Source organism: Sphingomonas sp. GW821-FHT09E03, assembly GCF_059416225.1.
In genome coordinates this window covers 1-114,831 of the sequence record NZ_JBWKOS010000010.1, presented here as the reverse complement: position 1 = coordinate 114,831, position 114,831 = coordinate 1, and the positions used below count along the sequence as shown (strand labels likewise).

The 114,831-nt window shown below is 63.5% G+C and carries 104 protein-coding genes and 1 pseudogene (1 of these 105 only partly in view); 49 read left to right on the top strand and 56 right to left on the bottom strand.

The features are described 5' to 3' along the window. Nucleotides 1-760: the 3' portion of a LysR substrate-binding domain-containing protein gene (locus tag AC07M8_RS16790; protein ID WP_435368477.1), read on the top strand. It extends 224 nt beyond the left edge of the window; 760 of the gene's 984 nt are visible here — the last part of the coding sequence; its start codon lies off the left edge, out of view; its stop codon occupies nt 758-760. Nucleotides 761-1,192: 432 nt separating this feature from the next. On the opposite strand, the gene AC07M8_RS16785 is transcribed toward AC07M8_RS16790, so the two are convergent. From AC07M8_RS16785 to AC07M8_RS16775, 3 genes are read right to left on the bottom strand one after another with little or no spacing between them, the layout of a single operon-like run. After that, nucleotides 1,193-2,071 (bottom strand): hypothetical protein, encoded by an 879-nt coding sequence (locus AC07M8_RS16785; protein ID WP_121905590.1) that lies wholly within the window; start codon nt 2,069-2,071, stop codon nt 1,193-1,195. After that, nucleotides 2,068-3,501: a relaxase/mobilization nuclease domain-containing protein gene (locus AC07M8_RS16780; protein ID WP_259466936.1), complete on the bottom strand. Its 1,434-nt coding sequence runs from the start codon at nt 3,499-3,501 to the stop codon at nt 2,068-2,070. Before AC07M8_RS16780 ends, AC07M8_RS16785 begins: the two co-directional genes overlap by 4 nt. Further along, nucleotides 3,498-4,061, bottom strand: a complete 564-nt coding sequence (locus AC07M8_RS16775; protein ID WP_346731971.1) for a hypothetical protein — start codon at nt 4,059-4,061, stop codon at nt 3,498-3,500. Before AC07M8_RS16775 ends, AC07M8_RS16780 begins: the two co-directional genes overlap by 4 nt. A gap of 308 nt (nt 4,062-4,369) precedes the next feature. Here AC07M8_RS16775 and AC07M8_RS16770 point away from each other — a divergent pair, with 308 nt between their 5' ends. Together AC07M8_RS16770 and AC07M8_RS16765 are read left to right on the top strand one after the other, a co-directional pair. Continuing rightward, nucleotides 4,370-4,630, top strand: coding sequence for a hypothetical protein (locus AC07M8_RS16770; RefSeq protein WP_121905588.1), 261 nt, complete (start codon nt 4,370-4,372; stop codon nt 4,628-4,630). A gap of 171 nt (nt 4,631-4,801) precedes the next feature. After that, on the top strand, nt 4,802-5,098 hold the full coding sequence (locus AC07M8_RS16765; RefSeq protein WP_242152862.1) for a VOC family protein: 297 nt from the start codon (nt 4,802-4,804) through the stop codon (nt 5,096-5,098). 424 nt (nt 5,099-5,522) lie between these two features. Here AC07M8_RS16765 and AC07M8_RS16760 read toward each other — a convergent pair whose 3' ends face one another. The 3 genes from AC07M8_RS16760 to AC07M8_RS16750 form a co-directional block, all read right to left on the bottom strand. Beyond that, nucleotides 5,523-5,888, bottom strand: coding sequence for a hypothetical protein (locus AC07M8_RS16760; protein WP_147453227.1), 366 nt, complete (start codon nt 5,886-5,888; stop codon nt 5,523-5,525). Continuing rightward, on the bottom strand, nt 5,885-6,571 hold the full coding sequence (locus tag AC07M8_RS16755; RefSeq protein WP_121905587.1) for a nucleotide-binding protein: 687 nt from the start codon (nt 6,569-6,571) through the stop codon (nt 5,885-5,887). Before AC07M8_RS16755 ends, AC07M8_RS16760 begins: the two co-directional genes overlap by 4 nt. Before the next feature lie 1,409 nt (nt 6,572-7,980). Beyond that, on the bottom strand, nt 7,981-8,373 hold the full coding sequence (locus AC07M8_RS16750) for a DUF3768 domain-containing protein (protein WP_183128844.1): 393 nt from the start codon (nt 8,371-8,373) through the stop codon (nt 7,981-7,983). A 248-nt stretch (nt 8,374-8,621) separates the two neighbouring features. Between AC07M8_RS16750 and AC07M8_RS16745 the strand changes: the two genes are divergently transcribed. Then, nucleotides 8,622-8,948 carry a hypothetical protein gene (locus AC07M8_RS16745; protein ID WP_121905586.1) on the top strand — a complete coding sequence of 109 codons (327 nt, stop codon included), beginning with the start codon at nt 8,622-8,624 and terminating at the stop codon, nt 8,946-8,948. Nucleotides 8,949-9,138: 190 nt separating this feature from the next. Here the strand turns inward: AC07M8_RS16745 and AC07M8_RS16740 are convergent, their stop codons facing one another. Further along, on the bottom strand, nt 9,139-9,303 hold the full coding sequence (locus tag AC07M8_RS16740; RefSeq protein ID WP_242152865.1) for a hypothetical protein: 165 nt from the start codon (nt 9,301-9,303) through the stop codon (nt 9,139-9,141). Between the two features lie 704 nt (nt 9,304-10,007). Between AC07M8_RS16740 and AC07M8_RS16735 the strand changes: the two genes are divergently transcribed. Next, nucleotides 10,008-10,280, top strand: coding sequence for a response regulator (locus tag AC07M8_RS16735; protein ID WP_242152868.1), 273 nt, complete (start codon nt 10,008-10,010; stop codon nt 10,278-10,280). Between the two features lie 72 nt (nt 10,281-10,352). Here the strand turns inward: AC07M8_RS16735 and AC07M8_RS16730 are convergent, their stop codons facing one another. The 30 genes from AC07M8_RS16730 to AC07M8_RS16585 form a co-directional block, all read right to left on the bottom strand. Next, on the bottom strand, nt 10,353-10,763 hold the full coding sequence (locus tag AC07M8_RS16730; protein ID WP_037527256.1) for a single-stranded DNA-binding protein: 411 nt from the start codon (nt 10,761-10,763) through the stop codon (nt 10,353-10,355). 1,145 nt (nt 10,764-11,908) lie between these two features. Then, on the bottom strand, nt 11,909-12,868 hold the full coding sequence (locus AC07M8_RS16725) for a DUF2493 domain-containing protein (RefSeq protein WP_121905584.1): 960 nt from the start codon (nt 12,866-12,868) through the stop codon (nt 11,909-11,911). Between the two features lie 766 nt (nt 12,869-13,634). After that, a complete protein-coding gene (locus tag AC07M8_RS16720) occupies nt 13,635-13,793 on the bottom strand; it encodes a hypothetical protein (protein WP_183128842.1) in 159 nt (52 codons plus the stop codon). A 50-nt stretch (nt 13,794-13,843) separates the two neighbouring features. After that, nucleotides 13,844-14,824, bottom strand: a complete 981-nt coding sequence (locus AC07M8_RS16715) for a hypothetical protein (protein WP_121905583.1) — start codon at nt 14,822-14,824, stop codon at nt 13,844-13,846. Next, the gene (locus tag AC07M8_RS16710; protein ID WP_121905582.1) at nt 14,817-15,428 is read right to left on the bottom strand and encodes a DUF6927 domain-containing protein; all 612 of its coding nucleotides are present in this window, start codon (nt 15,426-15,428) and stop codon (nt 14,817-14,819) included. The genes AC07M8_RS16715 and AC07M8_RS16710 overlap by 8 nt, the downstream gene beginning before the upstream one ends. Nucleotides 15,429-15,452: 24 nt before the next feature. Next, entirely contained in the window at nt 15,453-16,088 is a 636-nt protein-coding gene (locus AC07M8_RS16705; protein ID WP_121905581.1) for a hypothetical protein, read from the bottom strand. A 73-nt stretch (nt 16,089-16,161) separates the two neighbouring features. Further along, nucleotides 16,162-16,371, bottom strand: coding sequence for a hypothetical protein (locus AC07M8_RS16700; RefSeq protein WP_121905580.1), 210 nt, complete (start codon nt 16,369-16,371; stop codon nt 16,162-16,164). Next, the gene (locus AC07M8_RS16695) at nt 16,368-17,339 is read right to left on the bottom strand and encodes a phosphoadenosine phosphosulfate reductase domain-containing protein (RefSeq protein ID WP_121905579.1); all 972 of its coding nucleotides are present in this window, start codon (nt 17,337-17,339) and stop codon (nt 16,368-16,370) included. Before AC07M8_RS16695 ends, AC07M8_RS16700 begins: the two co-directional genes overlap by 4 nt. Next, nucleotides 17,336-18,259 (bottom strand): ArdC family protein, encoded by a 924-nt coding sequence (locus AC07M8_RS16690; RefSeq protein ID WP_121905578.1) that lies wholly within the window; start codon nt 18,257-18,259, stop codon nt 17,336-17,338. The genes AC07M8_RS16695 and AC07M8_RS16690 overlap by 4 nt, the downstream gene beginning before the upstream one ends. A gap of 140 nt (nt 18,260-18,399) precedes the next feature. Further along, entirely contained in the window at nt 18,400-20,463 is a 2,064-nt protein-coding gene (locus AC07M8_RS16685; protein WP_121905577.1) for a ParB/RepB/Spo0J family partition protein, read from the bottom strand. Nucleotides 20,464-20,588: 125 nt separating this feature from the next. Beyond that, nucleotides 20,589-24,806: a strawberry notch-like NTP hydrolase domain-containing protein gene (locus AC07M8_RS16680; protein ID WP_242152871.1), complete on the bottom strand. Its 4,218-nt coding sequence runs from the start codon at nt 24,804-24,806 to the stop codon at nt 20,589-20,591. Between the two features lie 177 nt (nt 24,807-24,983). Next, the gene (locus AC07M8_RS16675) at nt 24,984-25,910 is read right to left on the bottom strand and encodes a replication initiator protein A (protein ID WP_259466935.1); all 927 of its coding nucleotides are present in this window, start codon (nt 25,908-25,910) and stop codon (nt 24,984-24,986) included. 241 nt (nt 25,911-26,151) lie between these two features. After that, a complete protein-coding gene (gene repC / locus AC07M8_RS16670; RefSeq protein WP_495175391.1) occupies nt 26,152-27,486 on the bottom strand; it encodes a plasmid replication protein RepC in 1,335 nt (444 codons plus the stop codon). A gap of 680 nt (nt 27,487-28,166) precedes the next feature. After that, nucleotides 28,167-28,637 carry a MarR family transcriptional regulator gene (locus tag AC07M8_RS16665; protein ID WP_242152879.1) on the bottom strand — a complete coding sequence of 157 codons (471 nt, stop codon included), beginning with the start codon at nt 28,635-28,637 and terminating at the stop codon, nt 28,167-28,169. After that, entirely contained in the window at nt 28,607-29,005 is a 399-nt protein-coding gene (locus AC07M8_RS16660; RefSeq protein ID WP_242152882.1) for a hypothetical protein, read from the bottom strand. Before AC07M8_RS16660 ends, AC07M8_RS16665 begins: the two co-directional genes overlap by 31 nt. A 101-nt stretch (nt 29,006-29,106) precedes the next feature. Then, nucleotides 29,107-29,448, bottom strand: coding sequence for a hypothetical protein (locus tag AC07M8_RS16655; RefSeq protein ID WP_242152884.1), 342 nt, complete (start codon nt 29,446-29,448; stop codon nt 29,107-29,109). A gap of 27 nt (nt 29,449-29,475) precedes the next feature. After that, entirely contained in the window at nt 29,476-29,985 is a 510-nt protein-coding gene (locus tag AC07M8_RS16650) for an RNA polymerase subunit sigma-70 (RefSeq protein WP_495175390.1), read from the bottom strand. A 215-nt stretch (nt 29,986-30,200) separates the two neighbouring features. Further along, on the bottom strand, nt 30,201-30,512 hold the full coding sequence (locus AC07M8_RS16645; RefSeq protein WP_242152889.1) for a hypothetical protein: 312 nt from the start codon (nt 30,510-30,512) through the stop codon (nt 30,201-30,203). 671 nt (nt 30,513-31,183) lie between these two features. Continuing rightward, nucleotides 31,184-31,516 (bottom strand): copper-binding protein, encoded by a 333-nt coding sequence (locus AC07M8_RS16640; RefSeq protein WP_242152893.1) that lies wholly within the window; start codon nt 31,514-31,516, stop codon nt 31,184-31,186. Further along, nucleotides 31,513-34,674, bottom strand: a complete 3,162-nt coding sequence (locus AC07M8_RS16635; protein WP_495175389.1) for an efflux RND transporter permease subunit — start codon at nt 34,672-34,674, stop codon at nt 31,513-31,515. Before AC07M8_RS16635 ends, AC07M8_RS16640 begins: the two co-directional genes overlap by 4 nt. Next, nucleotides 34,671-35,918, bottom strand: coding sequence for an efflux RND transporter periplasmic adaptor subunit (locus AC07M8_RS16630; RefSeq protein WP_242152899.1), 1,248 nt, complete (start codon nt 35,916-35,918; stop codon nt 34,671-34,673). The genes AC07M8_RS16635 and AC07M8_RS16630 overlap by 4 nt, the downstream gene beginning before the upstream one ends. Then, complete coding sequence (locus AC07M8_RS16625; protein WP_242152902.1) at nt 35,915-37,153, bottom strand: TolC family protein; 1,239 nt, start codon at nt 37,151-37,153, stop codon at nt 35,915-35,917. The genes AC07M8_RS16630 and AC07M8_RS16625 overlap by 4 nt, the downstream gene beginning before the upstream one ends. Before the next feature lie 419 nt (nt 37,154-37,572). Further along, nucleotides 37,573-37,932 carry a hypothetical protein gene (locus AC07M8_RS16620; RefSeq protein WP_242152905.1) on the bottom strand — a complete coding sequence of 120 codons (360 nt, stop codon included), beginning with the start codon at nt 37,930-37,932 and terminating at the stop codon, nt 37,573-37,575. A gap of 256 nt (nt 37,933-38,188) precedes the next feature. Continuing rightward, complete coding sequence (locus AC07M8_RS16615) at nt 38,189-38,875, bottom strand: ZIP family metal transporter (RefSeq protein WP_242152908.1); 687 nt, start codon at nt 38,873-38,875, stop codon at nt 38,189-38,191. A 10-nt stretch (nt 38,876-38,885) separates the two neighbouring features. Then, entirely contained in the window at nt 38,886-39,854 is a 969-nt protein-coding gene (locus AC07M8_RS16610) for a cation diffusion facilitator family transporter (RefSeq protein ID WP_242152911.1), read from the bottom strand. 10 nt (nt 39,855-39,864) lie between these two features. Then, nucleotides 39,865-43,092: an efflux RND transporter permease subunit gene (locus AC07M8_RS16605; RefSeq protein WP_242152914.1), complete on the bottom strand. Its 3,228-nt coding sequence runs from the start codon at nt 43,090-43,092 to the stop codon at nt 39,865-39,867. A gap of 3 nt (nt 43,093-43,095) precedes the next feature. Next, on the bottom strand, nt 43,096-44,268 hold the full coding sequence (locus AC07M8_RS16600) for an efflux RND transporter periplasmic adaptor subunit (RefSeq protein ID WP_242152919.1): 1,173 nt from the start codon (nt 44,266-44,268) through the stop codon (nt 43,096-43,098). After that, nucleotides 44,265-45,530 (bottom strand): TolC family protein, encoded by a 1,266-nt coding sequence (locus AC07M8_RS16595; RefSeq protein ID WP_242152922.1) that lies wholly within the window; start codon nt 45,528-45,530, stop codon nt 44,265-44,267. The genes AC07M8_RS16600 and AC07M8_RS16595 overlap by 4 nt, the downstream gene beginning before the upstream one ends. A 65-nt stretch (nt 45,531-45,595) precedes the next feature. After that, complete coding sequence (locus AC07M8_RS16590; RefSeq protein ID WP_242152923.1) at nt 45,596-45,961, bottom strand: hypothetical protein; 366 nt, start codon at nt 45,959-45,961, stop codon at nt 45,596-45,598. Next, complete coding sequence (locus tag AC07M8_RS16585; RefSeq protein WP_242152926.1) at nt 45,948-46,610, bottom strand: cation efflux transmembrane domain-containing protein; 663 nt, start codon at nt 46,608-46,610, stop codon at nt 45,948-45,950. Before AC07M8_RS16585 ends, AC07M8_RS16590 begins: the two co-directional genes overlap by 14 nt. Nucleotides 46,611-46,679: 69 nt before the next feature. Here AC07M8_RS16585 and AC07M8_RS16580 point away from each other — a divergent pair, with 69 nt between their 5' ends. Beyond that, nucleotides 46,680-47,084, top strand: coding sequence for a MerR family transcriptional regulator (locus tag AC07M8_RS16580; RefSeq protein ID WP_242152928.1), 405 nt, complete (start codon nt 46,680-46,682; stop codon nt 47,082-47,084). Nucleotides 47,085-47,267: 183 nt separating this feature from the next. Here AC07M8_RS16580 and AC07M8_RS16575 read toward each other — a convergent pair whose 3' ends face one another. Further along, nucleotides 47,268-48,290 (bottom strand): Abi family protein, encoded by a 1,023-nt coding sequence (locus tag AC07M8_RS16575; RefSeq protein WP_242152931.1) that lies wholly within the window; start codon nt 48,288-48,290, stop codon nt 47,268-47,270. A 1,013-nt stretch (nt 48,291-49,303) separates the two neighbouring features. Further along, nucleotides 49,304-49,552, bottom strand: a complete 249-nt coding sequence (locus AC07M8_RS16570; protein ID WP_495175388.1) for a hypothetical protein — start codon at nt 49,550-49,552, stop codon at nt 49,304-49,306. 283 nt (nt 49,553-49,835) lie between these two features. Between AC07M8_RS16570 and AC07M8_RS16565 the strand changes: the two genes are divergently transcribed. Then, nucleotides 49,836-50,957: a site-specific integrase gene (locus tag AC07M8_RS16565; protein ID WP_495175387.1), complete on the top strand. Its 1,122-nt coding sequence runs from the start codon at nt 49,836-49,838 to the stop codon at nt 50,955-50,957. A gap of 51 nt (nt 50,958-51,008) precedes the next feature. On the opposite strand, the gene AC07M8_RS16560 is transcribed toward AC07M8_RS16565, so the two are convergent. Then, a complete protein-coding gene (locus AC07M8_RS16560; protein WP_495175386.1) occupies nt 51,009-52,697 on the bottom strand; it encodes a DUF262 domain-containing protein in 1,689 nt (562 codons plus the stop codon). Between the two features lie 186 nt (nt 52,698-52,883). Between AC07M8_RS16560 and AC07M8_RS16555 the strand changes: the two genes are divergently transcribed. Both AC07M8_RS16555 and AC07M8_RS16550 read left to right on the top strand, forming a co-directional pair. Continuing rightward, nucleotides 52,884-54,683 carry a site-specific DNA-methyltransferase gene (locus tag AC07M8_RS16555; RefSeq protein WP_495175385.1) on the top strand — a complete coding sequence of 600 codons (1,800 nt, stop codon included), beginning with the start codon at nt 52,884-52,886 and terminating at the stop codon, nt 54,681-54,683. 3 nt (nt 54,684-54,686) lie between these two features. Next, nucleotides 54,687-57,278, top strand: a complete 2,592-nt coding sequence (locus tag AC07M8_RS16550) for a DEAD/DEAH box helicase (RefSeq protein WP_495175384.1) — start codon at nt 54,687-54,689, stop codon at nt 57,276-57,278. A gap of 139 nt (nt 57,279-57,417) precedes the next feature. Here the strand turns inward: AC07M8_RS16550 and AC07M8_RS16545 are convergent, their stop codons facing one another. Both AC07M8_RS16545 and AC07M8_RS16540 read right to left on the bottom strand, forming a co-directional pair. Further along, nucleotides 57,418-59,256, bottom strand: a complete 1,839-nt coding sequence (locus AC07M8_RS16545) for a UvrD-helicase domain-containing protein (protein ID WP_495175383.1) — start codon at nt 59,254-59,256, stop codon at nt 57,418-57,420. A 1-nt stretch (nt 59,257) separates the two neighbouring features. Then, a complete protein-coding gene (locus AC07M8_RS16540) occupies nt 59,258-61,366 on the bottom strand; it encodes an ATP-dependent nuclease (protein ID WP_495175382.1) in 2,109 nt (702 codons plus the stop codon). A 238-nt stretch (nt 61,367-61,604) separates the two neighbouring features. Here AC07M8_RS16540 and AC07M8_RS16535 point away from each other — a divergent pair, with 238 nt between their 5' ends. From AC07M8_RS16535 to AC07M8_RS16515, 5 genes are all read left to right on the top strand, one after another. Then, nucleotides 61,605-62,858: a metallophosphoesterase family protein gene (locus AC07M8_RS16535; protein ID WP_495175381.1), complete on the top strand. Its 1,254-nt coding sequence runs from the start codon at nt 61,605-61,607 to the stop codon at nt 62,856-62,858. A 1-nt stretch (nt 62,859) separates the two neighbouring features. After that, the gene (locus tag AC07M8_RS16530; RefSeq protein WP_495175380.1) at nt 62,860-66,306 is read left to right on the top strand and encodes an ATP-binding protein; all 3,447 of its coding nucleotides are present in this window, start codon (nt 62,860-62,862) and stop codon (nt 66,304-66,306) included. A 59-nt stretch (nt 66,307-66,365) separates the two neighbouring features. After that, nucleotides 66,366-67,160, top strand: coding sequence for a hypothetical protein (locus AC07M8_RS16525; RefSeq protein ID WP_495175379.1), 795 nt, complete (start codon nt 66,366-66,368; stop codon nt 67,158-67,160). Nucleotides 67,161-67,320: 160 nt separating this feature from the next. After that, nucleotides 67,321-68,112, top strand: coding sequence for a hypothetical protein (locus AC07M8_RS16520; protein WP_495175378.1), 792 nt, complete (start codon nt 67,321-67,323; stop codon nt 68,110-68,112). Beyond that, nucleotides 68,112-69,098: a hypothetical protein gene (locus tag AC07M8_RS16515; protein ID WP_495175377.1), complete on the top strand. Its 987-nt coding sequence runs from the start codon at nt 68,112-68,114 to the stop codon at nt 69,096-69,098. Before AC07M8_RS16520 ends, AC07M8_RS16515 begins: the two co-directional genes overlap by 1 nt. Before the next feature lie 388 nt (nt 69,099-69,486). On the opposite strand, the gene AC07M8_RS16510 is transcribed toward AC07M8_RS16515, so the two are convergent. Beyond that, nucleotides 69,487-69,771: a helix-turn-helix domain-containing protein gene (locus AC07M8_RS16510; protein ID WP_495175376.1), complete on the bottom strand. Its 285-nt coding sequence runs from the start codon at nt 69,769-69,771 to the stop codon at nt 69,487-69,489. A 637-nt stretch (nt 69,772-70,408) separates the two neighbouring features. Between AC07M8_RS16510 and AC07M8_RS16505 the strand changes: the two genes are divergently transcribed. Both AC07M8_RS16505 and AC07M8_RS16500 read left to right on the top strand, forming a co-directional pair. Further along, nucleotides 70,409-70,696, top strand: coding sequence for a hypothetical protein (locus tag AC07M8_RS16505; protein WP_495175375.1), 288 nt, complete (start codon nt 70,409-70,411; stop codon nt 70,694-70,696). A gap of 6 nt (nt 70,697-70,702) precedes the next feature. After that, on the top strand, nt 70,703-70,993 hold the full coding sequence (locus tag AC07M8_RS16500) for a DUF1488 family protein (protein ID WP_242153008.1): 291 nt from the start codon (nt 70,703-70,705) through the stop codon (nt 70,991-70,993). Nucleotides 70,994-71,091: 98 nt separating this feature from the next. Here the strand turns inward: AC07M8_RS16500 and AC07M8_RS16495 are convergent, their stop codons facing one another. The 4 genes from AC07M8_RS16495 to AC07M8_RS16480 are packed head-to-tail and all read right to left on the bottom strand — an operon-like array spanning nt 71,092 to nt 77,049. Further along, entirely contained in the window at nt 71,092-71,379 is a 288-nt protein-coding gene (locus AC07M8_RS16495) for a hypothetical protein (protein ID WP_037533385.1), read from the bottom strand. A 3-nt stretch (nt 71,380-71,382) separates the two neighbouring features. Then, a complete protein-coding gene (locus AC07M8_RS16490) occupies nt 71,383-74,649 on the bottom strand; it encodes an error-prone DNA polymerase (RefSeq protein WP_495175374.1) in 3,267 nt (1,088 codons plus the stop codon). Then, nucleotides 74,646-76,430 carry a Y-family DNA polymerase gene (locus tag AC07M8_RS16485; RefSeq protein ID WP_259466942.1) on the bottom strand — a complete coding sequence of 595 codons (1,785 nt, stop codon included), beginning with the start codon at nt 76,428-76,430 and terminating at the stop codon, nt 74,646-74,648. The genes AC07M8_RS16490 and AC07M8_RS16485 overlap by 4 nt, the downstream gene beginning before the upstream one ends. Next, the gene (locus tag AC07M8_RS16480) at nt 76,345-77,049 is read right to left on the bottom strand and encodes a protein ImuA (RefSeq protein ID WP_121905612.1); all 705 of its coding nucleotides are present in this window, start codon (nt 77,047-77,049) and stop codon (nt 76,345-76,347) included. Before AC07M8_RS16480 ends, AC07M8_RS16485 begins: the two co-directional genes overlap by 86 nt. 361 nt (nt 77,050-77,410) lie before the next feature. On the opposite strand from AC07M8_RS16480, the gene AC07M8_RS16475 reads away from it, so the two are divergent. The 3 genes from AC07M8_RS16475 (at nt 77,411) to AC07M8_RS16465 (ending at nt 79,012) form a co-directional block, all read left to right on the top strand. Continuing rightward, complete coding sequence (locus tag AC07M8_RS16475; protein ID WP_037533379.1) at nt 77,411-77,854, top strand: hypothetical protein; 444 nt, start codon at nt 77,411-77,413, stop codon at nt 77,852-77,854. A 213-nt stretch (nt 77,855-78,067) separates the two neighbouring features. Beyond that, nucleotides 78,068-78,337, top strand: coding sequence for an HU family DNA-binding protein (locus AC07M8_RS16470; RefSeq protein WP_121905611.1), 270 nt, complete (start codon nt 78,068-78,070; stop codon nt 78,335-78,337). A gap of 51 nt (nt 78,338-78,388) precedes the next feature. Then, nucleotides 78,389-79,012, top strand: coding sequence for an SOS response-associated peptidase (locus AC07M8_RS16465; protein WP_121905610.1), 624 nt, complete (start codon nt 78,389-78,391; stop codon nt 79,010-79,012). 42 nt (nt 79,013-79,054) lie between these two features. Here the strand turns inward: AC07M8_RS16465 and AC07M8_RS16460 are convergent, their stop codons facing one another. The 3 genes from AC07M8_RS16460 to AC07M8_RS16450 form a co-directional block, all read right to left on the bottom strand. Continuing rightward, on the bottom strand, nt 79,055-79,924 hold the full coding sequence (locus AC07M8_RS16460) for a DUF7146 domain-containing protein (protein WP_121905654.1): 870 nt from the start codon (nt 79,922-79,924) through the stop codon (nt 79,055-79,057). 251 nt (nt 79,925-80,175) lie between these two features. After that, nucleotides 80,176-80,499, bottom strand: coding sequence for a single-stranded DNA-binding protein (locus AC07M8_RS16455; RefSeq protein WP_121905609.1), 324 nt, complete (start codon nt 80,497-80,499; stop codon nt 80,176-80,178). Between the two features lie 63 nt (nt 80,500-80,562). Then, entirely contained in the window at nt 80,563-81,327 is a 765-nt protein-coding gene (locus AC07M8_RS16450; RefSeq protein WP_495175373.1) for a hypothetical protein, read from the bottom strand. A 330-nt stretch (nt 81,328-81,657) separates the two neighbouring features. Here AC07M8_RS16450 and AC07M8_RS16445 point away from each other — a divergent pair, with 330 nt between their 5' ends. From AC07M8_RS16445 to AC07M8_RS16355, 19 genes are all read left to right on the top strand, one after another. Then, entirely contained in the window at nt 81,658-82,314 is a 657-nt protein-coding gene (locus tag AC07M8_RS16445; RefSeq protein ID WP_259466939.1) for a muramidase, read from the top strand. After that, complete coding sequence (locus tag AC07M8_RS16440) at nt 82,311-82,664, top strand: hypothetical protein (protein WP_121905607.1); 354 nt, start codon at nt 82,311-82,313, stop codon at nt 82,662-82,664. Before AC07M8_RS16445 ends, AC07M8_RS16440 begins: the two co-directional genes overlap by 4 nt. Then, nucleotides 82,661-83,260: a lytic transglycosylase domain-containing protein gene (locus AC07M8_RS16435; RefSeq protein ID WP_495175372.1), complete on the top strand. Its 600-nt coding sequence runs from the start codon at nt 82,661-82,663 to the stop codon at nt 83,258-83,260. The genes AC07M8_RS16440 and AC07M8_RS16435 overlap by 4 nt, the downstream gene beginning before the upstream one ends. After that, complete coding sequence (locus tag AC07M8_RS16430) at nt 83,257-84,585, top strand: LPD7 domain-containing protein (RefSeq protein ID WP_495175371.1); 1,329 nt, start codon at nt 83,257-83,259, stop codon at nt 84,583-84,585. The genes AC07M8_RS16435 and AC07M8_RS16430 overlap by 4 nt, the downstream gene beginning before the upstream one ends. A 10-nt stretch (nt 84,586-84,595) precedes the next feature. Next, nucleotides 84,596-84,931 (top strand): TrbC/VirB2 family protein, encoded by a 336-nt coding sequence (locus AC07M8_RS16425; RefSeq protein WP_495175370.1) that lies wholly within the window; start codon nt 84,596-84,598, stop codon nt 84,929-84,931. Beyond that, nucleotides 84,924-85,265 (top strand): VirB3 family type IV secretion system protein, encoded by a 342-nt coding sequence (locus AC07M8_RS16420; protein ID WP_495175369.1) that lies wholly within the window; start codon nt 84,924-84,926, stop codon nt 85,263-85,265. Before AC07M8_RS16425 ends, AC07M8_RS16420 begins: the two co-directional genes overlap by 8 nt. Then, nucleotides 85,258-87,624 (top strand): VirB4 family type IV secretion/conjugal transfer ATPase, encoded by a 2,367-nt coding sequence (locus AC07M8_RS16415; protein ID WP_495175368.1) that lies wholly within the window; start codon nt 85,258-85,260, stop codon nt 87,622-87,624. The genes AC07M8_RS16420 and AC07M8_RS16415 overlap by 8 nt, the downstream gene beginning before the upstream one ends. A gap of 1 nt (nt 87,625) precedes the next feature. Further along, on the top strand, nt 87,626-88,351 hold the full coding sequence (locus AC07M8_RS16410) for a TrbJ/VirB5 family protein (RefSeq protein WP_267389314.1): 726 nt from the start codon (nt 87,626-87,628) through the stop codon (nt 88,349-88,351). Between the two features lie 2 nt (nt 88,352-88,353). Continuing rightward, entirely contained in the window at nt 88,354-88,626 is a 273-nt protein-coding gene (locus tag AC07M8_RS16405) for a hypothetical protein (protein WP_267389315.1), read from the top strand. A 67-nt stretch (nt 88,627-88,693) separates the two neighbouring features. Beyond that, nucleotides 88,694-89,734 carry a TrbL/VirB6 family protein gene (locus AC07M8_RS16400; protein ID WP_267389316.1) on the top strand — a complete coding sequence of 347 codons (1,041 nt, stop codon included), beginning with the start codon at nt 88,694-88,696 and terminating at the stop codon, nt 89,732-89,734. 418 nt (nt 89,735-90,152) lie between these two features. Then, nucleotides 90,153-90,830: a VirB8 family type IV secretion system protein gene (locus AC07M8_RS16395; protein ID WP_121905599.1), complete on the top strand. Its 678-nt coding sequence runs from the start codon at nt 90,153-90,155 to the stop codon at nt 90,828-90,830. Between the two features lies 1 nt (nt 90,831). Further along, the gene (locus tag AC07M8_RS16390) at nt 90,832-91,839 is read left to right on the top strand and encodes a TrbG/VirB9 family P-type conjugative transfer protein (RefSeq protein ID WP_267382570.1); all 1,008 of its coding nucleotides are present in this window, start codon (nt 90,832-90,834) and stop codon (nt 91,837-91,839) included. Nucleotide 91,840: 1 nt separating this feature from the next. Continuing rightward, nucleotides 91,841-93,151, top strand: coding sequence for a type IV secretion system protein VirB10 (gene virB10 / locus AC07M8_RS16385; RefSeq protein WP_242153053.1), 1,311 nt, complete (start codon nt 91,841-91,843; stop codon nt 93,149-93,151). A 4-nt stretch (nt 93,152-93,155) separates the two neighbouring features. Beyond that, nucleotides 93,156-94,178 carry a P-type DNA transfer ATPase VirB11 gene (gene virB11 / locus AC07M8_RS16380; protein WP_121905596.1) on the top strand — a complete coding sequence of 341 codons (1,023 nt, stop codon included), beginning with the start codon at nt 93,156-93,158 and terminating at the stop codon, nt 94,176-94,178. Nucleotides 94,179-94,191: 13 nt separating this feature from the next. Then, nucleotides 94,192-96,108 (top strand): type IV secretory system conjugative DNA transfer family protein, encoded by a 1,917-nt coding sequence (locus AC07M8_RS16375; RefSeq protein ID WP_267389319.1) that lies wholly within the window; start codon nt 94,192-94,194, stop codon nt 96,106-96,108. Between the two features lie 1,400 nt (nt 96,109-97,508). Further along, complete coding sequence (locus AC07M8_RS16370) at nt 97,509-97,946, top strand: DUF202 domain-containing protein (protein WP_495175367.1); 438 nt, start codon at nt 97,509-97,511, stop codon at nt 97,944-97,946. Nucleotides 97,947-97,983: 37 nt separating this feature from the next. Further along, entirely contained in the window at nt 97,984-99,759 is a 1,776-nt protein-coding gene (locus tag AC07M8_RS16365; RefSeq protein ID WP_056019265.1) for an SLC13 family permease, read from the top strand. 25 nt (nt 99,760-99,784) lie between these two features. Continuing rightward, nucleotides 99,785-100,066: a hypothetical protein gene (locus tag AC07M8_RS16360; protein ID WP_132833781.1), complete on the top strand. Its 282-nt coding sequence runs from the start codon at nt 99,785-99,787 to the stop codon at nt 100,064-100,066. A gap of 1 nt (nt 100,067) precedes the next feature. Next, on the top strand, nt 100,068-101,846 hold the full coding sequence (locus AC07M8_RS16355) for a chloride channel protein (protein ID WP_082445489.1): 1,779 nt from the start codon (nt 100,068-100,070) through the stop codon (nt 101,844-101,846). Nucleotides 101,847-101,874: 28 nt separating this feature from the next. Here AC07M8_RS16355 and AC07M8_RS16350 read toward each other — a convergent pair whose 3' ends face one another. From AC07M8_RS16350 to copM, 3 genes are all read right to left on the bottom strand, one after another. Further along, the gene (locus AC07M8_RS16350) at nt 101,875-102,096 is read right to left on the bottom strand and encodes a hypothetical protein (protein ID WP_056019259.1); all 222 of its coding nucleotides are present in this window, start codon (nt 102,094-102,096) and stop codon (nt 101,875-101,877) included. A 299-nt stretch (nt 102,097-102,395) separates the two neighbouring features. After that, entirely contained in the window at nt 102,396-103,814 is a 1,419-nt protein-coding gene (locus tag AC07M8_RS16345) for a YncE family protein (protein ID WP_056056390.1), read from the bottom strand. Further along, a complete protein-coding gene (copM, locus tag AC07M8_RS16340) occupies nt 103,811-104,314 on the bottom strand; it encodes a CopM family metallochaperone (protein WP_259467272.1) in 504 nt (167 codons plus the stop codon). Before copM ends, AC07M8_RS16345 begins: the two co-directional genes overlap by 4 nt. A 137-nt stretch (nt 104,315-104,451) precedes the next feature. Between copM and AC07M8_RS16335 the strand changes: the two genes are divergently transcribed. The 11 genes from AC07M8_RS16335 to arsH all read left to right on the top strand — a co-directional run bounded on the left by AC07M8_RS16335 (nt 104,452) and on the right by arsH (nt 114,065). Then, nucleotides 104,452-105,621, top strand: a complete 1,170-nt coding sequence (locus AC07M8_RS16335; protein WP_056056388.1) for a YncE family protein — start codon at nt 104,452-104,454, stop codon at nt 105,619-105,621. Nucleotides 105,622-105,667: 46 nt separating this feature from the next. Next, the gene (locus AC07M8_RS16330) at nt 105,668-106,651 is read left to right on the top strand and encodes a malate dehydrogenase (RefSeq protein WP_056056386.1); all 984 of its coding nucleotides are present in this window, start codon (nt 105,668-105,670) and stop codon (nt 106,649-106,651) included. Nucleotides 106,652-106,739: 88 nt separating this feature from the next. Next, complete coding sequence (locus tag AC07M8_RS16325) at nt 106,740-107,612, top strand: LysR family transcriptional regulator (RefSeq protein WP_056056384.1); 873 nt, start codon at nt 106,740-106,742, stop codon at nt 107,610-107,612. Then, nucleotides 107,609-108,760, top strand: coding sequence for a TDT family transporter (locus tag AC07M8_RS16320; protein WP_056056383.1), 1,152 nt, complete (start codon nt 107,609-107,611; stop codon nt 108,758-108,760). The genes AC07M8_RS16325 and AC07M8_RS16320 overlap by 4 nt, the downstream gene beginning before the upstream one ends. A 106-nt stretch (nt 108,761-108,866) precedes the next feature. Continuing rightward, on the top strand, nt 108,867-110,111 hold the full coding sequence (locus AC07M8_RS16315; protein ID WP_197983136.1) for a molybdopterin-dependent oxidoreductase: 1,245 nt from the start codon (nt 108,867-108,869) through the stop codon (nt 110,109-110,111). 13 nt (nt 110,112-110,124) lie between these two features. Beyond that, a complete protein-coding gene (locus AC07M8_RS16310) occupies nt 110,125-110,601 on the top strand; it encodes a hypothetical protein (RefSeq protein WP_031439129.1) in 477 nt (158 codons plus the stop codon). Between the two features lie 331 nt (nt 110,602-110,932). Next, a complete protein-coding gene (locus AC07M8_RS16305) occupies nt 110,933-111,265 on the top strand; it encodes an ArsR/SmtB family transcription factor (RefSeq protein WP_056056382.1) in 333 nt (110 codons plus the stop codon). 10 nt (nt 111,266-111,275) lie between these two features. Further along, nucleotides 111,276-111,704, top strand: coding sequence for an arsenate reductase (glutaredoxin) (gene arsC / locus AC07M8_RS16300; RefSeq protein ID WP_056056381.1), 429 nt, complete (start codon nt 111,276-111,278; stop codon nt 111,702-111,704). Continuing rightward, entirely contained in the window at nt 111,704-112,990 is a 1,287-nt protein-coding gene (locus AC07M8_RS16295; protein WP_056056380.1) for an arsenic transporter, read from the top strand. Before arsC ends, AC07M8_RS16295 begins: the two co-directional genes overlap by 1 nt. Further along, entirely contained in the window at nt 112,987-113,310 is a 324-nt protein-coding gene (locus AC07M8_RS16290; protein ID WP_056056378.1) for a YnfA family protein, read from the top strand. Before AC07M8_RS16295 ends, AC07M8_RS16290 begins: the two co-directional genes overlap by 4 nt. Next, on the top strand, nt 113,310-114,065 hold the full coding sequence (arsH, locus tag AC07M8_RS16285; protein WP_056056376.1) for an arsenical resistance protein ArsH: 756 nt from the start codon (nt 113,310-113,312) through the stop codon (nt 114,063-114,065). The genes AC07M8_RS16290 and arsH overlap by 1 nt, the downstream gene beginning before the upstream one ends. 100 nt (nt 114,066-114,165) lie before the next feature. On the opposite strand, the gene AC07M8_RS16280 is transcribed toward arsH, so the two are convergent. The 3 genes and pseudogenes from AC07M8_RS16280 to AC07M8_RS16270 form a co-directional block, all read right to left on the bottom strand. Beyond that, nucleotides 114,166-114,318, bottom strand: coding sequence for a hypothetical protein (locus AC07M8_RS16280; protein ID WP_156364448.1), 153 nt, complete (start codon nt 114,316-114,318; stop codon nt 114,166-114,168). A 69-nt stretch (nt 114,319-114,387) separates the two neighbouring features. Further along, entirely contained in the window at nt 114,388-114,654 is a 267-nt protein-coding gene (locus AC07M8_RS16275) for a PepSY domain-containing protein (RefSeq protein ID WP_056056375.1), read from the bottom strand. Next, a pseudogene (locus tag AC07M8_RS16270) lies at nt 114,579-114,831 on the bottom strand (hypothetical protein); the annotation flags it as partial. The pseudogene AC07M8_RS16270 and the gene AC07M8_RS16275, both read right to left, overlap by 76 nt.

Sequence of the window (114,831 nt, the reverse complement as noted above, 5' to 3'; positions counted from 1 at the left end):
GGAGCGACACGCAACCAAGCTCTTCCACCGCGTCGGGCGCGGCATCGCTCTGACAGAGGCCGGACGGCTGTTCCTGACCGAGGCTCGCGGAGTTCTTGCGCGGGCCGACGCGGCCGAGACGGTGCTGGAGGAGCTTGGCGGACTGAAGCGGGGCACGCTGCGCCTCGTCGCCAGCCAGACCATCGCCGTCTGCTGGTTGCCGCCCATCCTTTCAACTTTCCATGAGCGCTATCCGGCGATCAGTATCGAACTGTCGATCGGCAACACCGGGCAGGCCGCGGTACACGTCAATGACGGCAAGGCCGATCTAGGTATTGTCGAGGGCGAGATCGAAGATCCAGCGTTGGCGCATTGGCCGATCGGCGAAGACCAGCTGTTGCTCGTCGGAGCACAACCTTTCGCCGACATCGACATCGACGCGACATGGCTGCGACGAGCGCGCTGGGTGCAACGGGAGCCTGGATCAGGCACGCGATCGACGTTGAATAGCGAGTTGCGCGGCTTGGGGGTCGATCCGGCTGCCCTCGACGTGGCGCTGACGATGCCGTCTAATGAAAGCGTCCGAACGGCCGTGGAGGCTGGGGTGGACGTTGCTGTCCTGTCGGCGCTGGTGGTCGACCCGGCCATCAAGGCAGGTCTGTTGCACGTCGCACCGATCACATTCGCTCCTCGCCCCTTCTTCGGGCTGCGGCATAAGGAACGCTATCGCACGAAAGCCGCGGATGCGCTGTTGGACGTGATCGGGTTGCAGCGGCGGTAGGTACGCATCGGCATTCTCAAAACGCCATCCTTTGTGGGACCGCCCGCGATCGCCATCTCCTTGCTGAAACCTGTCTGACCGCACTCCACCAGATTTGCGCCATAGTAGGACGGGACATCGCCCACGAGCGGCCGGATCTGGCAGTAGCTGTTGTTCAGCAGACCGTGCCGGGACGACGCCTTTGTCCCTGAAGGCATCGATTACGGCGGAAAACCCTGTCGCCATCCTGGATGCACGACAAACGGGTGTTTTCCGACATGGCAGGTCAATCGCCTCTCACTCAACAGGGGGATGGCTGGGAGGGGTCGCGAAGCCGAACATCGTGTTCGCGTAGGGTGAGTGGCAGGTTTTGAGAGAAGCCGCCATTTACCCCTTTGCTGAGGAACGGCGTGAGTTGGTCGGAACCCGCCGATCCGCTTTAACGTACTTCGTCTAACGATCCTTGGTGAGCTCGACCGCAGTCGCACGGTCGTTGCTGGAAGCCCTGCGACTGTCACCGATGTCCGGTCGATCGCCTGCCTCGATGCGGCTGGCTAGATCGCTGTGAAGCGAGACCAGCTCGGGTAGAGAATGCTCCCCAGCCGCAGGCCCCAGCCTGCGCTCTGCATCGTCGAAGATATCTATGGCGCCCGCCAGTTCGGGTTCGCCGTAAAGCGCTGCGCTTTCCCCTGCACGCCATAGCTCGGCGAGTTCGTGGGACCTTATCAGGCAAGCCGAGGCTGTACGATCGACCGCCACGGTGGTGCCCGGTGGTGCCGGCGGCGCAGCCCCCCTCCCCTTGATCTCGGCTCGCGTTAGTGCCGCCAGGCGGTAGCGCAGGACCCGGGTCTCCGGGGTATCCGTTGGTGAGGGCTGATACTGCCGGTTCAGGAGAACAATAAGCTCGGCTGTGCTGGCGGCCGACGCGGCGTTGCGCCAGTCCGTCAAGGACCGCTCGTCCGATAACAGATCCGCGGGTTGAGTCAGGATAAAGCGCTCGAGGAGCGGATCGCTGGCTACTGCGACAGGCAGGGGTGCTCGGTTACCGTTAGCGGCGGCATGGGCGAAGCCGATCGCCGCCGCAATCGTACCGAGTTGCGTCTTCATGATTTCACGATCGCCGATCGATCGCCCTAGGATCATCTCGAGGATCGGCGTTAGATCCGTCACGGCGGCCTGGCCCGCATCGATCGTGTCGAGCCTATGGACGATCTCTTTGTGTGTCGCCTCGATGCGCTGGGTGCTCGCGGTCAGCGCATCGAGCTGCTCCTGCACGAACGTCAACGCATCCAGAACGCCTGCAAGAGCAACGCTTACCTTGTCCGTGCTCATCGTTCTGGCCCACCCTTATCCGGCGAACGCACTCGGTCCCGAGTGGCGCGGTCGCGATCCAATATCTCGCGAAGGACCTCCTCCGGCTTGCTTGGCGTCGGTGCCGTGGCCTGCCGTTCGGCCTCGTCCATAAGCGAGCGAAGGCGCTCGGATACCCCCGAAGGTCGGCGTTCATGCGGCGTGTCTTCGGTCCGCTCGGGTCTCTCCCGAAGTGCTTGCTTGGCCTCCAGCTTTCCACGCAAGACGCGAGAACGTTCCAGTGCTGCGGCGATCGGATCGGGCCCGGGATCCGCAACAGCGGGGCGCGTCCGAGCATCGACAATCGCGCCGCGCGTGCGGGACGGTGAACCGGCACGCATCGCCCGAGCGGAGTTGGGCTCGGGCGGCGGCAATGCCGCGACGAACCGCCCGAGGCTCTGTGCCACCACCTGATCGGCGAGGGAGGGCGAAGCCGACAGCTCCGCGACGGATCGCATATAGGTCGCGCGAACGATGGCCTGCCGACTTGCAATAATGGCCTCGACCGGGTCGGATATACCCTGGTCGCGGAGGCGCATGGCGCGCTCCGCCCGGCTCCTATCGAGCCGCGGAACCTGCCCCTTGTCGCGCATCTTTTGTACCGCAATGTGCTCATGCGCGGGGTCAATACCGCGCGCCCTGGTCGGCGTGGCGTTGGCCTCGATGCCGCGTTCGCGGAGCTTCTCGGCGAAGCGTTGCCGCCATCGAAACAGATCATCCCGGTCCGGATGAAAGCGGCGCCCGTCAAAATCGCGACGCGCGATCGTGATGTGAACGTGCGGATGGTCGCGATCGACGTGAAGGCCGGCAACCCACGACCGGTTCGCAAACTCCTCGCGTGCGAAGTCCAGGGCCGCCGCTTTCAAACGCTCCGGATCGGTCCCCGTCGGCATCGAGAGGATCATCGAAATGGACGTCGCACCCTTGCGTCTGGCGTCCCCGTCCATCTCGAAGCTATGCCAATCCGTCGCGAGAATCTGCATGTCCCGTCCGTCACGCAGCATGACGCCCTCGCTCGTTTCAAGACCGAGTTCCTCGTCGGAACCGTGACCCAGCCGGCTGATGTAGGCGAAGTTGGCCATGACGTGTCCGCCGCCATGCTGTCGCCCCGTGATCCGCACCATGACCTCGGGGACGCGACGCGATGTGCGATCCGCAGCCATGGTCGCCTGGCCGCTCATTCGGGCCTGCGTTCCGCCCCCGAAAGCGTGCTTAGCCTGCGCACTGGCACGCGACGTCCCCGACGAGGATGCGGCTTTCGGGAACATCGACGCAACGGCAAGACCGAGCATCGTGCCCCCCGTTCTCGGGCCCTTTGCGTTGCCGCCTCCAGTCCCGAGGCGGTACTTCTTCGGCGGCGCGAAGACGCCCGCCATGGAGTCCATCGTTCCAGAAGAGAAGCGGAAGCTCACGCTCCTGACGCTCGGTAGGTTTCGGTCCAGTACCCGACCTCTGCCCCGATCGAAGCAGATAGGCCCAGCCGGGTCGTAAACAGCAGCGTCTTCAGTTCCTCACATTTCTCGATGAGGGGACCGGCGACGCGGGCGATGTCGAGCGAGCTTTCGGGCTGGTTGGCGGCGTTCATCGCATGGACCGCCTGGTTGATGTTCCGGCCGATCAGAAGCACCTGCTTGCGCAACGCGACGATCTCAGCCTGGGTGGCTGGCGCCAGCCTCAGCACGCCCGCCTTGTCCCAAAGCTGCCAGCGAAGCGTGCGTTTGATCCATTCGTTTCGCGTCATCTTCATCGGCGCCGCTACGGTGTCGATGCCTTCGACCTCGCTCCGGTCGAGGCGGACGGTGACGCGAATGAGATCGTCGGGATCCCCCCTACCCTGAATCGGCATCACCGGAATGTCATCGTTCTCCGGAGCCAGCACTGCGTTGGCCAATACGTTTGCCATCCAGCGACTTCGGGTCTGCCCATTCGCCGCGGCAACGCGGTCGATCTCGGCGACCAAATCGTCCTTCAACCGCAGGCCTACATTCATCTCAAAAGCCCCGTGCAGCGGCGCCCCACAAACCAATGTTAAACATTGGTGCCGTGAGGCATATCCTGCCATCCCTAGTAATTGCCTGTTCTCATGAAACAACGACCTTTTTGGAGCTAAATCACTCCAAACGCGGAGGTGAAAAGTGATTGACTGTATGCTTGCTACAAGTAACTTTCGTTCTTGTGGCGCCGGCGCAAGGCGTTTGTACGATTAGGTACGCCTACCTGCTATCTCCCGGATTGCCCGCAACATGGTAAGTTGTTCTCTATTGGAACCGGATTCAAAGAATGGCTCGATCAAGAAACGCCGTCGATCTCGCAACAATCGAGGCTCGGCGGGAAGCTCTAAAAGCGGAACTTGCTCATCTGGACGAACAGGCAAAGGCGGCGGAGCAGACGGCTCGAGACGCTGGTCGTCCGGTTCTAACCGCAGCGCTCGAGCGGGTTAAAATTGCAGCGATCGACAAAGCGGATGCCCGGGCAATCGCGACGGCTATTTCGAAACACGGCGGCAAAGCGGTGGCAAGCCAGCTTGCGTCGCTAGGCTAGGCTTCCAGGTCCACCATCCAGACGAGAAGCCGGCGTTGGCCTAGTATCCAGATTAGGGCAGCCTCATCGGATGCCTCAACGCTTGAACCTGACCGCTCTCCTTGTCGACGAATATGACACCGCGCTCTCTTCTTCGTCGAGAAGCTTGGCTTCGAACTGCGTGAAGATACCGTGCTGACCGATGACAAGCGGTGGGTGGTGGTCGCGCCGCATGGTGCGGCAAACGGACTGTTACTAGCGCGAGCGGTTGGCGACCGGCCACGTGAGGCGATCGGCGATCAAAGCGGCGGTCGCGTGTTCCTGTTTCTCGAAGCAGACGACTTTGCCCGTGACCACCTCGCTTACACGCAGCGGGGCATCCGTTTTGTTGAAGCGCCTCGCCATGAACCATATGGCACGGCGGCGGTCTTCGAAGACCTCTACGGAAACCGATGGGATTTGATCGAACCTAGCGTGGGCAAGGGATGACCTTCGATCCGCCATTCTATGCGGTAAGCGCATTGGCTGGGATCGAACGCAGCGGTTCCCCAATCTTGGCAGCCACGGCCTGTCTGGGTGTTGCGCCGACGGAGGCTGACGGCCGGCGCTCGCTTCAGCGCGGCCTAGCAGGATACCCGAAAGCAGATTGACGGCGCCAGATCAGGCTGCCCCCTCCCCTGCCGGCCTGCCACAGACTGCGTCGTGTTGGTGGTTGGCGATCGCCCGTGCGCCTGTGCACGCGAGCGCCGCTCGTATGGTGTTTCGGGCGCTGTCGCGGTCCTGCCAAGCGAGGTATCACGCCCTATTTATTCGATCGTGGGGCCGCCTTTAACGAGGTTCTGCGGCGCGCGGGCGGTCAACCAAGATTGCGTTGCGTCGCCGCGCTAACGGCCATGCAAGCCCCCTGCCCTGCCTATGAAGCAGCCCCGCCAATCTCGCGCTCGTAAAGCAAAAGCGCCGCATCAGCGACGACGTCGGCGAGCACGCGTTTGCGTGCCGGGTCCGCGTCACGAAGAGCATAGAGTCGCGCAGCGGTCTCGGGATCTACCCTCACGTTGATCGCGATATTGCGATTGCCGGTTACGCGTGGCGGCCGTTGGAATGTCCCGGCTTGGGGACGCTCTTGAGGCACGGGCGCCGCTACAGGCGGAGCAGCTACAGCTGGGACAGCCGGACGCGACGGAAAGCCCGCCCCGTCGCTGATCTCGCGTAGCTTGGCTGGATCCTTGTTCGGGGGCGTATCATCGAACTCCGAGAGATCGAGCCGGGTCCGGGTCATGCTGCCTCCTTCACGGTACGCGCCTTACGCAGCCTCGCGATCACCGCTGCCGCGTAGGCCTCGGCGTTCTCGAGCGCTGCCTTCATGTTGCCGACGCCTTTGTCGTTGATGGTGCGAAGCGTTCCACCAGCGGCGAACATCGCGCGGTAGGCCTCGCGATTATAGATCATGACCGGAAGGACTGGAATTTCAGCATCGTTGAACTGCTCCGCGATGTCCTTCTGATTGTTCGAGCGCAGCGCCGGCGGGATTTGGCTGAACAGGATCGCATAATCGATCTCTGTCCTGGTGCCGCGCGCCGTCTGCTTGACGAGCTTGATAGCGCGGGCAGCCTGGGTGGCATCCAGATGCGACCCCTTGCAAGGAATGATCACCAAATCGCTTTGCGCGATTGCGAACGTGACGGTCGCGGTCGCCGCGCCTTCGAGGTCGACGAGTGTGAAGCGCGCCTCCGACGCGCCCCTCTCGATCTCGTCGATGATCGCGTTTTCGTCGCGGCACCCGACGACAGTTATCGCATCCGGTCGTCCCGGTAACTGGCCCCAGTCGACCAGCGGAAGGTTCGGGTCAGCATCGATCAGGCGCACGGTACCCCCCGCCTCCGCCAACTCTCCGGCGAGCAACAATGTCGCGGTGGTCTTGCCCACCCCGCCTTTCGGCGACACGAAGCTGATGACTGGCATGCTGCTCTCCCGTTGCGGCCAGGTTGCTACCATGTAGCAGCCAGCGTTCATGAAGCTGCTATATCGCAACCTAGCAGCTAGCGTCTAGCGACTTTGACGCAATCTGACAGCGAGCAGCTTGCGATATGGTTGCGATTTGATCGCAAATTGACCGCGAGGTGGTAGCGAGTTTATCGCGAGCCTGTTGCAGCTTAGGTGCGACAATGTTGCGGCCAAGAAGCTACATGCTCGCGGCCTGGTTGGTAGCCGGTTGCTACTTGCTACCAACTAGCGATACGCACCCTTGCGATACCGTCGAGACGCGGTTGTATAGGCGCGAGGAGCAGGGCCACACCGTGTATGAACATGCTACGTCATAGCTATCGGGTTGCTACCCGAACGCAAACCGCGATCAGATCGCTACAATGTCGCTAGCTCGTTGCTACCAAGCAGCTACCAGACGAAGGAACAATCACCCTCAGTTCGCGTGTCGCCAAAGCAATTGATGAATCCGCAGTGCCAAGCCACAAATCGACAAGAGATTGAGACGCCGAACGCGACGAACGCGATCGGCGTTCACCAAAGCGCAAAATGGCGAAATCGATCGTGAAGTACCCACGGCCCGATCTCGTTCGACACGACCTGCACCACACCGGATATAACGACGCTCAAGACGAAGACCCGATCCTCTAATCGGGCGGCCGAGGCCGCCCGGACGATGTTCATTCCTCCCAGAGCGGCTTGAGCTTGCGGGTCCGCTTTACTGCGGGGGGGGGTGCCCGCTCGGGCATCCCGTGTGCTGCGATCTCCGCTCGGACGTTTGCAAGTTCAGCGAGCCATGCCTGGGTGCGTGCGGTTTGGACGTGCATGTGAACCTCCGTCTGTTCGTTGAGACGGATGCCGGCTGACGATCGGGTGGGGTCAGGGTCACAGGACCGCGCAGCGGCCGCGCAAGCGGGGCGTGGGGGTGCCGATTTTGTCGTGGTCGGAGCGAAGCGAAGGCCGCGTCAAAATCGGGGGAACCGCGCATCCTTGACGCTGGCTCCGCCCGGTCGTCACGATGGACAGAGTCGACGACAGAGCCTTTCCGACGTTGGTAGGGCAGGGGAGGCGGCGACCCACGCGACGGTCTTGCCTCCCACGCGCGCCAATCACCCTTCCCGTACAACCGTCGTTGCCCAAATCGCGACCGTCAGCCGGTCGCTATCGAATTCCGCGGCAAGTCACGGGCATTGAGCCACTCGATCTCATCGGGAAGAAGGCCGCTTCATGCGGACGTTGCCACGTGGGAAGTCGATCTCGCGTTTCCGTCGCACGCGCTCGGTTGCGCTCATCGCAGGGCGTTGAGTGGGGAGGGGGGACTCGACATTCGCGATCCGATCCTCTCGGCAGAACGAAGAGCCCCGACGCCATCACGCCGGGGCGGTGCATCATCGTTCGTCGACGCGCATGATCGTCAGGACGCGCGTGGTCTTGAAAGGATCTGCCGGATCCTCCGAGCCCGCGCTCAGGTAGTGATTGTAATAGTCGATCTTCCAGTAGCAGTCGGCGCCTTCAAACCGGAACCGGCCCAGATCGTGCTCGCCGTACGTGTCGATCGCTTCGTCGAAGGCAGCGAAGTCGCGAACCGCGCGGAGCAGCTCCGCCCGCTTGCGGAAGTTTCGGAAGAGGCTGACGTCGCCTATCAGGTCTGCGATCCCGCTGGTCATCACGACACGGTTGTTGCCCGGGGCGGTGAGATGCTCGCGCAGCCAGTCGTTGAGGCGGGCGATCTCCGCTGCGCCACCCTTGGCGTGGTTCGATTGAGGCGTTTGCTCGGCCATGATGGTCTCCTGCCAATGACCCCGACGATCGGGGCCTTTCGACAGGCGACAGGACGGCCGGGGCATAGATCGCTCGCGCACCCATAGGGTCGCAACGGAGTGGAGAAGCCCGCTGGCGGGCTTGCGCGGGAGGGCGCCCCGGCCAGGACGTAGGAGCCCGAAATGCCGCGCGGATCGTCGACCTGGAAGAGACTTCAGGTCGAGGCTGATGCTGGACGACCACGCCGATCGGGGCGTATCGTTCGACCATGGAAACGGCTGCCAACATCGTTGCCCTGTGGCCCCGCTGGATGGACAGCGCCGGCGATATGCTCAGGATGAAGGCGTTGGTCCGGACCCGGTGCTGCAAATGCGGAACGCTGATGCGGGCCGAGCTGGAAGACATCGTGGCACGCCACGGCTCTAACTATTCGCTCGTCGACAAACTGGAGCGCTGCCGGATGGTCGAGTGCGAAGGGTCTACCTTCTATCTGGCGTCGCGAACCTATGGCCGCGAATGGGTGACGCTCCTGCGCGACCCGCGACTGATGAAGGTGTTCGAGGCACTGACGCCTGTCCGGACGGCGTGGAGCTGATCGCCAGCCTCCGGAAGAGATTCCGTCTGAATTTGGATCCCGCACCCAAGCGGTGGACAGAAAGAAGCAGAAGCCCTTCGTCTCACGGCGCTGCTGTGCTTGCGCAGCAGGGCCGGGGCGGGCTCGATGCCCGCTCCGGCGCCTTCATGACGAGCGGAAAGGGGAGGGGGGCCGAAGCCCCCCGGGAGGCTCAGGCGTAAGGGTCGTACTCGTTGACGATCGTGAGCGAGCCGTCGTGATCTTCGGCGGTGATGACGGAATATTGGGTGCCGACGGCGATGACCATGGTTGCCACCATCAAGGTTCTTGCGAGGCCCATGGCGTTTTTGCGGGCGATCCAGATATCGTTGAACATGTCCGAGGCTCCTGTGAAGCCGGCGGGGTTCATCCCCGCTCGACAGGCGCCCGACAGGACGGGGAAGGGCCGCGATCACTTTTTTCGCTTGCGAAAAAAGCCGTAGCGAAGCGCCCGGACCCCTGGCGGGTTGATCGTACAAGGCCCTGAGCCGGCCCAAGGATTGCGCCTCAAGAGCGGGGTGAAGCCCGCCTGCCCGGAACGTCGTGCTCAGCGTTGGTTTGCCGGTAACGCGCGCCCTCGCAGGCGCGGTGGACACCTGCCCAGTCCGTGCCCCCTCTCTGCGCCCCGATGTCGACGGGGACAGTGCGCTGCGCGGCGGTGCAGCCCCGGCCGGGCTAGGATGGAAGGAAGTTGCCGCTTTCCGGAAAGAAGTTTCCGCGCTGCGCGTCCGTCAGTCGATCGTCACCCGAACGGGCCGAGACCGGCTACGGGCTCGGTGCAGCGAAGCGGAATAGAGCGACGGTCCCGGCTTCGCCGGGAGACGCCAACTCGGTTCGAGACACCAACAAAGACAACCCGGTTTCATAACAAGGGTTTAGACGGGATGGCGAGCTCTACCGTCCCTTATGCCGTGGTCGTCGACGACGATCCGTTTATCCTCATGCACGCCTGCGACATTCTAGAGGAGGGCGGGGTTTCGTTTTCACGAGGCGAGTACGGGCAAGGAGGCTAAAACCCTTCTAGCCGATCACGCCGACGATGTGACGCTACTGTTCTCCGACGTGGAGATGCCTGGCGACACTGACGGGTTCGCGCTGGCCCATTACGTTGCCGAGCATTGGCCCTGGATCGAGATCGTGATCGCAAGCGGCAACGTGAAGCCGGGTCCGGGGGACATGCCCGACAAAGCGACGTTCATCGGCAAGCCGTTCAACGATCGTATGGTTCACCGACATTCAGGGAGAAGCTGCCGCACAACAAGCAACCCGAGCAGCTCAAGCAGGCGGTTTAGCTGCTTTTTGCAGAATTTGTGACCTTGCGGTCCTGATTGCCGGTGAACGCGAGAAGATGCCCGGAGCGTCAGCTCCGGGCCCGTACTGCCTCCCTCAGAAGGGGACGTCATCCGCCTCATCGTCCTGGGCGGCGCCTTGGCGTTCCTGGCGGCTTTTGCCGTAGGAAAGGAAGGTCACTTCGTCGGCGATGATCTCGACACCGTAGCGCTCGATGTTCTGATCGTCGGTCCAGCGGGTGTAGTGGATGCGGCCCCGGACCATGACCTTCTGGCCCTTCTCGACATACTGCGCGACGGTCTTGCCGACCCCGTTGAAGCAGGTGATCCGATGCCATTCGGTGTCCTCGACCCGGCGACCTTCGCCATCCTTCATGGTCTTGCCATCCTGGTCGCGCTTGGGCCGCGAGGTGGCGAGGGAGAAGTTGGTGATCTTGGTGCCGCCCTGGGTGGTACGGACTTCAGGCGTGGCGCCGACGTTGCCGGCGAGGATGACGAGGTTCTGCATTTCGAGGTTCCTTTTTTGCTCGCCGGGGGGTCCGTCCCCTCGACTGAACACCAAAAAAGACGGCCAGGACGCCCTCTCCACCGAAAGCGCGAAGACGCGAAGGGGAACCCCGATCGAAGGGGTGGTGCGGGCAGCCGTGGCACACGGCAACTCGGCCCGAATGATCGCGGGTTGGAGGGGGTGGACGGCCGGATTAGGTCGTTCAGGAAAGAGAGGGGATGGACCCCCACCGGCGGGCAACGGACATGGAACCGTGAGGCAGGACGCCCTTGTCGCGTCGCTCGTCCGGCAGTGTCACTGTTCCTGGTTCCGCTATCCAGGCGCTCTCTGACACCCTCCCTCGCCGGTGCTCGCGCCCTGCGCCGGTGCCTGTCGTGAAGGATGATGGTTGCGGCGTGGACCTTGGTGCCGCCTTTCGCCGTCACGGCGCGCGCGCGTCGTGCGTGTCGAGATGACGATGGGGGGTTCGTGCTGCGCAGCGTCCCGCCTGGACGGCAGGAACCAAGCGCGGCTGACGTGCCTGCCGGCAGTGCATCCCACCTGGCACAACGCGGCGAAGCCGGCGCAGAGACCAACGCGGTGGAGGTGGCGTGCCCCCTGTCCGGGAGGAACACGGCCCCGGGGCAGGCTCCGGCCTCGCCCCAAGGAACCGCTCCGCGTCGGAATCGCGATTTGGGCGCGATAAGTCCCCGTCAGTCGAGCGTCACCCGAACAGGCCAAGACCGGCTAGGGGCTCGGCGGAATAGCGCGCTGGTCGCGAGACTATTCACCCGAACCTTCGCAAGATTGCCCTTAGGAACCAGTCATCAACGCTCGGCTGTTCGCCTTGGAAAGCCTGCACGACCGATCATGGCATCGACAGCGCGATCCGCTTCCTCACCACTCAGGCGGGAGGCCGGGGCCGGAGTCTGCGACGGTGTCGAAAAGCCTCGTTCCGCGCGCGCGAGGAGCGCTGTGGTTGTCCGTCATGACGACGTGGTAGGTGTCGCCGTCAGCGGAAGCGCGAAGCGCCAGCTTTGCGCAGCCGTCTGTAACCGTTTGGGCGAGGCATCGGTTTGCTCCTCAACGGGGTGGAAGTAAGTGGATTTCCGCGGGGAGGCCGCAAAGGGCGAGGCCGCTGGCTTTGCCAGCGGCCGAGCCGAAGCTCAGGCGACCTCTCGGTCGCGCTGAGCGTTCTGAGCTGCGGGCGGGGTGCCGAGCGGGCCGCGGCGGTCGACCACGCGGATACCGGCCTTCTTGGCGTCGATTACCAAGCGCTCGGTCACGCCGTTACCCTGGAAGGCGATGACGTAGCGAGGTTTCAGCGAGAGCATCTGCTCGTTGCGACGGAAGCCGGCACGATCACCCAGCTTGCGATCGAGACCGAAGCGGACTTGCTGGATGCCGTTTTGCTCGGCCCACGACGCCGCAATGCGCTCGATCCCCTTCATGTCGCCGCCATGGACGAGATACATGTCGCCGACGCGCTCCCGAACCGCACCCAGGGTGCGCAGCAGATTGTCGCCAAACGCCTTCATGTCCTCGTCGGTCCGGAAGGTCAGCCGTCCCCCGGCAAACACGACCGGGGTGCCCTGAGCCGTGTTGGCGTCACGGACGCGCTCGCGGCGAGCCTGAAGGAAGGCGCGTCCGTCAACGATTGCCGACGTAACCCCGAGCGAAATGCGGTTGCCGGTCGACGGGATCCAGGAACGGCCGGTCTCGCGGATATAGTGAGCCGCTGCGGTGTCGCGCATGTGTTCGTAGCAGGTGGCGGCTTCCTCGATCTTCTTCGCAAGGTCGATCTTGTCCTCGAGGTTAGCGGTGTTGATCTCCGAACCGTCCTGCTCGGCCAGGAGGAGCCTGATCTCGTCGGTGAGACGGTCGATGGTCGCGTGCTTCTTCGCCGCGGCCCGGTGGAAGAGGTTGACTAGGCCCCAGCCCATCTCCTCGATGTCGCGCTCGAGCGACGTGTTCTGGAGGGTTGCGAACAGGTCGCTCCAGATGGCGGTGGTGGTCTGCTCCAGTGCTTCGGTCGAGGGCGGGCACATGCCTGAAATGTCTTCGGCGCGGGGTTCGAGGTGTCCAAGCTCCAGATCGGAGAGTGCGGCAGCGAGGGAAGTGGTCATGGGGTCAAGCCCTTCATCTGATCGAGGCCGGCGGCCTATCCGCCGGATGCGCACCTCCTGGGCGGCCGAATAAGAGGCGCCCGCACCGGAGCGCAGCGGAGGGAAACCGCAAAAACCGGGGTGGTGCGGGCAGCCGCAAAGCGGCAACTCGGCCCGGATTTTTGCGGTTGCGGGGGTCTCGCGGCCGCCCATGTGTCGCATCTCTCTGGCGGAGGGCTGTCGGGCGTCAGGTGGCGTCGGGCGCAGACGTGACCACGCTTGCTGCTACGGTTGACGTGGGGCTCAACTCGAACGTCGCGATGTCGTTGAGAAGCGCCTGCCACGTTGCACACAAGCGGACCATCGCCGCTGGGGTGATCCGTGGGCGCTCTATCGGCGCCGATCGCATCGACCATGGTGCGCAAGCGGGTCGACCAGATCCTCGCTCCGGGTCGCGGCATAGCCCACGCACGCCGTAGCTTGCGAGAACAGGCCCGGGACGGGCAGGGCGAAGCAGCGCCGCCAATCGAGGTCAAGGCGCCAAGGCGCGACGTCCGCACCTCCAGCGACAAGCGCTGCCGACGTGGGATGCCCCGTACCGAGGCTCTTCCACCCGTCGGTCGTATGCGACGTATCGACAAGCGGAGCGGCAGGCGCTGACGACATCTTCCGCCTCGACCGTGATTTCCGCACGGTAATGGGCAGGGTATTCGAAAGGGGTCGGTGAAGGTCTTCATGAGACCGGACTCCTGAAGGCTGGCAAAATGGGAGACACAAGCGGCTCGGGTCATTCGTAGCGGGGACGCCCGGCCGGAAAGGCGAGAGCGGGCCAGCCTTCGTGGGCGTGGGTCCCGAAGCGACCAGCGGAGAGGATGCTGCTGATCTCGCGCGCGTGATCGCCGACGTTCCAATCGCGATTGAGATGCGCCTGAAACTCCAGCGCCATCGTCCACCCGTGGTCCTTGTGACCCTCGGCAAAGGTGACGCCACAGGCAGTCAGTGCCGGTTCGGTACAGAGTTCGCCGGAATCTCAGTACGATGGTGATGGTCTTTGGCCAGCGCGTCGGACGCGCGATGAAAGTCGTCGAGCCAGCGCCCCATCGGGACGCGTTGCTCAGGGAGAAGTGCGGCCTGCGCGGCCTGAAAATCGAGTAGCGCCAAGGGCGCCGTCTCGATGATGCGGTCGACTTCGGCCGATGATAGGAGGCCGCGTTCGCGGATGAACTCGGTGATGCTGCCGGGACGCGGCGTCGCACCGCGACGGCCAAGCACCGGCTTGCGCCACAGGCCCTCGACATTGCGAAGGCGAGGCTTGGCTCGCGCTTCCATCAACACAATGATGCGCAGCTCCTCGGTTGAAAGCTCCAGCACCTCGTCGGGCTTGATGCTGCCACAAAAATAGCAGCTCGATTTGGGCGGGACGGGGAGTCCGGCGCGCGCGATGCGCGCCTCGCAGTCGGCGCGCGACCATTCCCATTCCCGCAAGGGGTAGCGGTAGGCGTAGCGAGGATCCTCGCACCCGACCGCATGATGGTAACGCTGCGTGTCGCGTCCCGAGGCGTCGTAGCCGATCAGCTTTACCACGCGCCCGCCTGCGTCCCAGCAGCGGCGCGCGGGTTCCCACTGGGCGGTCCAGGCATCTTGCGGGGCCGCCTTCCATTTCTGGCTGCACGACCCGCCACCAAATACCACGGAGGGCAGGGTGGCGTTGGTCAGCATGTTCTCGGCGATGCCCGCATAAGGCGGCCAGTGTTTGAAGTTGCGGGGCTGGTAGCGGACGATCTCGGATGGGATGCCGCGTTCCGACATCCAGGCCCGGAACACGGGGATGAACGCATAGGTCGCCGATTTTTCGGCGCCGGGATCGGCGAAGAGAACCATGTCGACGGGCTCGCCGCGTTCGGCGAGCTCGACGATCATGGCGGTGGAGTCAACGCCGGCCCCCCAGGCCGCGATGACGGGCGGGCGATCAACCATTGGTCGTATCCCGGACGATGATCGCCGCATGAACGATGCGGTAGGCGCGCTTGCGAAACGCCGGGATGCGGCAGATCGCGCGGCTTTCCGGGTCGCGGAACAGCGGCGTCTTGCCCTTGGGGTTGGCAACCACCTCGAAGCGGCTGCGGTCGCTGCCGTCGCTGAAGCGCATGGGCTCATCGAAGATGATGATCTGCCCAGGCTTCGGGGTCGGCTTGGCCCGGTCGAGCTTCTTCGCGAGCAGGTTGGCGCGGCACCGCGCGCGCCAGGCCAAGGCATATTTGCTGTCCGTAGCGGTCAGCTCGTCGAGGATCGCGGCCGGGCACTCGCTCTCGTTCGGCCCGACCGTTTCATCCATATCCTTGTACCCGAACGTGCAGCCGTCGCGCGCGCCGGTGCTGGTCTTGGTGAGGCAGACGATGCCGAACACAATCCGTTCGACGTCGTCCGCGAGACGCTCGCAAGCGGCGTAATAGGTCGATCCGACCATGGCCGATGCCAGCACGGTCAGGCGATGCGTGTCTCGCTGGTAGGTGAACTGGTTGTCGAGATAGGAGCGCGAGGTGGCGTGGCCGCCCAAATCGCGCATGAAGAGCCAACCCATGATAAGTCTCCGATGACGTGAGGATCAGGCGGCAGCGGCGAGGCGCGGAGTGCCTACGTCACCAACCGTCGCCGTGAGCCGGCGCTGGAACGTGGCTGCATCCAGCAGCTCGGCGATCGGTGCGCGCTGAACGGGGCCGGCGTGTTCGCCGCCCCGGCAGCGATTGAAAGTGATTTCGCTGTCGGGGAGGAAGCTGTGCGGCCGCACCCGGATCGACAGATCGGCGTGGCGCAGCTCGGTTGTTCCGTCGTCCGCGATCCCGCCCATGTCCGTGTCGATGCGGACGTCATGCGCCTCGAGGCCGATCGCCGCAGCAAGCGAAGCGAGCGCGACGCGTGCCTGTCGATGGAAGGTCCGTTTCGCCGCGCCATCGCCGGCGACGGTATTGCCGGCGATGGCGAGCAGCGCGGATCCGGCGATGACGGTGCCCCGACCGTCCGCACAGCGCAGGCGCAGTTCGTTGGTGCTGGGCGCACCAAATTCGGCGACGGACGCCAGGTTGCGGATCAGCAGCAGGATCGACGCATCACGGTCGATCGGATTGCCGGCACGCCGGCAGTCGTCAACGCCCGCGTTCAGGGCATGGAGCGCAGCGGGCAGGGTGCCCAGCGCGGCAGGGGAGAGCGCCTCGTTGTGGCGGTAATGGGTGTCGTAGAGCATGACCGAACCTCCTGAGCGCACACGCGCGCTCAAAAGGCCGAAGGCTCCCTCTCCTCCGTGGACGGTGCCTTGGTCAGAGCATAAAGCGTACAGGATCGGCAGATCGTGAGGCCGCGTCATAGCCGGACTGCCAAGCCGTACGGAGCTTGCTCCCTCGGCGGTAATGGCAACGGTCGTTGCCCATGACAAAGCAGCGCCATCCCGATTTCTCGGCTTCCCACAGCGGGTCTTCCCGCGTGGGAGCGAGCAGGTCCATGAGATCGACGCGCGTGGCGGCGTTCATGGCGGGCCTGCATGGTCGCCGAATGCGCCGGCAGGGAGCGTCCAGCGATCCGCCAGGATCGAGAGACGCCAGACCGGATCATCGGCTTGCGCCAATTCGTCGGGATGGAGCGTCGCAGCCGGGAACGCCGTGCCGCGGTCAGCGAGCTGCGTGACGGTGAGCGAGCGATGGATCGTCTTCCCGCTCGCGGCTTCGCGAGCCGCAACCCGTCGGAAGGCGGCGGGGAAGACGAGCCGGAGCGTCGCCCATTGGTCCGGTGAGCCGAAGATGCAGGCTCGGCACGACAGACGTCCCCATCCCAGGACGTAGGCCGGGTGGGGGCGGATGCGCGCTTGCGAGATCGCGTCCCAGGTCAGGCGCTCGGTCCAGTCATGGACCGGGCGCCAATGATCGACTGCACGCGCGAGGGTGGAGGTGCGATGCGGCTCAAACGTCGCATAGCGCGCACGCGAGGGACTTTCCTCGGCGCGCTCGCCGGTGATGACGAGCGTGCGGCCGTCGAGGAAGCGCGGCTGATTCCGGATCGCGGCGGCGAGGACGTCGATCTTCAGCGCGGGGCTGCACCAGCGCACCCGAAGATCGGGAGACGTCTGGGGAAAAAGCCCGCGCGTGCCAGCAGGGCCGTTGCCCCCGGCACGGCCGATGCCGGTCGGTGTCTCGAACGCGATCGGGGCGGTCGGCGCGTCGTCGCGCGCCAGCTCGCGCGCGAAGCCGCCCTCGCGCCACGAGACGTAGAGAGCGATCCCTAACTGCTCGGCGATCGCGCGGACATAGGCGGGGGTGCACGGCCAATCCATGAAGGTCGGGCCGTGGCCATCGACATCATGGTGATGCAGCTCGATCGCGTGTGCCGGCACGCCGAGGCTGAGGAGGTGGAGCAGGGCGGCAAGGCTGTCCTTGCCGCCACTGAATGCCACGACGAAGCGCCGGTAGGCGCCGAGGTCGGGGAGGGCGGCCGGAGCGGTCATGCTGCTTCACGGATCTGTTCCTCGGGTTCGGCCGAGGCGTCGAGGCCGGTCGCGCGGAGCAGATACCCGGCTGCCGCTTCTGCCTTCGCCGCGGCGGTCATGATCGCGCGGCTGTCCTTGCGCAGCACCTTCAACCACGAGCCGATATAGGCGGCGTGGTCGTCCATATGCGACGTCGGCAGACCGAGATCGGCACCGAGCAGCGCTGAGGTCATCTCGGCACAAAGCTCCTCGAACGCATAGGCGTCGTCGCCGAAGCGCTTGCCGAACGTGCGATCGAGCCGGTCGGGATGGCCGCTCCAGTGGCCTGCCTCATGGGCGAGTGTTGCCGCAAAGTAGGCGCGCGTCGAGAATAGCGCGACGGGCGGCATGGTGATGGTGTCGGCGGTGCGGTCGTAGAACGCGCGATCGCCGCGCGTGTGGACCGTAGCCGGCAGGGCATCGAGGAAGCGCTGCGCGCGCTCGGGCAGCGCATCGGCCGGGGGCACGATGCTGACAGGGCTCGGGTAGAAGTCAGGAGACAGCCCGTCGATCTGGTCGCAATTGAACACGGCGTAGGAGCGCAGCACGCGCCGCATCTCGTCGGTCGTGTCGCCGGTGACGACGGATTCGACGGTTTTGCTGTAGGATTTGTAGAAGATCGCAATCTGCGAGCGCTCGCCCTGGCGGACCTGGCCGCCAAGGGCCTGCGCCTGTTTGTATGTCATCCAGGTGCGCGAGTTGTAGCCCGCGCCCTCGGCACACAGCCACAGCCAGAAGCAGTTGATGCCTTTGTAGGGGTCGCCGGTCGCGCGCAGCGGACGGCCGCCAAGGCCGGGGCGCCATGGCTTGACCCAGGGACGCACCCCGGATTCGAGCTTGTCGATGATCGTGTTGGTGATGATGTCAGCAGGCGAGGGCTTGTCGGTGGTCTGTGCCACGATCGTTCTCCTGATTGAGGTGAGGCGAACCCGCGTGAGCATCCTCCCCTCTTTCGGGAGGCGGTGCCGGGTCACAGAAAGAGGGGCGGCACTCCGTGAAAAGTGCCGCCCCCAGGTGCCTCGAAATGTGCAAGCCGGCGTCAGGCCGCTTGGCTGAAATCCTCCTCTTCCTCGTGATCGATCACTGCGTCGTCACCGGTGTCGAGGTCGGTATCGTCGTCCTCGTCCGGATCGGTGCCGGTCTCGTCATCGGCGAAGCTCGAGCGCAGCGGCGTGCGCGCCGCCTTCTCTTGTGCCTCGAAGCGCATGGCTTCCGGCAACCAGGCGGTCGCCTTCTCGCGGATCTCGGCTTCGACGATGCCCTGGCCGTTGCACAGCGAGGCACAGGTGCCGGCAAGGTCGCCCTTCTTGGCGTCCTTGTAGCGGCCGCGCAGGATCGGCCCGCCAATCTCCTCGAGCGCGTCGAGCATGACGGTCTTCTTGACCCGGCCGAAGAAGTTCTCGGCCGTCGGGCGCCACCAATTCTCGACCTGGATGTCGAGGAGGCGACCGAGATGGTCGTGGAAGCCGTTACTCCGATAGCCCTCGGCGACGTTGAGCGTCGGTTCGAGAGTTCGTGCTATCGAGTATGCAACCCAAGCGCCCCGGGCCTCGTCGTCGAGCGCCCGGAAGGCGTCGAAGCGGGCGGTCATGGTCGGCAGACCCGCCCAGCTCGTGTCGAGCCGCTGGCGCTGGTCGTCGATCGTCTGCGACGCCATCGATCCCTCGTCGCGGAACCCGAAGATCGGGAAGCCCGCGGCGCTCGACTTCAAGGTCGAGTGGTTCGGGATGTGCGCCTGCTCGAACACCACGTTCTGCGCCATCAGGAAGATGGTCAGGTCGAGTGCGAGTCCCGGGTCGCTGGCGACGTGGGCGGCGAGGATCTGGCGGCGCTGCGTCGCCAGTTCATCAATCAGCGTGGCGCTGAGCTTCGGACCCTGCTCGCCGTCACCGGCATCGCCGTCCCCGGTCGCGCCGCCCGACTCCTTGGGCGGGGCGTTCGGATCCACGACCGGCTTTTCGCTGAAGAGGCGGGTGTGGACGCGGGGTTCACCGTCACCGCCGATATAGACGAACGTCCCGATCTGCGCCTTCAGCGCCGGATCGATCTCATGACGGGCGTCCTCGATCGTCTCCAGCTCGCGCTCGATCGCCTCGATACGCGCGTTCGCTGCCTCGGCTTCGGCGCTGCCGTCGGGCAGTTCCTGCTCAAGCTGGTCGATCAGCGCGTCGTTCTCGGCCGACAGAACCTCGACACGCGCGGTCTCGTCCTCGGTGAGGGCGCGGGCGGGAGCGTGATACTCGTGAAGCTGGCGCTCGAGGTCGTAGGGAACGTGCGTCGCCGCGATCGGCGTGACGAACGCGAGGCCCTGGTCTCGCGCCAGTTCGGCCGCTGCGGCTTCGAGCTTCGAGGCGGCAAGCGTCTCGATCAGGTCGACGTCGATCCAGTTCTCATCGCCTTCCGTGGCGAACAGGTCGCCCTCGATGCGGCCGCCCGCGGCGACATAGGCTTCGCGACCGACGAAGCGGGCCTTGGCGTCGTTCGCCTTGACCGTGCCGTTGAGGATCGCGCGACGGATATTGTCGGGGTTGTCGCCGTAGTATGAGGTTTTCATCTGGGCGAACACACGCGTCTGGCGGTCGACGTCGGTGGTGACGGCGTAAGCCTGCGCAACGCCGAGCGTGATCTCGCCGGCTGCGAGCGCCTCGAATACTGGCGGGGCCAGCTCGGCAAGGCGCACGCGTTGCTCGACGAAGCGGGTGGTCACGCCTTGGCGCTTGGCGACGTCCTCGGCGGTCATGCCCTTCTGGATCAGGAAGTTGAACGCGGTGCATTCATCGGCCGGATTCATCGGCACGCGCTGGAAGTTCTCGGCGAGGCTCGCCTCGATCGAGTTGTCGTCGTCGCTCAGCACGAGGACCGGGACGGTGTGATCGGCGGGGAGGGTGCCCTGCTGGATCAGGAGCTGGAGCGCGCGCAAGCGCCGACCGCCCGCCTTCACGGTGAACGTACCCGCCTTCTTGAGCGGGGTGACGATCAGGTTCTGCAACAGCCCCTGGGCTGCGATGTTCGCGGCGAGGGTGTCGATCCCTGCGTCACGGTTGGATTTGCGCACATTGTCCTTCGACAGCGTCAGGTTCTTGACCTTCACGGACTGGATCATCGGTCGTCTCCGTTTGGAAATGGCGCGCCGCGTCCCGCGGTCACGCGAGCCTGGTCCTCCAAGCTCACAAAGCCGAAGGCTCCCTCCCCTCCCTTTGATGACCCGGGAAGAGAGCCTCGATCGTGTTAAGCGGTGATACGGTCGATTACGGTCGCGGCCGTCGCGACAGGAATGAACATCCGTGTCTTGTGCTGGATGATTTCGGTGAAGCACCCGGCTGCCTTCAGTTCGGGCAATCGCGTGTGCGGCCAGTCGAGCAGCTCAAGGCGCTGCTGGCCTGCGACCAGGCTGCGCTTCAGCCGGTATGCGCCGAGCGCGGTGATTTCAGCCGTCCCCATGACGTGCTTGGCGGTTTCGGCACCCGACACCGTGATGGTGGCGGCGATGCCGAAGGCGTCCGCGAGCTTGCTCACAAGTGGGGCGGGAACGATGCGACCAAGGAAAGACTGGCCGTCATCGGTGTTGAGCCGCCAGACCTGGACGTGATCGTCGGGCAGGCGGTCCCAGACCGGAAGAAGCAGGCCGGTGACGAGGTAGAGCGTATTGGTGCGGGTCTTGCCCGTAATCTCCTCGACCTCGGCCTGCCAGAGCGCGGAAAACTCCGCCTCGCTCGCATCTTCCCACATCGTTTCGAGAAGAAGATCCTGGCGCATCCGTTCGGTGCGCGTCGGGCGGACCAGCTCGTAGCGGCGCACGATCTCGCCATCATCGTCGGTCAGCGAATAGGTGCTGCACCGGATCGCGGCCTTCCCCGACTTGCGGTTGACGATCGGACGGGCGTCGTCGCCGATCCGCAAGGCGCGATCCAGCGCGAGCGGCTTGTAGCGTTCTTCGGTTTCCAATCGAAGGATCTCGGTCTCGGCGCCGCTTGTCTGGTCGCGCCGGATGACGGTGCGATCGAGGATCGTGATGCGCTCGGCGTTGATGCTCTCGACACCAAGATCAAGCGTGCCGGCTTCTCTCGCCGCTTCGATGCGCGCCTCGATCAGCCCGAGATATTCGTCGAAGATCGCGTTCTGCATGGAGATGCGCAGCGCGAGGATACGGTTGAGCCAGCGCTGGATCGGGGGCATCTCTTCCTTGAGGCCGCCACCTTCGCCCTCCAGCTCGAGGCCGGTCAGTTTCTGGAACTCGTCCAGCGTGGTCGAGCGCAGCTTGCCATTGGCGAGCAGGCGGAACCACTGTTCGAGCGACTCCTTGGCATAGTCGCTTTCGAGGTTATCGCGCGGGTCGAACAGGCCCTGACCGCCAGTCTGTCGCTGGCCGCGGGTGAGCGCGCCCAGGCTGTCGAGCCGGCGCGCGATCGTCGAGATGAAGCGACGTTCGCCCCGACAGTTGGTCGACACCGGCCGGAACAGCGGCGCGGTTGCCTGATGCGTGCGGTGCGTGCGGCCAAGCCCCTGGATGGCGGCGTCAGCACGCCAGCCCGGCTCGAGGAGGTAATGATTGCGGCGCGACTGGTTTTCGCAACGGAGACTCGCATGATAGCTGCGGCCGGTGCCGCCAGCGTCGGAGAAGATCAGGATCTTCTTTGCACCGCGCATGAAAGCGTCGGTCTCGGCGAGATTGGTGCGGGGCGAGCGGCTTTCGACGCGCTGGCGGCCGTGGGCGTCCATGATGACGCGCCGGCTACGCCCCGTGACCTCGGCGACCGCATCGGTGCCGAAATGCCCGATGATATGGTCGAGCGCGGACCCGACGATGGGTAGTGCACAGAGCTGCTCGAGGAGGTTGTCGCGCATCTCGAGCGCCTCTCGGGCGAAGACGGGGCGGCCGTCTTCGTCCGACATTGGTTCGGAACGGGTTTTGCCGGTCTCGTCGACAAAGGTTTTCATCTGCCGGACCGGGAAGGCGGCCGTGAGGTACGACATGAGAAACTCCCTCGGCGAAAGTTCAATGTCGAGATTGGCGCGTTCTTCGACGGTCAGCGCGGCCAGTGCCCGGTTGAGCATCGCCTCGGACGTCGAGACGAGCTGGATCACCACGCTCTCGCCGCGCGCGAGATCGGCGCGGATCGCGGGAACGAGTGAGGGCAGCTTCATGCCGATCAGGAGTTGGCAGAAGAAACGCTGCTTGGTGGACTCGAAGATCGACAGCGCGGCCGCCTTGGCGCCGCTGTTATAGGTGTCGTTCGAGAAGCTGTCCGTCACGCGGGTCGCGTCCAGCGCCGCGCGCAGGTTGCTGTGGATGATCGCCCACGCATCGGCATAGGCGTCATAGACCTCGATCTGGTCTGGTGTGAGGTTGTGCTGGAGGATATCGTATTCGACACCGGCGAAGCTCAGCGCGCGCGAGACGTAGAGGCCCTGCATTTTCAGGTCGCGCGCGATCAGCTCCAGCGCGGCGATACCGCCCCGGCGCAGGGAGTCGACGAAGGTCCGGCGATCGGCGAACGCCGTGACCGGACCCCACAGGCCAAGCCGCGTTGCATAGGCAAGATTGTTGACGTCGGATGCGCCGGTCGCGGACACGTAGAGGACGCGGGCGCGCGGCAGAAGGTTCTGGAGACGGACGCCGGCGATGCCCTGATCGGAGCCTTGTTTGGTGCCGAAACTGCCTTCGCCTCCTGCGACACCAGCCATCTCGTGCGCCTCGTCGAACACGATCATGCCGTCGTAGTCGTCGCCGACCCATTCGAGGATCTGCTGGAGCCGGGTGCCCTTGTCACCGCGATTGGAGCGTAACGTCGCATAGGTGAGGAACAGCACGCCTTCGGCCGCGCCTACGGGCGAGCCCAGCTTCCACTGGTTGAGATGCTGGATGTCGAGCGCGAGACCGCCAACGGCGGTCCAGTCGCGACGCGCATCTTCGAGCAACGTCTCGGTCTTGGAGACCCAGATGTGTTTTCGGCGTCCGCGCAGCCACTGGTCGAGGATGATCGCGGCAACCTGACGGCCCTTGCCGGCCCCGGTGCCGTCACCGAGGAAGAAGCCGGTCCGATACGGACGGCCATCCTCGGATGGTGCGATCGAGAGTCCCTCCTCGACAGGTTTGAACAGGCCGGGGATGTCACGCTCGAAAGCGTCGCCGGCATAGATCAGCGTCTCGAGCTGTGCGTCGGAGAGCGTCTTCGCGTCGACGACGGCTTGCGGGAGCGTGGGGACGTAAGTCGGCCGCGGTGCGGTGATCGAGCCCATGGCAATCGATTCCACCAGCGCGGTTGGATGCGCCGTTGCGCAGCCGATCGCGATCCGGCTGGGCCGGTATGGCAGGTACACACCGACAGACTCGCCGGTCGGGAGTGGCTCGGCGAACACGGTGTAATCGATCGGCGTCGCTGTCTGCGACTGCGCCGCTTTTCCCGGGGGTGCGTTGAGGCGCGGTTTGCTCGCCAAGCCGCCAAGAAGCGAGCTACGCCCGGTGGGGCGGGTGAGCAGCGACGCCGTGCGCGGGACAGGCGCGCACACAGGCGGAGCGGTCTTGGCGGTGATCGCCGCAAGCGCATCGGCGAGCGTCGCGCAGCGGATCAGCTCGGCAGGCGTGCCAGTGCCCTTTTCCAGCACCATGATTTTCACCGTCTGGCTGGTGCCATGCTTCGCATAGGCATTCGCCGGCAATTCGAGGTGCAGCGTCAGCGTGCAACCCTCGGTCGCCTTCGCCCAGGCGCGGCTCGAGGTATCGACGCGGTCGGGCAGGATGGCGGCGCAGCGGCCTCCGGTGCCGAGACGCATCAAGGCGGCGCGAAGATGTCGGAACGCTGCCAGCGGGTCGGCATGGCGACCGGTGCTGCGCGAGAAGGGAGGATTGATGAGGACGGCCGTTGGCCGGATCGTTGGTTCGAGTAGATCGTGGATCAGCTCGCCGTCGTGCCGCGTGACAGCAACGCCCAGGAACGCGGCAGCGAGCATCTCAGCGCGCGCCGGATCGATCTCGTTAAGGACCAGGCGGGCACCGACGCGGTGCGCGAAGACGGCGAGCAGGCCGGTCCCGGCAGACGGTTCGAGGACCAGATCCGTGGCCGCGATCCTGCCGGCGAGCGCAGCAAGGTAGGCGACCGGGGCCGGGGTCGAGAATTGCTGAAGCTCAATCTGCTCCTCGCTGCGAACGGTATGCGTCGGCAGGCCGGCGACCAGCTCGGTCAGCGCGGCAAGGCAATTGCCGGGTGTGGACGGCAGGTCGGCCTTCGCCAGGTGCATGACCTCGGCGAGTTCGAGCATGTCGTAAGCGTCGCGTAGCGACCAACGACCGTCGGCCGAGGATCCGCCATAGGCTTGCTCCATGACCCACAGCAGCGTGTCGCGCTGGAGCGAACCGTTCCTGGCGATGGTGTCGGCGACGGCCTTGGCGGCCGTGATCGAGGGTTCGGTGAAGTCGAGTTCGAGAGCTGCGGCTGAGGTGCGCATCGAGGGCTTCCTTCTTGTCGCCCGGTGCTCATCACCGGATCAACAAGCCGAAGGCTCCCTCTCCTCTGCACGCCTTGCGCCCGACGAAGCATCGCTACCGCGAAGCCATCTCCCAAAGCCGGTTGGGACGCGTCGGCCGCAGCTAGTTGCGCAGGATGTCAGGCATATGGATCGATATCAGGCGGCCAACGCGGCTCGAGTTCCTGTCAAACGATCCTTGGGCTTCATCACGACGACCGTCTCGGGCTTCCCGACCCGTCGGCCTAGTTTATCCCGCGCAGGGACTTCCGGAACAACTTCCCGCACTTCGATGGAGTAGCTCGGCATTTTATTCTCGGCTGCGATCTTCTTCAGCTGACTTTTCAACGTGCGGAGCGGCGACGTTGAGCCGATCTTCGCACCCAGCATTTCCAGAGGCATTTCATATTCTTCATCACGACAGTAGCAGTGCGCCAATTCATAAAGGCGTCGTTCAATCGAGCCGAGACGGAAATAGTCGTTGTGGTAGTCATAGATACGGCTGTCGCGCGAGACCGCGCGGACGAGCCAATCACAGAGCTGGACGCGGACAGGCATGAGTTGATCGACGCCGCTCGCCGTTTCGCGAGTGGTCGCCTGCGCTTCCGCGAACCAGGAGAAGAAGCCCTTCGTCCCCACGGTGCCGGTTTTGATATTCGTGCGGATCTGCGTGCCCTGCAGGCGACCGAGCGCTTCGATGAAGCGATCGTAATCACGCTTCGATGGGCGTCCGACGCCGGTCGCCCGGAAGAAGTCGTGTGCATTGAAGGTGAAGACGTTTTGTACTTCACCCCCGGTCCGACCAATATGCTGCACCATCAACGACAGGACGTAGATCAGGACTTCTTTATCCCACATCGTCGCGATACCGCTCGAACTAGGCTTGATCTCGATTTTGACGCCGTCCATCTCGTAGGTCATGGCCTCCATCTGAGGCCGCTTCGCTAACGAGAAGAGTGGAAAGTCCATGATGCTTTGCTCGCCACGGACTTTGCCGTGCAGCGGGCTGTCGAGATAGTCGAACAGCTTGCCCTGGGTGAGAGCAACTTCTCGCGAATCCATCGTCGGGGCTCCCACCAGCTTCACTTAGCAAAGCCGCTTATAGCCGATCGGCCGCAAACCTGCAGTCGGATAAGCGACCGCGTTATCGATAGCACGAGGATTTGGAGCGATTTAGCCGGTAAATCGGGGTGTGTTTCACATTTCGGTAGGTGCGAGCCACCGCAAACTCGGTCGGGACTCGTGCTATCGGTAACGCCGTGAAAGCCGTTCAAAGACCAGGTGTGCAGTACGAGGTCCAGGCCTTTGAAAAGATGACGAGATCCCGTCATCGTAGTCCGGCTCCCCGGGAAACCAGCCGCGACATCAGGCTCCCGATCGGCGTCGCATCGGTCCCATCGGACATCCCCCGCATGGCGACCGCGCGGCTCGTGTCCTTGAGGCCGTGGAGCGTCCGCCCAAGGTTCAATTCGCCCTTGTCAGCTTTGCTGCTCATTCCGCGAAGATACGCGCCGGGCCGCTGAACCTCGCCGCGCCGGTATTTCTGGATGGTGGCGATGACGGAGGCAGCAGCACCTCGCTGGCCCATGATGCGACAGGCTTCCTTGAACGCGTGATTGCTGATCCCCGACTGGCCCGCAAGCCGCTCCGCGGTGGCGACCACCTCGCCCCACGATCCATCGCGGTAGGGCAGACCGGAACAGAGCTCCGGCGCGATCGACATCATGAATTCCGGGTCGACACCGTGTTTCTCCAGATCGTCGTCGACTGCAGTTTGAGGTTGAGAGGGGAGCGCGTCCCCATTCTCACTACTTCTATTCGCCAAGCCACTACGGGTATCTGCTTTAGCAGATTGGAGTTGATTTGTAGTTGTAAAGTGGATGTCCTCAGGTCCATCCCAGCATGAACAATCATCCTGATCGCTAACCATATTGGGGACGGCAATCTTGGCCGAAACAGCCTCGGCAAGACGACGCGCACGCTCTTCGATCTGCTCCACACAGGCCGTCAGAAGGCCGGCATCGCGGACGCAGCGCATCTGGTCGGTGGCCATCAACGCCAACGCGAGATCGTCACCCGCATTCAAATCGTAAAGGTCGGCGTCGAATGCCGTTTGGGCCAGAGCCCTGATATTCCTGCGGGCAGCGGCAAGGCGCTTGCGGAGCACTGTCAGTGCCGCGTCCTCTGCGGCTCCCTTGGCCGCGCGGGCAGCAAATTCTTGAAGCCTGGTCCCGATCGGAGCGAGCACGATGCCGTAGCCCCACGTGATGAAGCCGTCGGCCCCGCGGCGTCCACCACGATGACCGTTCGGACTATCCCGAAAGCTGATCAGACCGAAGGCCTGTGCCTGATTCAAGAGCTTTTGAACCTGTCGGACGGTTACGCCCAGCTTTTGCGCGAGCAGGTCGTTCGACGGCCAAACGACGGGGATTTGTCCACCCTGCCAGTCCTGCGGCTTCGTCCAGGCAAACAGGAGATCGATGACGGAGACCACGCGCAGGGGGACGCCCATATAAGGAGCCGCCCTTTTGAGCGCGGCAAGCGCGTTGGAAGGTGCCATTCCGGTCTCGAGCCCGCAAAACTCATCGACAAGCTTCGTCGCCTTGGCGGCATGCTCGTCAAACCGGCGTAGTCCCCGACCGGGGCTTTGGGCAGCAGCCATTGTTCGTTCTCCCTGGGAGGGGAGCCCGTGCAGACACAGCGACACCGTGGCGCCACGGTCGACGCTTTGGGGTAGCAATATGAAAGGGAGCCAGCTAAGTGAGGGTTCTCACATCCGCCCTAGCAGGCGTCCCGAAAAGCCCGGCCTCGTGCCGGGTTTTTCATGTCCGAACAGCGTCCCCCTTGATCGTTGTGGCGCCCGCCCGGGTGGACGGCGGCGGTCAGCGTCGAGCCGATCCACAACGTTGATTGTTAAGCATCGCTGGCGGGTCGGTCGTGCGCGATGAATCGTGCTATCGGTAACGGAACGGGCAATAATCACGTGCTATCGGTAACGAAGCGTCGATCTTCGCTCGTGCTATCGATAACGCCGTGCCGCTGAGACACGTGCTATCGGTAACGCCGTCGCGTTCTCGCTCGTGCTTTCGGTAACGGCGTGAGAATCGTGCGATTCGGCTGTCTTACGTGACATGTAGCGCAGAAGGAGAGCATCCTCCTCTGCGCCGCGCCGGATAGGCGTGGCGAGGCAATGGCAGTTAAGTTAGCGAGGCATTGCAGGTTCGGGCTCGAAATTGGCTGACGCCGTCTGTCCAAGCGGTAGATCGAACGAGACCTTTTCAGTCGTTCGATATGTCACTGATGACCAAAAGAACGGAGTCTAGTGTGAGCCGTAGAAAATCGTCAGCCCGATCTCCGATCCTGTATTCGGGACTCCGCGATTTGAAGATCGAGCCACTGCTCCGAAGCAGCAAGAAGGGGAGCGAGCGTGCCGACAATCAGGCGGCGTCCGTCCTCGGGATCCGTTTGTCTGACTATGTATCCAAGCGCCTCGAGATGCTCGATGTGGCGCAAAGCGGTGGTCGTCGAGCCTCCGCTAAGCTTACAAAGCTGGGACACAGCGATGCGGCGCCGCTCGCACGTGGCCACGTAAAGCTCCAGGATCATGTCCCAGCTCGGATCATAGAAGCGGACCCCGTTGAAGTGGGTCGCCCGCCGACGCCGGCCGACCAACACCGCCCTAGCCTCGGCAAGCCTGCGCTCGGACAGGTCTCTCGCGTCTGGCGGCATAGACAGCAAAGTGTCCTCGATCGCCTTGCGCGGCAGCCGCACGACGACGTCGATCAGGTCGTCTCCCTCAGATACTGCACCCATAATCGTCTTGATCCGTTTCGGATGTGGGGCTCGGCGTTCGTCGGCAAGCGGAAGGTGCCGAGTGCAAGCGCGCCGAGCGCGAGGTAGGCGTAGATCCCAAGCCCGGTATGGTAGGCAAAGAGCGGCACGCGTGGCAGCAGGGCGCCGAAGATGCTCATGAAGAGATCGGCTACCGCAAAGCCTGCCGCCCAGATCGGCCAGAAGCGGATGGTCGATATGCCCAGCCAGAAGAAGCTTCCCGCGACGACTACATCGATTGATAAGATCGCTACATCAGCGGGAGCGAGATGGGCGGGATCGAAGGTGCGAAAGGCCCATGTCGCTCCGACAGCCAGCAGATTGATAGCTGCCCCCGCGCGCTCGGGCATTCCACCCCGAGCTATCGCGTAGGTACACACGATTGCGCAGGCTCCGTTGAATAACAGTGCGAGGGCTAGTCCAACGGCCATTTTTCCTCCGGCTGCGGGGCTCAAGGATCGACGAGTGCATCTTCCCCTAGGGTTCCCATAGCCGGCTTTGGCGTCGGCTCCCCCCAACTGGTTTCAGTCAGACCAAGCTGGCGGCCAACTTTCTCGGCAGCCAAGTGGGCCCGCATAGCCATATGGTCTTGGCCCTCGACCAGCGAAGCGAGCGCTGCGACAACTGCCTTGACCGTACGCTGTGTCATTGCAGGGGAAAGTCGGTGAACTTCAGTCGCATCCAGCGTCGTGAGAAGAAACTGCGCAGTGTCGCGCGTGGCAAGGTTGATCGATCGCTCCGCTTTGCGCAACTCATCGGCGATGATCCGGCTCGTGTTCGAAAGTGCTTGCATTACGCCTCCTTGGACGTCGGGCGCCCATTACTGTGTTTTTAGCCCGAGCAGGAGAAGCAGCGTTACGATCGCCATGCCTGCCGCAGTCAGGCCCAAGGGGGTCACGATCGAGATGATCGCAGTCCAGAAGGCAACCTGCTTCCAGGTGAGCATATTCGCTGCCGCCCCAGCGGTCGGCAACGGGAGGGGAAGCGGGAAAGTTGATGGCGCGGAAGGTAGGTCGTTTGCAGGGGGTAAAGGCTCTACCCCTCCGTCGTACTCCGCCAGGAGCCGCGCGGCATCGAAACGGGTCGGCACACCGAGGATATTATTGGCCTTTAACAGCTGCTTATCGACCGCCCGGTGGCTGCTACCCGTGGCCGCCGCGATCTCCTTCGAGTTGCGGTTCTGAAGCACAAGACGGAGATAAGACCGTTGCCGATCGGTCAGGCGGGCAATGCGATCAGGTGCGCTTACACCGGGCGTCGAGGTTGGGGGCGTCTGTTCGGCAGGACGTCTATCCGGTTCGTTGGTCAGCATGCTCTCGAAAATACTCACGATGCGGAATGATTCGGCTCCAGATCAGCGATAACTCCTGACGGGCTCTGTCGATCAAATTGACATCGCGAATGGGTTCAGTCGGCGCGCGAACGCGGCGAACGGCTCCTGTTCGAGCGCCCACGACGCCTCGCCGAGTTCTCACTTTAAAGCAGGCCGAACCCATGCGCCCCTTGGCGATCAGCAGCGGCCGCCAGTCAGCATGATTGATAGCCCTAGTGAACGGACGGAAAATTGCCGAGAGTTGCGGCTGTGTCGTTCAAGCGTGAGGCCCAGAAGGAAAGGATCTGTCCCTCGGCAGGGCGATCTTCGGCTGTATGCGCGGCAAATTCGGACAGGGTGCGGGCGAGTTCGGCGCCTGTAATCACGCGTTCGCGTTCCAGTATCGTGGCAAGAAGTGCCAGCCAGTCACCATGTGCCTGCACCAGCGCTTCGACCTGAAGCATTCCCGAACCATTTCCGGAGAAACCCTTTGAAGGGCTTTGACGCCGGCGGAACCTCATAAGCAAACTTTTGATCAAGGACATGGCGCGCGTTCCATCAACCGCCCGTAGCCGGGACGGTTGAACACGCGGGAACACTGGTAACCACGCCCCACGTATTCCCCGCACCGACAAGCGGTAGCAAGGTCTTGTATTTCGCGGGCCGCCCGACGGAAATCGGGGACCCAGCATTCGACCGCACATGCGGGCCAAGGATGGTGTTCAAGCCATGCCCAAGCCCGACCGCTATGGCACAAGGCTCAGGCGAAAACACGCTGTCATTGCAAATCCAAGCAGACCCCAGCATCCTGGAAGTAGGCGTCGCGCTCGTTGCCGGATCGATCTGCCGCATGGCGGGCGGCGCGGGAGCTCGCCCGGACGATCGTCGTGTCGATCGCCTCCGTGGGGGAGGTCATCAACAACGATCGGCATTGCTAGCGCGCTGCGCGTCCACAGGTGTGCCACGTGGCACACCTCAAGCGAGGATCCTCACCCGCGAGGGCAGAGACGCTGGCACGGTGGCTTGGTCGGCGCATATGCGCCGATGGAGCCGTGCCCGGTAGGGTCGCGCCCGATCATCGGCAAAAGAGTATGTATCTCACAAGCCGGCAGCGGCGACGGCTACCGCGAAGATCCGGATACTTGGGGGGATCGGCTGAGTTCGGGAAGGTGCGATGGTCGCCGCGTACCGATGAAAACGATCGCACCGCCCAGGATCAACGCGCGCGGATCGCTGTAACCTCCGCCACGGAACCGCGCATCCTCATGGCAAAGTCGACCCGCTGTCCGACTTTCACGGTCTTTAGCATTGCCGGTGGGATTGCCGTGAACGCCATCGTCATCGCAGGCCAGCCCAACGCCGCGATCGGTCCATGCTGGATCGTGACCTTGGCGGCTTTGGGATCGATCGCGGTCACTACGCCACTGCCGCGACCGACCTTGACAGCCCCCTTCATCGGCATGCCGTGCATGGAAGCACTCGACTGGGCCGATGCCGTAGTCGTCGTCAGGCCCGCAAGGATGGCGAGTGCCAACAGGGTGTTCTTCATAGCGTATTCCTTTGCAGCGGTGGGACTGGGGTCGAAGGGTGAGGGGAACGCCGGGAGCGCCGCAGCAGCAGGAACGCTGCCGGCAGTACCAGCATCGAGAGCAACGGTGCGGTGAGCATGCCTCCGATCATAGGAGCCGCGATCCGGCTCATCACTTCGGAGCCGGTGCCTGTACCGATCAGGATCGGAAACAGGCCAGCCAGGATCACCGCGACCGTCATAGCCTTGGGCCGGACACGAAGGAGGGCGCCTTCGCGCACGGCAGCCTCGACCTCGGCATCGTCCGGCACCGGGCCTCGGGCATCCAGCGCATGCTTGAGGTAGATCAGCATCACCACGCCGAACTCCGCTGAGACACCGGCGAGCGCAATGAACCCGACACCGGTCGCGACCGATTGGTTGTAACCGAGCAGATAGAGCAGCCATAGACCGCCGGTGAGCGCGAACGGAAGCGTGCCCATCACCAGTGCGGCTTCATCGAGCCGGCGAAAGGTCGCGTAGAGCAGCAGGAAGATGATGACCAAGGTCGCCGGAACGACGATCTTCAATCGCTCGACCGCGCGCTGTAGATACTCGAACTGGCCGGTATAGGTGACACTGACGCCGGGCGGCAGTTTCACCTTGGCGGCGATCGCGTTCTGCAGATCACGAACGATGGTGGTGAGCGGCGCGCCGCGCCCGTCGATGTAGATCCACGTCACCGGTCGGCCGTTCTCGCTGCGTAGCATCGGCGGGCCGTCGGTGATGCGAACGGCGGCGACGGTGCCGAGCGTGATCTGCTGCCGTGCCGGCGTCAGCACGGCTAAGTTTCTCAAGCCATCGATGCTGTCGCGCAACTCACGCGGGTAGCGCACACTGATTGGATAACGCGCGAGTCCCTCGACGGTCTGGCCGATCGTCTCTCCGCCGATCGCGCTCGACACGATCGACTGCGCATCGGCGACGTTGAGACCATAGCGTGCCGCAGCGGCCCGGTTGATATCGACATCGATATACCGCCCGCCGGTGAGCCGTTCGGCCAGCGCAGACCCCACCCCGGGCACGGTCTTCGCGACCTGTTCGATCTCGCGCGCCGCCGCGTCGATCTCGGCGAGGTTCGCCCCTGCCACCTTGATCCCGATCGGGCTCTTGATGCCGGTCGACAGCATCTCGATCCGATTGCGGATCGGCGGAATCCAGAAATTGGCGAGGCCCGGCACCTTCACCGCCTTGTCGAGCTGATCGATCAATTTGTCCTGCGTCATGCCCGCGCGCCACTGATCCTTGGGCTTGAAGCGGATCGTGGTCTCGAACATTTCGAGCGGGGCAGGGTCGGTCGCGGTATCGGCGCGACCGGCCTTGCCGAACACGCTTTCCACTTCGGGTACGGTCTTGATGAGCCGGTCGGTGAGCTGGAGAAGCTGGCCGGCCTTGGCGGTCGAGATCCCGGGCAGCGCGGACGGCATGTAGAGCAGGTCGCCCTCGTTCATCTGCGGGATGAACTCGCCGCCAAGCTGACTGATCGGCCAGAGGCTGGTCGCAAACACGAGGCCGGCAATGACCAGCGCCTGCTTCGGCCGCGCCAATACCCAATCGAGCGCGGGACGATAGATGCGGGTGAGGACGCGATTGATCGGGTTGGCATTCTCGGATGGGATGCGACCGCGGATCAGCAACCCCATCAGCACCGGGATCAGCGTGATCGACAGGATCGCCGCACCTGCCATCGCATAGGTCTTGGTGAAGGCGAGGGGCGCGAACAGCCGCCCCTCCTGACCCTGAAGCGAGAAGATCGGCACGAACGAGAAAGTGATAATGAGAAGGCTGAGGAACAGCGCCGGGCCGACCTCGACCGCTGCCGCGGTGATCACGCGCCAGCGCTCGGCACCCGCCAATGTCTCATCGGGATGATCGTGCGCCCAATGCTCGAGATGTTTGTGCGCGTTTTCGATCATGACGACGGCCGCATCGACCATCGCACCGATGGCGATGGCAATGCCGCCCAGCGAGAGGATATTGGCGTTCAGTCCCTGCACGCGCATCGCGATAAAGGCGATGAGGATACCGAGCGGCAGAGTGAGAATGGCGACCAGCGCCGATCGAACGTGCCAGAGGAACAGCGCGCAGACGAGCGCAACGACGATGAACTCCTCGATCAGCTTGGCGGTCAGATTATCGACCGCGCGATCGATCAGGCCCGAGCGGTCATAGGTGGTGACGACCTCCACGCCGGGCGGCAGGCTCTTCTTCAATTCCTCGAGCCGGGTGCGTACCCCGTCGATCACCTCGCGCGCGTTCTTGCCCTGGCGCATCACGATGACACCGCCTGCAACCTCGCCCTCGCCGTTGAGCTCGGCCAACCCGCGACGCATCTCGGGACCGATCTGAATTGTGGCGACGTCGCCGAGTGTCACGGGCACGCCGCCAACCGTCTTGAGCGGCACGCTGCGGAAATCGTCGAGCGTCTTCAGATAGCCGGTCGCACGGACGATATATTCCGCCTCGGCCATCTCGAGGACCGATCCGCCGCTCTCCTGGTTGCCGCGCTTCAGCGCCTCGGTCACCGCCTCGTGAGTGATGCCGTAAGCGGCCAGCTTCTGCGGATCGAGGACGACCTGATACTGCTTCACCATGCCGCCGATGCTCGCGACCTCGGCGACCCCCGGCACGGTCTTCAATTCGTAGCGCAGGAACCAGTCCTGGATGCTGCGGAGTTGCGCGAGGTCGTGACGCCCGGTCCGGTCAACCAGCGCATATTCATAGACCCAGCCCACCCCGGTAGCATCCGGGCCGAGCGATGCCTTTGCGCCCTCGGGCAGGCGGCTTTGCACCTGGCTCAGATATTCGAGTACCCGGCTGCGCGCCCAATAGAGATCGGTCGCATCGTCGAACAGCACATAGACGAAGCTGTCGCCGACGAACGAATAGCCGCGCACCACGCGCGCGCCCGGCACGGACAGCATCGTCGTCGCGAGCGGATACGTGACCTGGTTCTCGACGATCTGCGGGGCCTGGCCCGGATAGGTGGTGCGGATGATGACCTGGACGTCGGACAGGTCGGGCAGCGCATCGACTGCTGTCGAGCGCAGAGCGCCCACTCCGACGACGATCAGCGCGAGGGCTGCGAGCAGGACGAGGACACGCGCCTTGACGGACGCCTCGATGATCCGCGCGATCACTTCGTGTCGCCCGTGATTCGCCGCGCGGCGATGCCGGTCAGACTCGCCTCGCTGTCGAGCAGGAACTGGCCCGACGCGACGACCTTCTCGCCTGGTGCCAGTCCGGCGAGGATTTCGGTCCTGCCACCTGCCTCACGGCCCGTCTTGACCTCTGCTGGCCGATAGCGGCCCTTATCCTCGGCGAGCATGACCAGCGTCCGCATGCCGGTGCGGATCACGGCTTCGCTCGGCACAAGCAGCGCGGTGTCGGACGTGCCGCCCAGATGGACGGTCGCGAACATGCCGGGGCGAAGACGACCGCCTGGGTTGCGCAGCTCGATCCGTACCGTGAGCGTGCGGCTGTCGGCCTGCGTCGTCGGCAAGATGGCGATGATCCGCCCGGTAAAATGCTCGGCAGGGAAGGCCGCCAATTCGGCAGTCGCGGTCTGTCCCACCTTGACCGCATTGGCCCGTACCTCGGGTACTGCGGCATTAAGCCAGACCGTGGAGAGCCCGTTGACCTGTGCCAGCGCCTGCCCGACGGCGAGCGTTACACCTTGCCGCGCGTCAAGCGTCTGGATGACGCCGGCGATCGGACTGCGCACGGTGGTCATGCCGCGCCCGCGCGGCGTGCCACCCGGAATACCGAGAAGGCGCAGGCGCTGGGCCGCGGCCGCGGTGAGCGCCCTGTCGCCGGTCCGCCGCACGGCCTCATACTCCGCCTGTGCACCGCCCCATTCGGGCACCAAGATGTCGGCGATCGGCGCACCGCGCGCGATCACGTCGCCCGGCGCCCGATTATATACCCGCTGGACGAACCCGGCTGCGCGCGACTGGATGATCGCCACGTCGCGCTGGTTGAAGTCGATCGTGCCGGTCGCATCCAGTGCGCCGGCCAGCATCCCGGTAGTCGCCGTGGCGATACGGATGCCGAGACTTTGCATTGCGGACGGATCAATCGAGATGCCGGGCTTGGAAGTCGTTCCCGTGGCACTCGCATCCGGATATTTGGGGATCGTCTTCATCCCCATCGACGAGAGCGAGTCCGGATTGTCGTAATGCTCCTGCGGCACCATCGGGTCGTAATAATAGAGTGGCTTGGGTTTAGCCGAGGAGGCCGGATCGGCGGTCGCCGATGTCACCGGAGCTGTCGTAGCCGGGCTGGTCAGCCGCGCCGCCACGAACCCGATCCCGCCGCTGGCCAGGATCGCGAGAACAACGGCGCGTGACGCGGGCGTGCGGGGGACGAGATTGCGCGGGCTCATCGTGGATCGCTCCGATAGGTGAGAGTGAGACGTGCGCCATCGATCGCGACCAATGCCTCGCGGTCGAGCGTTTCGAGGGCCGCATTGGCAAGCGCACTATGTGCGTCGACGACATCGAGCAGTCCGGCACGTCCGCCAGCATAGCTCGCGGTCTCGAGATCGACGCGCTCGCGCGCTAGCGGCTCGAGCGTCTCCTTCGATCGCATCCACTGCGCATGGTGCATCACATGATCGGCAAGGCCCGCATCGAGACCTGCCGCGAGTTGGCGGGCGGTATCTTCCTGTTCGGCGCGCCGTTTCGCCGCGTCCGCGGCGCGTGCGGCGATCAACGGGTCCTGTCGGTGCGATTTGAACAGCGGCAAGCCGATGGTGACGCCCGCCGAGACATAATCGCCAAAGCGCGGGTCGCGGCGCTGGTAGCTGACGTCGACCCCGAAATCGGGGCGGCGATCGGCCTGCGCCAACCGGACGTCGGCATCGGCCTGCCCGACACGGGCGGCAATCGCTGCCAGCATGGGGTTGCGGTCAAGCGCACTGCGCAATTGCGCGGGGTTCACCATGAAGTCTGGCACCGGGCCGGCGACCGCCGGGGTCGGATCTCCGGTCCAGCGGATCAGATCTGAGCGCGCGCGCGCGACCGCGGACACCAGCTCGTCGCGGCGATCATCGAGGGCTGCGAGACCCTGGCGTCCCGCAAGCGTCTGCGCCGGGCGAGCGTTACCGACCGATACCGCACTGGGGGATGTCCGTACCAGACGCTCCAGCCTACCGCGCACGGCGTCGAGTGCTACGAGACGGCGCTCGGCATAAGCCAGTGTGATCCAAGCGATTGCAGTTTCGACCTCAACGGTGCGGGCTTCAGCTACCGCCTCTGCATCGGCAGTCGCGATATCAGTATCGGCGCGCGCCTGTTGCGCGTGCCGCTTGGCCGCGTTCGGAATGTCCTGTGACAGTCCGACCCGCGCCCACGTGAAATTGTCGCGATTGGGCTCGAACGCGAGCGGCCCCGAGACCGGGAAGCTGTCGACCCCGAGCGCGAGCTTCGGATCGGGGAGGGCGCCTGCAGCCCCACGTGAAGCACGCGCGCTATCAGCACCGAGGGTACGAGCGCGTAGTGACGGCGCATGGCCCTTCGCTGCGGCGAGCGCCGCATCGAAGGTGAGCGGTCCAGCCGTCGCTGTGGTGGTGGTAAGCGCAGCGATCAGCGCAGCGCTCAGTATCGTGTATCTGGACATGGTTTCCCCGCTGGCAGACGAGAGTGTAGAACCGACCGGCAGGGCTTCGACCTGCCGGTCGGTTCCTCATCGCTTGCTCAAGAGCTATGTGAGACGCAGCAAGCCATGTTGCCGGACTTGGCCGCCATCAGTGGGCGGCCGGTGTCAGCAGCGGTCATCTCCACCGCCGCTGGAACCCAGACGCGATGCGACACGGCAAGCGGCGCGCGAGGGCCAGGAGCCTGGACACTAGGCCGCCATTCGTAATGACCATCGTCGGCGCGCGGAGACGCGGATGCGGAAGTGGCCGCAAGCGTGGCAAGAATACCGACGAGAGCGCCGGAAAATCCGATTTTCATGATGTTCGATCCTTGATCTGAGCAGTGGCCGCCAGCACGCAATCGCCTCGAAAGGGGCCTGCGGCAGACGGAATCCGGGTGTCAGATCAGGAAGCTGGGTGGATCGGGCTCGGGACCGTAGGTGCGGCCTTCAAGGCGCGCGGTCAGCGTCCACGCTGGTGTAAGAAGGTCAAGCTGCCGCGCTGAAAGCGTGATGCCGACAGGTTGAAGAATGGGCGCAATCGCGCATCCCATCACAGCAATGCACTGAAGGGTCATCTTCTTGCACGGCATAGAGCCGTGCATCTGCCCGGACATCATGCTGTTGCCGCAATCCATCGTCGCCATAGCCGTCATCGGCATGGTGACGCCCTGGGCGGGGCTCATAGCCATCGCCGTCGATTGCCCAAATAGACCGAGAACGGCCATGAACAGCAGGAAAGGGCGCAGAAGGCGTGTCACGTCATGGAAGACTTAGGGCAAAGGGTTTCCGAGTCAATTAAACGTACTTCGGTGACTAATCACCGACGGGTTACACCGTCGCGCCACGGTCGCTGCGAGGATCGCAGCGTAATGCGCAAGGCCGCAGCACGACCGCGGATCGCATCCATCGTCCGTCCCATCTCGCGGGCGATCTGCGCGATGGTCTGCTTGGCCGTCACACGCCGGCGTAGCTCGGCGTCGGCCTCGTCCGTCCAGCGTGCGCCATGCTGATCAGTCAGCCCAAAATCTCCTCGATCAGGAGCAACCCCAGAAAGCCGATGAAGAACATGGCGCTGATGAGCGGGGTGTCGGGCTTCTCATGCGCTTCGACCAACAGCTCCTCGGTCACGAGGTAGAGCAAAGCCATCAGCCCGAAACTGAGAAATCCGGCGATGACGACGGGCGGAAGGAGCGCCACGGGCGTCGCCAGCGTCGCGCCGATCGGGAGCAGCAGGGCGATCCCCACCGTGGTCGCCACGATGCGGGCCTTCGATCGGATCGTCTCGCCAAGCTCGGTCGTCACGGTTAACCCGAGGAACAGCACCTCGAGGGTCAAAGCAATGGTGAGCAATATGCCCGCCTTGCCACCAGCGACGAACGCCAGTCCCAGCACCAGCCCGTCGATCAGGATGTCGACACCGACCGCGCCGAGCATCGCGATAGGCCCCTTGGCCCGACCCTCGATGGCTTTCAGCGAAAGCATGACGATGATGCCGATCGCCCCCCCGATGAAGGTCGCGATGGGCGAGCCTTCGTGCATCACCTGCGGAAGGATCTCGACTGCGGCTGCGGCGAACACCACACCTGCTGCCAGATGTTGCATCGCGCTTACGACGGCTTCGCTCGGTCGTCGGGTGACGGCGACTAGCGAACCGAGCAGCACGGCCGTGACCGGAATCAGGGTGAAGAGTAGTGCCTGCATGTCGCGAGCCTCAAACGGTCTTGTCGGATTCGAGCGCGCATGGCGTTCCAGGGTCGGTCTCGATCTGGATCGTCGCGTGGTCGATCCCGAATTTCTCCTTCAGGGCTGCCGCGACGCCGGCCGTGTAGGCGTCGCCGGGGTAGCCGCCCGGGACGAGCAGATGCACGGTCAGTGCCGTCTCGGTCGTGCTCATCGGCCAGACGTGGAGGTCGTGGATCTCCTGCACGCCCTGGCGTCCGCGCAGGAACGTGCCGATTTCCTCCGGGTCGAGGCCGGGGGGTGCGGCCTGAAGGCTCATGTTCACGGAATCGCGGAGCAGCCCCCACGTCCCGATCGCGATTACCGCAACGATGACGAGGCTCGTCACCGGGTCGATCCAGGTGAGCCCGGTCTTTACGATGATGAAGCCTGCCACCACGACGCCGGCCGACACTGCGGCGTCGGCCGCCATGTGGAGGAACGCGCCCTTAATATTGAGGTCGCCCTTGCGGCCGGACATGAACAGCAGCGCGGTCGCCGTGTTGACGACGATACCGATCGCCGCGACGATCATCACCGTGCCGCCCGCAACCGGAGCCGGCTCGGAAAAGCGACGGATCGCCTCCACCGCGATCACGACGATCGCGACGAGCAGCAGCAGTGCATTCAGGAATGCGGCCAGAATCGACGAGCTGCGGAAGCCATAGGTGTATTTGCCGCTCGGGCGGCGCTTGCCCAGCGTCGCTGCCCCCCAAGCGATGAGCAGGCCCAGCACGTCGCTCAGATTATGGCCGGCATCGGCCAGCAGCGCCATCGATCCCGAAGCGATGCCGTAACCGGCCTCGATGATGACGAAGCCGAGATTGAGAGCGGTGCCGATCGCGAACGCCTTGCCGAAACTCTTGGGAGCGTGGCTGTGCCCATGCCCCCCGTGACCGTGATCGTGACCACCCGGTTCGCTATGGTCATGGGCGTCTCCGCCCGCTGCATGATCGTGCATGATCTGTCTTTCAGTGTGCCGCAGCGGGCAGGGGAGGGAGTTCGAGATGGCCGTCCGACGACGCAGGCAGCGTGCGCGCGCCGAAGCGGGCGTAGAGCGTCGGCAGCACGAACAGCGTCAGCAGCGTGGCGGAGATCAGCCCGCCGATGACGACGGTCGCGAGGGGCTTCTGCACCTCGGCACCGGCACCGTGCCCCAGCGCCATCGGTACGAACCCGAGCGACGCGACGAGTGCGGTCATGGCAACCGGCCTGAGCCTGGCGAGCGCCCCTTGGTGCGCCGCCACAGCGCGATCCACGCCGTCGCGCATCAGGTCGTGGATGGAGGACACCATCACCAACCCGTTGAGCACCGCGATGCCCGACAGCGCGATGAAGCCTACGGCCGCGGAAATGGAGAATGGCATCCCCCGCAGCACCAGCGCCAGCACTCCGCCTACCAAGGCCAGGGGCACGCCCGTGAACACGATCAGCGCGTCCCGAACGGAGCCTAGCGCCCCGTAAAGCAGCAGCATGATGACGGCGAAGCAGATCGGCACGACGATCGCGAGCCGGTCGCGTGCAGACGCCAGATTTTCGAACTGGCCGCCCCATTCGAGATAAGTGCCCGGAGGTAGCTTCACCTGGCTGTCGATCGCGGCGCGCGCATCGGCGACGACACCTGCCACATCGCGGTCGCGGACGTTCGCCTGCACCACGACGCGCCGCTTTCCGTTCTCCCGGCTGATCTGGTTGGGACCGTCGACGACGGCGATATCCGCGACCGTCGACAACGGCACGAAACCGCCGCCTGCGGTCGGCACGGGCACCTGGGCGACCGCGGTCAGATCGGATCGTGCGCTTTCCGCCATGCGGATCACGACGGGGAAGCGGCGATCGCCTTCGAAGATGACGCCGGCTTGGCGTCCCCCGATCGCGGCGGCAACCGTGTCCTGCACGTCGCCGGCCGTCACCCCGACCCGCGACATGGCGGTGCGGTTGGGACGGATGTCGAGCATCGGCAGACCTTCGGTCTGCTCGACCCGGACGTCTGCGGCGCCGCGCGTCGTACGCAGGATGCCGGCGATGCGATTTGCGGTCGCGTTCATCTCGCCGAAGTCGTCGCCGAACACCTTGATCGCGATATCGCCGCGCACACCGGCGATCAGCTCGTTGAAGCGCATCTGGATGGGCTGGGTGATCTCGTAGGCATTGCCCGGCAGGGTGGAGAGACGCTTTTCCAATTGCTCGACCAGCGCCTCCTTTGACAGACCGGGGTCAGGCCATTCCCCTTTGGGTTTCAGGATGACGAACGTGTCGGTCGCGTTCGCCGGCATCGGATCGGACGCGATCTCGGACGTGCCGGTGCGCGAAAAAGCGAACCGGACTTGCGGCGCCTTGGCGAGGGCCTTTTCGACCTGGAATTGCATGGCCTGGCTCTGGTCGACTGACGTGCCCGGGATGCGGACAGCCTGCACGAGGATATTGCCTTCATCGAGCTGGGGCAGGAACTCCTGGCCCAGGGTGGTGAAGGCGACACCGGCAAGCGCGAGCGCGCCGACCGCAACGCCAATGGTGAGGCTCGGCCGGCGCATGGCCGCGCCGAGTCCCGGTTCGTAGCGTCGCCGCAGGAACGCGACGATGCGGCTTTCCTTCTCCTCGACCCGCTTGCTGAGCCAGATGGCGATGGCTGCGGGCACGAAGGTCAGCGAAAGGATGAAGGCGAAGACGAGCGCGATGATGACGGTGAGTGCCATCGGCTCGAACATCTTGCCCTCGACCCCGGAGAAGGTGAGGAGCGGCGCATAGACGAGGATGATAATCGCTTGCCCGTAAACGGATGGGCGGATCATCTCGCGGGCAGAGGCAGCGACCAACCCGAGCCGCTGTTCCATCGTCAGCTCGCCGTCGCGGCCGTGCTGCGCCTCGGCGAGACGGCGGAGCGCATTCTCCACGATGATAACGGCGCCGTCGACGATCAGGCCGAAGTCGAGCGCGCCGAGGCTCATCAGATTGGCGGAGACACCGGCTTTCAGCATCCCGATGCTGGTGAGCAGCATCGTGATCGGGATGACAAATGCAGCGATCAGCGCCGCCCGGAAATTGCCGAGCAGCGCGAACAGGACGACGATGACCAGCACCGCGCCTTCGGCGAGGTTGCGGGCTACCGTGGCGATGGTGGAGTTTACCAGCTCGGTCCGATTCATGACTGGCTTCACCACCACGTCGACCGGCAAGGAACGGCCGATCTGGGTCAGCCGCTCGGCGACGCCCGTCGATACGGTGCGGCTATTTTCTCCGATCCGCATCACCGCCGTCCCGACCACGACTTCGTGGCCGTTCTCGGACGCGGACCCCATGCGGAGCGCCTGGCCGGTACGAACAATTGCGATCTGGTTGAGCAGGATCGGCACGCCCTCGCGCGTGGCAATGACGGTGCGGGCGAGTTCGTCGGCGTTGCGCACACGCCCGTCCGAGCGAACGGCAAGCCCTTCACCGTTGCGGTTGACGACGCCCGCGCCGGCGCTGGTGTTGTTGCGCTCCAGCGCCGTTGACAGATCCTGCAGCGTGAGGCGCATCGCCGCCATCCGCTGGACGTCGGGAACGACGAGATACTCCTTGGTGTAGCCGCCAAGGGAGTCGACGCCGGCCAAGCCCGCCGTACTTTTAAGCTGCGGCGTGACGATCCAGTCCTGTACGGTACGCAGGTACGTCGCCTTGTCGGCATCGCTGACGAGGTGATCGCCCTCCGGCGTGATGTAGCTGCTATCGCGTTGCAGACCGGGTTCGCCGTTACGGTGACGAGTCTGATCCAGCTCGCGATATTCGACCGTCCACATGAAGATATCGCCGAGACCGGTCGCGATAGGCCCCATCTCGGGATTCACCCCCTGCGGAAGGCTTTCCTGGGCGGAGCGCAGGCGCTCGGCGACCTGCGCCCGTGCAAAGTAGATATCGGTCTTTTCTGAGAAAACCGCCGTGACCTGGGCGAAGCCGTTGCGGCTGAGCGACCGGGTATAGTCGAGTCCGGGGATGCCTGCGAGCGACGTCTCGACGGTGAACGCGACCTGCTTTTCGATCTGATCCGGGGAAAGGGCAGGGGCAACGATATTAATCTGCACCTGGTTGTTGGTGATGTCGGGCACGGCATCGATCGGAAGCTGGCGCAGCGCGCCAATCCCGATCAGTGCAGCGGCGACGGTGAAAAGCAGGACCAGCCATCGCTTTTCGACGGACAGGGTGACGATGCGACCGATCATGGCTCAGTCCTCGTCCTTGGCTGCACTTTTGCCGAGTTCAGCCTTGAGCGTGAAGCTGTTGGTGGAGGCGATCCGCTCGGAGCCGGTGAGGCCCGATGTCACCACGACCTGACCACCGTTGGTCCGGCCCAATGTCACGGGCAGCGCGCGGAACCCTGTCGGGGTCCGGACGAAAACAAACGATTTGTCCTCGATCATCTGCACTGCGGCCGAAGGCACGGCAACGGTGCGGTCTCCGGTGGCGGGCACGAGGATCGACACGTTGACCGTCTCGCCGACCCGCCAGATGCTGCCGGCGTTGTCGAGCGTTGCGATCACCGGCACCAGCCGGGTCGTCTCGTCCAGCACGGGCGAGACGAATGTCACCCGACCCTCCTGACGTCGACCGGGGGCCGTGACCTCGACGCGCGCACCGGGCTTCACCCGGCCGGCATCGTTCGGCACCAGCGACGTGGTGACGGTGACTTTCGAAAGATTGGCGACCCGGAACAGTTCGGCGTCGGCCGCGACCGTCTGCCCGAGCGTGGCGGACCGTGCGATGACCTGACCGCCGATCGGCGAGCGCACCGCGATGCGGTTGAGCGCGCCGCCCCCGCTACCGGTCGCCGATAGCTGCTGCTGCGCCAGGCGCAGCGCGATACCGGCTTCGGTCGCCGCGGTCCGCGCGGCGACGAGATCCTGCTCCGGCGATACACGTTCGGCGAACAGGCGCTGTTCGCGGCGCAGGTTGGACCCGGCGAGGGCGGCACGTGCGCGCGCCGCCTCGACTTCGGCCTTGAGCGATGCCGCTTCCCGGCTCTCGATAATCGCGAGCGGATCGCCGCGACTGACGGATTGGCCGAGATTGCGGGTGAGCGAGACAAGGCGCCCTCCGACCGAAGCCGACACGACCTGTACGCCCTGCGGATCGCCTTCGATCGTTGCGGACAGCTCGATCGCGCCGGCTTCGCCGCCTACGGTGGGGCGCGTTACTTCGATACCGGCATCCGCGATCTGCTGCGCGGATAAGGTCACGACATCCTTGGCCGCTTCCTTGGTCTCGCCAGCTTCGGTTTTCTCGGTCTTTTCAGCTCCGGCTTTTTCGCCGGCTTCGCCGCTACTGCCGCCACTACCGCAGCCCGCAAGGATGAGAGCCAGGGTCACAGGTGCAAGCGCCCGGATGATGATCTTCGTCATTGATTGGTTTCCTCGAACGAGGGCGCGGCGGCAACGAGCCTTTGGAGGCGGGCCTTCGCATCGTGGTAGGTGGCGAGCGCGTCGATCGCGGCGGTTCGCGTTTCGGACAGGGTCCGCTCGGCATCGAGAAGGTCGAGCTGGCCGAACTTGCCTTCGCGGTAGCCGATTCGGGCGATCCGCGCCGCCTCGGTTGCCGACGCGAGCGCAGGTCCGCTCGCGTTGCGGGCGGACGTAGCCGCATTCGCCACCTCAACTTGGGCGCGTGCGATATCCTGTGCCGTATCCAGCTCGGCTACACGACGAAGCGCCTGTGCCTGATCGCTCTGGGCGCGAGCCTGGGCAACGGCCGCCTTCCCGTTGTTGAAGACGGGGAAGGGGATCGACACCCCGAACACTGCCGCGACGTCGTTGGTCGCCTCGAGACGACGCGCACTGGCGCTGAGCGTGACGTCGGGGACGCGCTGCGAACGTGCGAGCCTCACTTGCGCCTCGGCTGTAGTCGCGTCCGCGCGCGCAGCGGCAAGCGCAAGCGTGCCGGCGGTCGCAATCGGCTGCGCCGGACCAAAACCCTCGACGCGATCGTACCATGCCATGTCGAGTGCGCCGGTGACGGGTTGTCCGATGCGGCGCGTCAGGTTGTCGCGTGCGACGTCTGCGAGACGCTGCGCACGCTCGACGGCGGTTTCGGCATTGATGCGCAGCACGTCGGCCCGCTGCTGTTCGAGGGGCGATGCCCGCCCCGCCTGCACGCGGACGCCGGCTGCGCGCAGCGCCTCACGGGCGATGCCCGCCTGTTGGCGTGCCGTGACAAGGCGACGGTCCGCTGCCGTCGCTTCAATGTAGAGTTGGGTGACGGCAAGGCGCAGGTCGGCTTCGGCCAAGGCAGAGCCGATCCGGGCGCGGCTACCGAGCGCGTCGGCCACTGCGATCCGTGCGGACCGCTTGCCCCCAAGCTCGATCGGGAACGCCAGGCCGGCCGTCGTCTCTGCGCTGCGCACCCCGCGATATTGTCCGCTGCCCGCGACGTTCTCGGTTTCCGCAACGATCGAGGGGTTGGGGCGGTAGCCCGCAACAGTGCGACCAGCCTCTGCTGCCCGGACCCCGGCCGTCGCTGCGTCGAGCGTGGGCGCGGTAGCGCCGGCGAGCGCCAGCGCCTGGTCGAGCGTAAGGGTTGGACCGGTCGATATCGGCTCGGACGATTGCGCCTGCGCAATCGACGCGCATGATGCCACGGCCAATAGGGCCGCGATTAGACGCTGCATGGGTAAGGATCTCCTGACGAACACTGGAATCCGCGCGGGTTTGCCGGGCGGAGCTTAGACGTCGGTCAGGCTTGGGGAGGTCGCAGCGCCGGGTCCGAAGGCGCCATCGCCATCGGTCCATTGTTCCAAACTGAGGGCATCACGCGCAGCCCCGTAGCGGATGCGACCGGATCAGGCGCCATCGGAACGCCGATATCATGGCCGTGGCATCCACCATGGTGATGGGGATAGCCCTTCTGGCTGTCGGCCGGCACCTGGTCGCCATCGCCATTGGCATGGCCGATCGACGTAGAGGCAGATACCTCCACGTCCGGCCCCTCGGCCGCGTGCGCGACCGATCCGAACCCGAGCGACAGCGCAAGCATCAGACAGAGGAAGAAGGCGGACAGGCGTTGCATTGGCCCGGCCCGTAGCAGCTTAGCGACTGCCATGTAATGATCCTCGGAAATCGACAGGCTCGGGGGTCGGGGAAGACCGCAACTCGGCACGGGCTTGCCGCATGATCTGCAAGCCGCCCGACAATCCCAACGACGCCATCAGCGCCGCGACAACAAGGTCGGGCCAGGCACTGTTCAGGCCGAACACGCCGCATGCGGCCAGGACGACGGCGATGTTGCCGATCGCGTCGTTGCGCGAGCAAATCCAGACCGATCGCATGTTCGCGTCACCGCTGCGGAAGCGGTAGAGCATCACTGCCACCACGAGGTTCGCGATCAAAGCGACGACGCCGACAATCCCCATCATCTCGCCATGTGGCACGGTTCCGTGAACCGCCGCCCATCCTGCCGCGACCAGCACGTAGAAACCGAGTACCGCGAGCGTCGCACCTTTCAGCATCGCCGCGCGGGCGCGCCAGGTGAGGGCCATACCTGCGACGCCCAGACTGATCGCATAGTTCGCCGTATCGCCGAAAAAGTCGAGGGCGTCGGCCTGGAGCGCCTTCGAGCCGCCTGTGATGCCGGCGACGATTTCAACTCCGAACATAGTGCCGTTGATCGCAAGCGCGATCCAAAGCGCACGCCGCCATTTAGGGTCGTTGAAGGTGCCCGTCTTGTCGGACGCGCAGCTCGTACAGGCCATGTTCGCCACCTCGATAGAATCGATCTGGCAGCCTATATGCACCCTCTAGTCGCTAGAGGGTCAAGTGCCATGTTCGAAAAACTGACGATTGGGAAGCTGGCCTGCGCAACCGGCACTAAGGTCGAGACGATCCGCTATTACGAGCAGATCGGTCTGCTACCGGCTCCCGCGCGATCGGCAGCGAACTACCGGACGTATGACACCGCGCATCTTCGTCGCCTGTCATTCATCCGACGCGCGCGGGATCTAGGATTCTCGATCGACCAAGTGCGGGAATTGATGGGGCTTGCCGATCGGCGCGACCAATCCTGCATGGCCGTCGACGTTATTGCCAACCAACACCGGGACGCCATTACGCGCAAGATCTCCGACCTGACGGCGCTCGCCGGCGAGCTCGATACGTTGATCGATTCCTGTAGCCGTAACACCGTCGCCGACTGCCGGATTATTGAGGCATTGGCGCCCAGTTCTTGAAGAGCCCCGGCGCTCTACCGGCTAAGTGCCGCGCATCGGCGCGGGGCCATAGGTGTGCCACGTGGCACACCTCACGGGAGGATCGTCACCCGGACGGGCCGAGATGCCGGCACGGTGGCTCGGTCGGTGCCCAGCACCGATAGAGCCTTGGCCCGGCAGGGCCGCGCCCGCGGGGCCCTTAGATCAGGCCCAGATCGCTTCTGCGTCCCAGCCGGCCAAGAACCCGCCTTGGATGGAACTTGCGAACGGCATTGCTGGGAACGGTTGCCAGTGCGCCTTCATGCGGGACGGCCAGGATGTCCCAGGATTGATCCGCCTGACGAAGTAGCTGGCCACGGCCGCGGCACCATAGACACGCGTGCGCCGCTCCAGGTCGCTACCAATATGCACGAGCTGCGGTGCCTCGAACGGCTTGGGCACCAACGGCTGATTGATGATGCCTGCGTTCCACAGACGGGCATGATGCGCGCTGATGTTGCGCACGAAGGCGAGCGTTTTGATCCAGCTTACCAGCGTGTTGGGAAGAAGGCCGTAGCGTTTGGCGATGGCGGCACGATCGTTGGGATGCGCCATCTCGAGCAACCAGGACAATGTGCCGAAATCCCATGCCTCGACCGCCATCCAGATCGGCACTGGCGGGCTGTAGGTGGCGTAGAACTCCTTGATCCAGTCGTCCTTCGAGCGAGCGATCGCGCCATCGGCCTTGGCAAGCCAATTTTGGTGGCGGGTGCCCCCTCCGGGCATCGCCTGGTTGGCACGATGGGCGTCGAGAAAGGCGGGCGAACGGTGCGCGCAAGGATCACGCTTGCCCATGGCGTGCGCGAGATCCACGCGCAGCGCGACCTCGATCCGTTCGATCGCGTCGAGGAACAGGAGGCGAAGCTGCTTGTCGAAGAGGTAGAGATCGACGGCATGGCGAAACTCGGCGCCCGCTTGGAACTGCTCGGTGCGGACGGTCAGCGTTGCATCATTGGGATCGGGAACAAGCTGCTGGAAGGGCTGCCAATAGGGCGTGAGACGCCCGTAACCGATGCGCTGGAGGTGGAGAACCGCCTTCGCCTGATCGGTCACGATCAAGCCGCGCTGCATGAGGAGCGCCAGCTGATCGGCGAAACTGAGATGGGGTTTGGTGTAGGGCGGAAGCATCCGGCCCAGATATGAAGAAGGCCGCCCCTTGATGCCAGCGGCAACAGAGGGGACGGCCATGTTGCATCCGATATATGCGTGGGCGCATGAGGATTCAATTAAAAGTTGAAAGCCGCTCGACCGCTGTGCGCGTCTGTAAGCGTTTGCCACGGCGCGTGCGATCCATGAGCGCGGGTCGATAGGCGGGCCTAGGCTATTACTCGGCCGTTCCAACAGCGCACCCTTTCGTACTGTCGCCCGCCCGGGAACGTGCGTTATCCTCCTTGCCAGGGCGTCTCAAAAGATTCTGCGTAGCGTTCTTTCTGGTTTTGCCGCCCTTCATCACCTGCGACGCGATCGGTTTGGTAAGATCGATACCCTTTTCCAATGTAAGGCGGCCTTTGATCGCACCGACCCCGCGTACAGTCTGAAAATTACCCGTCTTTGGGTCGCGAACCGCGGTGTTCGTCGAGGTAGGCTGTGCCTTTGCCATAGCTCGAATATACTTCGTCGTTTGCGCTGACGAAAGGTGTGTCCCGTAGCACACCTGCTCTATCGAAGCCCGATTTTAAGGGCACCGCGAGAGAGTTGCTCTTTTCCCTACAGCCTCTAGACACGCCATACCCGCGGCCGCTTATCGAGCGTGTCCGTTTCCCGAAAGGGTACTAGCAGACCGGGGCTGTCGTATGGGCGGCCCCGGGTTTCCCCCACGCTCGGTGGGCGACCTCCCACCACCGTGCAGGTCATCGGTCGTCGAAAGCACGAATCGGAATGCCCCGACGCGAGACGCACCTCTGTAGATGTCAGGCAAAACGATGCGAGTTCGTGCTTTCGACGACCGATCGTGATCGACCCGCATTGAGCAAGTGCGCTCCATGGCGGACTTATTTACCGGCGCGATCATTCGGGCCTTGGGACGTGTCCGGCAAAACGGTGCCGAATGGGAACTAACCGCAACCTCAGCGATCTGCGGACGATCGCGGGCAGGTTGGACGGAGGATGGAGTTGCAAAGCCGAAATTCGGTATCCGCCTAAAGAACCCTCGGGACTTCTGGCCCAGGCTGACTACATTTTGCGGGATAAAGCGAACAAACTTAGGTTCGGCTGCCCTGCTGGTAAAGCTGTAATATAAGGGTTGGCATCAATCTTGGTGGAACGCCCTCATCAAGCATCATTGCAAACATTTCATCGTCATCTGCCGTCGGTGCAAGTCCCTCGATCTCGAGGTTCGCGCGCGCTTCCGCCAGATCTTCACGCCAAAGGGCGATTTGATCCGGCGTGCCGCGTTCAAACGTCATCGAGCGGATCTGCCTTCGCATCTCTGTTAGATCGACATTTCCCATCGTGGATCCGCCTACGTACGTTTGAGGGTGTCCTTGAACCTATCCGACCGATGCAGATCGAAAAAGGAACGCGTGGGCGTTTGCAGCGCACCGTGTCGCAAAACTCATTCTGCGGGTTACCCTCCGAACGTCACATGCCACGCTTCATAATTAGCGATAACGCTGATTCCCGCTAATTACATACTGGCGTCAAATTGGTCAGTCGCGTATCGATTCCGACGGTTCCGGAACGACAGCTCACGCGCCTGTTTCGGTGCGGGCTAACGCAACGCAGGAGGTCGGCATGGCCGACGATAGTGGCATCGATGACATGGCCCACGTCGATCCTTCGGATTTGGCTGGTATCGTGGATGACGCGCTGGTGGTGGTCGATCAGGTTCAGTCGCTTGAGCCGTATCTCCCACAGCTTGCGCCCGACGATCGTGAACGGGTCGACGACTATGTCCGCCGGGCCTCGGCCGACGCGACGTTGCGCGCCTACAAATCGGATTGGCGGCTGTTCTGCGCCTGGTGCCAGGAAAGCGGTTATCGGCCGCTCCCGGCGACGCCGGCGACGGTCGCCGCGTTCCTGACGCTCCTCGCCGAGAGCGGGTTCTCTCCGCAGGAGCTCCGCCGCACGAAGCGCGGAACTGTACTGCCGCGCAAGGAACCCGTGCCGCTCGGCCGCGCGACGATCGGCCGGCGGCTCGCCGCAATCGTCTTTGCGCATCGCGCCGCCGACGTCGAGCCACCAACGTCTCAACCAGATGCGTCGCGACTGGAGCGCGCTATGCGCGGAATCCGCAAGGACAAGCGCGGCGAGTTGCCCGGCAAGAAGCGCCCTGCCGACGGCGACGTGCTGCGCGACATGGTGCGCGCGATCGTCGGCGAAGATTTGCGCAGCTACCGCGACCGCGCACTGCTCGCGATCGGAATGGCGGGCGCATTCCGCCGTTCCGAGCTGGTGGACATCACGGTCGGGCGCGTCAGCGAGGACAGTCGCGGGCTCCTTGTTCGGATCACGGCATCGAAGACCGACCAAGAAGGTAAGGGGCACACCGTCGCGATCCCCGACGGGCGCAGGCTCGAGCCGGTACGTCATTATCGCGCCTGGCTGGACAAGGCGGGTATCGCCAACGGCCCAGTGTTCCGCAAATTGACGCCGCAGGGCCGGCTGACCGATAAGCCTATGAGCGCCCAAGGCGTCGCGCTGGTGGTGAAGGCGGCCGCCGTTGCGGCGGGCTACCCGCCCGAACTGTTCTCAGGTCACTCGCTTCGCGCCGGTTTCCTGACGGAGGCGGGGCGGCAGAACGCCAACATATTTAAAATGAAGGAGCACAGTCGGCATTCGTCGCTCGAGATGGTGGCGGAGTATGTCCGCGATCACGAACGATTTCGGGAGCATGCGGGTGAGGGTTTCCTGTGAGATAGGCAAAGTGCATTATAGGTTTCTGGAACGTTCGCGACCCGCTCGCCCCTATCCACCTTCGATGCCCCAGTTCTTGTAGAGCACCTCAAGGAGCTGCTGCTGGCGCGCCTCCACCACATCCAGGGTCCATTCATCCTGCGCTATAACTTGGCTCGTCAGCGCATAGGATGAGACGTTCTTTGTCCCTGAGAAATAGATTTCGCATTTTGGGCCGAACTCATAATTTTGAGCCGACGAGTTCTTCTTCTTGTTGAGTGGTACTAGGTTGGCGAGGCGATGCACCCACGCCTTGCGTTCGGATGCATCGGGCCACCACGTCTTCCACTCGCTGCTTGCCGGCACGGTCTGCGGCAGGACGTGCTCGATCGTCAGGATCGACGGATCGTACGTGGCGGCCCCGTCCGAGATGAAAGAGTCGAGCCGCAGGATCAGGTAGTTCCGGCGGCGCGGCGTCAGTTCGTATATGTTGCCGTCCAGCGCGTCGCGGAACGCCTCGTGGTCGTCACTGGTGAATTCGAACTGCGCCATATCGTCCGGCTCAGCGCCCGTCTGAATGTCATTGATCAGTTCCGCATATACCTCAATCCGGCTGTTCACGTTCCAGCGACAGATATGCATGAACGCGGCGAGCCTTTCTAGCAGCTCGAAGAAGCGTGCGACTCGCTTAGGCTTGTTCCGCTGCTCCTTAAGATACAACATCGCTGGAGGGATCCAGTCGGAATTATCGATCCTCTGCAGCCACCTGATGTAATAGTTCACGTCCTCGGCATGGGACGTGGCCGCATACGAGGAATTTCGGATGTCATCCAAAGCGTCGGCAAATGGCTCGAGCACGTCGTCGATGAAGGCCTTCGGGTCCGGGTTCTTTGGAAGGACGTGGGCGCGGAACTCCTCCAGCAGTATCCGCTTCGCCTTCTCTTTGGCGTAGATCATACGGATGTACGTGAAGAGGTCTCGGAAGCCCTCGCGGGTGAGCTCGACCTCCATCTCTTCCCATTTGTCGTTATAAATCCCCCGATCGGTCTCGCTCTTCAGCTTACCGATAATGTCGGCCTTAATGATGTCGGTCGGCTGGAGATCTAGGCCGCGACTGTTCATCACCGCGAATACGCGGAACGCGGATTCCTGGCTCGCGGTGGATACGGCAACGAGGTAGCACCGCGTCAGGAGGAAGGTGACGAACTCGCGGAGCCTCTCCGGCGTCGGAAGTGCGTCCGCGACGGCCTGGGCGAAATACCTAGCGTTAGCGCGGATGTTCTCCTGGGATTCGTTGTCAAGCGAGGCCGGGTCGAGATCGATAAGCTCGTCCAGCTTCAGGCCCTGGATGTACTTGGCGAAGAAGGTCCGGTCGCGCTCGCGCAGCGACAGGCGGGGTTTTGGAAGGATTCCCTCCATCTTCTTGCCTGGTTCGAGGATGTAGTCGCGGAGCTCATCCTTGTCCTCGCCCCCGTTCGCGCAAGCCATGGCGGCGAGCAGTATGGTGAGCGTCGTCAGGCGCTGCTGGCCATCGATCACCTGTGAATAGGCACTGTCCTCAGACTTGATCAGCACGATGCTGCCGAGGAAGTAGCCTTCCTCCTGCTCGGCTTGGAAAAAGGCAATCAGGTCCTCGAAAAGCTCGCCAGCCTGATCGGGAGTCCAGGCGTACGGTCGCTGATAGGATGGAATGACGTATTCGAAATCGGAGGAGAAGATCTTTGAGAGAGCGTATTCGGCACCACTGATTTTCTTCGACACGATCCGCTCCCTGCTGCTCGATGAACCGTGGCGGGCGACCCGCTTCGCTGTCAATCGCCTCGAAAGGGATGCATGATGTCCGGAGGAGCCTATTTCACGGACACCAAGCCTTGCACACGACGCTGCTATCCCTAATCAGCGCTCGATCGCGTCGGCAAGACGCATTGGGAATCTTGGGCTGAATCAATGACGGAAATCACCTTCAAGGGCAAAGAGTTCGTCTACAACCACCATCTCACAGTGCCCTTCCGCCCTCTCGTACCGCACGAGGATAAGGGAATTGGCCCGGTGGCGTTCGACGGCAATCTGGTGGTTCACGGCGACAATCTGCGGGCGCTCAAGGCCCTGTTGCCGCTTTATGCCGGCAAGGTGGACTGCATCTTCATCGATCCGCCCTACAACACCGGCAACGAGGGCTGGCGCTACAACGACAACGTCAACGCGCCTATGATCCAGGAGTGGATGGCGGCCAATGCCATCGGCACGGAGGACGGGCTGCGGCACGACAAATGGTGTGCCATGATGTGGCCGCGCCTGCGCCTGCTGCACGAAATGCTAAGCGAGAATGGCAGCATTTGGATCACACTGGACGACAACGAGGTCCATCGCGCTCGTGCTATGCTCGACGAGATCTTCGGCGAGGACTCCTTCGTCGGCCAGCTTGCCTGGCAAAAGCGCACGTCGCGCGAAAACCGAGCTGTATTGTCCCCCAGCTTCGACCATATCCTGCTGTATTCGAAGGCGCTTAAAGATACTTGGAAGCTGCGGCGCAACTTGCTGGCACCTACGGAAGGCGGGTACAGCAATCCGGACAAGGACCCGCGCGGCATCTGGGCTTCGATCCCGTTTTCGGCGCAGGGCAGCCGAGACAACCAGATCTACACGATCACAACGCCCACTGGAGTGGAGCACAAGGCGCCAAAAGGACGCTGCTGGGGCGCAACTGAGCCCGAGTTCAAGCGGCTGCTGGCCGACAATATGGTGTATTGGCCAAAAGAGGGTAACGGCAAGCCCCGGATCAAGCAGTTCCCAGAGGACGCGAAGGGGCTGGTCCCTATGACGCTGTGGCCGGCGAGTGAGGTCGGCACCACAGAGGACTCGAAGAAGCAGCTGCTCGAAATTTTCAGCGAGTATGACGAAGGCGATCTCGCAATCCATGCCCCGAAAACCGTGCCGCTAATTGAGCGCGTTATCGCAATCGCCACCGGGCCGGACTCGATCGTGCTGGATTCGTTCGCGGGGTCCGGCACCACAGGTCACGCCGTGCTGGCGGCCAATGAGCGCGACGACGGCAAACGCAAGTTCATCCTCGTCGAGATGGAGGAGTATGCGGACAAGCTGACGGCGGAGCGTATCCGGCGCGTAGTCGGCGGCTACAAGTTCAAGGGTGTTCAGCGTACCGAGCTTTACCGGCAATCGCTGACCTGGGCGAGGCTGAACAAGGCCGACAAGATTCTTGATGCCGTCAGCGCCATCGAGAATCTGCACGGGCACGAATACGACGCAATCAAGAAAGAAATGAAAGATGGCGAGCTCATCGTCACGGGCGAGAAAGCCTGCGCCGAGGAGGCTGATGGCCTTGGTGGCGGGTTTACCTACTGCACGCTCGGCGAGCCGATCGAGCTCGACAAGTTGCTGACCGGGGAGACGCTGCCGTCTTATGTCGGGCTGGGCGGCGTCCTCTTCCACATGGCGACGAGCCGTGCATTCGACCCTTCAAAGGTCGACGAGGATACGTACTTCCTCGGTGAGGCTGGTGGCCAGCAGGTCTGGCTGATCTACAAGCCCGATCTGGACTGGCTGAAATCGCCGGATGCGGCCTTGACCTTGGCGCGTGCGCGGACAATTGCGGAGTCCGCACCCGATCGACGCCACCTCGTTTTCGCACCGGCGCGTTATGTCAGCCAGAAGATGCTGGTCGAACAGGGCCTGAAGGTTGAGTTCGCGCCGCTGCCTTTCGCCCTTTACCGCATCGACCGGAGCTAACCAATGCTTCGGGAGCTCGAATATCAGGATCGCGTCTTCAGAGCGATCGACGCCTATCTCGACACGCTGAAGGAGAAAAAGGCGCTGGCAGACAGGGTCGCCGTGGTGGCAGCGCAGGACCCCTCGCTCGGCATCCCTGTGCCGGACTTCACAAAGGAGGCATGGGAGGCGCTCAAGGAGGCTGGCAAGCTCCCGGCCTCGCGAGCCGCGATTCCGTTCTCGGGCCGGCTCGACGGATGCGGCCGGCCGGTTCCGAACATCGTACTCAAGGTGCCTACGGGTGGCGGCAAGACCTGGCTGGCGGTCTCTGCGGTTTCACGGGTCATGGGCCGGTATCTGGGCCGCAACACAGGTCTAGTGCTTTGGTTGGTGCCGAACGAGGCGATCTACACCCAGACCCTCAAACACCTCCGCGATAGCGAGCATCCGTACCGGCAGTCGCTGGAGCGGGCGTCGGCGAACCGCGTCAAGATCTTGGAGAAAGGCGATAGTCTCGATGCAAGGGATGTCGAGGGCAATCTGTGCGTCATGATCCTGATGCTGTGGTCCGCCAACCGCGAGACCCAGAGTTCGTTGACGATGTTCAAGGATCGTGGCGACATCCGCGGGTTCTTCCCGCCGGAAGGCGAACAGCAGGCCCACCAGGCCGCGCTTGATCAGACGACCAACCTTGCCGCCTACCAGGGCATGTTCCCGCTGGTGAAGGACTCGCTTGGAAACGCGCTTCGGATCATCCGGCCCATGATCGTGCTGGACGAGGGACACCGGGCTATCACCGATCTCGCCTTCCGCACGATCTATGGTTTTAACCCCTGCTTCGTCCTTGAACTGACGGCCACGCCGCAGGACTTACAGCCGAGGGGCGGGGCGAACCCGCGCGATGCCCGCTATGCCAATTTGCTCGTTGAGGTCACGGGCCGGGAGCTGGATCGCGAGGGCATGATCAAGATGCCGCTCAACCTCGATCCCCGGCAGGGAGACGACTGGAAGGCGACGCTTGCTGCGGCTGTCGCTAGACTCGATATTTTAGCCGCGGAAGCGCAGCGGCTTCGGGCCGACACGAACCGGTACATCCGGCCGATCATGCTGGTCCAGGTGGAGCGCACAGGCGAGGACCAGCGCGAGAGCGGGCACATCCACGCCGAGGACGTCAAGGAATGGCTACTGACCTCGGGCTTCGACCAGACCGAAATCGCGATCAAGACCGCGCAGCAGAACGATCTCAAGGGGCCTGAGAACCAAGACCTGATGTCGCCCACCAACCGGGTGCGCGCCATCATCACGAAGCAGGCGCTGCAGGAGGGCTGGGATTGCCCGTTTGCCTATGTCCTTTGCAGCCTGTCGGCCAGCACCAACCTCAAGGCCATGACGCAGCTGGTCGGCCGAGTTCTGCGGCAGCCGGGCGCGCTTGAAACCGGGTGCGAGGCGCTCGACGAGTGCTATGTCATCACGCATCACGCCAGCACCGCTTCCGTTGTCAGCGCGATCAAGGGCGGCCTGCAGAAGGGTGGTCTTGGTGACTTCGTGCTTCGCACATTGCAGGAAGATGAGGAGGCCTCGGGCAAGAAGAGCCGTAGGATCGACCGACGCCATGTGTTCGCGTCCACCGAAATATACTTGCCGAAGGTGATGTCGGTTTCCAACGGCGAGGTCAGGGAGCTCGACTACGATGCCGATATCCTGTCCGCCATCGACTGGCGCGACTTTGACGCCAAGGCCATAGCGGACGGCCTGCCGGAGAATGCGCAGGCCGCCGAGAGTCAGCTGCAACGCATTAGCCTGTCAGAGGACGGCGAGGAGCTGTTCGTTGGCGAGACGGTCGCCTCCAATACGGAGGAACTGGCGTTCGATCCGGCACACGCCGCCCGGATGATTTCGGACATCGTCCAGAACCCCTTCGTCGGACGCGAGATCGTCGGGTCCATGATCGCGGCACTGGATGCCCGCGGCTTCGATGCGGACAAGCTGGGCAGGCTGGCCACCCTGATCGTCGATGAGCTCAGGAAGGGGCTCGACATGGCGCGCGCCGTATTTGCGGAAGCCAGATTCAAAGTCGAGGTCGAAGCGGGCCGTATTCAGTTCAGGTTGCGCCTCGACGGCAGAAACTGGCGCATGCCGATGACCGAGCAAACCACGCTTTCCGAAAACGCGCGTCAGGTGGTGAGCCGGACCGGCGGTCCGCTGGAAAAGAGCTTGTTCACCCCGGTCTTCGAGGCCGACTTCAACACCGACGAAAAGGATGTCGCGGTCTACCTCGACGGCGAGGGGGCGCTGACTTGGTGGCATCGCAACGTGGCAAGGACGCAGTACGGCATCCAGGGTTGGAGGAAGGCCAAGATCTATCCCGACTTTATCTTCGCAGTTCAGCGCGACGGAGAGGCCAAGCGCATCACAATTCTGGAAACCAAAGGCGACCAACTCGACAATCTTGACACCGCCTATAAACGCGCCGCGCTATCCTACCTTTCGCAGCAGTTTCGGTGGGACGATGCGGTGTCGGTCGGCGATCTGGAGCTCGTCAAGCAAGGCGAGACTGTTGAAGGGACGCTTATCCTGATGAGCGAGTGGCGGGCCGAATTGCCGGCACACCTATAGTTTGTTGGCACCGCGTAAGCTGAAGCAACGCGCGACGATGCCGTTGCAGGCTCCACGCGATTGCCTGCCGCGTTAATCATCATCGGCACTCGCGGAAGGGCGAGGCTTAGGGACGAGCCGGCGCGTGCGAGAGCAAACGTCAGTTCATCACCCGGATCTGCTCGGGCGACAGCAGTTTGTTGGCAATAAGCTCGGCGCGTGACCCTTCTGGATCGGTCGTGAACATCAGAACGCGCAGATCGTCCATCGCTCGGGAAAAGGAGACGTATGCCAATTTCGACGTTTGGTCCCGCTGACGCTCCGTCGGTTCCCCGGCTGTCGCCGGAGTCAAGGTCTTGCTGAAGTTATACGCGTTCCAGGAAGCTTCAACGTCATCGTAAACGACCATAACCTTATGATATTCTTCGCCTTTCACACCATGTTGAGTGCTGTACGCAGTGTTGCTCTGAATGAAGGAGGCGTAGCGAGTGACCTGCTGGGTCGGCATAGAAAAGAAGGCGTCGGCAAGCCAGTCGCCCTTATCGAGGCTGTTCAGATCCTCGTTGTACAGTTCTTCTCGAGGCGACCGAGCAAGATGGTCGTGCAGCTTATCCGAGGCTAAGATGGTCTGTTTCTCAACGCAGAAGCGAAGAATTTCACCAACCGTCTCCGTTTTCCAGAGGGCATGCAGCTGCTCCACCAACGCTGCCGAGGTCTCAATCATCAACTTCAGCGACTTCGCAGCGTTCCGGCCGTCGACTGCAAACGCCGGGCTTTCCCGTCTCAGGATGTCTACAACTTTGCGTCCGTCATTTTGCTCTCTTGCCAGGATGAGCGGGCAAAGCGTCCTCAGAAAGGGTTTGATCAGGAAGTGGTCGCCTGCCTCGAACGCTTCCTCGGCTCGTGAGGAGGCGAACGTTCCTGTAAACAGCTTGTTGAGCTCAGCGAAGCCCAGGCGTCTGGCGATCATCTGACGAGCAAGAAAGAGCCGCATGACGTCGGCGTGGCCGCTCCAGCCCCAGTCAGCGACTGCCGCATCCATCCGTGCCAACGCGCGCTCGATCTGATCGTCGCCGTACCGTTTGCGTGGTTCACTGGGTTCTTCCGCCTTCACTAACAGGAACTCAACGCTTCCCTCCCGCTCCTTGTTATCACCGGCAGCATACTGCTCGACATCACGCCGATAGGCATTGAGAAGACGGATCACACTCTTGGAACAGCGAAAGTTTTCCGTCTTGGTAATAATTTTGCCGCCTTCAGGCGGCGAAAAGGCCCCGGCACTGCGATCATAGATTTGCTGCCAGGGATCACCGAAGTACCCGATAAGCGGCGGGCCGATACCGGCGCAGACGAGGTTGAGCCCAGCAACAATGCCTTCGAAAGTGTCCTGTGCTTCATCGACGAATATATAGGGAAAGCGCAGGCCAGTGATTCGCCGGAATGTTGCGTTGTTCGCAAAAAGATAAGCGGCGATCTCGATCACATCATCGTGACCAATCTTACCTTCACCATAGTCGCTGAACTTGGTGTCGGCATACTCAAAGGTCGAAATCGACGGCAACTTGTCGAGTGCAGCAGAGAGGCGCTCAACCTTGGCGCGCGCCTTCAGGGCTGTCTTACTCTTGCCGCCCTTATCCTCCGCCTTTGCCTTCTCGATCAGCGCAGGAAGGCGGCTTTCAATAAGCGCCTCACGGATGTTGTCGTTGAACCGTCCGACTTGGCCCCACAAAAACCCGTGAAGGGTGGAAACCATATAGAGGTCATCGAATCCGAGACGCGTCTTGATCACCTCGACCGCGCGCTTCGTGAAGGTAATACACGCAATGCGCTGCCCTTGGCGCCGGAGTGCCGCACCCTCACGCTCGCGCACACGCCCAAGGGCCTCGACCAAGGAGCTCGTCTTGCCCGAACCGGCGCCCGCCACCATCGCAAAGCTGCGACGATCGTCGAGGCACTGACGAACGACAAGATCTGCTTCGCTTTCGATGCGGATGCCCATGCTAAACCACCGCAGCAGCAGCGGCAGCAGCAGCCGCCGATGCGTTGGCGAGTGGTGGGCAGAGCCGTTCCTCAAGCCAGCGGAGACCCTCGGCAATATATTCAGGAACGATCCACTCCTCATCACAGGCGAGTACGTCCATGGCAAAGTCGGTCTTTTTGAAACTGTCCGACCGGATCCGATCGTAGACGTCCTGATACGCCTCATCGAGGGGCGCTCGGATCGCAGCATCGATGGAGAGCGTTCCGGCTCGCACAAGCTTGAAGTTTTCGTAGACCATCGCTTCTTCCAAGGTCCGGGGCCGCAACTCTTGCTGGCTGGTACCCTCGGTGACAGTGACATCGGTCTGAAATGCGATACAACGATCTTTCGCTACATGCTTCTTCTCGTCGGATGTAAGCGCGATCAGCTCGGCAACCGTTGATTTGCCACACAGCTTCTTGAGTGATGCATTCGAGGTACGCGCGCCAGCGACATCGGCACGGCACGCCTTCGGATGGCCGGTTGGTACAACAGAGTCGAGATCGGTGATCACCAGATATGGAATGTGCAGGAAGCTTAGCAGCCCCTCGAAGCGATGCGCGTAAGCCCCTCCTACTTCTAAGACCGTCAGATAGGTGGTCCGGAGGCGCGCCGCTGAACTCTCGATCATGGCCGCCATCAGAAGCTTCTCGACGGCGCCTTCCACGAGAATCGCGGCATCGGCGAAAAACAGATCGCAATGGGTAAGACGCAGATAGCGCTTGAGGAACGCCAGCGACTCGGAAGGCGAGATAAGCTTGCCGTCGATCGTCTCAGCCTCGGGCTGGAAGGCGCGGAGGCTGCGCACGGCCGAGGCGTTGCGGATTCCCGTGGCGGCGGTTTCCCCCGCTACATGACAGCGCTGAAAATAGCGGACCTTCTCGAAAGGCACCGCTTCCATGATATGAGAGGAATGGGTGGTCACAACGAGCTGCGGCACGAGGCTCGGTTCACCCGCCGCTTGCGCCGATTGATTGATTACCTGCCAGATATTTGAAATGAATGTCTGCTGCACCTGAGCGTGCAGATGAACTTCAGGCTCCTCGATGAAAATCATCAGGCACAAAGGGCGATTCTCAGCGGTCATAACCCACTGTGAGTGAAAGTGCCGAGCTTGAATCGCCATGTAGATGAGGTTTTTGAAGCCGAGCCCGTTATAGAGCTCGGGCAGTTCATGCTGCCGGCTTGGATCGACATAAAGCAGCTCTGTGCTGCCGCGTAGAGCCGTTTCTGGGCTAAGCGACGAGATAATTCGCAGCTCGCGGTCGTTAATAGAGGGAACGCCAAGGCCCTTGATCAACTTAATGAGAGGATCAAATTGCTGTTCGTAATGCTCGGTTAGCTGCCTGTTGTTCTCGTCGATCACGCGGTGCGCGTCGGCTGCATGCCCGACCTGCTCGAGGTTCTTTCGGTAAAAAGCGCCAAAGGCTGCTGAAAGCCGATTGCTGCGGCTGCTGTCATCGTCATTGATGTTGCGTTGCGCGTCGACGAACTCCACTCGGATAAGGTGCCGCACAAGTCGCTTGCCCTCCTCTGGCTCGAGCTCGCTTGTGACGATTTCGGTCGCGCCCCCTTCTCCTGTTTGTCTGTCCAGCGAGAAGAAGCGGGTGGTGCTATGTCGCGAAAGGTTGCCGTCTAGCGCAAGATACTGCGACAGTGCCTTTGCTCGGCTACCGTCCTCCTGCTTGGGATAGGCCGCGTTGTACTGGTCCCAAAGCTTGGCAGCATCGTCGATCTCGTACGAGAAGCGTATTCCAAGCTCCGTGAAGTCGGAAAGCTTGGGTAGCAGCGTGAAAACCCTCCCGAAGGCAATACTTTCGGGATCGATGGTGAACCACAAATCCAGGGTGATCGCAGGAAGACGCGCTTTATCGCCGGTCTCGACAAAAGCGTCGAAGTTGGCCATTCGGGAAACGGAGAAATCATGAATCTTAAAGTCGCGACCGCCGAGAAAACACCGGAATATCGCAGTTGCCGATGTCTTGCCGCTGTTGTTCGGTCCGACGAAGATCGACTCTCGGTCTTCGAGGTCGATCTCCACATTTTCCAGCCTCCGGAAGTTGCGAATGGCGACGAGACTGACCTTCATGCTTTCGGTCCCACTGGATGTTGTGAGGCGAGGCCATCGAGCCCTCCCCGGCTTACTGTTATGCGATCTGCGAATGGCAGGAGTCGAGTTCCGGCACGGCCCATTATGATCCGTTCAACGAGACCCCTCCCCCATCGAGCAATGCTAGGTCTGTCCCTTCGCCTGTCAATCGATTGTCACGCGCGCAGGGGCCGCCGGGACGCTGGTGTAATCTGATGCGCTTCGGCAGGATGGCATGATGACCGACTTTCGCTTCCTTCATGCGGCCGATATCCACCTCGACAGTCCCCTGTATGGCCTGTCCCGCTATGAGGGACTGCCGGAAGAGGATATCCGTAGCGCAACCCGCGCGGCCTTCGACAACCTCGTCCAGTGTGCGCTCGACGAGACTGTGGACTTCGTCCTGATCGCAGGCGACCTGTTCGATGGAGAGTGGCGGGACATGAGCACCGGCCTCTATTTCGCCCGCGCGATCGGACGGCTCGACCAAGCCGGCATCCCGGTCTTCCTCCTCGCCGGAAACCACGATGCGGAATCGGTCATCACGAGGAGCGTGCCGTGGCCGCCCAACGTGCGGCTGTTCGGCACTAAGAAGCCAGAGACGCACACACTCCCGGATCTTGGGGTCGCAATCCACGGCCAGAGCTTTCCGACGCCCGCCGTCACCGACAACTTGGTGCTCGCCTATCCCGAGGCCGCTAGCTACAACTTCAATATCGGCATGCTGCACACCGCCTTGGCTGGCCGGAAGGGGCATGCCGCATACGCCCCCTGCAGTCTCGATGACCTTAAGTCCAAGCGCTACGACTACTGGGCGCTCGGGCATGTCCACGAGCACGAAATCGTCTGCGAGGAGCCGCACGTCGTGTTCCCGGGCAACACACAGGGCCGCACGATCCGCGAGACCGGGCCGAAGGGCGCGGTGATCGTCACCGTCGAAGACGCTCGGGTCACCGCGGTCGATCGCATCGAGCTCGACGTCCTGCGCTGGACCGTAGTCGAGGTCGACTGCACCGACGCCATGGCCGAGGCGGTGCCGGCGTTGATGCGCGGCGCACTTCTGGCGGCGTGGCAGGACAGTGCAGCGGGACTCCCCCTGGTGGCCCGCGTAACGCTCACGGGTCGAACGTCCGACGCGGGCGCGATGCACGATCGCGGGGGTTCGCTTCGCGATGACGCCCGCGCGGTCGCCGCGTCCATCTCGCCCGATCTCTTTATCGAGAAGGTGAAGGTTTTAGTTGCCCCCGACAGCCAGACTCAAAACGTCGTCATCGGCGACGACCTCGCCGCGCTGATCGCGCGCGCGCCGACCGACCCGGCGCTCGCCGAGCTGCTCGCGCATGACCTCGGCCCGTTCCTGCTGGCGGCGCAGACGTCCCTCGGATCCGACGAGGACGGCGAGCTGCGCAATGCGGCCGCCGCCGGCGACTGGGGTTCCGTTCTCCGCACCGCGACACTCGCGTTGAGTTCGCGCCTGACGAGCGAGGCCTAGCATGCGTTTCGCCAGCCTCGCCCTCGAGCGTTACGGCCACTTCGAGGGCTGCGAACTTACCTTCCGCCCGGGCGCTCCCGACCTGCACGTCGTCTACGGTGCGAACGAGGCGGGCAAGACCACCTCGATGGCCGCCGTGTCCGACTTGCTCTTTGGCTTCCTAACCCGCTCCCCCTACAACTTCCGCTACGACTACTCTCTCCTGCGCGTTGGGGCGGTGCTCGAGGATGACGGCGGGACGCTCGCCTGCCGCCGCAAGAAGGGCACCAGTGGCACGCTGCTCGGCCCGGATGACCGGGCACTCGACGAGGGCACCCTGCTGGCGATGCTGCGCGGCCAGACGCGCGAGACGTTCGGCCTGTCCTTCAGTCTCGACCAAGATGGCCTGCGGGCAGGCGGCAGGGCCATGGTCGAGGCGCGCAACGACCTGGGGCGCGCTCTGTTCGCGGCAGGCTCCGGCCTGGCCGGCGTGTCGGACGAGCTTTCGCGCATCGAAGAGGACGCGGACGCGATTTGGGGACCACGCGCGTCCAGCAAGCGGTCCTTCACCATCGCCCAGCGCGAGCTCGAAACGCAGAGCCGTGCCGCCCGAGACCAGTCGCTACGACCGAAGACGTGGCTCGACGCACGCGCAGCGGTGGTGGCGGCGCAGGCCAGTTTGGACGACGCGCAATGGCGGCGGGACGAGATCCTCGCCGAAGTGAGCCGCGTGGAACGCACACGCCGCATCGCGCCTTCGGCACGGCTCCTCGCGGACCAGCTCGCCTCGCTCTCGGGTCACGCGGAGACCGTCGACATCGCGCCTCATCGCGAGGACGCGGCGGAGACGACGATGGCCGAGATCAACCGCGCCACACTGGCGAAGGCGATAGCCGTCAAGCTGGCCGACGAGGCGACCGAACGCATGCAGGCCCTCGTGCCGGATCCGACCGTGCTCGCGCAGGCCGATCGGATCGACGAGCTCGGTGCCACGGCCGGCGCGGTCGCCAAGGCGCGGCAGGACATGCTCCGCCTAGCGGCTGAGCACGACGCCGGGAACGGTCTCGTTGCCCGGCTGAGGAAGGAGGTCGGCGCGGCGGAGCCGCCGACCAGGATTGTCAGCTCACGAATACGCGAGCTGGCGCTGGCCCACGTCCAGGATGTTTCGGCGCTCGACCAGATCGCCGAGAGCGAGGAGGACCTCGCCCAGCGCCGCAGGCCCGTGTCGGGGAGCGTCGACGAGACGCCGAAGACGGTCGAGCTCGCCGCGGTCGTCCTGGCGGTCGACGCCGCGCGGGCGCTCGGCGTGGACGCGGACGCCAGATGCGATACGGCGGAGCGGAAGGCCGGACTCGCCGCCACGGCGGTCGAACAGGCGATCGCGCGTCTGGCACCCTGGAACGGTGACATCCCGCGTCTTCTCGCTCTACCGCGCATCGCCGCCACCGAGATCGAGGCGGCACGCACGACCCTCACGGATCTAGCCGCAACGCAGGCGCGCGAGACCGCGCTTGCCACGCGGGCGCGCGAGGAAGCGGCCGCTCTTGAATTGCAGATGAGGCAACTCTCGTCGGGCCCCGCAATCTCGACTGACGAGATCGTGGACTCGCGGGCCCAGCGCGACGCCCGCTGGCAGCCGATCCGCGACCATGTCCTCGGGCAAACCGCCCTCCATGCCCCAGATGATGCAGTCGCCGCCTTCGAGGCGACAGTCGCCCGGGCGGACGAACGCAGCGACCTCCGGTTCGCCGCAGCGGACGAATCAAGCAGGCTGGCCGACATGGGCCTGCGCACCGCGAAACTGCTGCTGGATGCCGAACAGGCGGAGGCCCGTGCCGCCACCGCGACCGGGCAGGGCACGTCGTTCCGTGCCGACTGGATGACGCGACTGACCCGCGCCGGCTACGCCGAGATGGAGCCGGAGCAGCTCACCAGCTGGCTTGTCGACCGCGACGCGGCGGAGGCGGCGCACGCGACCGCGACTTCGCTCGAGGACGAAGCCGCGGCCAGCCGCCGGCGGCGCGCCAGTGTGCGTGTAGCGCTCGTCGCGCGTCTCCCCGTGGACGCGGCGGAAAACGAGGCCACCGAACTGGCACCCGTCCTCGCCCGTGCCGAGCGGATTCGCTCCGATGGCGAAGCGTCGGAGCAGACCGCCCGTCTCAGCAAGGCGGCGGCGGAACAGCTCGAGCAGGACGCCGACGCGCTCGCCCGACGCAGGAAGAAACTCGAGGATGCGGCGACGGTCCGGGCCACCGCCTGGCGGGACTTGCTGGCGGATGCGCGGCTCGAGATGGACATCTCCGGCGCCATCGCCACTTTGGACGTCCTCGATGAGCTGCGGGTGGCGCTGGCGGCGCAGACGGAGCTCAAGGCCCGCATGGACGGAATGGCGCGCGACGCCGACGACCACGACACGCGCGTCGCGTCGATCGCCGACGCGCTCGGCATCGACGCCTCGGGAGGGCCCGCGGAGCGGCTGCGTCTCATGCGCGAACGGCTCACGGCGGCGCGCGCGACCTCGAACGTGGTCAAGTCGATCGAGGAGACCCTTGCCGAAAGAACCGCGGACACCGCCGCCGAGGACGCCAAGCTCGCGCTGGCGCTCGCATTACTCGGAACACTTATGGAGGAGACCTTCTCGAGGGACACGGCCGAGCTCGGAGCTGCCATCCAGAGGTCGCGGGAGGCTCGTGCCCTGCGCATCGCCATCGCGGCCACGGAGACGGCGATCAAGTCAGCCGGCGACGGCAAGACCCTTGAGGAGCTGCTGGCGGCGCAAGAGGGTGTTGATCCCGACAGTTTGGCTGGTCGCGCGCAGACCCTCTCGGCCGAGCTTGCCAGCCTCAACGGTGAGGTCGCCGCCGCGGCAGCCGCACATGGGGACGCGCGGACGGCGTTCGCCGGCCTCGAGGGGACCGGCGCCTCAGCGGTGGACGCGGCGACCGACGCGGGGCAGGCGAGGTCTGAGCTGGGGGTGCTTACCGAGCAGTACATCCTTAAGCGCGCCCAGGCGGTCACGCTGCGCTGGGCGATCGAGCAGTACCGCGAACGCCACCAAGACCCGATGCTGCTGCGCGCCAGCGAACTCTTCTCCTCGCTGACGATCGGGCGCTACTCGGCGCTGCGCATCGACAACGACGGAACGACCCCCAGGCTTCTCGGCCTGAGGGACGACGGCCGCACCGTGGTCGACGTGGGTGCGATGAGCGAGGGCACGACGGACCAGCTCTTCCTGGCTCTGCGCCTGGCCGCCGTCGAGCAGTCGGTCGCCTCGGGGATCCGGCTCCCGTTCCTCGCAGACGACCTCTTCGTGAACTTCGACGACGAGCGGTCGGAGGCGGGCTTCCGCGTCCTCGCCGAGCTGGCAAAGTCCACCCAGGTGCTGTTCTTCACCCACCATCCGCATCTGGCGTCGATTGCCCGATCGGTGGTTGGGGCCGACGTCCACTCGGAGTGCTCGCTCGCTTGAGGACCTCACCACCCGAAATCCTTCCAGCATTCAAGCCCGACTGGAAGGCCGCCAGTCTGTTGAACGAGCGGCTGCGCTTCGTCGATCCGACCGCGCTGATGCACCTCTCGCGCGGCCTGACCTTCAACCCGCTTCGCTCCGCCGAGGTGCTGGACGATGTCCTCGCCGCGTTCGACGAGCAGAACGGCTACGTCGCGGACGTGCAGGCTTGGGTCCGCGGGGGCGGCCTGCAAAACGGCCCGTGCCCGACCTTGCCATCGGGCCGCATAGTTGCCGACGTCACCGAGACAATGAACGCGGAGCGCAAGGTGCTTCACGCGGCCGCGATCCTGAACCTAGAGCGGGAGGCCGGGATCGCGCCGGCCGTGTTTCTGAGCATGGTCTCCCCGACGCTCGACGTGGGGATGCGCGTCGAGCTGCCGATGCGCGCCGTGCTCAAGGGCAATCTTCCGCTTGAGGGGACCTACACGGTATACCTCCACGTGCTCATGACGAGCGATGGCAGAGACCTCGTCTACTACGGCATCACGAAGCGGGGTTGGAGCCTGCGCTTCCAGGAACACACCCGTTCCGCCATCAGCCGGAAGTCTCACCGCCTGTTCGCGCGGACGCTAAGGGATCTGACGGCCGCCCGCGCGCAGGAACTTCACGGCGTGCTCGACGAGCGGCCAAAGCTCCGCGGCCTGATAACGACCATCTGCGCGACGGGTCTGAGCCATGGCGAGGCGCTCGACGTCGAAGAGGCCATGGTCGAAAAGTACAGCCTTGCTTCGAAGCACGCTAACGGCCTGAACATGATACCAGGCGGCGCAGCCGGTCTGCGCGCGGCGCAACGATTCAAAGGGACGCACTAATGTCACGCGCCCCAAGTCTGCCCGCGCCCGTGATCTCCCGCAACCGGGCGGCGGCGCTGCCGTTCAGTATTTCGGCGGCCCCTTGGGTGAATTTACTCGGCTAAGCGATGTCAGCGGCGGTCTTGGTGTTCGTCTCGACCGCACGACTGGCCGCTAGGAGGTGACGCCGTTTTATCAGAGGCGGCGTGGTGCGGCGGCCCACGATACGGAATTTATGGCGAACGACCCTCTGATGGGCCATAGCGTCGGGATGATCGAAGATGACATCGCCGCGCTCGTCGCCGACTATTATCAGAGGCCGCACTCCGGAGTATTGATGCTCTCCAACGTCGGGGCTCTGCTCTCAAAGGTCGACAAATGGCCGCTTGCCGACGACGATACACGTACCCTGACTCAGATCGTGGAGGGCACGCCGGGTGTCATGCTCATTCGCGATCCTAGCGCGACGTCCTTTATCGCGGTCGTTTTGAATGGCGACGAACACCTTGCTGAAGCAGCGATCGCGCAACGCAAGACCCGCTACTTCCTTCGCGGTCTGCCGCGAGCGTTGATTCTAGCCTTTTGCCTGGAAGTCGCGCCCGGCCAGGATATGTACCTGCGCCTCGAGCCAAGCGTGAGCTACCAAGCCGGACCAGACGCAGGGGAGGAAGGTTTCATCCTGGTCGACGAGGACCTCAGGCTTCCTGGTCTTCCGGTAGATGACATGGCGGCGCTAGGCGGTGAGGATGTAGCAGCGCTCGAGACCAATATTAGGACATGGTGCGATCGACACGGTATCGTAGCAGAAACGCTTGGCAAGAAGCGCACGCGGTCGCCGTCTGCTCCGGTGGTGCCGGTCGAAAAGCGAACTTCTTCGGCGCTTGAGCGTCTTTATGCCGCTCAGTCGCACGAACTTGCCGATCGCTTGATCGTACCGATAGATATCGCGTTGATGTTGAGTCGACTGCCCTGATGGCGAAGAAGGACAGGCGGCGGCACCTGGTGCAGCCGCGCGGACCGCAGCAGCTGTACGTGATTGCCGGGTTGCCGTTGGCTACCGTCAGGGGCGCCTCTGAATGGCTTCGCGCCAATGTGAAGGACGCGATCGTCCAAGCCATTCCGTCATCGAGCGATGACGGCCCGCTATATCCTGAGGCTCTTGTCGGTCAGATCGTACGGTCAGTAGGCAGCTTCGCAATTCGGCGACGTACCAACGGGCCGGAGCGTCCAGCGACGCCCGCAACGATCACGCTTCTGTATGTCCCAGCGTCCGACGACGAACGGTTGCTCGCCGCCTTTGATTTTGCGGTGATGGTCGCCCCACTGACCAGTCTTGTCAGCCGTGACGACAAAGCGCGGCAACGGCGACACATTCTTAGTGCGATTGAGCAGGAACTGGCCGACGCAAGCGACGCTGCGGGCGCGGTGCGCCAAGGTCTTTACGAGGTTGTTCAACGTCTGGGTCGGCAAGCGGACAACGAGGCAATGCTTCTTCCGCCACGGAACTTCGCCGTCGGCGACCATGATCTCGTTCCTGCTTTTCGTGCGTTCCGGCTTAACGAGCGCGCTTGGACCGATCGGCTGCCTGATCTCGGTCCAACGGACCTTACCCACGACGATATCGCGCGCATACCTGCCAAACGGACCCGGCGCGTATTCGTTGATAGCCGGGGGATGGCCTTTCTGATCGCACATCAAACTGCGTATGACGGCCCACCGCGTGAGGCTGAAAACGACGAAGATATTGGCGAGCTGCTTAGTACATTGCGATCATTGTACAGGTTTGGCGGCGCTCTGGCTCCCGGACTGCACCATGACGCACAGCGCAGCGACGGCTCGGTTTTAGACGGAGCGATTTTTCATTGTGATCGAGACGGGCGCGTTAGTGCCAATGGCGACTATGCCAACATCTATCCGAATGACTACGTACGGGTTCATAAGAAGACAAAGGTAGGATAGATAATACGCCGACACCGAATTGGTGTACGGCGCTATTATCCAATTTTCACCCTATCGCCCATCAGCCGGTCGAGGATCCTGGAGAGGATCATCGTCCCGTTTCAGCCGTAACCGAAACGGGAGGTCCTTTCGGACCAGCGGGTCTTGAAGCCGAAGCTCCAGCGCTTTTTCCTAATTGCCATTAAGATCCGCGCGATGCCCATAGGGGCATTAGATATGCCCTTAATGGCACCTAACGAGAAAATGTCAACATAAAAGGTCCTGACTAGCAAGGGCAGCGCTGCTACCGGCTGAGGGCGGCGCAACCGTCAAGATGATTGGTAATGCAGCAAACCGGCACCGCCGATCTCGTCGCCTACCATTATTCGAACCTTTACGAATCGCCAACTCACAACGAAGTTGGCGGCTTTGGTCGGCGGACCCGCTGAGGCATCCTCTCGACGTCAAATAACAAACCCTGTTCGTCATTCCTGACGTCAATGATCTCTCCAAGGCTTTCGCCAAACCCTAGAACGAAGAACGTCATGGCGTATGTGCCGAGAGAGACGGTGGGATCGCCTTTCTCCAGCTTGAGATAGGTGCTCTTGGCTACACCGATCCGTTCGGCCATCATGACCACCGTGAGCCTGCGCTTCTTCCGCGCCAGCGCGATATCGGCACCAAGCTTGGTCAAACTGCGCCTTACGCGAGATGGAAGAATATCGAAGACGGCCGACCGCATTTCAATGTCTCATATAAGCGCCCATAGGGGCGATATGGTGCGTTATATACGACCTTACGCGAGAGTTGAATATGGCGGAGTCCAAGGAGGCATCAAGAAATTCACAGTACAAATCGCACAGGTTAGTTCGTGCGACATCGACAGACACGGCAATCTGTCACGAAGCGCCTGCCGTAGTTACTGCCCTCCCGCCGGCAGCGCCACGAAGTGGGGTACGTGCAAGTCGCATGGCGCAAAGCTATATCGCATCTATACCGATGAGACCGAGCAACCTTCACGAGGCAGAATGAAAGCCCTAGACGCCCTGAAGGCTGCACCCCCTGAGGTGCGAGCCGCAGCGCTTGCCGTTCTCGATCAGGTGTCAGCGCCATTGACGGAGCGACAACTCGCCAGCGCCTTTCGTGCACATGGCATCGGGCAGCTCGATGCCAAACGCATGGCACGAGCCCTGCGAAAGCTTGATATCATCGCAGTCGCCCCTCGCGGCCCTTGAAGCTCGAGGATTGTAAGCTTCGGACTGGCACGGACGCGCCCTGTCAGGCTACATTCGAAATTGCGCCAAGAACCAGACGCGAGAAGGTAGACGATCATGACGGAAGCGACCTGGGGCGAAAGCGTAAAGACGCCTGAGATCAACTGGCGGATGAGCGCGTCGCTCGAAAACGTCCCGCGCGGCGATAGCGACGTCGCTGAAGTCACCAACCTCGAGCGAGCAGTTCGCGATTGGCGCGGATTGGACCCCGAGCATCAAGCCGCGGCCGTCCTGACGGTAGAGCATCCTGTCCAGATCGAGGGCGCCTCCAGCACGACCTTTACCGGTGAGGGTATCGCAGCACTGGCGGAGCACCTGCCGGCTTCCAGCACACCAGAGGAGTAAGGCGGCATGGCCAATCCCAGCGTCCGTTTCGAGATGGGGGACTATTACTGGGTTGCCGAACGCGAGAGCGTCGGGTTCACGGGTGCCACTAACTTAGGAGTCGTCGAGTTCCTCATCACCAGCGAGGCTTTGACGCAGCTCCTCGATCCCGATCGCGATACGCTCGACTCCGAAACTGCCCTCGAGGTCTTCATCGAGTTCGAGAGCGACATTCACCGCATAGCACAGCGCGAGTTCGTCAAGCGGCTCGGCGGGGAGCCCCCGATCCTGCTGACTGCGGCCGACGTAGAAAGCTGAAGCCGTGGCGGAAGGAAGCGCCATCCGGATCGATCCATGCCATCCGACGGGCACCATCCCCGAGGTGCCTCAGCTGAGGATGCGGGCGGCACGCTTTCTCACTGATCCAGCACTTCCTCATATCGGCCTGCGCGGCGCAGCTGACGGACAATGCCGTTGAACGCGGCGGTCACCCCCTGCGCCCTGCCAATCTCATTTTCCTGGCGCGCCGCATCCCAATAAAGCTCGAGCGGCCAACGCTCCGGGCAATGCGGTAGCAGGCACCGAAGCGCCAAGCGAACCTCCACGCCGTCCACGCGCGTGTCCGAGCAGCGGGCGACGCCGCTCCGCAGGATATGGACCGATAGCGCGATGACGACGCGCTGGTGGCGAGCAAGCTTTGCCATCGCTCAACGAAAGTCATGCGATTTGAAGCGTACGGCGTCCTCGGGATCCATGCCCTCAGCGTGCGGCGGCCAGTAGCAGTTGCGCGGCTCCGGCTTCCAACCCGCGTCACCGCGGTCAGGCGATCCGGCATGCTTGGCCCCATCGCCGCGGCCGGTCCGATGGGGGAACGACATCTCGCCCACTCGGTGCAGCAGGTCACCATGGTCGATGATCCGGTCGCAGATGACGTGGATCACCTCGCCCTCTTTCTGCACCCGGCCCTTCATGCCGATCATCGACGCGGACATGATCGTGCGGCGTAGCCGCTCGAACCGATCCGGCCACAGGATGCCGTTGGCGATCCCCGTTTCGTCCTCGATCGTGATGAACAACACGCCCTTGGCCGAGCCGGGCTTCTGGCGGACCAGGATGATGCCGGCGACCTCGACGTGCCGGCCATCCCGAATGTTCGCGAGTTCAGCGCATTCGGTTACGCCACGCCTGGCCAGCTCACCCCGAACGAACGTCAGAGGATGCGCCCGCAGCGAGAGCTGCAGCGAACGGTAATCCTCGATCACTTCGCGACCATCCGTCAGCGGTCGTAGGTCGACCGACGGTTCGATTCCTTCGGCGCTAATCGTCTCCGCAGCGCGGTCCGCAGCCGCGAACAGCGGCAGCGGTGCCTCGCCAAGGCCCCTCACCTTCCACAGGCCCTGCCGCCGGTCGGCGCCGAATGCGTGAAACGCATCGGCATCCGCCAGCTTCTCGATCGCGGCGCGCTGGACGCCGGATCGACGCCACACGTCCTCGATCGAATCGAAAAATGTCGTGCTGCGCGCTCCTACGATCGCGGCCCCGTCGGCGTTCGACAGCCCGCGCACCTGGCGAAGCCCGAGCCGAACCGCGAGGTAGCGGCCGCCTGTCGGCTCCAACGTGCAGTCCCACCGGCTCGCGTTAATGCACGGGGGCCGGACCTGGACATCGTGCGCCTGAGCGTCGCGCACGATCTGCGCGGGCGCATAAAATCCCATCGGCTGCGCGTTCATGAGCGAAGCACAGAAGACGTCGGGATGGTGATGCTTCATCCAGCTCGATGCGTACGAGATCTTCGCAAAGCTCGCCGCGTGGCTTTCCGGAAACCCATAAGAGCCGAAGCCCTCGAGTTGGCGGAAGGTGCGTTCGGCGAAGTCGCGGGGATAACCGCGGGAAACCATACCCTCGACCAGCTTCGCCGAGAAATGCGAGACGCCGCCGGTGACCTTGAAGGTCGCCATGGCGCGGCGCAGCTGATCCGCTTCGGCCGGGGTAAAGCCCGCGCCGACTATCGCGACCTTCATCGCCTGTTCCTGGAACAACGGCACGCCGAGCGTCTTTTCCAGCACCGCGCGGAGCTCCGGCCGGGGATATTCGGGCTTCTCCAGCCCCTCGCGCCGACGCAGATAGGGATGAACCATGTCGCCTTGGATCGGCCCCGGTCGGACGATCGCGACCTGGATCACGAGATCGTAGAACCGGCGCGGCTTCATCCGGGGCAGCATCGACATCTGCGCGCGGCTCTCGATCTGGAAGGTGCCGAGCGTGTCGGCCTTCTGGATCATCGCGTACACGGCCGGATCGTCGTCCTGGAGGTCGGCCAGGCCGATGCGGATGCCCTTATCCTGCTCGAGCATGTTGAAGGCACGGTTCATGCAGCCGAGCATGCCGAGGCCGAGCACATCGACCTTCATGAACTTCAGCGCATCGATGTCGTCCTTGTCCCACTCGATGATCTGGCGATCTTCCATCGCGGCGGGCTCGATCGGCACGAGATCGTCCAGCCGATCATGCGTCAGGACAAACCCGCCCGGGTGCTGGCTCATGTGGCGGGGCACGCCGATCAGCTTGCGGGCCAGTTCCAGGGTCAGGCGCAGGCGTCGATCGCCGATATCGAGGTTGAGTTCCTCGACCTGCTTCTCACCCACGCCTTCGGCGGACCAGCCCCACACCAGCCCCGCCAGCGAAGACGTCAGGTCTTCGGGCAACCCCAACGCCTTGCCGACATCACGCACCGCACCGCGCGCGCGGTAGCGCTGGACCACCGCGGTCAGCGCGGATCGATCACGCCCGTAGGTTTCGTAGATCCACTGGATGATTTCTTCGCGGCGCTCATGCTCGAAGTCGACGTCGATGTCGGGTGGCTCGCGCCGTTCGCCCGATACGAAGCGCTCGAACAGAAGCTCGTGCTTGATCGGATCGATCGAGGTGACGCCGAGCACGAAGCACACGCACGAATTGGCTGCCGAGCCTCGGCCCTGGCACAGGATGCCGCGGCGACGTGCTTCGCGGACGATCGCATAGACGGTCAGGAAATAGGGCGCGTAACCCAGTTCGCCGATCAATCTCATCTCGTGGCCGATCTGGTCGGTATAGGCGGCCGGGACGTTGCCATCGAACATCCGCTCGACCGCCTCGGTGGCCAACTTCCGCAGCGCGTCCTGCGCGCTCAGGCCGTCGATCAGCCGCTCGTGGGGATATTGATAGGACAGCTCACCAATATCGAAGGTGCAAGCCCGCGCGATATCGACGCTGGCGCGCAGCGCATCGGGATAATCACGAAAGCGCCGGACCATTTCCTCCGGTGATTTGAGCGCGCGATCAGCGTTGATCTCACGGCGGTAGCCGAGCTCATCAACGGTGCACTTCTCGCGCACGGCCGTAACCACGTCCTGCAGAAGGCGGGCTTCGGGCGCATGGTAGAGGACGTCACCGGTTGCGACCGCGCGAACCCCGGCGCCGCCAGCCTGCCTAGCCAGCGTATCGATACGGACAGCGTCGTCCGGCCGCCGTCGCTGGAACAGCGCCATGTACCCGCGTCGGCCGTAAACCGTCTTCAGGTCGGCAAGTGCCGCAAGGTTCGCCTGATCCGCCTCGTCCGGTAGCAGGATAGCGATGATTCCCTCCGACCATGGCTCAAGGTCGTGCCAGTGCAGCAGGCAGCCCCCCTTCCCCGCCCGCTTCTTCCCGACGGTCAGGAGCCGTGTGATCCGTGACCAGGCGGGGCGATCGGTCGGATAAAGGATCAGGCGGCGCCCGCAGGAGAGATCGACACGCGTACCCGCGATCGAGCGGACGTCGGTCGCCTTTTGCGCCTCCCAGGCGCGCACGACGCCCGCCACCGTACCGATGTCGCTGATCCCAATCGCGGAATACCCGAGCACTGCCGCCGCCGCGAACAGCTCGTCGGGGCTCGACGCGCCGCGCAGCAGCGAGAAATGGGTGAGCACCTGAAGCTCGACATAGGGCGCGCTCATGCGAACACGCCGTGGATCCACCAGCTGAGATCGCCGGTATCATCATGTGTGCCGTCGCCGCGCCGGAATACCCAGAAACGGCCGCCTGCCTCATCCTCGACGCGGTAATAGTCCCGAACCGCCCAGGTCTCGGCGTCGCGGCGCCACCATTCGCCGTGGATCCGCTCGGGGCCATCGCCGGCGACGACCTTGTGCGCTTCGCCACGCCACTCGAAGCGCCGCGGCGGTTGGTCGGGCAGCAGCGCAATGACGCCCCATAAGGGCTCTGGCCTGGCGAAGAGCCGAACCGGCCGCCGCCATGTCGGCCACCCTGCCGGCATCTCGACCGGGTCGGCGCGCGCGACCGCTCGCTCGGGTACATGGCTCGGGATCGGCGCGATCCGATAGACCGCATTCGGGCCGATGCGGCCGGCGACGACATCGACGAGGCGCGCGGGATCGCGCACCAGAACCTCGCCAGCTAGCACTGCGCCGAGATCCACTGCATCGAGCGGCTCGGTATGCGGTGCCACCAGCAGGAACTGCTCAAGCCCCAGTCCGGGATCGATGCGCTCGATCCTGAGTTTCATGAGGCGCAAGAGATGGGAGACATCACGTGTCGGCCGCGATGTCCCGACCGCAACCACCTGTTCGGTTCCATCGACACACAGCCCCGTCAGTCGGAGCGATCGCGCACCGAGCCCCCTCGCCTGCAGCACCACGGCCAAATCGCCGAGCAAATCCTCCATCACCTGTGCGATCGCCTCGGCCGTGCCGATCGGCTCGAGCAGGCGGCGCTCGACGGCTGGAACGGTGACATCTTCGCGCGGCGTGATCGGCTCCGCCACGCCACCGAGCGCCTGATCGAGCCGGGTGATGGCGGGCAGGCCCAGCCGCCGCGCAAGCGGGCCGCGCGCGACCGGCAAAAGGTCTGCGATAGTCTCGAAACCGAACCGCTTGGCCGCACTGAGCGCCGTGCCGGTCAGTCGCAAGGCGGCGATCGGAAGCGGCGATATCGCTTGGACCGTACCACCGGCCGGCACGATCGTCAGATCTTCCCGGCCGTACCGGGCGAGCGCGTGTGCGGCACCAGGCGTGTCGGCGACCGCGATGCGCGCCGTGAATCCGGCGCGCTGGCAGAAGGCGCGCAGGCGTCGGCAAAAGCGCTCTTCTCCCCCGTAGAGGTGATCGCAGCCGGCGAGGTCAAGCCATAGGCCATCGGTCGGCGTCGCGGCCGCAATGGGCGACCAACGCCGAACGGCAAGCAGCGCCAAGCGATCGAGCAGGACCGCGTCCGCCTCTGGCTGGGCGGGCCGGAAGTCGAGATCGGACACCAGAGCGCGGGCATGGGTAGCGGCCATTCCGACATGGATACCGAGCGAGGCCGCCGCAGCGCACGCCGCCACGACTTCCTCACGCCGCCCGACCTTGCCGACAAGCGCCAGCGGAGCATGAGCGGTTGCGGGCCGTGTCACGATCATGGCCGGTCGGGTGACCGACTGGCTCTTGTACGGATGGCTCGCGGCTTCCGATCGCCGCCCGAGTTCGCGCATGGGCGGCTTCGCATGCGCCGGAAGCGCCGCAATCTTGCCGGCAACCTCGACCTTGGTCGGGGATTGCGCCCGCGCCCAGCGCGCACCCGGCCGCCATCCGCCACCCCTGGGGACAGAGCATTCACCCGGATCGTCGTCGATCGGGAGGTGGAGCGCTAAGCGCTCAGGCCGCGGCGTGGCGTGCCGGTCCAGCCGTCTCAGCCGCTCGATGGCCAAGTGCGGCAGGAACAGCGAGACAACCCGTCTCATCGCACCCCTCCACGATCAATGAGAAGGACCCGCCGGTGCGTTGACGCGCCAGCTCGACCGACCAACGGGCGCGTCCCACCCCGGCAACCTTGAGCCGCTGCGACGGGGCGCTGGCAACCCGCCAGCGCGTCCAGGCAGCGGAGGGCTCGCCGAGCGGGTCTTGCGATCGGCCCCGCCAACGGCGCAGGAGCAGTACGGGAATGTCGGCTTCCGCCGAGACAAGCTGCAGGCGGCGCGTGGCGACCATCGAAACCTTTGCCGCCTCGGCCACCACCGCTGCCGGCGTACCATCCCGGATCGCGTCCTCGACAACCGCCAGAAGCGCGGCGTTGTCCTTGGGCTGGGCGTAGATCACGTTCGCCGAGCACAATCCTGCTTGCGCCAAGCCGGGGGCGTAGAGATCGTTCCGGCAGCTTGCCCAAAGCACCGGGGCACGCGTGTTCCGCGCTTCTCGCGCGGCGATACCGGCAAGGAACAACGTGGCAGCCGCATCGTCGACCAGCGAACAGGTCCGTGCCGCAACCTCGTGCAACGCTCCAGCCCGGAGCCCTCCCCCGTTCAGACGATTGTCCAGGTCACCAACCCCGAACGGCAGGACCCGGTAATCGGCGAGCGGCATCGCGATGCTTCGTAAGTGCGCGATGCTTTGAGGAAGCGAATCGAGGACGGCTGACATGGTGGCTAGACTCTACGTGTTCGCTTTATGTTCCGTTACCGCCGACGCTTGGTCAACGGATTTATGTCTGCCAGATCGAGTCTTTGCGCTTGACCGCAGCCAAGGGCCGGACGGTACGGAGTCGTAACGAACACGCGCTCTACGGCGCGATTTCGAGTGAGTTGCCAGTATCGCCGCGCACGATCACGGGCAGCCGCCACGAAAACTGACGGTACGCACCGCGTGGAACGGTTACACAACAGACCAAAAACAAACCGAGAAGATTTCGCTTTCGTTCTGCCATCGGCTGACTCATAGAATCGAGATGCCGATCCGCCCTGAAAACCGCTGGCTTTACCCGATCGACTGGCGCCAGCTGTCGGACGTGATCCGGTTCGATCGGGCCGGCGCGCGCTGCGAGCACTGCTCGAGGCCGCATATGCGTCGGGTCGCACATCTTGGCGATGGTCGCTGGTGGGATGCCGATGCCGTGTGTTGGCGCTCCGGCCGTGGCAAGCGGATCGCGCTCAAAGGCGGCTTCATTCTGGCGTCGGTACGAACGACGTATGTCGTGCTGGCTTGTGCGCATCTCGATCACGATCCAGGCAACAGCATGCCCGGCAATCTCGCGGCGCTCTGCCAGCGTTGCCATATGATCCACGATGCGGCCGAGCATCGATGGCAGCGCTGGTGGAACGTCTTTCGCCTGCGCGCAATCCGCGACCTGTATGAAGATCCGCGCGTCACGCGAGAGCGCAGCGCGCATTAGAAACCCGGCCGAAGTCTTTGCGTTGGCTCGGGCGCCAGCTCGGCGATCGCCCCCTGCCCGCACCCGGGCTGATACACCTCGACCACGTCATGATTAGCCAGTTTGCGGACCATTAGGCGGGCGCCCGCGACATGCACATCGTCGAGGAGCATCATTGTATCGGCGCTCGGCACGGCTAAGGTCCGGCCAGATCCACTAGGGAGAGTAAGTAGCATGAACATCGGTGAACTGGCGAAGGGCGTCGCTGGGACGACAGGCACGAGCGAGGCAGAGGCCAAGGCCGCAATCGCCGCCGTGTTCGACCAGATCGCAAGCGCGGCCGCAAAGGGCGAAGAGGTCTCGATCGCGGGCTTCGGCAAATTCGCCGTCAAGGATCGTCCTGAGCGCCAGGGCCGCAATCCGTCGACCGGCGAGGCGATGACGATCGCTGCATCGAAGAAGGTCTCGTTCACGCCCGCCAAGGGCCTGAAGGACAAGCTCTAAGACCAGAGTGCCGGCGGGCGAAGCTTGCCGGCACCACGATAGGGTGCTCGGATGTGCAATCGATACAGGCTGACGGCGAAACAGGCGGAGATAGCCGCGACGTTCGGCATCCGCCCGCCTTACGAGCCCGACGAGACGTACCCGGCTCCCGACATCTTTCCGACGGGCAAGAAGACGCCCTTCTTCGGCCAAGTGGTCATCGAGGACGGCACCGACCGGAAGATCGAACGGATGGAGTGGGGTGTACCGACCCAGGTGCCGAGCAAGCGCGACCCAAGCGTAAAGCTCACCAAATACGTGACCAACGTGCGCAATCTCAACTCGAGCTTCTGGCGGTCGATGCTGACAACGCCGGCGCGCCGTTGCCTGGTGCCGGTAACGGCGTTCTCCGAGTTCGGGATCGCGCCTGGCGAGGACGGAAAGAAGCCGCTGCACTGGTTCGACGTGCCTAGCCGCCCGATTTTTGCCTTTGCCGGAATCTGGCGACCGACCGAGCGCGGGAATGCTTACGGATTCCTGACCACCGAGCCGAATGCGATCGTCGCGCCGATCCATCCAAAGGCGATGCCGGTGGTCCTTCACGACGACGACTATGATCGCTGGCTATCGGCACCATGGGACGATCTGAAGGGGCTCGTCGCCCCCTACCCTTCCCAGTTGATGCGGCTCGGCTGACACGCTCATAATCCCCACGATCCAGCATCCGCTGCTGCGCTTTCATGCACTTCGCCGGTGCGCGCGCCAGGCATCATTCCAGTCGTCGTGATGCTCGGGCACGCGGCTGATGAGTTCGCGCCCGTTCGCTGTCAGGTGATCGCGTGCCTTTTCGAGCAGGCGGTCGGCCGCACGGCCCCGGTCACCGTAAACGATCACACGGCGGACCTTCTCCGGGATCGCGACGAAGGCTAGCCGTTCGACACCGCCCAGCGCCCATGTCGGCGTCCCGAACCATTCGGTCGCCGACCGGGCGTCCTCGATCCCTTCGGCAAGGCCCAGCTCGTCGGTCGCAGGCGCAAGACGGATCGCTGCTGTGCCGAGCAGTCCGAGCGCAACCTTCGGCTTTGGGATGGGCTTGCGCAGCACATCGACAGGATCGAGGAAGGTCCGCTGGACGGCAACCAGTCCGAGGTCGTTTTCGACTGCGGCGATCATCGCGGGCATGACGCGTCTGTCGGCACCGGAGCCGAATATGGTCGCCGGGTTGAAGCGCAAAGCCTTGGGATAGGGCGTGGAGAGGCCGCGGGCGACGAGATAGGCTTCGGCGAGCGTGCCCGCGACCGGCACGCTGGCATTCCAGAGACGCAGGGCGAGCGGGCCCATGTCGCGCTTCGGCTTGCCCTCCGGCATTGCCACCGCAGAACGGTCGTGGAGCTTTTGGCGCTGAAGCGCCTTCAGCACCTCGAGCGCTGTACAGCCGGCAAAACAGTGGAAGAGGATCGCCGAATCGCCGAGGCGGACGGACAGGCTGGGTGAGCCATCGTCATGTGCCGGGCAGCGGCATTCGCCGCGAGTCCCGCGCCACACCCCGCCGAGCTGTTCGACGATGTTCTTGGCTCGGACTTCGGCATCGAGCGGTAGTCTCGTCATCGGCCACGTCCTGTGAAGTTGGTCGGTTTCGGTCACTTTAGCCTCCGGAAAATATCACCGAACGCACAGGCGGCATCCTCCACTCTGGATGGTCGGCATGAGAAGGTGGGCTGCGCGCGGCGCGACGATCTCTTTCGTCCGGGTGGCAACCAAGCGAGGATCGTCACCCGACCGGGTTGGAACGGCCACGCTGGCTCGACCGCAACGCGGCGGAGGTGGAGCCGTGCCGCCAACCCGCTTCCGACCCCCAATCAGCTATGCTCGGCTTCGGCCTTGGTCAGGATCGAGAAGGTGTCGGCGATCAGCTCGGTGCGGTAGGAAACTTCGTTGCTGTCGCCATGATTGCTCTCGCGGACCCGGCCGGTGACATGCACCAGATCACCCTTCCCGGCTGCTTCGACCTGAGGTCCGACATTGGAGAAGCACACGACGCTGTTCCACAGCGTGTCGGTCTTCCAGTCGTCGCCGTCGCGGCGGTTATAATTGGCGGCGACGCTCACATAGGTGACCTTCTCGCGCGCCGTGATTTTGCCGATGCGACCGATGATCCGGAACTCGGCAATATTCTGTGGCATGATTTCCTCCTTCGTTGATGTTCGGATCGGATCCGGCGGGCCTGTGCAAGCCTAGTCGCGCTCCTATTGGCGGTGCGCAAAGTGGTAGCGCGCCAAATTCTCGGGCGTCGCGTATGTGTCGTAGGCCTTCGTCCAGTCGCGCCGGATGGCCTGCTGCGCCGTTCGCATTGGCACGCGGCGCTCGCAAACCAATCGCCACAAGACATAGGCCAAGGCATTCTTGTCGGCCGCGTTCGCCTGGCCGCGCCGGGGCTGGAGCCATAGATCGCGCAGGTCGAGCGGCGCGCCGCCAAGCGAGATCGGGATCAGATGGTCGAGTTCGTAATCGGCGAAGGACTCGCCTGGATGCTGCGCGTCCATCAATCGCCGTTTGACGGGCGCGGTAACCGCGAAGGCGGGGCGGACCGATCGTGCATAGCCGGGTCGGCAGATCGTCGTGCCGATGTTCGCCTGAGTGATAGAGGGATCGACGGCCCCTGGCGTATCGCGGGGCGGCAGGATGCCGGTTCGGTCCACCCGCAAGAAGGGATTGCGGAGCGCCGTCGATAGGCCGGCAACGGCATCGCAGAAGTCATGGGTCGCGGCGACGCTGCAGGCCGAAACCTCACCGCGCCTCCTAGCCCGCGTGTCGTCGAACGGCCGATACCAGAAGCCGATGGCGATCAAGAGCGCCAACCCGCCCGATATAGCTTGCAGCCTCAAGAGCGAATGGCCCGTATATCCACCGTCGTCCCAGTCAACTCGAAACCACTCGACAACTAAATCAGCTAGGTGCTGGCCTAGCTGACAATTGCCTAAAGCGGTTTGCAACACATCTCCTATGCTCATGGTGCAATATCGTGCCTCTAGTCGCAATGGATTACGCCGTATCACTCCATAATCGCGAATGGATCGCTCCAGATGTGTTGTTGTTTGCCTTATGCTTCAGGTTTAGCCTTTTGATGTCGATGTCCTCTAGTCGCTGACATCTGCTTGGGTTCAATTCAGCAATGGTGCATTGGTGTGCTTCCGGCGAGTATCGTAGCGAAGGCAATTCAACTCTGTGCCGCCGGGCTAGCCGGGGCCGGAACGCCATCTCCCGCGTCGCTCGCAATCTCCGTTCGTTCGGGTGCGGTCCTCGTTCGGCAGCCGGGCAACGCAGCTGACGCAGAGGCGACGGTGCGTGATCTGATCGCGTTGGGCGCGGACTTCGAGGCGGGGCCGCTTGGGATCCGCGGCCGTGATTTTGCGACTCACGGTATCACGCCGGCAACGGTTTTTGATGCCTGCGCGCTCTCGCATCTCGACGACGACCGGTCTTCTATCGGCTCCGTGGGCGCGCCCTCGGTGTCGAACGTCGCAGCCCTCGTTCGTCGCGCCTTTGGCTCGCGGATCACCGATACGATCCGCCCAATGAACGCCAGCTACGGCGCGCGGTATAGCTGGCACAAGTTCGGCCAAGCGGTCGATTTCGTTCCCGCAGGCGGCGTTCACGCGATCGACCGCGAGCAGATCCGGGCGCTCATGGCACAGAGCGGTATCCGTATCATCGAGCTGCTTGGGCCGGGGGATCGCGGTCACGCGAACCACTGGCATGTGGCGTTCGCGCGACCCGGACAGGTCATCGACCGGACCCGACCGATCGAAGGCGACGAGGACTGGATCATCACCGTCGCACAAGGCGACGCGCCGTCCCCGCCGACGCCCGCCGGAGTTGAGGCGGCCCCCGCACCGACTGCGCCGGCCTCGGCCCTCGCCCTTGCCGCCAATGCACCGGCGCAGTGGGACGTGTTCGCAACCGAAGAGTGGCGCGCATTTCATGGAGGTGGCTCATGATCCGATACCTGATGACCAAGCTGGGCGGCACTACTGGCGCCATCGCGCTTTGCGTGGCCGGCGTCGTGGCGGTCGCGGGCCCACAACCCGCCTACGCGTCGGACTGGGGGTGTCAGGTGGTCCTCTGCCTCGCGACACCCGGTTCGCCGACGAAATATGTCGAGTGCGTCCCGCCGATCACGAAACTCTGGAACGCCCTCGCTATCGGCGGCTCGTTCCCGACCTGCACCGGGGTCGGCGTCAAAATGAAAAAGGCCAAGCACGGCTACGACCTGACCGTGACGCAGGCCGATGGCGGAACGTCGCGGTACGCGCTCGACACCCGCTACCAGACGGTGACGCAGCAATGATCCACGCCATCGCCGCGATCACCATGCTTGCGCAGCAATGCGCGCCTGAGATCGCGACCGAGGCGGTTGTTCCCCTCGTCGTGACCGAAAGCGGCGGCGACGATCTGGCGATCAATATCAACAAGGGGCCGCGTGTCCGCGCCGCGTCGATCGCCGACGGTGCCGCGCTGGTGCGGCGGTACATGGCGGCCGGCTATACGGTCGATGTCGGGTTGGCGCAGGTGAACTCCGCCAATTTCGCGCGATTGGGTGTCACCGTCGAGCAGGCCTTCGATCCTTGTACGAACCTGCGGCTCGCATCCTCGATCCTTCGGGCGGGATATGGCCTCGCGATCCAGCATTATACGGGGCTGGACGCGATCTCGGCGACCTATTCGCTCTACAACACCGGCACGCTGACACGCGGTTTCCGCAATGGTTATGTCGGTCGCGTTTGGTCGGCCGCGAGCGGCATGGGGACGATCCAGACACCCCCGCCCATCCCGGGCTCGCCGTCCGCGGCGGTTCCGACGGCGATCCCAGCCAAGCCAGCGGTCGGCAACGATAGCTGGGTGGTGGGGCAGATCGCTTCCAGCGCGGTCCAGGTCTTCGAATGAGCGCGGATAACAGCGTTGCGCGGGGCGGCCTCGACGCGGAGACGCAAGCCGGACAGGCGGCTTTCCAGATTCCGCCTGAGCTGGCGACACGTTATCAGGTGCGGATCATCGAGCCGTCCGACGGCAGCGAGCGCCGCGTCGGCATGTTCCTGCCGACGGATCGGGAGAACCCGTCGATCGAGATCGCCGGCGATCGCATCATTGCTCGAAACGAGGATCCCGAGACCGTCTCGGCCCTGGTCACGATCGCCAAGCACAATGGCTGGGCGGGAATCGACGTCGAAGGTTCGCCTGAGTTTCGTCAGGCCGTGTGGACGGCGGCGTCGCGCGAAGGCCTGACCGTGCGCGGCTATGAGCCGAGCTTCGACGAACAGGCGCGAATGGAAGAGCTGCGTCGCGCCGATGCTGCACGACGCGAACGTGAGGTGTCGGAGAACCCGGCGCCGACTGTCGAACCCGTCGCTCCGACGGCGGCTGTCGGGGCGACGGAGGCGACAGTAATCGCGCCGTCGGCCGACGCGGAGAGGAACGGCGCGCCTCAGCCGTTGCCAAGCGGAAGCAGCACCGAATTGTCCGACGCAGACAAGCGCCTCCTGTTGGCGGTGAGCGTCCACACGCAGGATCGCAAGGCGCTCTACGCGGCCGTCAGCGAGGACATGGACCCCTTGCGGAGGGAGGTTCAGGCCGAACGTATCGATCTAAACAGGGATGCGCTGAACGGGGCGCTGGAGCGGGCCTTGGAAAGCCCGACGCTGGTCAGCGCCTTCTCAAGGTCCGGCTATGAACCCGACGGTCTGCGCCAGATGGCGCGCGACGGCGCGTGGGACGGCCAGGTCGCCGATGCGATCTACCTCGTCCGCTCCGGGCTCAACCGGCACGAAGTCGCCCGCGAAGCCGGTGCGAACGTGCCGCTCGGCGGCGCGCTTGCCGGCGAGCGCGAAGACCGCCTGACCGGCGAAGCGACGGCTGCGCCCGTGCGACAGCCCGAACAGGAACCCCATATCGTTCGGGAGGAGCGCCTTCATCAGGCCGCGCCTGAGCGACGTCACGAAAATGACGAACTGGCCGAACTGTTCCTTCATGGCGGGGCGGAGCGGATTGCAGCCGAACCGCGCCTCGCCAACGCGCTGCAGGCGCAGGCGGCGATGGAGCAGCATCTCGGTGCGGCTTTCGATGGGGACACGGACCGGATGGCGTCCGCGAGCGTCGAGAGCCGCCACATGATCTCGGACGTGCTGCGGCGCGGCCTGGATGTTTCGGTCCGCGAGCCAGCGCCTGTTCGCCACGTCGAGCCGATCCGCCCCACCCACGATCTCGAGAGGTAAACCCCAAGCCATGGAGACCCGTATGAAGTTCACTCAAGGCACGGGCCGAATGTTGTCCGACGCCCGCGCCCGGCAGTTCATCGGTTTTGTCGGTGCGCTCGCCCTCATTTCGATCGCCCAGCCGGCCTTTGCCGATGGAACCGCGATCGAAGGTGGTCTCAACACTATCAAGGGATGGATGACCACCGTCGCGTCCGTGGTTGGCGTCATCGCCGTCATGGCGGTCGGCTATGCCAAGCTGACCGGTCGGATGGACTGGGGAAAAGCGGTCACGGTGCTGATCGGCATCGGCATCATCTTTTCGGCCACGACGATCGTCGGCTGGATGAGCAGCTCGGGTGGCTGACGGGGAGAAACTCGCCGAGGATAAGGTGTTCCTCGCCTTGACCAGACCGTCGGTATTCATGGGACTGCCGCTTGAGGCGATCCTGCCGATCATCATGGTCTGCATGGTGATCTGGGGGATTTTCCACAATCCGTTCTACCCCCTGGCCTTGTTCGGCGCGCTCTACTTCCCGGCGCGCATGATCTGTCACTACGACTTCAATGCGTTCCGGCTGTGGGGCCTGTGGTTCCAGACCGGCTTTCTATCCAAGAACCGCAAGTTCTGGGGGGGCGGGAGCTACTCTCCCGTCCGCCTCGCCAAAGGCGTGAAGCGGAAGCATTTCGGCAATGACTGATTTCAGGCTGAAGCATAAGAAGATCGCGGTTCGCGAGACGGATGACATCAAGTTCATTCCCTACACGCGGCACGTCGATGACACGCTGGTTGCTCTCGAAGACGGCTCGCTCATGCGCATGTACCGCGTCGATGGGCGGCCGTTCGAGACCAGCGACATCGGCGACCTCAACACCTGGCATAACAAGCTCAACATCGCGTGGCGCTCGATCGGTGACGATCGCGTCGCGCTGTGGACCCATCTCGTGCGGACAGCCACCGACCCCGTTCTGGGCGGCGACTTCCACTCCGACTTCGCGCGAACCTTGCAGGAGAAATACGCCGACACGCTGAAGGAGAAAGTCCTCTACCACAACGAGTTCTACGTCACGATCATCGTCCGGCCGTCGAGCATGGCCGGCGAGCAGGTAACACGGCTTTTCTCCAGGCGAAAAGCGAACGCCGAGATCGACGATCGCGCGCTCACGATCATGGCGGACAAGTGCCGCGACTTCGAAACGCTGCTCGCCGATGTCGCGCCAGAGCCGCTCTCGCTGTATGAGCACAACGGCGTTCTTTTTTCACGACCGATGGAGGTGCTGCACTTCATCCTGACCGGCGACCGCATCCGCGTGCCGCTGCTCGACGGCAGGCTGGGCCAAGCCCTGTATGCCTCACGCGTGGTGTTCGGTCGCGAGGCGGCCGAGATCCGGCTTCCGCACACGTCGCATTTCCTCGGCATGTTCGGCGTGCGCGAGTATGTCGCCAGCACCCGGACCGGTCAGTTCAACAGCCTGCTCACGCTCGACTTCCCGTTCGTACTGACCCAGAGTTTCGCGCCGTTGGTGAAGTCGGTCGCGAGCGACCGCTTCACGAAAAAATACAAGCAGATGGTTTCCTCGGACGATGCCGGCGTCAGCCAGGCGGAGGAGCTGCTCGACGGCGTCGACGATCTGATGGCGAACCGCTTCGCCATGGGCGAGCATCACCTCTCGATCGCGGTCATCGACGAGAACCCGAAGCGGCTGCTGGAGCGCTTGTCGATCGCACGATCGGCAGCGGCCGATACAGGCATGGTGATGGCGCGCGAGGACGTCGCGCTGGAGGCCGCCTTCTGGGCGCAGCTTCCCGGCAATTTCCGGATGCGCGCGCGCCCCGCGGTCATCAACACGCGCAATTTCGCAGGCTTGAGCCCGTTCTACACGTTCCCGGCAGGCCGTAAGTCTGGAAACCACTGGGGCGACGCGGTGACGCTGCTCAAGACGCGCGCGGGCTCGTCCTTCTGGTTCAATTTTCACCGTGCCGACATCGGCCACACGCTCATCATCGGGCCAACCGGTGGCGGCAAGACGGTGCTGCAGAACTTCCTGCAAGCGCAGCTCGAAAAGACCGGTGCGAAACAGGTCTTTTTCGACAAGGACCGCGGTGCCGAGATCTTCGTCCGCGCTTGTGGCGGCACCTATTTGGCGCTGCGCGACGGCGAGCCCACCGGCTTCGCGCCGTTGAAGGGTCTGACACCGTCGCCGCACGACATTGCTTTTCTGCGGCAGTTCATCCGTGTCCTGGTACGCCGGGAAAACCGGCCGCTCAGCGTCGCGGAAGAGCGACTGATCGACGAGGGTATCGAGGCGGTGATGCGGATGCCGGCGCCGTCGCGCTCGTTCAGCGCGTTGCGCGAGATGCTGGGCTACGCCGATGCGGAAGGCATTGGTGCGCGGCTGGAGCGCTGGTGTCTGGGCGGCCCGCTAGGCTGGGCTTTCGATGGTCCGCAGGACGAGGTGTCGATGTCGGCGCGATTCATCGGCTTCGACATGACGGACTTCCTGGAGAACCCGGAAATCCGCACTCCCACGATGTTGTACCTCTTCCACCGCGTCGACGAGCTGCTGGACGGGCAGCGTGTCGTGGTCGACGTCGATGAATTCTGGAAGGCGCTTCAGGACGAGGCTTTTCGGGCGTTCGCGCAGGACGGCCTCAAGACCTTCCGTAAGCGCAACGCCTTCATGGTGTTTGGCACGCAGTCGCCGGCCGATGCGCTGCGCTCGCCGATCGCGCACTCGATCATCGAGCAGACCGCGACCAAGATCCTGCTTCCCAACTCGGACGCCAAGCGATCGGATTATTGCGACGGGCTCGGCCTGACGGATGCGGAGTATCGGCTGATCCGTGAAGACCTGACGCCGGAGAGCCGGACCTTTCTGGTCAAGCAAGGGCATACCTCGATCGTTGCGAAGCTCGATCTCGGCGGGATGCCCAATGAGCTGAAGGTGCTTTCTGGCCGCGAGGAAACCCTCGTCGCCATGGAGGAGGCCATTGCCCTGGCGGGCAACGATCCTGCGGCATGGCTGCCGCATTTCTATGCCAACCAAAGGAGAAGCTGACATGTCGCTCAAGCGCATCATCATGGTTGCAGCCGCGCCGGTCGCGATCGTCGCGTTTACGTCGCCGGCCGCTGCACAGGGCATCCCTGTGTTCGACACCTCGACCTATGTGCAAGCGCTCGCCCAGGTCCAGAACACGATCAAAATGATCCAGCAGGGCGAGCAGCAGATCCAGACAGCGACGACAACGCTCAGCTCGCTTCAGAAGCTGACCAACGTCAACGCGCTCGCCCCGCAATTGCTCAACGCGCAGGTGCGCAACATCCTGCCCAACACGACGATCGACGCCTCGACGTTGCTCGGTGGCGACCTGTCGAAGATCGGATCGCTCGGTTCGCTCGCATCGAGCATCCAGTCTCGTTACGCGCTGCCGGCAACGTCGTCCTCCGACGCAGACCTAGCCTACACCCAGGCGCTCAAGGATGCGACCAGCTCATCGGCCGCCACGGCCGCGCTGGGCGAGAATACGCTCAGCATCGCCCAGACCCGGATGCAGGGCCTCGACCAGCTCCGCGAGCAACTGTCGAGCGCCAAGGATCCCAAGGACGTGATGGACCTGCAAGCCCGTATCTCGGTCGAGCAGGCGCAGCTTCAGAACGATATGCTCAAGATGCAGGCGATCCAGATGGCGCAGGCGGGTCAGGCGAACATGCAGATCAGCGCGGCGCAAGTGGCGGCTGGTCGCGACGAAGCAGCATTCTTCAGTGCCAACACGATCAGGAAGTGATCATGCGCAAGATACTATCCGTCTGCTCTTTGCTCGTTGTCTGCGGATGCCAGCAGAACGTCGTGGTGCCTACCGCCAAGGAGCTGATCGCCAGTCCGCAACTTCTCACGGAGTGGCAGGCGAAGTGCGATGCCGGGGAGTACAGCCATCTCCCTGCGGATCAGAAGGCGAAGATGTGCGCGACGACCGGAGACGCGACCATCTCGGTCGCCCAGACCAAGGCGGGTAACGAAGAGGCCGACTTCTTCAAACAGAACACGATCCGCAAGAAGTAGATCTACCCGCTGCCTTGTTCGCCGAAGATCGGAACCTCACGTAATGGCTGCCGGCCCACCCAACATAATGACGCTGTTCACGACGATGTATTCGTATGTGGAGACCGCCATAGCGACCTCGGTTGCGAGCTTCGGGGCGGGGCTCGTCGATTTCGTTGCAGCGCCTTTGGCCCTGGCGGCGATCATCTACTTCCTGCTGCTCGGCTTTGCCGTGCTACGAGGGGCTATCCAGGCTCCACTTCGCGAGCTGGTATTCCAGGCTGGTAAGGTCGGGTTCGCCCTCGCCGCTGCCAGCGCGGTTGGCTATTCGGCGTTCGTGGTGAACGTGGTCACCAACTTGCCAAGCGAGATCATCGCGGCTGGATCGGGCACGCCCGTCACCAACCCGGGCACCACCTTCGATACCTATGTCGCCGATACCGGCAAGCTCTCGGAAAAGTTGGTCAACGCGAACCTGAAAGTTCAATCGCAAGAGCAGAAGGGCATCACAGACTTTCGCACACCCGTGATCCAGCTCAGCGCCACCCTGATCACCTATCTGTGTGTCGCCGTCCTCTACATCTTCGCGTTTATGTCGGCGTCGATCGGCTTTTGCATCGTCATTTTTGCCAAGCTGTCCGTTGCGATCTGCGTCGCGCTCGCGCCGCTCGCGCTGGCGTGTCTGCTTTTCAACTCCTCCCGCTGGCTGTTCGACGGGTGGCTGAAGCAGACCGTCAATTTCATCCTGCTGATGGTCGTCATGGCAATCATGACCAAGTTCATCACCGGCCTCCAGGAAGCCGCCATGGACGGCATCATGGGATCGATCCCCGAAGACGGCTCGTCCTTCGTCATGGCGCAGAACGGCTACATCGTTCTGAAAGCTGCCGTGATGCTCGTCGCGACGATCGCCTGCGCGGCGATCTACATCGTCGGCACGATCTTCTTCTTTCAATCGCCGGCCATCGCTGCGGGTATCTCGGGGGGTGCGTCATCTGGCGGCCATGGCTTCCTGCAGACCGGGGCGAACATGTTGACCAACCGGCTCATGTTCCGGCGCGCGACGCAGGCGAACCGTCCCCCCGCAGGAGGAAGCGGCACGGGCGGCTCGGCATCTCGGTCCAATTAGGCCGGCTGCCAGTCCAGAACCATGAAACACGGAACACCGCAGGCGCGGGACCTTACGAACGGAGACGGTATGAAAAGGCTGACCATCGTGGCGATCGGCACGCTTGTGCTTGGCGGCTGCACCGGGACCCATATCAAGCCCGTCTCGGTGTGCGACGGCAAACACCGGCGTCCCGCCAACCTCTACGGGTCGATCCTGCCAAGCTTGCCGGTGCCACTGCCGGCGTCACAGCAGGGCGCAGGGCAGTCGATGGTGGTTCCTCCATCACGCGAGCCCGCACCGCCCCCTACGCCCGGTGCCGGAGGTCCGCCTGCCGCCCCAATCGGACCTGGGGCCATGAATATCCCGCGATCGGCGCCACGCACGTCCGCGCAGGACGTCGCGCCGACCTACTCCTCCTGCTGAAGGGATCGACGCCATGGGCGCGGTGAAGGCCGAAGATAAAGAGAAATACTACGAGACATCGAGGACGTGGGAATATGACCGTATGCGTGCGGCGATCCAGTCCAAGCGGCTCGCCTGGGGCGTTGCGGCGGCTGCGTGCACGCTCGCTGTGGCGTCAGTTGCGGCAGTCGCGATGCTCAGCCCGCTGAAGACCGTCGAGCCCTATGTCATCAGGGTCGACAAGAGCTCGGGCGAGACGCAGGTCGTGACCGCGCTCAAGGGGCCGCAGCCGCGCACCTATGAGGATGCGGTCAACCGCTACTTCATCTCGCAATATGTGCGGTTGCGCGAAGGCTGGCTCAACGATGCCGCGCGCGAGAACGCCTATACGGTCATGCTTACCAGCGATTCCGCCGAGAGCGCTCGTTACCTCAACAGCGTTCAGGCCAACAACAAGAACGCTCCGTCCAACATCTATGGCGACAAGGGCTTCGTCTCGATCTCGATAAGAACGATCAGTTTCCTCAGTCCTACCGTGGCGCAGGTCCGCTTCACGAAGATCATCACCTTCGGGCAGAACACGCCGATCGCGCAGAATTGGAACGCGATCATGACCTTCAGATACACGACGGCGCCGGAGCATGAGAAGGATCGGAATATCAATCCGCTCGGCTTCCAGGTCGTGAATTATCGTTCTGACCCGGAGGCGTGACATGAGCGATCAGCCAAATACGTCGGACAATGGCGACCGTGTTGCCGTCCCCTTCATGCCCGCGCTCCGCAAAGAGCTGGGTCTGCGCCTGTCACCGCCGACGACGGCGTTGGTGCTGACGGAGGATGGCGCCAGGAACCGCTTCTGGCGCGGGGTCGGGGCGGTGTGGCTCCGCCTCGTCGCGTTCTCGGTTCTGGGTGCCGCGGCAGTCACGCTCGCGCCACAGCCTGCGTTCGCGTCGGAGACCCCCGTCCCTGGGGCCAAGGACGCTCGCGTTCGCAACGTCAACTACGATCCAGATCAGGTGGTGACGATCGTCGGCAGTTTCCGGCACGCGATCGAGATCCAGTTCGGGCCCGGCGAAACGGTCACGCAGGCCGCCTTGGGCGATACCGTCTCCTGGCAGATCGCGCCCGTTGGAAACATCGTCTTTCTCAAACCCCGCGAGAGGGCTGGAGGAACCAACCTGATCGTCGTCACCAACGCGGGCGGCGTGTCGCGCACCTATCATTTCAACCTCGCACTAGGGACGGGCGCCACGATGTACGGCGTACGATTCCGCTATCCGCGCGAGGAACGGGCGATGGCGGCGTTGCAGGTGCAGCTTGCCCAGGTCCAGGCCGCCAAGGCGATCGAGACGACCATCACCATCGCCGCGCTCGACCATGCCGTGATCGAGGGCACCCGGAATATGAGTTATACCGTGCAGGGCGACGTCGCGCTGCAACCCACCGAGGTCTCCGACAACGGCGAGTTCACCGTGCTGCGCTATCCGGGCCACGCCGACATTCCCTCGATCTTCGCGGTCGACGTCGACGGGACCGAGACGATCGTCCCCTACGATGTTCGCGAGGATTTCGTCGTGATCCATGCGGTCTACCGTCAGTTGCGCCTCCGGCGCGGGGCGACGGTGCTGTGCATCTACAACGAGGCGCCGCTGCGCAACGATCGCGGCGATCGAACGGGCACCGTCTCCAATGTCGTCGAACGCAAAGTGAAGGGGCAGTAACATGGTCGGGACCGTGATTGACCGCGGGGGCGATGTCGCTGCCGACACCGTTGCTCCAAGCGAGGTCGATAACCCGGTCGCGCGTAGCGGCGGGTGGGGCAACCTCGCCTTCATCGGTGCGGGGATCGGATTGCTCGGCGCCCTAAGCGGCATCGTGATAGGCTATGGTGCGTTTCACCAATCGGCCAGTACCGCGGCTGCCGCGCAGCCCGCGAAGGCCAGTGACCGTGCCGTGGACGACGTGATGGGATCGCCAAACGCCCAGCGAGCGGCGCTCGCGGGTCAACTCGGCCAGCCCGGCGCGGCGCAGACCGACATCTTCGGGCGGCCGATCGCCGCAGCGGCGGGGACGCAGGTCGCCGATGCCAACGGCAATCCGGTGCCGACAACGGGCGGGACAGCCTCCGCCACGGCGAACGGACAGCAATCTCCGGAGCAGCGACGTGCAGAGCAGGCGCGCGCCATGGCCGATGCGGCCCGGCGATCGCCGATCATGGCCTTTGGCAACACCGGGCTGGCCTCGACCGCTCTTCCCGCCTCCGCGCCCGGTGCGGACGCTCAACAGAGTACGGACCTCGAGGACCGGACGCGCGGCGCTGGACAATCCACCGTCGCGCGGCGGGGTCTCGGTGCCAGTGGTTTCGGAGCGCCGGGCGAAGACAATCCGGCCGAAGCGGGCAAGGGTTCGACCGACTTCAACGATCAGCTCGGCCATGCCGCGATCCAGACGGTCCGGGCAACGATGGTCGCGGACCGTAACCTTCTGCTGAGTGCGGGCACGGTCATCCCCTGCACGCTCCAAACGGCGATCAACTCGACGCAGGCCGGGTTCGTGTCCTGCGTCATCAACCACGATGTCTATTCCGAGAACGGTCGCATCGTCCTGCTCGACAAGGGGACCAAGGTCCTCGGGCAATATTCCGGCGGCATCACGCAGGGGCAAGCGCGCCTGTTCGTACTGTGGACGCGCGCCCTGACGCCGCGCGGCGTAGCGATCGACCTCGGGTCGCCGGCAGCGGATAGCCTTGGTCGGGCCGGGTTGCCAGGCGGCGTCGATACCCAGTTCTGGGCACGTTTCGGCGTTGGGCTCGTCATCTCGGTGCTGGAGGATGCCTCGCAAATCGCCGGTCGGGCGGTCGCCAATGAGGGGAGCAACACCACGCAAGTTCCCGGACAAACCGGGCAGACCGTCCTTCAGCAAACTATGAACATCAAACCGATCTTGAAGAAGAACCAGGGCGACACCGCGGCGATCTTCGTCGCCAAGGACTTCGATTTCCGCTCAGTCTATGATGTGGGATTGAGGCGTTAAGGCCGTGGCATCCAGTCCGACGTCGCTGATCTACGAGCATAATGCCGAGCCGATCCGACGGCACCTTCTGCGCGACGATGTGACCGAGCTGGTCATCAACGAGCCAGGGATGATCGGCCTCGAGACGCGTGGTGGCTGGGAATGGCATGAGGAGCCCGCACTCGACAATGCGGCCCTCATGACGCTGGCGAAGCTGATCGCGGGGCTGACCAAGCAGGACATCAACTCCGAATATCCGATATGCTCCTCGGTCCTGCCGGGCGGCGAGCGCGCACAGGTCGTCGTTCCCCCGGCGGTCGAGCAAGGCTTCATCTCGATCACGATCCGCAAAGCGTCCGGCGTGACGATGAACATCGACGATTTCGAGCGTGCCGGCCTGTTCAGCGAGGTGCGCGCGCACGGCCTGTACGAGGAGGTTGACCCCGATCTGCTGCGACTGCGCGAGGCGGGCGATTGGCGCGCCTTCTTCAAGCTGGCGGTCGAAGCCCGCAAGAACATCCTCATTTCCGGCGCGACGGGCTCCGGCAAGACGAGCTTCTCTAAGGGTCTCATCAAGCTGATCCCGGACTATGAGCGGATCCTGACGATCGAGGACACGCGCGAGCTCGTCGTACCCCAGCGCAACCACGTCCACATGATGTACGCCAAGGATGGGAAGAGCCTCCAGAAGGCGGGCGCCAAGGAGTTGCTGGAATCGGCGCTGCGGATGCGGCCCGATCGCATCCTTCTGCAGGAACTGCGGGACGGCACCGCCTTCTTCTACCTGCGCAACGTCAACAGCGGTCATCCCGGTTCGATCACCACGGTCCACGCCAATACGGCCGAGGGCGCGCTCGAGCAGCTGACGCTGCTGGTGAAGGAATCGGAAGGCGGCAACGATCTCGACCGCCACGACATCCGGGCGCTGCTGCGCTCGCTGGTCGATATCGTCGTGCAGATGCACCGCCTGCCACCCGGCGAGGGCCAGCCGGCGCGCTATCGCATGACCGAAGTATGGTTCGATCCGGCGAGCAAGCCGACCGACTGAAGGGGGTGCCGGCATGAACGGAAAATGGGTGCGAAGCGACGAAGGGTCGCAGCCGGGCGCGATCGCGTTCCTTGGCATCATCGGCCTGGCGCTGAGCGCCACGATCGGCGCCCTCGCCGTCCTGTGGCGTGCCCACCTCCTCAACGCGCATACGCCCTGGATTAAGGTGCCGGCCGCGCTGTGGGCGTTGAAGGGCTATCCGATCGTCTATCAGCCGTTCCTGATCGGCTTCGGGATCGGCCTCGTTCTGACGGTCATCACCATCCTCTCCACGCTGTTCAAACGGCAGAAGCTCCACGGCGAGGCGCGCTTCGCGCGAGTCGGCGAGGTTCGCAACGGCAAGATGCTCGCCTCGGCCGGCATCGTGCTGGGCAAGTTCGGCGGGAAGGTGATGCGCTTTGGCGGACCCGAGCATGTGATGCTGGAAGCCCCGACGCGCGCCGGCAAGGGGGTGGGCGTCATCATCCCGAACTTGCTCGACTGGCTCGATTCTCTCGTGGTGCTCGACATCAAGCAGGAGAATTACGACAACACCGCGGGGTATCGGCTGAAGGTGCTCGGGCAGCAGGTGCTGCTCTTCAACCCGCTCGATCCCACGGGTCGCACCGTGCGGTGGAACCCGCTGAGCTACATCAACCGGCATGATCCGGTGGAGGTCATCAACGAGCTTCAGAAGATCGCGGCAATGCTCTATCCCGATCCGCTCACGGGCGAGAAGTTCTGGGCCGAGGGCGCGCGAACCGCTTTTCTCGGCATCACCGCATATATCGCGGCAACCGTCGACGATGGGGAGGACGCCCTCCCCTTCACGCTCGGCGAGGTGTACCGCCAGTTCGCGGCCAGCGATGCCCAGCGGCGTTTCCCGAAGATCATCGCCGATCGTAAGAAGGCCGGGAAGCCCCTGTCGGAAGGGTGCGTATCGGCGATCAAGGATTATACCGGCTCGTCGGCGAACACATTTTCCGGATTGCGCCAGTCGGTTACGTCCAAGATCAACGGCTGGCTGAACCCATATGTCGATGCGGCGACCTCAGAAAGCGATTTCGATCTCAGTGACTTTCGGGACAAGCGGATCTCGCTCTATCTCGGCGTGTCGCCGGACGACCTAGAGCGGGTTGCGCCCATCTACGGCCTGCTCTTCCAGCAACTCATCGACCGCAACGTCCGCGAGCTGCCGAAGGGCGACAAGCATCAGATCAAGGTGCTGCTCGCCCTGGACGAGTTCGCGAGCCTCGGCAAATGCACCGTGCTCGCGAACGCCTTCAGCTATGTCGCCGGCTACGGGCTGCGGATGCTGCCGGCGTTCCAGTCGCTCGAACAGATCCAGGGCGTTTATGGGGACAAGGTGGCGGCCGACATCGAGCGAAACTGCGCGGTGCGGCTTGTTCTTCGTCCGGCCGGTTTGGCCGAGGCGAAGAAGATTTCGGACCAGCTCGGCAGCTACACGTTCAAGGCGCGGTCGCGCTCGATGGGAACGTGGGGCGGCGGCGGCGGCTCCACCTCGGACTCCGATCAGCGCCGGCCGCTGATGCTCCCTCAGGAAGTTGAGTTGCTGCCGGAGGACGATCTGATCGTTTTCCGGCGAGGCATGTACGCGACCTATGGAAAGAAGGTCCGTTACTATGCCGAGAAGAAGCTCTCGGCGCGGACCAAAATACCCGCCCCGGAGATGCCCCAGATCCGCGTCGACCCCGCCGTCGCTGCTAACAGCCTTCGGGTGATCGAGGCCACGCAGGCTCCCGCCGACGACGCCTCGTCGATGCGAAGCGCCGCGACACCCTCAGAACCTGCTGCTACCAACGGCGCTCGTGCAATGGGTCGGCGGGGATTGAATCAGGCCGCGATCAGCGCGGCTTTGGCCGTTCCGCCAAACGAGCGTGTCGCCAAACTCTTCGAAGGCGTCCTCATGGTGCGACGCAAAGCTGCGTAATTAATGAGAATGCCTTTTCGGCGATTCGCTAGCGGGAATCGTTTTTGGGAACGAGCGATTTGTCCCCAATGGCGTCAAATGGGACGAAGCAGTCGTTCGGGCAATCGGCCGGGAATGTCGGGTTTCGGATGAATCGGCCATTCGCGGGGCTTCCGAGATTTGCTCGGCATCGCGCCAGCCTGCACGGTAGCGACTCCGCGGGGCTTCGATCTCACGCCAAAATAACAGCCGCGGCTCCCCTAACGAAAAACCCCGCCTCCGAGGTTGTCGCGCACTTTCTCCATCCGACAGGGTATCTCGCGCAATAGTGCGAACCTAGAGCACGTGCGCCACCGCCCCACGCCGCAATTCTCCAGAATTTGCGGTGCTCTGCGTCGCCTATCATGTGTTTTCCGACACTGGCGGGGCTAGTCGGCGCTTAAAAACGGCAGGGCCGTTCACGCCCACACCCGGACGCTCGGGTTAGTAATTCGGAGTCCCGGTAGTAGTCATTCGTTCAGTGGGATTATGGGGAACTTTCCAGACATGAGTTGCAATCGGGGCGCTCGGGATTGGTAAAGCTGTCTAGTTACGGCCAATGGGCAAGCGCGGTAAAATGGATCGCAAAAGCGATTACGCTGATATAATCTGGCATCGGAGGTAAATGCAGAAATGGAAAGTAGCCGTCAGCTGGAGAGCATCGCCCTCGCAATTGCTCCAATGCTAGCGGCTTCTGTATCCGAAGTATGGATCGTGGCAGAAGTTCATGACGACTGGATACAGAGGCGCTACGATGTCGTGTGCAACGGTAAGCTTGTTGAGGGGGTGGAAGGTGAGAGAACCATGAACCGATCCGTCAATGATGCTCTATCCGCCCTAAGGCGTGACATGCTTAAAGAGAGTCAGGAAGATTGGCATCATTGCACCTATGTTTTGAGGTCTGACGGAATCTTCAAAATGGAGTTCGATCGTAGCAGACCGCCGAGCGTGTGAATGTAACGATAGATACTCCTGTAAAAGGAGGCAGCGCCACAGAATGTCGGCCATCGCCAGCACCTTCCCGAAAGCCGCCGTTCCGCTTTCCTGCCCAACCCGGACATTCCCGAAATTCGATCCAGACCGTGCGAAAACTCACCGCCGCCCCCGATACAGACGTGATGCTCGAAACATAACGTCGCCAGATATGGCTGCGACGCAAGATAGCCAATCACCTGGCAACCGACACGCAGCTATATTAGTACGCTACATTCGGGGTTGGAGTTTTCGCACGGTCTGGATCGTTTTCGAGAAAGGTTTCGTGCCGCAACCAGCCGGTTTTGACACCTGTGAAGGCGGGGGATCTGCTAACCTCGATAACTTATTCGGCATGATCCTTTTTAACATTCGATGTGCTGAAAGCGTGTGGGTATCGTTGATCATCCATGGCCAACGAACGACTGTCATTGACCCGTGATTTCAACGGCCCATTCGTTCACGGTGCGGACCGGTTGGAGCATAGCGCCAAGCAGCAAGCAGATAGCGCCGATCGGCGCACGGAGCTTGCTGCCGATCGAACAGTCATGGCAGCGGAGCGCACCCACGCAGCCTGGGTCCGTACCGGGCTTGCCGCTCTAGCCGCAGGAATTGGCGCCCGCGCATTGCTTGAGAACATCGTGCCCGGCTGGCTTGCCGGTGCGACCGCAACCGTCCTGATCCTGTTCAGCGGCTTCTGCTTCGTTGCAGCGGTCTGGCGTGAAATGATTCCTATCGCCCCACCGCGGCCCGACACTCAGCGACTGCCGGCTTGGTTGCTGATCTCTGTGAACGGCTTCCTAGCGATTGCCGTCTTGGCGGCACTCGTCGGGATTTGGCTGCAATAACCGGCGTGACTATCGCCATTTTACGGATTCTGCTTGCATGACCACGCCGCAACTTATGTCGATTGGCCTGCTGATTGGCATGATGGGCCTCTTTCTTTGGGGCCGATTTCGCTATGATGTCACGGCCATCATCGCCCTGCTTGCCGGGCTGTCGCTGGGATTGGTGAAGCCCAAAGCGGCATTTACTGGCTTTTCCGATGACATCGTTATCATCGTTGGATCGGCGCTGGTGATCTCATCGGCAATGCAGCGTTCCGGCCTAATCGAGAGCGCGCTCGGGATACTGGCGCGGCGCGTGACACGCGTCCGGTCGCAACTCGTGGTGCTGACTACGGCAGTCGGGGTATCGTCCGGGCTCGTAAAGAACGTCGGTGCCTTGGCTATGCTGATGCCGGCAGCCGTGCAGACGGCGAAGAAATCGGACACTAGCCCCTCGGTGTTCCTGATGCCGATGTCGTTCGCTTCGCTCCTTGGCGGGTTGATGACCCTCGTTGGTACGTCGCCGAATATTATTGTCAGCAGAGTACGAGAGCAGATGACCGGTGAGCCGTTCGGCATGTTCGATTATCTGCCAACGGGGCTGGGCCTGCTTGTGGTCGGCCTCATTTTCCTGCGTTTCGGCTACCGCCTCCTGCCCAGGGAACGCCGCGCAGCGCCGACCATGGGCGAAGCTCTAAACATCACGGACTATGTCACTGAGGCGACCATCCAAGACGGATCGCCCGCTGTCGGCGAAACGGTTGAGTCCTTCATCGACCGTCATGATAATGAGGTGACGATCGCCAATGTTGTCCGTGACGATGTGCGCACGAGCATTACGGCCGAGTTCCTTCTGGCTGCCGGCGACACGCTGATCTTGGGCGGTGACCCGGATACGCTTGAGCGTGTCATTGCGGGTGACCACCTAGCACTTGCCGGACAGCATCGTGACCTACCGGAAGGCAGCGAAGATGATGAGGTTGGCGTCATTGAGGCGGTCATCACCACCGGCTCCGTGTTGGTCCGCCAGTCCGCTGGACGACTGCGGCTTCAGCAACGCTATGGCGTCAATCTCATCGCGGTATCGCGCGCCGGCAAACGGCTGACCAAGCAGCTCAGCGAGACCGTCTTGCGCGCCGGCGATGTCATTGTTCTTCAAGGACCCCTCACACTCTTGCCGGAACGCATGCGTGACCTCGGTACGCTGCCGCTGGCAGAGCGTGCCCTGCGTCTGGGAAGTTCGAAGCGTCGCTTCCTACCACTTATCATCCTCGCGGTGGCGATGACCGTAACCGCGACCGGCTATGTGCCTGTGGCCGTCGCCTTCTTCGCCGCTGCCGGTCTAATGATGGCGACCGGAGCGCTACCGCTGCGAGATGCCTATGATGGCGTCGAATGGCCAATTCTCATCATGCTGGGCGCGCTCATTCCGGTCAGTGAAACCCTGCGCACCACCGGCGCGTCGGATGTACTCGCGACCTCGCTTGCCCATCTGGCGGCCTCCTTGCCGCCATGGGGCGCGGTCGCCCTGATCCTCGTAGCGGCGATGGCTGTGACGCCGTTTCTCAACAATGCCGCGACGGTCTTGGTGATGGCGCCAATCGCGGCGGTGTTCGCGCATGACCTCGGATATCGCCCCGAAGCCTTCCTCATCGGGACCGCTATCGGGGCAGGATGCGATTTCCTGACGCCGATTGGGCATCAGTGTAACACCTTGGTTTTTGGTCCTGGGGGCTACCGCTTCAGCGATTACGCCCGGCTGGGCGCACCACTATCGGTTCTGGTGGTCTTGGTTGGTACGCCTCTAGTGATGTGGACTTGGCCACTGCACTGATCGCCGGGTACTGTTGATGGGCAGCATGGCCAAGCCGCAGGCGTTCGAAGATACTGAATGGCGTCCGTGGCGAGGAAGCGTACCGGGCGGCTCGGAAGGTTGTGGCACCGCAGATGTAGCAGGCGTAGGCGGCTTCATGCGTTTTTTCCACTCGCGGGCAGCCATGCCCGTTCTCATCGTCCTACTGCTTGCAACAATCACGGCAGCTGGACTGGCGACGTCTTGGACGCTGTCGATTGTGATGTGGCTTTCGAGCGCCGTTCTCGCCGCAGCCCTGTTTGCAACCTTGATGCAGGACGCCGACTGACATGGCTTCAGCGCCACTGATCGATAGCGCAGCTAGTCCACCTGGATCTGGTCGGGTGGCGCCATCGTGGCTCCGTAAAGCTTTTCGATCCAGCGAAGCTGCACTCATCGTGCTGGCCATCATGATCGGCAGTGCAGCCGGATTGCTCAGTGTCGTCCAGGGTACGCTCGCACAGGCGATGCAGCATCTGCTTTATGCCTTGTCGCCGGATGAAAGGCTGAGTGCGGCCACGACGATCCCTTACCTTGCTCTACTTGCCCTGCCGGCTGGTGGAGCCGTCCTCGCACTCTTCTCTTGGGTTACTCATGCTCGCCGGCGCCGGATGGTCGACGCTGTAGAGGCGAACGCCCTTCATGGTGGTCGCATGTCATGGTCCGACAGCCTCGTTATCTCCGGGCAAACGATCCTTTCCAACGGCTTCGGTGCGTCTGTGGGGCTTGAGGCGGCGTATGCGCAGTTGGGAGGGCTCGTCGCCTCGCTCAGCGGCAACTGGTTTGCGTTACGCAGGTCCGATCTGCGCATCTTGGTCGGCGCCGGAACGGGCGCCGCCATCGCAGGTGCATTCGGGGCTCCATTAGCTGGGGCCTTCTATGCCTTTGAGATCGTAATCGGGGCCTATACGATATCAGCGCTGGCACCTGTCGCTGCGGCGTGCCTGGCGAGTGTCCTTGTGGCGCAGGCGTTTGGTGCTCAACCGTATCTGGTTGCGGCTAATGCAGGCGAACAGATCGAGACGTTCCACTACCTTCTCTACGCCGGTCTTGGGGCCTGTGCCGCTGGCGCTGGTATACTGCTGATGCGGGCTGTTGCGGAGATGGAAGCAGCTACACGCAAACTGCCGATACCCTCGATTTGCCGGCCGATATTGGGCGGTCTTCTGCTCATCCCTCTGGCGATGCTCACGCCGCAAATTCTCTCTGCTGGTCACGGCGCCCTCCACCTCAATCTTGAAGCCGAGGTATCGCTGCGCTTCCTCGCCGCCATCTTCGTCGTCAAGTGCGCGGCCTCCATCATCTCACTTGGCTTTGGCTTCCGCGGTGGCCTGTTCTTCGCATCCTTGTTCTTGGGCAGCCTGCTGGGTCACCTGTTTGCTGGTTCACTCGAATGGATTGTCGGATCGCCTGTGATCGACCCGCACAATGCGGCCCTGGTGGGGATGGCCGCATTAGCGGTCGCCGTAGTTGGCGGGCCGATGACGATGGCGATGCTAGTCCTTGAGGCGACCCACGACTTCTCCCTTGCCGGCGCGGCCATTGCAGCATCGCTGGTCTCGTCCACCATCGTCCGCGAGCTGTTCGGCTATTCCTTTTCTACGTGGCGCCTGCATCTCCGGGGCGAAACCATCAAAAGCGCCCGCGATGTCGGCTGGGTCAGAACGCTTACAGCGGGCAAGATGATGCGACGTGTCGAAAGGGCTACGCCGTGCAACACGACGATCGCCGAGTTTCGTCGGGCGTTTCCGCTTGGTTCCACAAGTCGGGTCCTACTAGTCGATGACCACGAAAATTATGGCGGTATCGTACAGACTGCCAGTGCATTTGCCGAAGAGGTCGATCAGAAGGCACCGATCGGGTCGCTGGCGATCCACACGGGTCTCGCCCTTACGCCGGATTCAGACATCAGAAGCGTCATGACTACGTTCGATACCGAAGGTGCGGACGAACTGGCGGTAGTTGGAAGCGACGGGGCAGTTCTCGGCATCCTCTCCGAGAGCTATGCGCGACGCCGCTACGCAGAGGAATTGGACAAGGCGCAACGTGAGTTGTTTGGAGAAAGCTGACCAGCCGGCACGCAGCAAACGCTTCGTCCTACCGGTCTCGCTTAAGCCGGGCTTCGATTTTGACCCAGAACATGCCGCATCGCAGACCCATTCCGGCGAGTTGGGCGCCATGTACTGACATCAGCTCCGCACCGCGGCGAAACTGTTCAACCGGCACGGATATGGCGACGAACAGCCCGGCGTAGAGCAGCTGCGACATGATCGAGTGGATCACGACGGCGACCCCCAGCACTATCAGGCGGGCAGGCACGGAAGGCCGATGCGGCGCCGGATCGGGGCCTGTAATGAGCTAGGCGTAAAGGCATCCTGCTGCGACGAAATGGAAGTGCACCAGGTAGTGGAGCGCACCTGCCCTCTCTAAAGCAGCCAGTCCGCTTTCCTTCCCATTGTCGGCATTCAGCGGCCCGATATGTAGAAAACCCAGTCGTAATCACCATTGTGCGACAAACAAGTGCTTTCCGACACTCTCGAGACGTCGTGTCGACCTAGCCCAGCGTCATGCCGAATATACCGGACACGGACAGCGGGGCGCAGGTTTCACCGGAATCCTCATTTTTGCACCTGAACGACAGCGCCCGGCATCATCGGGTCGCCCGGAGCAATGACGAGGTAACGGCGCATGTCGCCTTTCGCGTCGCTGACGATCTGGCGGAGCGGTCCGAGCGTGTTTACTATCGCGCCGCCCGCCGGATTGGTCATGAACTTCGCCAGAGGCTGGATCACGCCGCTGCCGTCAGCGTGGGAGGATAATCCAAGGACATAGGGCATCTTTGGGCTGAGGCCCGCAACCGCCGCCTGCAAAATCTGGACCTGGCCTTGATCGAACAGCGTGACCTGGCTGCGCCCAGTCCCGGATAGAGTCAGCTGGATCTTCATGCCGGCCTGCGCGAGCGGCACCAGGTTTGCACGGCCATCGCCTACCGGCACCGCGCCGGGAACATATGCCACGCCTTGCGGCCCCTGACCGATTGGAATCGTCGCGATGACGGTGTTGCTTGCTGTGTCGATCGCCGCGACCGCATCGGCGTTCTCCAGCCCGACATACATCCGCGTGCCGTCGCCCGACGGCCATAGGCCGTGCGGGAGCGCGCCGACCGGGATGCTCGCCACCTGCACGAAGTCAGTGGTGCGGAACACCTTCACGACATTCTCGGTGCCGACCGTCACAAAGGCGAACTGGCCATTCTTATTGCGGGCGATATTGACGTGGTTGGTGATCGCGCCGGTATCGAACGTCTTGAGCACTGCGAAGGGTGGCTTGGCGTCGAACACCATGACCTTGCCGACGTCCTTGAGCGTCAACCAGACCTGCTTACCGTCGGGCGTCGCGGCGATGTCAGGGCAGAACGGGCTCGCCTGCTTGACGCGACCGACGATCTTCTTCGAGGCGGTGTCGATCACAACTGTCTCGGGCGAGAAGCTCGAACAGACGTAACCGTATTTCCCGTTTGGCGAAAAGATCGTCATGCCGGGGCCATTAGGAACGGGGATGCGCGTGGTCGGCGCGAAGGTCTTACCGTCGAGCACCTGGATATAATCCTCGCCGCGCACCGCGACCCAGACTTCGCGACCGTCGGGGCGGAAGAACGCTTCGTGCGGCGATCGGCCCACATAGGTCGTGTGCTTCACGGCATTGGTCGCAGTGTCGATGAACGTCACCGAGTTCGAGCCGATCGATATTACCGCCAGCGTCTTGCGATCGGGCGAGAAGCCCATGCCGTGCACGAGCAGCTGCCCCTTGTAGAGCGGGCTGAGATTGGCCGGGGTCTGGTCGCCGAGCTTGATGACGCCGAGCAGCGTGTTGGTCGACGGATCGATCACCGACACGGTGTTGGAGAACTGGTCCGAAGTGTAGAACCGGTCGTGCGCGCTAACAGGGATGTCGGGGGTCGCGTTCGGTACCTGCTGCGCAAATGCCGGGGCCGAAAAAGACAGGGCAGCACAGGCGGTTAAGGTAAAACGCTTCATGGACGGTCTCCGTGATGGGGGTGACCGGTCGCGGTCGGTTCGGTGTGAGGCAGCAACGCGCCGCCTTCGGATAGGATGCCCTGCATCACCGCGATTTCCTGACGCTGTTCGACGATGATTCCCTGGGCGAGCCGGCGCAGGCGTTCATCCTTGCCGAACCGCAGTTCGACTTCGGCCATGTCGATCGCGCCCTGATGATGCGGGATCATCATTTTGGCGAAGTCGCGATCGGGATCGCTCGAATAACCGGTCATCATCGCGCCGTGCATCCGCGCCATCGCCGCATCCATTGCGGACGCGAAACCGTCCGTTTGCGCTAAAGCACCCGTCGATACGGACACGGCTATCGCCGTTAGCAAAGCCGTGCGAAATTTCATCGTCATGCCTTTAGTGTTCCCATTTATGACACGCGAGCGATCAACGCCGAGCGTGACAGCGTAATGATCGCGGCGCAGCCGTCGATCCAACGCATAAGCATGGTTGTTCTGATCATCTAACAAGAACGGTAGGCGATCTATGATCGCGTTTTCGTATTGAAACCATCGCGACCATGCGTTGGACGCAGGGGACATATCGGTCGATCTAACGGCATCGGACTGGCACGATCACCCGCCGGATCCGCGATAAGGATCAAACGATGAAAGCTGCGATCGTTTTGGTTGCCGCGATGTTGGCCTCCGTAGCGCCAGTCCCGGTGATCGCTCAGGCCTATTGGGCTGCACCTGCGGCGGACGACTTTCCCTACGATATCAAGGCGGTTCAGGCACCGTGGTCGAAGGCTGATATCGACCTCAGCCATCATGACCGGATCTATGTGTCTGACCCTACATCGACGAAGATCGTTGTCATCGATCCTGCAGCGGGCAACGAACTGGGACGCATCGACCTCGCCAAAAGCGCGATAGCTGAGCCCAGCTTTTCCAGCCCCAGAGTCCAGCACCTGGCTGCAACGCGTGACGGGCGGACCCTGGCGGTATCGGCATCAGCGCAGCACAGTGTGACGCTCGTAGATCTGGCCACGAACACGGAACGAGGCCGGACCGTGTTCCAGACGTCGCCTACCGCCGTCGCGTTTACGCCCAATGGGCACGAACTCTGGGTTTCGCTCGGCGATGAACATGCCATCGCGGTCGTGGATCCTAAGACCGCGCGGGAGATCACCCGCGTACCAGCAAGTGGCGGAGCGGGCGCGACCATCCTGTCGCCAAACGGACGCTATGCCTTTGTATCGCTTACTGAAAGGCCGTCCATCCTGGTTGTCGACGTCGAGGATCGGCGCGTCGTCGGACACGTTGCCAGCAACGGTGCAGGTGCGGGAGCAATCGCGGTCTCGCCAGATGGCAAACAGATCTGGGCAACACGCCGCGAGAGCGGCACGACCACGGTCTTTGCTGCCAAACCGCCGTTTGCGGTACACGAAGTGATAAACACTGGTCCAGCGACGGGCGCGGTCAACTTCGCCCAGCGCGCAGACGATTCCTTTGCCTATGTCAGCGTTGGCGGCGATCAACCTGCAATCAAGGTCTATAGAACCGACAGCCTGGAGGCTGTGGCAACCGTCCCGCTACAAGCGGCTCCGAGTGCGGTTTGGCCGTCGGGCGATGGTACGAGGATCTATGCCAGCCTGGCCGGAACCAACAAGGTCGCTGGGATCGACACGCTGACGTACACCACCGTGTCGACGATCCCGATCAGTACGGATGCGCAAAGCCTGATCTACGTTCCTGGTGCCGTAAGATCAGGAAAAGGTCTCGCCAATCTGGTGCCATCCGGGCGCGATGCGGCGCTTGCCCTGGCGGCGCGTTAATCGGTCTCACACCGTCTGTAATCTTCCAACGAAAGCCCTTTCCAAAATGACCAAGCCCCCCGTCAGGATCGCGATCAGCGGTGCCGCAGGACAAATTTGCTATTCGCTGCTCTTCCGGGTCGCGCAGGGTGACGTGTTCGGACCGGACCAGCCCGTTATCCTTCAACTGCTCGACGTGCCGCAGGCGCTGGACGCAGTACGCGGCGTGGTCATGGAACTGGAGGATTGCGCGTTTCCGCTGCTGGCAGATGTGATCATTACTGATGATCCGATGGTGGCTTTCAAGGACATCGATGCGGCCATGCTGGTCGGGTCTCGTCCCCGCTCGAAGGGCATGGAGCGCCGTGATTTGCTCGCTGCCAACGCAGCGATCTTCAAGACGCAGGGCGCAGCGCTGGACGCAGTGGCCAAACGCGACGCCAAGATCCTGGTCGTCGGCAATCCCGCCAACACAAATGCCTGGATCCTTGCGCAAAGCGCGCCGGGTTTCCCTGCCGAAAACATCACGTCGATGATCCGCCTCGATCACAATCGCGCGCAGGGACAGCTTGCGGCCAAAGCGGGTGTCGGTGTCGATGCGATTACAAAGCTCGTCGTCTGGGGAAACCATTCGCCGACGATGTTTGCCGACTGGGGGAATGCCGAACTCGATGGCCAAAAGCTTGCCGACCGTATCGGAAACGAGGCCTGGTACCGCGAGACCCTGATCCCCACCGTTGCGCAGCGCGGCACCGCGATCATCGAAGCACGGGGTGCGTCCTCGGCCGCATCGGCCGCAAATGCGGCGATCGACCATCTGCGCGATTGGGTGCACGGCGCAGGCGACAATTGGGTGTCGATGGGCGTGGTGTCAGACGGCTCCTACGGTATCCCGCAAGGGCTGGTGTGCGGCGTGCCGGTGCTCTGCAAAAGCGGTGGCTATGTGCGTATCGAAGGACTGATCCTCGATCCATTCCAGCGAACGATGCTCGATCGCACGATTGCCGAACTGGTCGATGAACGTGAGGCGGTTATCGACATTCTGAAATGACCAATCTGTAATTATGATTGAAACGACCATAATATTTGGTTGGTGCGATTGATCTCCTTTCCCTATCATTGGGGCAAGGAGATCGGGCATGACCCTGGAACAACTCAGGATTTTCGTCGGTGTCGCAGAGCGCGAGCACATGACGCGCGCTGCCGAAGCGCTCAATGTGACGCAGTCGGCCGCAAGCGCTGCCATCGCCGCGCTAGAAGCGCGGCACGGCGTGCCGCTGTTCCACCGGGTCGGCCGTGGGATCGAACTGTCCGAAGCGGGCCGTATGTTTCTGGTCGACGCACGCGCAGTGCTTGGCCGTGCTGCCAGTGCAGAACTTGCATTGGCCGAATATGCCGGACTGGAGCGCGGCACACTGCGGCTGGTCGCGAGCCAGACGATCGCGGGCTATTGGCTACCCCGCCAGCTGGCGGCGTTTCATGCGCGCTACCCGTCCATCACGATAGAACTGGCGATCGACAACACGGAAGGGGCCGCGGCGCGCGTGCTCGACGGTGCAGTCGAGCTTGGCTTCGTCGAGGGTGTGATCGACGAGCCCGCGCTCGCGCATTGGACCGTCGCGAACGACCGCATGGTGCTGGTGAGTGACCGCGCTGCCGACACGATCGACGAGGACTGGATCCGGACCGCGCGCTGGATCGTCCGCGAGCAGGGATCGGGCACGCGCTCGTCGTTCGAGGAGGTGTTGCGCCAGCGCGGCGTCGATCCGTCGGACCTTACCATAGCGCTGACCCTGCCATCGAACGAGGCGGTCCGCAGCGCGGTCGAGGCCGGCGCGGGCGTCGCGGTGCTGTCGCAGCATGTCGTCGCACCTGCAATCGCGGCCGGCACGTTGCACGATCTGCCGCTCGGTCTGCCGCGGCGTCCATTCTACGCGCTGCGGCACAAGGAGCGCTATCGTACCCGGGCGGCCGACGCGCTGACCGATCTCATCAAGGAGACTGGGAAGTGACTGCCGATCTGAAACCCGTTCTCGATGGTCTGAAGCCGCTCAGCCGGCTTGATTCTCCGCGCGAGATGATCCGCCAGTTCACCCCCAACTGGTTCGCCGCTACGATGGGCACGGGCATCCTCGCGCTGGCCTTGCCGCAGGTGCCGGGCGTCGGCGCATCGCTGCACCCGGTCGGCGAGGCGTTGTGGTATTTCAACATCGCGCTCTTCACGCTGTTCGCCGGGCTCTACACCGCGCGCTGGACGATGTTCGGGCACGAGGCGCGTCGGATCTTCGGGCACAATACCGTGTCGATGTTCATCGGCACGATCCCGATGGGCCTCGCGACGATCATCAACGGGTTCCTGGCGTTCGGCCTGCCGCGGTTCGGCGCCGGCGTTATCCCGATCGCCGAGACATTGTGGTGGATCGACGTCGCGATGTCGCTCGCCTGCGGTGTAGCGATCCCCTACCTCATGTTTACCCGGCACGAACATTCGCTCGACGGCATGACCGCGGTGTGGCTCCTGCCAGTGGTCGCGGCCGAGGTCGCAGGCGCGAGCGGAGGCCTGCTCGCACCGCATCTGGCGGACGCGCACCACCAGTTCGTGGTGCTGGCGACCTCCTTTGTCCTCTGGGCGTATTCGGTGCCGGTCGCGTTCGGCATCCTCGCGATCCTCATCCTGCGGATGGCGCTGCACAAGCTGCCGCACGAGAGCATGGCCGCATCGAGTTGGCTCGCACTAGGCCCGATCGGCACCGGTGCGCTCGGGATGCTGGTGCTCGGCAGCGACGCGCCCGCGATCCTCGCCGCCAACGGCCTCGGCCAGATCGGCGCGGTAGCGCAGGGGATCGGCACGATCGCCGGGCTGCTGCTCTGGGGCTTCGGCCTGTGGTGGCTGGCGCTCGCGACGCTGATCACGATCCGCTACTGGCGCGCGGGCATTCCGTTCAACCTCGGGTGGTGGGGCTACACCTTCCCGCTCGGCGTCTACACGGTCGCCACCTTCAAGCTCGGCACGACGCTCCAGCTCGGCTTTTTCGGGATCGTCGGCACCGTCCTTACCATCGCGCTCGCAGCGATGTGGCTGCTGGTCGGCGCCAAGACGGTCACAGGCGGCTGGCGCGGAAACCTGTTCGTGTCGCCCTGCATCGCCCAAGCCAATTGATGGGCCGAACTGATCGTCCTGCCGGATCGAACCGGCGCATCCGATCGACCCGTACCGGGCAGACCGTCGGACGGATCGCGCATAAGAGCATGACATCGAAGGGAGAATGCTGGTGGACAGCCTGGATATGAAACTGGCGCAGGCGACGAACCGCCGTCGCTTTCTCGCAGAGGCTGCGATCGGCAGCGGCGCGTTGATCGCCGCACCCGCGCTGGCGCAGAGCATTGTCGATCTGCACCTGCCTGGCGGTCCGTCGGAACGACCGATGACCAGTGCGTTCCCTGGCAAGGGCAACATGATCCTCCAGCGTATCCACCCGCCTTTGCTGGAAACGCCGATGAGCGTGTTCAATGGTGACGTCTTCACGCCAAACGACCAGTTCTTCGTCCGCTGGCACTGGGCTGACATCCCCACCGCGATCGATGTCGAGGCGTTCCGGATCAAGGTGCACGGCGCGGTCACGCGGCCGCTGTCAATCTCGCTCGCGCAACTGCTGAAGTTGCCACGCGTCGAGCTGGCGGCGATCAACCAATGCTCGGGCAATTCGCGTGCGCTGTTCCAGCCGCCCGTTGCCGGTGCGCAGTGGCGTCACGGGGCCATGGGCAACGCTAAATGGCTCGGCGTGCGCCTGCGCGACGTGCTCGACATCGCCGGCGTGAAGCCGGGCGCGGTTGCAGTGCGGTTCGGTGCGCTCGACCAGCCGGTGGTCGCGGGTGGACCGGATTTCGCCAAGTCGCTGTCGATCGACCACGCACGCGACGGCGAAGTGATGCTCGCCTTCGGGATGAACGGCGAACAGATGCCGCTCCTCAACGGCTTCCCGGTCCGGCTGATCGTACCCGGCTGGTATTCGACCTATTGGGTCAAGATGCTGAACGACATCGAGGTGCTCGCCGCGCCCGACGACGGTTACTGGATGGCCAAGGCGTACAAAATCCCTGACACTCCAGGCGCGAACGTGCGGCCGGGCCAGAAGGATTTCCCGGCCGTTCCGATCAACAAGATGATCCCGCGCAGTTGGGTCACGAGCCTCGACGAAGGGCAGGCGATCGCGTTCGACCGGTCGATCCCGCTGGGCGGCATTGCGATGGGGGGCGATTGCGGCGTCGCCAAGGTCGATGTGTCGACCGACAACGGCAAGACCTGGTACAAGACGACGCTCGGCCCCGATCACGGCAAATACAGTTTCCGCCGCTGGGACGCGCAGGTGCCGCTCACGCATGCGGGCCCGACCAGGCTGATGTCGCGCTGCTGGAACACCGCCGGCATCGCGCAGCCGATGACGCCGATCTGGAACCCGGGCGGGTTCATGCGCGGCAACATTGAAACCACCAACATCGTCGTCGGCTGAGGAGCGCTCCCCCATGAAAACGCCTTCCATCGGCACGCTGTCGTTTGGGTTCGTCGGCGCGACCGTCGTTCTGCTACTTGCGATCGGTGCCCCGAACAGCCGCATAGCCCCGCCGCCTGCCGCCCCGGCCGCACCACCGCCGCCAAGCGTTTCGGCGCGCGGCTTCTCGCTGGCGTCCACCTCGGTCGATCTCCCGACCGACGAAGGGCAATATCCGGCTGGTCCGCATGCGGACGTCATCAACGCCAACTGCACCTCGTGTCATTCGGCGAGCATGGCGCTGAACCAGCCGCCACTCTCTTCCGACCAGTGGACCGCGGAGGTCACCAAGATGCGCGAGGTCTACAAGGCTCCCGTTGCACAGGCTGACGTGCCGGCGATCGTCGCTTATCTGACCGCCATGAGCGCAAAGCAGCCGGGTGCCGCGAAGGGCAAGGCGCAAGACCCCGATCCGAAGGCTGCGCCCGACGTATCGGGGGGATCAGGCTAAGCCCATCAACTCACGACACGCGGTTCTGCGCGCGAAGTGCTGTGCGGCGTGGCCTCCGGGGGAGGGCGTCGACGCCAATCGAAACACTGCTCGCGCCCTGCGCGTTCGCAGGTGTGCCATGTGGCACACCTTACGCGAGAATCGTCACCGGCAGGGCCGAGACGCCGGCACGATGGCTCGGTCGGCACGCCCAGCGGGCCGATAGAGCCGTGCCCGCGGGGTCCCGCCCCACTCGTTGGGGACTTCGGAAAAGAGCGTAGGGTGCCGACTGCCTGCCTACTTGGTGCTATCAACGTCTGGACCGAAACCATATAGCTGCTATCCTGGATATATGGAAAACAACACGGCAATTTCAGCGCTCGGCGCGCTCGCACAAGGAACACGCCTCGACGTGTTCCGCCTGTTGGTGCGGCACGAACCGCATGGCTTGGCTGCCGGCGAAATCGCCCGTCAGCTCGACGTACCGCAAAACACGATGTCCGCACACCTCGGCATCCTCGCCCGTGGCGGGCTGGTGCGATCCGAACGTCATAGCCGCTCGATCATCTATCGTGCCGATCTCGACGGCCTGCGCGCGCTAACGCTCTTTCTCGTCAAGGATTGCTGCGCCGGCAACGCGGAGCTGTGCGCCCCGCTGATCGCCGAACTCACCCCATGCTGCTGAAAGGACGCCCGTGGCCGTCGATATCGTGATCTATCACAACCCCGTGTGCGGCACGTCGCGCAACACGCTAGGCCTGATCCGCAATGCCGGCATCGAACCGCACGTGGTCGAATATCTGAAAACCCCGCCCTCGCGCGCGCTGCTGGTCGAGCTGATCGACCGCGCCGGCATAACGCCCCGCGAGCTGCTACGCGAAAAGGGTACGCCCTATGCGGAGCTCGGCCTGGGCGACACATCGCTGTCCGACGACGCGCTGGTGGATACGATGATGACGCACCCGATCCTCATCAACCGGCCGATAGTCGTCTCACCGCTCGGCGTGAAGCTCTGCCGGCCGTCCGAAGCCGTGCTTGATCTGCTGCCGGGCGATCAGCGCGGCGCGTTCGCGAAGGAAGACGGACAACAGGTGGTAAACGCCTCGGGCCAGCGCATCGCCTGATGCTTCTTGCCGTCCTGATCTTCGTCGTCACGATCGTGCTCGTCATCTGGCAACCCAAGGGGCTCGGAATCGGGTGGAGCGCGATCGCCGGGGCCGTCTTGGCGCTGCTCGCGGGCGTCGTCACGCTGTCCGACGTCCCGGTCGTTTGGGGCATCGTCTGGAACGCGACGGCTGCATTCGTCGCGATCATTGTCATAAGCCTGTTGCTCGATGAAGCTGGATCCTTCGAATGGGCGGCGCTCCACGTTGCGCGCTGGGGCAGGGGACATGGGCGCCGACTCTTCGTCCTGATCGTGCTGCTCGGCGCGGCGGTGTCGGCGTTGTTCGCCAATGATGGTGCGGCGCTGATCCTCACGCCGATCGTCATCGCCATGCTGCGCGCGCTGGGGTTCAAGGACAAGGCGACGCTGGCGTTCGTCATGGCGGCCGGGTTCATCGCCGACACGGCCAGCCTGCCGCTGGTGGTCTCGAACCTCGTCAACATCGTGTCAGCCGACTTCTTCAAGATCGGGTTCGGCACATATGCGTCCGTGATGGTCCCGGTCGATCTGGTGTCGATCGCCGCCACGCTGGGCGTGCTGCTGCTGTTCTTCCGGCGCGACCTCCCAGAAGACTATGACGTGGGGGCGCTCCGCGCGCCGCGCGATGTCATCCGAGACCCCGCGACCTTCCGTGCCGGCTGGATCGTCCTCGCGCTGCTGCTCGCTGGCTTCTTCCTGCTCGAACCGATCGGCGTGCCGGTCAGCGCCGTTGCCGCTGCCGGCGCGATCCTGCTGCTGGTAATTGCGGGACGGGGCCATGTGATCCAGACCGGCAAGGTGCTGCGCGGCGCACCGTGGCAGGTCGTGATCTTCTCTCTCGGCATGTACCTGGTCGTCTACGGGCTGCGAAACGCGGGCCTGACCGACCATCTCGCCGCGCTGCTCGATCGCACCGCTCAGGGCGGCGTGTGGGGGGCGGCGTTCGGGACAGGCGTGATCGCGGCCATCCTGTCGTCCGTGATGAACAACATGCCGACCGTACTGGTGGGCGCGCTGTCGATCGACGCGACCCATGCCACTGGCGCCGTGCAAGAAGCAATGATCTACGCCAATGTCATCGGCTGCGATCTTGGCCCCAAGCTGACGCCGATCGGCTCGCTCGCAACGCTGTTATGGCTCCACGTCCTCGGCCAGAAAGGTGTTCGGATCGGATGGGGCTATTATTTCCGTGTCGGTATCACGCTGACTGTGCCGGTATTGCTGGTCACGCTTGCCGCCTTGGCATTGAGGATCACGATCGGATGACAGCCCTGATCTACATCGGCGCGGCGCTTGCTGAAATTGGCGGATGCTTTGCCTTCTGGGCCTGGCTTCGCATGGCGAAGTCACCCTTGTGGCTTGCTCCGGGCGTCGTCTCATTGATCCTGTTCGCATGGCTCCTCACCCGCGTGGACAGCGATGCCGCGGGACGAGCGTATGCCGCTTACGGCGGCATTTACATCTGTGCATCGCTTGCTTGGCTCTGGACCGTCGAAGGCGTGCGGCCCGATCGCTGGGATGTGAGCGGCGCGGCGCTCTGTCTGATCGGCACCTGTATCATCCTCTTGGGACCACGAACCGCCTGATGCCTGTTCGAACGCTCTCCGACCCCGACCATCTGCCCGCGCTCGATCGAAGCTATGCGATCGAACGACCTGCTCATGGCCTCGGCGCGGGTGCTCCGCCGCCACGAATCCTTCTGCTCTACGGTTCCTTGCGCGAGCGGTCATTCTCGCGGCTGTGTGTCGAGGAAGCGGCGCGACTACTGCAATTCTTCGGATGCGAAACGCGCATTTACGATCCCTCGGCGCTGCCGTTGCCCGATCAGGTCGTCGGCGACGACCATCCGGCCGTCCACGAGCTGCGTGAACTGTCGTTGTGGTCGGAAGGTCAGGTGTGGTGCAGCCCTGAACGGCACGGCCAGATCACCGGCATCATGAAGCTCCAAATCGATCATCTGCCGCTCTCGATGGGCGGGATGCGACCGACGCAGGGACGCACGCTGGCAGTCATGCAGGTATCGGCGGGTTCGCAGTCGTTCAACAGCGTCAACACGCTGCGCGTGCTCGGCCGCTGGATGCGAATGGTGACGATACCGAACCAGTCGAGCGTCGCCAAGGCGTTCGCCGAATTCGGCGAGGACGATCGCATGAAGCCGTCGAGCTATTATGACCGCATCGTAGACGTAATGGAGGAACTGGTGCGGTTCACGGTGCTGCTGCGCCCGCACGCGGCACAACTCGTCGACCGCTATTCCGAGCGCAAGGAAGTTCGCGTAGGGATCGACCTGACGACAGACTTGTCGACTATCGCGACCACGGCACCCCCTCGAGGTGTTTGACCTCGCCCCGACGCGATGGAAGATCAGAGCGGCTACTGTGCAATACCAGCCAATGGCCTGCTGGGCTGTTAGTCGTCGACCGTCGAAACCGACTACGTGATCAGTCTTCGCGACGTTCGATGTTGTCCCCTAGCCCCGGCGCTTCTGGAGACGATCGGTCGTCTTTACGCTTCTCCGAGGCGACCATTTCGCCAACTTCGACCATCTCCGCGGTTTCCTGCGTGGTCGGCTCATCCTTGTCCGTCTCGGCCATATGCGTCTCCTTTAAAGCATCAACGCCAAAGGCTCGCTATTAGATGCGAGGAGACGCGCAGGCGTCGGATCAGTCGTCGTCGCGGTCCTGCTTTTCGCGGGAAACGACCTTGAAGTTGCGGTTTAGCTTGATGTCATAGCGGCCGCCACGGCAGCGTGCGTCGTCGACCTCGAAGCCACCATCGTCGCGCTCGATCGAGCGTGGCGCAGTGCAGCCGATCCGCTTCAAGGCGGTAAGCGTCGAGGCCCGCTGGCGCGGGGTCACCCGATCGTCGTCAGCGAGGGCGGGGGAAGCGATGACGAGTGCCAGCGCGCCGGCAGCGAGATATTTGAGCATGGAAAAGACGTCCGATTAAAGGTCCATGGAAACTCTGAATCCAATGCGGCCCGCGCGCCGATCGTTCCGAAATCATCCCCACGTCGGGTGATAACGAGAGCAATCGCCAGAACGACGACCGAGAGAACAAGACTTGCCAGCACATAGCCGATCGCGGCGCCGGTCTCGCCGCGCTCC

What these genes read in the sequence shown, in the direction of transcription:
- AC07M8_RS16760 (WP_147453227.1), bottom strand. Translation starts at nt 5,888, where the DNA reads ATGACCCGGACCCGGCTCGATCTCTCGGAGTTCGATGATACGCCCCCG.
- AC07M8_RS16590 (WP_242152923.1), bottom strand. Translation starts at nt 45,961, where the DNA reads ATGGCAGTCGCTAAGCTGCTACGGGCCGGGCCAATGCAACGCCTGTCC.
- AC07M8_RS16535 (WP_495175381.1), top strand. Translation starts at nt 61,605, where the DNA reads ATGACCGACTTTCGCTTCCTTCATGCGGCCGATATCCACCTCGACAGT.
- AC07M8_RS16275 (WP_056056375.1), bottom strand. Translation starts at nt 114,654, where the DNA reads ATGCTCAAATATCTCGCTGCCGGCGCGCTGGCACTCGTCATCGCTTCC.
- AC07M8_RS16480 (WP_121905612.1), bottom strand. Translation starts at nt 77,049, where the DNA reads ATGCCGCTCGCCGATTACCGGGTCCTGCCGTTCGGGGTTGGTGACCTG.
- AC07M8_RS16305 (WP_056056382.1), top strand. Translation starts at nt 110,933, where the DNA reads ATGGAAAACAACACGGCAATTTCAGCGCTCGGCGCGCTCGCACAAGGA.
- AC07M8_RS16685 (WP_121905577.1), bottom strand. Translation starts at nt 20,463, where the DNA reads ATGATCCAGTCCGTGAAGGTCAAGAACCTGACGCTGTCGAAGGACAAT.
- AC07M8_RS16640 (WP_242152893.1), bottom strand. Translation starts at nt 31,516, where the DNA reads ATGAAGAACACCCTGTTGGCACTCGCCATCCTTGCGGGCCTGACGACG.
- AC07M8_RS16360 (WP_132833781.1), top strand. Translation starts at nt 99,785, where the DNA reads ATGGCCAAGCCGCAGGCGTTCGAAGATACTGAATGGCGTCCGTGGCGA.
- AC07M8_RS16610 (WP_242152911.1), bottom strand. Translation starts at nt 39,854, where the DNA reads ATGCACGATCATGCAGCGGGCGGAGACGCCCATGACCATAGCGAACCG.
- AC07M8_RS16455 (WP_121905609.1), bottom strand. Translation starts at nt 80,499, where the DNA reads ATGCCACAGAATATTGCCGAGTTCCGGATCATCGGTCGCATCGGCAAA.
- AC07M8_RS16570 (WP_495175388.1), bottom strand. Translation starts at nt 49,552, where the DNA reads ATGGGAAATGTCGATCTAACAGAGATGCGAAGGCAGATCCGCTCGATG.
- AC07M8_RS16720 (WP_183128842.1), bottom strand. Translation starts at nt 13,793, where the DNA reads ATGGCGCTGGAGTTTCAGGCGCATCTCAATCGCGATTGGAACGTCGGC.
- AC07M8_RS16545 (WP_495175383.1), bottom strand. Translation starts at nt 59,256, where the DNA reads ATGGGCATCCGCATCGAAAGCGAAGCAGATCTTGTCGTTCGTCAGTGC.
- AC07M8_RS16395 (WP_121905599.1), top strand. Translation starts at nt 90,153, where the DNA reads ATGGGCGCGGTGAAGGCCGAAGATAAAGAGAAATACTACGAGACATCG.
- AC07M8_RS16550 (WP_495175384.1), top strand. Translation starts at nt 54,687, where the DNA reads ATGCTTCGGGAGCTCGAATATCAGGATCGCGTCTTCAGAGCGATCGAC.
- AC07M8_RS16485 (WP_259466942.1), bottom strand. Translation starts at nt 76,430, where the DNA reads ATGAGACGGGTTGTCTCGCTGTTCCTGCCGCACTTGGCCATCGAGCGG.
- AC07M8_RS16400 (WP_267389316.1), top strand. Translation starts at nt 88,694, where the DNA reads ATGACGCTGTTCACGACGATGTATTCGTATGTGGAGACCGCCATAGCG.
- virB10 (WP_242153053.1), top strand. Translation starts at nt 91,841, where the DNA reads ATGGTCGGGACCGTGATTGACCGCGGGGGCGATGTCGCTGCCGACACC.
- AC07M8_RS16745 (WP_121905586.1), top strand. Translation starts at nt 8,622, where the DNA reads ATGGAAACGGCTGCCAACATCGTTGCCCTGTGGCCCCGCTGGATGGAC.
- AC07M8_RS16615 (WP_242152908.1), bottom strand. Translation starts at nt 38,875, where the DNA reads ATGCAGGCACTACTCTTCACCCTGATTCCGGTCACGGCCGTGCTGCTC.
- AC07M8_RS16450 (WP_495175373.1), bottom strand. Translation starts at nt 81,327, where the DNA reads ATGAGCATAGGAGATGTGTTGCAAACCGCTTTAGGCAATTGTCAGCTA.
- AC07M8_RS16465 (WP_121905610.1), top strand. Translation starts at nt 78,389, where the DNA reads ATGTGCAATCGATACAGGCTGACGGCGAAACAGGCGGAGATAGCCGCG.
- AC07M8_RS16390 (WP_267382570.1), top strand. Translation starts at nt 90,832, where the DNA reads ATGAGCGATCAGCCAAATACGTCGGACAATGGCGACCGTGTTGCCGTC.
- AC07M8_RS16280 (WP_156364448.1), bottom strand. Translation starts at nt 114,318, where the DNA reads ATGGCCGAGACGGACAAGGATGAGCCGACCACGCAGGAAACCGCGGAG.
- AC07M8_RS16680 (WP_242152871.1), bottom strand. Translation starts at nt 24,806, where the DNA reads ATGCGCACCTCAGCCGCAGCTCTCGAACTCGACTTCACCGAACCCTCG.
- AC07M8_RS16430 (WP_495175371.1), top strand. Translation starts at nt 83,257, where the DNA reads ATGAGCGCGGATAACAGCGTTGCGCGGGGCGGCCTCGACGCGGAGACG.
- AC07M8_RS16345 (WP_056056390.1), bottom strand. Translation starts at nt 103,814, where the DNA reads ATGAAGCGTTTTACCTTAACCGCCTGTGCTGCCCTGTCTTTTTCGGCC.
- AC07M8_RS16425 (WP_495175370.1), top strand. Translation starts at nt 84,596, where the DNA reads ATGGAGACCCGTATGAAGTTCACTCAAGGCACGGGCCGAATGTTGTCC.
- AC07M8_RS16500 (WP_242153008.1), top strand. Translation starts at nt 70,703, where the DNA reads ATGGCCAATCCCAGCGTCCGTTTCGAGATGGGGGACTATTACTGGGTT.
- AC07M8_RS16540 (WP_495175382.1), bottom strand. Translation starts at nt 61,366, where the DNA reads ATGAAGGTCAGTCTCGTCGCCATTCGCAACTTCCGGAGGCTGGAAAAT.
- repC (WP_495175391.1), bottom strand. Translation starts at nt 27,486, where the DNA reads ATGGCTGCTGCCCAAAGCCCCGGTCGGGGACTACGCCGGTTTGACGAG.
- AC07M8_RS16695 (WP_121905579.1), bottom strand. Translation starts at nt 17,339, where the DNA reads ATGACCGCTCCGGCCGCCCTCCCCGACCTCGGCGCCTACCGGCGCTTC.
- AC07M8_RS16490 (WP_495175374.1), bottom strand. Translation starts at nt 74,649, where the DNA reads ATGAGCGCGCCCTATGTCGAGCTTCAGGTGCTCACCCATTTCTCGCTG.
- AC07M8_RS16315 (WP_197983136.1), top strand. Translation starts at nt 108,867, where the DNA reads ATGCTGGTGGACAGCCTGGATATGAAACTGGCGCAGGCGACGAACCGC.
- AC07M8_RS16770 (WP_121905588.1), top strand. Translation starts at nt 4,370, where the DNA reads ATGGCTCGATCAAGAAACGCCGTCGATCTCGCAACAATCGAGGCTCGG.
- AC07M8_RS16575 (WP_242152931.1), bottom strand. Translation starts at nt 48,290, where the DNA reads ATGGCCGTCCCCTCTGTTGCCGCTGGCATCAAGGGGCGGCCTTCTTCA.
- AC07M8_RS16505 (WP_495175375.1), top strand. Translation starts at nt 70,409, where the DNA reads ATGACGGAAGCGACCTGGGGCGAAAGCGTAAAGACGCCTGAGATCAAC.
- AC07M8_RS16330 (WP_056056386.1), top strand. Translation starts at nt 105,668, where the DNA reads ATGACCAAGCCCCCCGTCAGGATCGCGATCAGCGGTGCCGCAGGACAA.
- AC07M8_RS16435 (WP_495175372.1), top strand. Translation starts at nt 82,661, where the DNA reads ATGATCCACGCCATCGCCGCGATCACCATGCTTGCGCAGCAATGCGCG.
- AC07M8_RS16405 (WP_267389315.1), top strand. Translation starts at nt 88,354, where the DNA reads ATGCGCAAGATACTATCCGTCTGCTCTTTGCTCGTTGTCTGCGGATGC.
- AC07M8_RS16755 (WP_121905587.1), bottom strand. Translation starts at nt 6,571, where the DNA reads ATGCCAGTCATCAGCTTCGTGTCGCCGAAAGGCGGGGTGGGCAAGACC.
- AC07M8_RS16740 (WP_242152865.1), bottom strand. Translation starts at nt 9,303, where the DNA reads ATGTTCAACGATATCTGGATCGCCCGCAAAAACGCCATGGGCCTCGCA.
- AC07M8_RS16585 (WP_242152926.1), bottom strand. Translation starts at nt 46,610, where the DNA reads ATGGCCTGTACGAGCTGCGCGTCCGACAAGACGGGCACCTTCAACGAC.
- AC07M8_RS16645 (WP_242152889.1), bottom strand. Translation starts at nt 30,512, where the DNA reads ATGTCCTTGATCAAAAGTTTGCTTATGAGGTTCCGCCGGCGTCAAAGC.
- AC07M8_RS16630 (WP_242152899.1), bottom strand. Translation starts at nt 35,918, where the DNA reads ATGAGCCCGCGCAATCTCGTCCCCCGCACGCCCGCGTCACGCGCCGTT.
- AC07M8_RS16785 (WP_121905590.1), bottom strand. Translation starts at nt 2,071, where the DNA reads ATGAGCACGGACAAGGTAAGCGTTGCTCTTGCAGGCGTTCTGGATGCG.
- AC07M8_RS16700 (WP_121905580.1), bottom strand. Translation starts at nt 16,371, where the DNA reads ATGAACGCCGCCACGCGCGTCGATCTCATGGACCTGCTCGCTCCCACG.
- AC07M8_RS16530 (WP_495175380.1), top strand. Translation starts at nt 62,860, where the DNA reads ATGCGTTTCGCCAGCCTCGCCCTCGAGCGTTACGGCCACTTCGAGGGC.
- AC07M8_RS16415 (WP_495175368.1), top strand. Translation starts at nt 85,258, where the DNA reads ATGACTGATTTCAGGCTGAAGCATAAGAAGATCGCGGTTCGCGAGACG.
- AC07M8_RS16460 (WP_121905654.1), bottom strand. Translation starts at nt 79,924, where the DNA reads ATGACGAGACTACCGCTCGATGCCGAAGTCCGAGCCAAGAACATCGTC.
- AC07M8_RS16595 (WP_242152922.1), bottom strand. Translation starts at nt 45,530, where the DNA reads ATGCAGCGTCTAATCGCGGCCCTATTGGCCGTGGCATCATGCGCGTCG.
- AC07M8_RS16725 (WP_121905584.1), bottom strand. Translation starts at nt 12,868, where the DNA reads ATGACCACTTCCCTCGCTGCCGCACTCTCCGATCTGGAGCTTGGACAC.
- AC07M8_RS16600 (WP_242152919.1), bottom strand. Translation starts at nt 44,268, where the DNA reads ATGACGAAGATCATCATCCGGGCGCTTGCACCTGTGACCCTGGCTCTC.
- AC07M8_RS16515 (WP_495175377.1), top strand. Translation starts at nt 68,112, where the DNA reads ATGGCGAAGAAGGACAGGCGGCGGCACCTGGTGCAGCCGCGCGGACCG.
- AC07M8_RS16605 (WP_242152914.1), bottom strand. Translation starts at nt 43,092, where the DNA reads ATGATCGGTCGCATCGTCACCCTGTCCGTCGAAAAGCGATGGCTGGTC.
- AC07M8_RS16470 (WP_121905611.1), top strand. Translation starts at nt 78,068, where the DNA reads ATGAACATCGGTGAACTGGCGAAGGGCGTCGCTGGGACGACAGGCACG.
- AC07M8_RS16335 (WP_056056388.1), top strand. Translation starts at nt 104,452, where the DNA reads ATGAAAGCTGCGATCGTTTTGGTTGCCGCGATGTTGGCCTCCGTAGCG.
- AC07M8_RS16750 (WP_183128844.1), bottom strand. Translation starts at nt 8,373, where the DNA reads ATGGCCGAGCAAACGCCTCAATCGAACCACGCCAAGGGTGGCGCAGCG.
- AC07M8_RS16325 (WP_056056384.1), top strand. Translation starts at nt 106,740, where the DNA reads ATGACCCTGGAACAACTCAGGATTTTCGTCGGTGTCGCAGAGCGCGAG.
- AC07M8_RS16295 (WP_056056380.1), top strand. Translation starts at nt 111,704, where the DNA reads ATGCTTCTTGCCGTCCTGATCTTCGTCGTCACGATCGTGCTCGTCATC.
- AC07M8_RS16730 (WP_037527256.1), bottom strand. Translation starts at nt 10,763, where the DNA reads ATGCAGAACCTCGTCATCCTCGCCGGCAACGTCGGCGCCACGCCTGAA.
- AC07M8_RS16310 (WP_031439129.1), top strand. Translation starts at nt 110,125, where the DNA reads ATGAAAACGCCTTCCATCGGCACGCTGTCGTTTGGGTTCGTCGGCGCG.
- AC07M8_RS16440 (WP_121905607.1), top strand. Translation starts at nt 82,311, where the DNA reads ATGATCCGATACCTGATGACCAAGCTGGGCGGCACTACTGGCGCCATC.
- AC07M8_RS16410 (WP_267389314.1), top strand. Translation starts at nt 87,626, where the DNA reads ATGTCGCTCAAGCGCATCATCATGGTTGCAGCCGCGCCGGTCGCGATC.
- AC07M8_RS16290 (WP_056056378.1), top strand. Translation starts at nt 112,987, where the DNA reads ATGACAGCCCTGATCTACATCGGCGCGGCGCTTGCTGAAATTGGCGGA.
- AC07M8_RS16705 (WP_121905581.1), bottom strand. Translation starts at nt 16,088, where the DNA reads ATGCTCTACGACACCCATTACCGCCACAACGAGGCGCTCTCCCCTGCC.
- AC07M8_RS16660 (WP_242152882.1), bottom strand. Translation starts at nt 29,005, where the DNA reads ATGCCCGAGCGCGCGGGGGCAGCTATCAATCTGCTGGCTGTCGGAGCG.
- AC07M8_RS16495 (WP_037533385.1), bottom strand. Translation starts at nt 71,379, where the DNA reads ATGGCAAAGCTTGCTCGCCACCAGCGCGTCGTCATCGCGCTATCGGTC.
- AC07M8_RS16655 (WP_242152884.1), bottom strand. Translation starts at nt 29,448, where the DNA reads ATGCAAGCACTTTCGAACACGAGCCGGATCATCGCCGATGAGTTGCGC.
- AC07M8_RS16555 (WP_495175385.1), top strand. Translation starts at nt 52,884, where the DNA reads ATGACGGAAATCACCTTCAAGGGCAAAGAGTTCGTCTACAACCACCAT.
- AC07M8_RS16710 (WP_121905582.1), bottom strand. Translation starts at nt 15,428, where the DNA reads ATGGGTTGGCTCTTCATGCGCGATTTGGGCGGCCACGCCACCTCGCGC.
- AC07M8_RS16580 (WP_242152928.1), top strand. Translation starts at nt 46,680, where the DNA reads ATGTTCGAAAAACTGACGATTGGGAAGCTGGCCTGCGCAACCGGCACT.
- AC07M8_RS16715 (WP_121905583.1), bottom strand. Translation starts at nt 14,824, where the DNA reads ATGGTTGATCGCCCGCCCGTCATCGCGGCCTGGGGGGCCGGCGTTGAC.
- AC07M8_RS16375 (WP_267389319.1), top strand. Translation starts at nt 94,192, where the DNA reads ATGAACGGAAAATGGGTGCGAAGCGACGAAGGGTCGCAGCCGGGCGCG.
- arsH (WP_056056376.1), top strand. Translation starts at nt 113,310, where the DNA reads ATGCCTGTTCGAACGCTCTCCGACCCCGACCATCTGCCCGCGCTCGAT.
- AC07M8_RS16625 (WP_242152902.1), bottom strand. Translation starts at nt 37,153, where the DNA reads ATGTCCAGATACACGATACTGAGCGCTGCGCTGATCGCTGCGCTTACC.
- AC07M8_RS16365 (WP_056019265.1), top strand. Translation starts at nt 97,984, where the DNA reads ATGACCACGCCGCAACTTATGTCGATTGGCCTGCTGATTGGCATGATG.
- AC07M8_RS16565 (WP_495175387.1), top strand. Translation starts at nt 49,836, where the DNA reads ATGGCCGACGATAGTGGCATCGATGACATGGCCCACGTCGATCCTTCG.
- AC07M8_RS16665 (WP_242152879.1), bottom strand. Translation starts at nt 28,637, where the DNA reads ATGGGTGCAGTATCTGAGGGAGACGACCTGATCGACGTCGTCGTGCGG.
- AC07M8_RS16475 (WP_037533379.1), top strand. Translation starts at nt 77,411, where the DNA reads ATGCCGATCCGCCCTGAAAACCGCTGGCTTTACCCGATCGACTGGCGC.
- AC07M8_RS16355 (WP_082445489.1), top strand. Translation starts at nt 100,068, where the DNA reads ATGGCTTCAGCGCCACTGATCGATAGCGCAGCTAGTCCACCTGGATCT.
- AC07M8_RS16370 (WP_495175367.1), top strand. Translation starts at nt 97,509, where the DNA reads ATGGCCAACGAACGACTGTCATTGACCCGTGATTTCAACGGCCCATTC.